Below are 108,946 nucleotides of genomic sequence, written 5' to 3'. Positions count from 1 at the left end.
AGACCTTCCCTGCAGCGCGACTCAGTGCTGCGGCGCGACGGCGTCCCAGGGAAGCGTCAGCTCACCCAGACGCCAGCGCGAGCGCCCGCCGATCACCGGCCACCCCTGCGCGCGCAGCGCCGTCACCGTGGCGAGGAATCGCTGCGTGGCGCCGAACGTGGACAACGCGGCGGAGCGATCCCATTCACGGTCGAGGTCGACGAGCAGTGCGTGAATCCGCTCACCCGGGATGTTGCGATGGATCAAGGCCTTCGGGAGCCGCTCGGCCACGATGCTCGGCTCGTCGAGATCGGCGAGCCGGAGCGAGATCGTGAAGCGCGCGGGGGCGCCGTCGGGGCGCACATCCACCCAGCTCGCCACGCGTCCGATCTCATCGCACGTGCCCTCCACGAGAAGGCCGTCCGGCGCGAGACGGGCGGCGACCGTGCGCCAGGCGCCGGCGACATCGGCCTCGTCGTACTGACGCAGCACGTTCATCGCCCGGATCACCGCCGGTCGGCGAGCATCCGTCAGCGGCACCTCGAAGCCCCCGCGTGCGAAGGAGACGCGCAGGTCGGCGGGGAACGGCGTCCGGCCGGCGCGCACGTCGATGAGCTGTGCGTTCGCGGTGGCCACCCGGGCCGGATCGATCTCGAGGCCGCGCACCTCGGCATCCGGGCGGATGCGCTGCAGCCGGGTCGCGAGTTCGAATGCCGTGACCCCGCTCGCACCGTATCCGAGATCGACGACCAGCGGGTCGGCCGCACGCAGGAAGGCGCGACTCGCGGCGATCCAGCGATCGTTGCGTCGGAGTCGGTTCGTCCCGGTCGTGCCGCGCGTGGGACGGCCCACAGGAGATGACGCCATGCGTCAATCCTCGCAGGAGGCGCGCGAGAGTGAGACCGCCGCGGATAAACTGGCGGCATGACTGCGACGCGCACCCTGATCCTGCTCCGCCACGGCCGGAGCGAGTGGAACGAGCTGAACCTGTTCACCGGTTGGGTGGATGTCCGCCTCAACGAGCAGGGTGAGAAGGAGGCGCGCCGCGGAGGTGAGCTGCTCGCCGAGTCCGGCATCCTGCCCGACGTGCTCCACACGTCGCTGCTGAGCCGTGCGATCCAGACCGCGAACATCGCGCTGGATGCCGCCGACCGACTGTGGATCCCTGTCACGCGCTCCTGGCGGCTCAACGAGCGTCACTACGGTGCGCTCCAGGGCAAGGACAAGGCCCAGACGCTCGAGGAGTTCGGGCCCGAGCAGTTCCAGCTGTGGCGCCGTTCGTTCGACGTGCCGCCGCCCGTGCTCGACGACGACAGCGAGTTCAGCCAGGTCGGAGACCCCCGTTACGTCGGCATCGACGGTGAGGTTCCCCGCACGGAGTCGCTCAAGCTCGTCATCGACCGTCTGCTGCCCTACTGGGAGAGCGCGATCGTCCCCGACCTCGACGCGGGCAAGACGGTACTCGTCACCGCACACGGCAACTCGCTGCGCGGTCTCGTGAAGCACCTCGAGGGCATCAGCGACGACGACATCGCCGAGCTCAACATCCCGACCGGCATCCCGCTGGTGTACGAACTGGACGAGAACAACGTACCCACCGGTCCCGGCCGCTACCTCGATCCTGAAGCTGCTGCCGCCGGCGCTGCTGCGGTCGCCGCCCAGGGGAAGAAGTAAGGGTCCTCGGCGTCCGCCGACACCCCCGTTCATCGCCGAAGCCCCTCCTGATCCACGTGGATCAGGAGGGGCTTCGGCGTGCAGAGGGGGCCTCGGCGTTCTCGGGCCTCGGCGGAGCGGAACGGAGTCAGGCGTGCCCGAGCTCCTGCTGCTCGACGGCGAGGGCGATGTCGGCCTCGTCGACCTGCCAGTCGCCGGTCGCCAGGTACACCATCTTCTTGGCGATGGCCACGGCGTGGTCGGCGAAACGCTCGTGGTAGCGGCTGGCCAGCGTCGCGTCGACTGTCGCCGTCGCCTCGCCCTTCCAGTTGTCGCTGAGCACCTTCTCGAAGACGCTGGCGTGCAGTTCGTCGACGTCGTCGTCCGCGTTGCGGATCTGGTCGGCGAACTTCAGGTCCTGAGTGCGCAGCAGTTCGGACAGCGTGCGCGAGATCTCGACGTCCAGCTCGCCCATCTTCACGAAGGTGCCCTTGAGACCCTTCGGGATGGCGCGCTCGGGGAATCGGAGTCGCGCGAGCTGCGCGATGTGCTCGGACATGTCGCCCATGCGCTCGAGCGATGCGCTGACGCGCAGCGCCGTCACGACGATGCGCAGATCGCGGGCGACCGGCTGCTGGCGGGCGAGGATCTCGATGGCCTGCTCGTCGAGTGTGACGGCGAGCTCGTCGATCTTCGCGTCATCGGCGATGACCTCTTCGGCCAACGCGACGTCGCTCGTGGCGAAGGCGCGGGTGGCCTTGTCGATCGAGACGGTGACGAGATCCGCGATCTCCACGAGGCGGTTCTGCAGATCCTCGAGGGACTGGTGGAAGACTTCGCGCATGTGCGGCGCAACCTTTCATTCGAAATCTCGACGGCGTCTTCCGCGCGAGATGTGGAGGGGCCGCGCTCCCGCGCAGGCCCGAAGCGATTGTGTGCTCCGAAGGTTAACGAACGGTGCCCAGCACGTGAATAGTACTTCTCTCGTTGCCGCTCTGCCCCGGAAACCCGCCGAAGCGCGGGTGAACGCACTCTACGCTGGAGACATGACCCCGACGCAGATCGCGCTGATCTCCCTCGCCGCAGGCGTGTTGATCGGCGTCGGAGTCTCGCTCCTGGTCATGTGGGCGTACCGCGCCAGGGCGAAGGTGGAACTGGAGACCTCGACGGTCGTTCCCGACGGCATGACCTCGGTGCTCGACAGCATGGACGACGCGGCCTGCGTGGTGGATTCATCCGGACTGGTGCTCGCGGGGTCGCAGGCAGCGGCGCGCTTCGGCATCGAGGTCGGAGCGACGCTCGACAACCCAGAACTGCGACAGCTCGTGCGCGACGCCCGGGCAGCGGGTGGCACGAAGACCGAATCGCTGCGCATCACGCGCGGCGGGCTGAGTCTGGACCCCCGTCTGGTGTCGGCCAGGGCGAGTGTGATCGGCGCGCGCCTGGCGCTGGTGATCATCCGCGACGTCACCGAGCAGGAGCGTCTCGATCAGATGCGGCGCGATTTCGTCGCCAACACCAGCCACGAGCTGAAGACGCCGGTGGGTGCGGTGAGTCTGCTCGCCGAGGCCATCGAGTCGGCGGCCGATGATCCTGCCCAGGTGCGCATCTTCGCGTCCCGCATCTCGGCAGAGGCCGGACGTCTCGCCCAGCTCACCGGTCGCATCATGAGCCTCTCTCGTCTGCAGGCCGACGACGGGTTGACCGACGTCGGTCCCGTGTCGATCGACGAGGTGATCGCGTCGTCGATCGAGGCGCACGTGGTGCAGGCCGATTCGGCGGGCGTCGATCTCACGCGCGGCGGAGACCGCGGTGTGTGGGTGCGTGGCGATGCGCAGATCCTCATCGAGGCGGTGGGCAACCTCGTCGCGAACGCGATCCTGTACTCGCCCCGCAGCTCGCGCGTGGGCGTCGGTGTGCGCGCCGACGGGGGAGTCGTCGAGATCGCGGTGTCCGACCAGGGCATCGGGATCGCCGAGGCCGACCGCGAGCGCATCTTCGAGCGGTTCTACCGTGCTGATGAGGCGCGATCCCGGCGAACGGGAGGCACTGGCCTCGGACTGTCGATCGTGAAGCACGCCACCCAGCGCCACGGCGGAGAGGTGCGTCTCTGGTCGCGCCCCGGCCGGGGCTCCACGTTCACGATCCGACTTCCCCGGATCGATGCCCCGCCGACCGACGACCTGGGCAAGAAGAGCAAGAAGAAGAAGAAGCGCGCGCGCAAGGCGGAGAAGTCCGCCGCGCGCCTGCGAAACGGAGAGAGAGCATGACCCGCATCCTTCTCGTCGAAGACGAGCCCGACCTCGCCGATCCGCTGGCCTACCTGCTGCGCCGGGAGGGGTACGAGGTGGAGATCGCCGAGGACGGCCCCGGTGCACTCTCCGCCTACCGCGATCGCGGGGCGGACATCGTGCTGCTCGACCTCATGCTCCCCGGTATGCCGGGCACCGAAGTCTGCCGGCAGATCCGCTCCACCTCGGCCGTGCCGATCATCATGCTGACGGCCAAGGACTCCGAGGTCGACATCGTCGTGGGTCTCGAGCTCGGCGCGGACGATTACATCACCAAGCCGTACTCGTCACGCGAGCTGCTCGCGCGCATGCGCGCGGTCCTGCGGCGCGTCGTGCAGGCCGACAGCGAAATCGACGAGCGCGTGCTCGACGGCGGCCGGGTGTCGCTCGACATCGATCGCCACACGGTCTCGGTGGCCGGATCCCTGATCAACATGCCCCTCAAGGAATTCGAACTCCTCGAGGTGCTGATGCGCAACTCAGGACGCGTTCTGACCCGCGGTCAGTTGATCGATCGCGTGTGGGGGAGCGACTACTTCGGCGACACCAAGACGCTCGACGTGCACATCAAGCGCATCCGCTCCCGCATCGAGGAGAACCCCGGTGAGCCCGTGATGCTCGTCACCGTGCGCGGTCTGGGCTATCGCTTCGAGGGCTGAACGCGGGGACACGACGGCAGAGGCCGGTCACCCCGCGGGGTGACCGGCCTCTGCCGTCGAAGTCTGTGCGGACTCAGTCCTCGCTGGGGACCAGGTCGGCGTAGTACGGCAGCGCTCCGTCGAGTACGGGAACCTGCGTCTTGACGCCCAGGGAATCGCCCGACTGGAAGTGCATCTCGATCGTCGCACCCGGCATCGTGTCGAGACCGACGATGCGCAGCGGGTCGGCGTCGGCGCCGAAACTGATGCGGTCGCCCGCTGGCACCGTGACGGTGAGCGGGTCGATGCCTTCGATGCCGATGGTGAGCGTGGCTCGCTCGTCGGTGGGGTTGACGACGGCGCCGATGAAGTTGCCGACCGAGCCGTCTTCGTTCGCGACGATGAAGGCGTTACGGACGACCAACGGGCCGTCGGCGTCGGAGATGTTGACACCGTCAGAGGCGGAGTATTCGATCTTCGTCGCCTGGGGCGAGATGAACGTGCATCCCGTCGCGCTGAGAAGAACGAGAGCGCTGAGGGCGACAGACGCAACAAGGCGCGATTTCACGGGTCCTCCTGAGGTCCGACGGGGTTTCCGCATCCATTCTACGGGTATGCGCGTGCGTCCCCTGAGACGTCGAGGCGCGAACCTTAGCGCATCCGCCCTGTGGTATCCTTGAGGTTGCCGAAAGGACACGTTTTTATGCTTTTTGAGGTTGGCGAGACAGTCGTCTATCCGCACCATGGCGCCGCGACCATCATCGAGGTCAAGGAACGCATCATCAAGGGTGAGGCGAAGAAGTACCTGAAGCTCAATGTCACCCAGGGTGACCTGATCATCGAGGTACCCGCAGAGAATGTCGACCTGGTCGGCGTCCGCGACGTGATCGGCAAGGAGGGTCTCGACAACGTGTTCGAGGTCCTGCGCGCACCGTTCACCGAGGAGCCCACCAACTGGTCGCGCCGCTACAAGGCGAACCTCGAGAAGCTCGCCTCCGGCGATGTGATCAAGGTCAGCGAGGTCGTCCGCGACCTGTGGCGCCGGGATCAGGACCGTGGACTCTCCGCGGGTGAGAAGCGGATGCTGGCGAAGGCTCGCCAGATCCTCATCTCCGAGCTCGCTCTCGCTGAGAAGACCGACGAGGACAAGGCGGGCGCGCTGCTCGACGAGGTCCTCGCGTCCTGAGGCGTCCCGCGCCTGAGACGTCCTCGAAGGGGCGGATGCTGCGGCATCCGCCCCTTCGTCGTCTCCGCATGTCGCCGCCGGTCACGAGGTAGCGTGAGAGCGTGACCATGCTCCCCGTACCGCACACCGCGATCATCGTCGTCGCCGCAGGCTCAGGCACACGTCTCGACGCCGGAGCGCCCAAGGCGTTCGTCGGGATCGACGCTCACTCGATGCTGCGGCATGCCCTCGACGGGGTCTTCGCCGCAGCACCGGCTCAGGTCGTCATCGTCGCTCCGTCCGGCTACGAAGGTGATGCCGAGACCGAGGCGCGGGAAGCCGCGGGTGATCGGGGCGACCTCGTGCGGGTCGTCACGGGCGGCGCGACTCGGCAGCAGTCCGTGTCGGCAGGACTCGCGGCGCTCTGGGGCGAGGTCACGACGGTGCTCGTGCACGATGCGGCTCGAGCGCTCACGCCATCCGCGCAGATCGACGCGGTGGCGGCCGCGGTGACGGATGCTGTCGGCGTCATACCCGCCCTTCCGGTGGTCGATACGCTCAAGCGGGTCGAGGGCGGAGCAGTGACCGGTGCGGTGGATCGTTCCGAGCTCGCCGCGGCACAGACACCGCAAGGCTTCCCCCGGGCGCTTCTCGAAGCGGCCTATGCCGCCGCGCGGGAATCCGGCATCGAGTACACCGACGATGCCGCACTCTTCGCCGCCGCCGGGCACGCCGTGCGCCACATCGACGGATCCGCCCGGGCGTTCAAGATCACGACCCCTGCCGACCTGGAGCGCGCACGGCACCTGCTCGCCGCATCCGCTCAGGGCGAGGTCGCCCCCACCTCTCGCGCCCGTGCGGATGTGCCGCGGGTCGGCATCGGCACCGACGTTCACGCGTTCGGCGGAGAGGGGCACCTCTGGCTGGCCGGCCTCGAATGGCCGGGGGAGCCGGCGCTGTCCGGTCACTCCGACGGTGACGCCGTGGCCCACGCCATCGTGGATGCCCTGCTCGGAGCCGCGGGCCTCGGCGACATCGGCGAGCACTTCGGCACCGCGCATCCGCAGTACGCGGGCGCGCATGCCGAGGTCTTCCTGGCGCGCACCCGGGAACTGCTCGCCGAGGCCGGCTTCTCGATCGGGAACGTGTCGGCGCAGTTCCAGGGCAATCGCCCGCGGTTCAGCGCGCGCCGTGCCGAGGCGGAGGGAGTGCTGTCGGCCGCACTCGGAGGGGCGCCCGTCGCACTCACGGCCACCACGACCGACGGTCTCGGATTCCCGGGCCGCGGTGAGGGCATCGCGGTCACGGCGATCGCGATGGTCATGCCGGACGATTCACGGAGCAGATGACGGATCGCGGAACTTTTCCCCCGATCCCTCCGCGAAACGTCATACACTCCGCGAATCGTCGCTTGGCGGGTGCTGCTCAGCCGCGCCCCAGTAAGCTTGACCGGTGACACTCCGACTCCACGACACCCGCGCGCAGCGACTGCGCGACTTCGTGCCGCTCGACCCGGGAAACGTCACGATGTATGTCTGTGGTCCGACGGTGCAGTCGGGACCCCACATCGGACACGTCCGCGCGGCGCTCAGCTTCGATCTTCTGCGACGCTGGCTCCAGCACCGGTACGGGCGGGTCACGTTCGTCCGCAACGTGACCGACATCGACGACAAGGTGCTCGCGAACGCCACGGACACAGAGCCGTGGTGGGCGCTCGCGTACCGCATCGAGCAGGAGTTCACGGGTGCCTATGCAGGCGTCGGCATCCTTCCCCCGACGTACGAGCCGCGTGCGACCGCGTCGATCCCGCAGATGCAGGAACTCATCGGCACGCTCATCGAGCGCGGTCATGCGTACCCGGCGCCGGACGGATCCGGGGATGTGTACTTCGACGTGCGCTCCTGGAGCGAGTACGGCGCACTCACACACCAGTCCGTCGACGCCATGGAGGCGGCGGAGGATGCCGATCCCCGCGGCAAGCGGAACCCGCAGGACTTCGCGCTGTGGAAGGGCGCCAAGCCGGATGAGCCCGCCGATGCCACATGGTCGTCGCCCTGGGGCCAGGGTCGCCCGGGGTGGCACATCGAGTGCTCCGCGATGGCGAAGCGCTACCTCGGATCGGCGTTCGACATCCACGGCGGTGGCCTCGATCTGCGCTTCCCTCATCATGAGAACGAGCTCGCGCAGTCGGCCGCCGCGGGTGACGACTTCGCCAATCACTGGGTGCACAACGGTCTGGTGACGGTCGACGGCCAGAAGATGTCGAAGTCGCTGGGCAACTTCACCCTCGCCGCCGATGTGCTCTCCGCGCATGACGCCCTGGTCGTGCGCTACGCCCTGGCGGCGGCGCACTACCGCTCCAGCCTCGATCTCACCGAGTCGTCGTGGGACGAGGCGGGTGCGGCCCTCGGGCGCATCGCCACGTTCGTCGCGCGCGTGCGCCGTTCGCTCCCCGGCGCGCCGGAGGAGAGCCGGGAAGGCGTCGTGCCGGATGCGTTCGCCGATGCGATGGACGACGATCTCGGCGTGCCGCAGGCGCTCGCCGTCGTGCACGAGACGGTGCGGCGCGGCAACTCGGCGATCGACGCCGCCGATCACGACCTCGCGTGGACCGCGTTCACCGAGCTCGACGCGATGCTGCGCGTGCTCGGTTTCGACGAGCTCATGAGCAGCGGCGGAGACCTCGCCGAACACAGGACACTGGACGCTCTCGTCCAGACGATGATCGGCCAGCGTGCGCAGGCGCGCGCCGACAGAGATTGGGCGAGCGCCGATCGGATCCGCGATGCGATCGCGGCCGCAGGCATCGTCCTCGAAGACACCGCAGACGGAACTCATTGGAGTATTGATGGCTAAGCCACAGCGCCCCGGCGCAAGCAACGGCAAGAAGAAGGGCCCCAGCAAGGGCACGGGCGGACTCGGCCGCAAGGCTCTCGAAGGCCGCGGACCCACGCCCAAGGCGGAGGATCGCGCCTGGCACCCCGCCGGCAAGCGCAAGGCCGCGGCCGAGCGCTACGCCGCGTCGGGCGGAAAGGGCCGACCCGGCGGGGGACGCCCGGCATCCGGGAGCAACCCGAACCGCGCGCCCAAGGCCAAGGCGGGGGATGACACCGAGAACGTCACCGGTCGCAACTCGGTGCTCGAGGCGCTGCGTGCGAAGATCCCGGCAACGGCGTTCTACATCGCCCAGCGCGTCGAGATGGACGACCGCGTGAAGGAGATGCTCTCGATCGCCACGAACCGTGGCATCCCGGTGCTCGAGGTCACGCGCCCCGAACTCGACCGCATGGCCGGCTTCGACGGTGTGCACCAGGGCGTCGCGATCAAGGTGCCGCCCTACGAATACGCACACCCGCAGGATCTGCTCGAGAAGGTCATCGGCCGGGGCGATGTGCCGCTGTTCGTCGCGCTCGACGGCATCACCGATCCGCGCAACCTGGGAGCCATCATCCGCTCCACCGCCGCTTTCGGCGGACACGGCATCATCCTGCCGCAGCGTCGCTCGGCCGGTGTGAACTCCGCCGCCTGGAAGACGAGCGCCGGCGCCGTCGCGCGGACCCCCGTCGCGCTGGCGACCAACCTCACCACGCAGCTCAAGGACTTCAAGAAGCAGGGCGTGTTCGTGCTCGGCCTCGACGGCGACGGCGACGTCTCGCTGCCGGCGCTGCAGTTGGCCGACCGCCCCGTGGTGATCGTGGTCGGCTCGGAGGGCAAGGGGCTGTCGCGCCTCGTCGCCGAGACCTGCGATCAGATCGTCTCGATCCCGATCTCCGCGTCCACCGAGTCGCTGAACGCCGGCATCGCGACCTCGGTCGCGCTGTACCAGGTCGCGACCATGCGCGCCGCGAAGTGACGGAACCACTCTGACCGCAGTGAACTGACCGCAGCACCATCGTCCGAACAGGGAGAACCGCATGGCTCGCATCGTCGTCCTCGGAGGGACCGGCTACGCCGGTCGTCACATCGTCTCGGAAGGGGTGAGCCGCGGGCACGCGGTGATCGCCCTCTCCCGTTCGGAACCGAAGGATCCGGTCGCGGGCGCCGCGTACGTGCAGGGCTCCGCGCTCGACATCGACTCCCTGGCTCCGGCGCTCGAAGGGGCGGATGCCGTCGTATCGGCGCTCTCGCCCCGCGGTGACATGGAGAACAGCGTGCTGGACGCTCTTCGTGACCTCGCCGCGCGTCTGACCGGCACGGAGACCCGGCTCGGCGTGATCGGCGGAGCCGGTGGCAGTCTGGTCGCCCCGGGCGGTCCTCGCCTGTTCGACCAGGGGTTCCCCGAGGAGTACAAGCACGAGGCGCAGGTCGGGATCGATTCGCTCGCGCTCCTGGAGGAGTCCGAGGAGTCGCTCGACTGGTTCTTCGTGCACCCGGCCGAGGAGTTCGGCCCGTGGGCGGAAGGCGAGCGCACGGGGCATTACCGCGACGGCGGCGACGTGATCGTGCGCGACGCCGATGGCAAGTCGTTCATCTCCGGCGCCGACCTCGCGGTCGCGGTCGTGGATGAGATCGAGCAGGGCAACCACCACCGCGAGCGCTTCACCGTCGGTTACTGACGCCTCGCTGCTTCGGTCGGTCGACTGTACGGAATCGCGTCGACTGCACGGGATGCTGACGCACGTACGCCGTGCACTCGGCAGCATCCCGTGCACTCGGCGCGCTGCGCCAGGCTGACGGGATCGCGCGGGGTCAGACCAGGTCGCGCCAGTCGACGCCGTCATCGTCGTCGTCGTCCGTGATCATGGTCGCCCCGGTGATGACGGGCAGGCTCATGGTCTCAGTCGGCGGGCCCATGATGGTCGCCTCGTCGCGGCGATGCCGCAGAACCTCGTTGATGTAGCTCGTGAGCACCTCGGCCAGGGGCACGGAGCGTCCGTGCGCCTGGGAGAGGTACCAGCGGTGCTCGAGCACCTGGTGGAAGACCTCGGCCGGCTCGAGCTTGGCGCGCAGCTCGTAGGGAATCGCGCGCACGACGGGTTCGAAGACGCGCGTCAGCCATTCGTGCGCGTACATCTCCTCGTCGGCCCACTGCTTGGTGGAGCGGGCGCGGAACTCGTCGAGGTCGTTGAGCAGACGCCGGGCCTGATTCTCCTCGACATCGAGTCCCGTGAGCCGGATGAGTCGGCGCTGGTGGTGACCGGCGTCGACGACCTTCGGCTGGATCTCCACGACCGTGCCGTCGGAGGTCGTCGACATCGACATCTCGTCGATGTCGAAGCCCAGGGCGTTGAGGCGTTCCACGCGCTCCGTGATGCGCCACGTCTCCGCCGAGGAGAAGGATTCCTGGGCGGTGAGCTCGGCCCACAGCGAGCGGTACGACGACACGATGCCGTCGGCGATCGCGATCGCATCGACACCGTGCTCGAGGCGTCCTCCGGCGGCGAGATCCATGATCTCTCCCGCGATGTTCGTGCGCGCCAGGTCGAGGTCGTACGCACGCTGTCCGTCCGTCAGACCTTCCTCATGGAGTTCCCCGGTCTCGGCATCCACGAGGTACGCGGCGAACGCGCCGGCATCACGTCGGAACAGTGTGTTCGACAGCGAGACGTCACCCCAGTAGAAGCCGACGTTGTGCAGGCGCACGAGCAGGAGCGCGAGAGCATCCACCAGGCGGTTGGCGGTGTCGGGGCGCAGCACACGCGTGAACAACGCGCGGTAGGGCATGGAGAACCGCAGGTGTGAGGTGACGAGGGCGGCGGGGAGGGGTTCCCCCTCGGCGTCCGTCCGTCCGGCGATCACGGCGACCCTGTCGACGCAGGGGACGTCGAGCCGGGCGAGGTTGCCGAGCATGTCGTACTCGCGCTGCGCCATCTCGGCCGTCGTCTCTTTGATCGCGATCACGCGCCCCGACAGGTCGGCGAAGCGGACGAGGTGCCGGGAGAGGCCTTTAGGGAGCGACACGATGTACTCGGACGGCCACTTCGCGAGCGTCGTGGACCAGGGGAGGGACAGCAGCGCAGGGTCGACCTTGCTGGCGGTGATCCGCAGAGAATCCTGCATGGCGCTCCCGATGGCGTTGAGGGGTGAAAAGAGACGCGGCGCGGGTGACCGAAGTCAGCCCGCGCCGCGTCTGTGGATCCGATCAGGCGGAGACGACCGGCTTCTCGTTCAGGCGGTCGCCCGACTCGATGTCGAAGGCGTGCACGTGACCAGCCGTCGCGGCCAGCGTGACCGTCTCGCCGGCGTTCGGGTGGTTGCGACCGTCGACACGCGCGACGAGGTCGGTGCGCTTGCCGTTGATCTCGGTGTGGCCGTAGAGGTAGCCGTCGGCGCCGAGTTCCTCGACGAGGTCGACGACGACCGAGAGACCCTTGCCATCGGCGGGGCCGACGACGATGTCCTCCGGACGCACACCCACGGTGACCTGGCTGCCGTTCGCGCGGCCGACGGTGTCACGGTCGAGCGGCACGACCTCGGTGCCGAAGGTGACTCCACCGTCGGCGAGGTCTGCCGAGAACAGGTTCATGGCAGGCGAGCCGATGAAGCCGGCGACGAACACGTTGTTCGGCTTCTCGTACAGGTCGCGCGGCGAGCCGACCTGCTGGAGCAGGCCGTCCTTGAGCACGGCGATGCGGTCGCCCATGGTCAGAGCCTCGGTCTGGTCGTGCGTGACGTAGACCGTGGTGACGCCCAGGCGACGCTGCAGCGATGCGATCTGCGTACGCGTCTGGACGCGCAGCTTGGCGTCGAGGTTCGACAGCGGCTCGTCCATGAGGAAGACCTGGGGCTGACGCACGATCGCGCGACCCATCGCGACACGCTGACGCTGACCACCGGAGAGGGCCTTCGGCTTGCGGGTCAGGTAGGGCTCGAGGTCGAGGAGCTTCGCAGCCTCGAGAACGCGGCTGGCGCGCTCTTCCTTGCCGACGCCGGCGATCTTGAGCGCGAAGCCCATGTTCTCGGCGACCGTCATGTGCGGGTACAGCGCGTAGTTCTGGAAGACCATCGCGATGTCGCGATCCTTCGGGGGCACGTCGGTGACGTCGCGGTCTCCGATGAGGATGCGGCCGGCGTTGACCTCTTCGAGGCCGGCGAGCATACGCAGCGATGTGGACTTACCGCAACCGGAAGGACCGACGAGGACGAGGAACTCGCCGTCACCGACCTCGAGGTTCAGCTTGTCGACGGCCGGGCGGGTTCCGCCGGGGTACAGACGGGTGGCGTCATCGAAAGTGACAGATGCCATGGTGTTTCTCCTTCACCGGCAGGTACGTGCCGGACGATCCGTTGTGATGGAAGCGTCGGAATGACCCGCCGCCGACCCGACTCTGGGTCGGAATCAGTATGACATGAACAGTGGCACCTGGGTATTTCTCAGCCTCACTGGTTAACATCGAACTCGGCCGTCTTGCTACGGCGATCGTCGCAGAGCGATGATCGGGGCCAACCCGGACCCCCTCAGACTCAAGAGGAACGATGTCGAGCGACGAAACGCCGAACGTCCCCACGCCTCGCAATTCTCGCGAGGCCGTGCGGGAGAAAGCACAGCAGGTGCACGCGCAGCAGTCCCGTGCGCGCATCATGCGACGGATCATCATCGGCGCGATCGCCGTGGTCGCCGTGGGCGCGATCGGCACCGCCGTGACGCTCGCGGTGTCGGCACAGGTCTCCAAGCCGCAGCTGTCGCCCACGGGCATGGAGGGCGACGGCGTGATCGTCACCGACCTCTCCTCGACCGGTGCCACTGATGAGATCCTCGAGACGCCGACCCCCGATCCCACCGAAGCGGGAACGGAAGAGTCGCCCACGCCCGAGCCCACGACCTCGGAGCGCGTCGACATCCACATCTACGTCGACTACCTGTCGCCGGATGCCGGCGAGTTCGAGCGTGCGAACGCCCGGCAGCTCGCGAACTGGATCACCGAGGGCGCTGTCACCGTGAGCTACCACCCGGTCGCGCTGCTCACCGCGAGCTCCAACGGCACGAAGTACTCGCAGCGTGCGGCCGCCGCGGCGGCATGCGTCGCGACCCACTCGCCGGCGCAGTTCTACGCGTTCAACCACGACCTGCTCGACGACCAGCCGAAGGTCGGCACCGATGGCCTCTCGGATGTCGAGCTGGCTGATCTCGCCGGCGCGGTCGGCGTCGACAACTCCAAGGCCGTGCGCTCGTGCATCGAGGATGCGGACTTCGTGACCTGGGCCAAGGAAGCGACGACCCGCGCGCTCGAGGGCCCGCTGGCAGGCTCCGACGACCTGGTGCTCTCCTCGGCTCCGATGATCGTGGCGAACGGCGAGGCCTACGTCGGAGCGCTCGACGATCCGTCCGAATTCTCGCAGTTCGTGCTGACGGTGGCGAGCGACGCGTACTACAAGGAGACGGCGACACCGACTCCGGATCCGACGGCCACGCCGACCGAGACCCCGGCGAAGAAGTAGTCCGGACCACCCCTTCGCCATCGGTAAGCTGGTGGCACCCGCCGACTTGGCGCAATTGGTAGCGCACCGTACTTGTAATACGGGGGTTACGGGTTCGAGTCCCGTAGTCGGCTCGGAAAACGCCTAGTCAGGCCACAAAAAATCGCCCCGGTTCCTTCTTGGAATCGGGGCGATTCGTTGTTTATCCATGGTTTTCAGGTGAACAGCTTCGACAGAACAAGTCCGGCAGCCGGCCCTCGGTGCACCTCATCGGCGTAGTGCTTCAGCGTCGTGCGCTCCGACTCGTGCCCGAGCTGATCCTTCGCCGCCTCGACGCCGAGCTCGTCGCGCAGCACGGTCGCGACGGTCTTGCGGAAGCTCTTGGGCGTCGTGCCCTTCCAGTCGGTCTCGCGCAGCGCGTCGCGCCATGAGGTCCGGTAGTTGTTGGGGTGGCGGAACGTGCCGACGCTCGACGCGAAGACGAACGCTGAGTAGGAGGCGATGCGGCGGCGCAACAGCATGTCAACGACGTGGTCGGGCAGCTCGAGCTCGCGATAGCCGGCGTCCGTCTTCGTGAACTCCTGGACGAAGAACTTGCCGTCTCGGTCCTGCGCGATCGTCCGGCGGATCGTGGCGAGCTTCGCGTCGAGGTCGAGCTGATCCCATTGCAGGGCGAGCAGCTCTCCCGTGCGGACGCCGGTGCCGATGATCATGTCGGTGGTATCTAGCAGCTCGCTCGCGCGCGGGCGGCGACGTCGTCGGTCATCCGCGGTCCTCAACTCGGTGCCGGCATCCCACTCCTCGAAGCGAGTACGGATCGACCGCACGACATCGAGGTTCGGCGCGGCGCGCCTGGTCGCACGCTTCGCCTTCTCTGGTGCGGGGACGTCAGTCATCGGGTTCGGACGCACCGCTCCGTGTCGAGCAGCGAGCGTGAACATGCCGCGCAGCACCACATGCGCGGTCGTCGCCGTGCCCGGCCCGGACGATTTCGTCAGCGCAGTCACGAATCGATCGAGCCGGGGCACGCTGATCTCGCTCAGTCGCACAGCGCCGAGCCCGGTCGTGATGTGCTTCTCGATCGCGTTCTTATAGATTCGGATCGACCCCTCGGCGAGTCGTGCCTTCGAGTCGAGCCACATCGTCGCGAGCTCGCTCACAGTCGAGTCCGGTGCCAGCGCCTCGCTCGCAGGCGCGAGCCGCTTCTTCAGCGCCTTGATTAGCATCCGCTCAGCCTCCGGGCCGGTGCGCCCCTGGCGCTGCATCAACCGAGTGATTCCATCTGAGTCTCGGTAGTAGGCGACTGCGGTCGGCTTGCCCTTCACCGTGGTGCGGCGTACCCGTCCCCACGTCTCAAGCTCAAGCGGCGGCCGGGCCATCATCCGACCTCGACGCGGTGCGCGAACTGCGCGGCGCCCATCCGAGGGCGAACATACGTCGCCTGGTCGGTGCGGAGTAGGGTGCCTCGGTAGATGACGACGAGTTCGTCGGGAACGTTCAGGTCGATCGCCATAGACGTGACGTGTCCGTTCCGGTGTTGCTCGGCTGACGCGTACCCCTCCGGCGTGATGAGTGTGTGCGCCGCCCATACGTTCGCGGCCTGCTCCTGCCGCTTTCGGATGAGTCCGAAGTCGGTCGGGTGATGCCCGAGAACGTGATGCCCGATCTCATGACACATGACCCCGCGGAGAACTCGGCCGCGCATTCCGGGCGTGAGGTCGATGTGGTCGTCGTGGGGTGCGTATCCACTTCGGTGCGTGCCGCGGCGCTCGCGGACTGTCAGGCCGAGATCGTCGGCGAGCTTCCAGACATCCATGCGGAACCCCCTCGGTGGTGCATGTTCAGGCGTGGTCGTAGTCGGCGTCGTTGCCACTGGGGAATTCGTTGATCGAGTCGTTAGCGACCAGGTCGTAATCCTGTCGCGTGCCATCGACATTCGCGGTGCGCGCCGCTGAGGTCTCCTGAATGCGCTCTCTTACGTGGGGCGGAAGGTCGCTAACCGAAACGTCGTGCGGCCGGTCGATGCTGTAATACTTGTCGCCGTCGAGTTCCTCAACGTGGAGGTGGGATGCGATCGGCCGGATGAAGTCCATGCCATCGACCTGCGACGGTGCGACCGCCGGATGAACGTACCTAAGCGCGCCGTGCGCGAGGTGAGCAGGGTGCCCCGTCTCGCGCGTGATGCTCGCTAGCCATCCTGCATAGTCGTTCATGACTTCGAGCCGGTCGCGCAGCTCGTCCACTAGCTGAAGCGTGGAGATCTCGTCGAGGTCGGCAGCGTAGTGCAGGGTGAGGTCTTCCTCGAGGTCTTCCGCGCTCAGGTACTCGGCGGCGACGAGTGCAGCGAGCGGGCTCTTTCCGTACCTGCGAGCAAGCGCCACCACCTGCCTCGGTTTCGGGTCGATCTCACCGCTTCGCCAACGACCGATAGTCGAAGGGCTAACGCCGACTTTGAACGCGATCGTCTTGTCGTTGTCGGGGTGCGTCGTGACTTCTAGATACCGAGTCCATGCGTTCTTGTCCACATCGGGAGCTTAACTGAGATCGTGCACGCGTGCAATGTCTTTGCGAAGCTGATACGCGGAAAATCAGCAGTTCCGCAATCGCATGCATGCAACTCGCTTGCGGGGGCGCTTGCATTGGTCTAGCGTTGCGGCCATGCAAACACGTAGCGAAGCCGCAACTCGCCCGGTGCTGGTGCTCAACCGGCAGAAGCTTGACGAGCTTCGCCGGGCAAGCGGTATTCCGTCTGAGGCGGAGCTTGCTCGACGGCTTAACGTCGATGTTTCGACGTTGTATCGAGTGTCCGCGGGCAAGACCGTGCCGTCGAACGAGTTCATCGCAGGGCTGAAGGTGGCCTTCCCGATGTGCAGCCTCGACGACCTCCTCACCATCGGGCGTGCAGCATGACGTGCGGCAAGACATCGCCCGTGCATTCGGGTGCGCGCCGCGGCCCCGTGCTGACCACGAGAGATGCAGCGAGGTACAGCGGCCTCGCGTATCAAACCTTCCGGAATCTGCTCGCAGCAGGCGAGGGGCCGAAGCGCTTTAAGCAGGGGGCGCTGAACGTCTTCTACCCGGTAGACCTCGACGCCTGGCTCGCAACGCGCGTCACCGATCCCGAGGCGGCTGCATCATGATCTCCCGGTCTGGGGACCGGGTGCCCGCTGGGGTATCGGGCCAGACGGGTCGGGGCACCGTGGGGACGGTTGCCCCGACCGGTCGATTCACCCCGATCGTATGGGGCGCGGTCTCGGGCTACGTCGCAGGGGGGATCGCTCTCATCGTCTTCTCCGCGTTCCTCGCCCCTTGGGGGCTCCTGCTCCTCATCCCTGCCGTGGCGCTGTTCGGCGCCGCCGGTGTGCTGGCGATCCTCGCGGTCGGCATCAACGTCATTGAGGCGGACGAAGCATGAGCCCGCTCGAGGTGTTCCACTACGCCGGCACCGAGGTGCGCACGGTGCTCGTCGACGGTGACCCGTGGTTCGTCCTCGCCGACCTGACCCGTGTGCTCGGTCTCTCGCAGTTCCGCACTGACCGTCTCGACGGTGGGGTGATTCAGAGTCACCCCATCGAGGATCGGTCCGGCCGCTCGCAGCTCACGAACATCGTCAGCGAAGCGGGCATGTACGAAGTCGTGATCCGATCCGACAAGCCCGGCGCCATCGACTTCCGCCGGTGGATCACGTCGGACGTATTGCCGAGCATCCGCCGCACCGGCTCCTACGCCGTGCCCGAGACGCCGGAGCAGCTGATGGCCCGCGCGGTGCTCCAGGCGCAGGAGATTGTCGCACGCCGCGACGAACAGATCGCCGCGCTCACCCCGCGAGCTGAGGCATGGGACGAGATCGCTGACGCGGGCACGGACTACGCCGTGCGCGACGTCGCCCCGATGCTCAACCGTGTCGGGATCGAGATGGGGCCGCAGCGCCTGTTCGAGAAGCTCCACGAGCTCGGCTGGATCTACCGCGGCGAAAAGCGTCGGTGGACGCCATACGCCCGCGCCGTCGACGCCGGTCTTCTCACCGTCCGCGCGATGCCCCCGTACCTGGATCGCGAGACGGACGAGCTCAAGCCCGCAGCTCCGCAGATCCGCATCACCCCGCACGGGGTCGAGAAGCTCCGGATCCGGCTCGGCGCCGGCGTCCTCACGAACTGACCACACACACGAAAGCGGGGCGCCCGTTGCAACCGGACGCCCCACCGAAAACGAAAGGCAATGCAGATGCCTCAGACACAGGATACCGACCCGATCGCGGAAGCGGTGGATGACTTCTTCACCCCGCGCCCCGCGACCACACATCTGAGCGTGACCACGGAAACGACACAGATCATCCCCGCAGCGAGCACCATCTGGCCGCTCGCCCCGTGGCGGTGGGTGCTGATCTTCACCTCGATCGGCATCGCCATCCCGTGCGGCATCGCCGCCGCCGCACCCCCGAGCTTCAACGGCGCCGAGCTCGGGATCCTCATCTGCCTGGTGATCTTCGTAGCCGCGTTCACCCCTGGGAAGGACTGACCATGACTCACTTCATCGCCGCCGTGGCCGTGCCGCCGTCCGTATCGGTCGAGACGTCGACGCGACCTCGCGTCCTTCCGTTCTCCCTCGAGGCCATCATCGAGACCGAGCCGTCGGCTGAGCTCGGTGAGTTCCTGAGCCGGGCGCTCGCACGCTTCGACGAGAACCGTGAGGTCGAGCGGTGGACAGCGAAAGCCGACATCATCGCCGAGGGTCGACGCAGTATCGATTCGTACCGCGATAGCTACTACGACGAGGCGCTCTCTCTTGGCGAGGCCGGATACCGCGCCGCCCGACCCCACGCGCGCGAGGCCCACTTCCAGCACGTGTTCGTCGAGTTCCCGAAGCGCCTCGAGTGGAGCGACGAGGAGGTGTACGCCCACGAGATCGAAGAGTGGGACACCATCCGCGAGGACGGCGCCCGCTTCGATACCGACAACCCGGACGCTCGCTGGGACTGGTGGACGATCGGCGGCCGCTGGGAGGAGAACTTCCGCACCCACCAAGGCGAAACGATCGCCACCGCGTTGACGGCGCTTCGTGCCGCACTCTCGGACATCGAATCAGGCCAGAGTCGCCGCCCCGAACCGGTCGACGGCCGCCCGATCGAAGACCCCGATCGCCGCCTCGAGTGGTGGTTCCCGCGCGGCCTCGTCATCGAGTCCGGAGACACGTTCGAGTGGATCGCGCAGGGATCGGAGGGCTGGTTCGGGATGACCACCGACGACATGACCGAGGCGGACTGGATCCGCGCGCTCATCGCCGCCGCCGAATCGCTCGACGAGAACACCCGTCTCGTCTACATCGACTTCCACATCTAAGGACCAGCCATGACCCCGCAGATCATCGCCGACGCCGTGACCGCCGTGCGCGTCGCGTCGCAGGACAACGAGGTGGAGTGGCTCGACGCCCGCGCCGACGGAGTGACCGCATCGGAGGTGCCGAAGCTCTCGCCGACGACGTGGAGCAGCCTCCTGTCGGAGAAGCTGAACGGCTCGAAGTTCCGCGGCAACGCGCACACCGAGCGCGGCCACGACCGCGAGCCGGAGATCCTGTCCGATCTCGAGTGGGCGACCGAGTCGAAGATCTACCCCAACCGTCACGTCTGGGCTGCCGCCGCGAACCGCCGCCACCTCGCCACCCCCGACGGCTTCCAGATCCTCCCCAATGGGCGCATCCGCGGCGCGGAGGTCAAGAACCACAAGCACGGGTGGAAGCCGCCGAAGCGGGTGATCCCGAGAGATCACTACGACCAGATGCAGTTCGGCATGCACGTCACCGGCCTGGACGAGTGGCTCTACGGCTGGGAGATCATGGGCGCCGACGGCACCGCCCCGACCGCGGATCCGGAGTTCCGGATCGTGAAGCGCAACCAGGCCCGCATCGACGAACTCGTCGCCGCCGCAGACGCGTTCCTCGCATGGATCGACGCCGGCGCACCGGTCGAGGAGATCAGCCCCGAACTCGAAACCGCGAAGACGAAGATGATCGTCGCGAAGCGCGCCGCGATCGCCGCGACAGCAGCAGATGCCAAGGCCCGCGCGGAGTTCGAGAAGCTCCTGGCGGCTGAGTTCCCCGACGCGATGAAGACCGGATGGAAGCACGGCGACGACTCATCCGTGATCCTCGCCCGACCCGCCCGCAAGACCGTCATCGACGAGGCCGCATGGTCGACCGCCGAGCCCGACGGATTCACCGACTACGACACCGCGCGCACCGCGGTGAAGACGACCGAGGAACACGCCGTGAAGCTCTACCCGCAAGTCACCTACTCGAAGCCCGCGCTGCGGGTCGTTCCCCCGAAGGCGGTGTCCGCATGAGCACCGAGGTAACCGAAGAAGCGGTCCAGCAGACCCTGCAGGGCTACCTCACCATCGCGACGAAGACCGGGCAACTGCGCGGCGTGAACGTCGAGTTCACCGCCGACGGCATCACCTGGCACCCGGCGATCTTCAACCTTGCCGACGGCGAGCATCCGCTCGCGGCACGCGCACGCGTCTACCGCGACGGTTGGGTTGAGCCAACCGAACCGATCGAGTTGTGGGACGAGGTTGTGCCCGCCGACGAGGGTTGGCGTGCACTCTGGTTCGCGCGTCCGCACGTCCTGTTCGGCGCGCACGTCCAGCGCTCAGCACTGCGCAAGACGTTCGCCGACATCCTGGGCGACCGCCGCGAACCCGACGATCTCGACGCGCTCCCCGCACCATCCGCGCCTATCGCAGCGCCGGAGCAGACGGCCGCCGTCGACTGGTTTGCTCGCGTCGAGGCAGCGGAGACAATCGCCGATCTGAAAGCCGTGCGCGGCGCAGCCCGCGAAGCGACCTCCGTCACGCTTCCGCTGAAGAAGCGGATCGACGAGCGGCTGATCGAGCTCGGCGGCGACTCCTGGCAGGCACCGGAGCCGACCGCGCCGGCGCGTCGTGAACCGCAGGACTACCGGCCCGCGGAGAACCGCGCCGCACGCCGCAAGTCCGCACGCAAGAAGGGCGGACGCCGATGAACGGTTACGACAACGTCGACGAGCGGTTCCGCGATCAGCGTGATCGTGCTGAGGCGCTGGTGGAGCAGTCCGCCGAAGACCCACTCACGATCGCGCGCGTGCTGCACCACCTATCGATGCTCTCCCGCGAGATGAACAAGACGATCCTCGACCTCAGCGCCAAGGCCACCGACCTCGCCGTCGACTTCGAGTCGCGTCGCGTGAAGATCATCGACGAGCTGCAGGAGAAGGGCTTCGGCCTCTACCGGGCGCGCGACCGTGCGGACTACGAGGTTCGGGAAGATCGCCGCGCCGCCGAACAGGCGAAGAACGTCGTCGACTACGTCAAGCGCACCCAGGCCTCCGTGAACCGCCGCCACTTCGAACTGATGAACGTCGGCAAGCACGTCGACAACGAGACGAGGAACCGATGAGCACCACGATGATCGACGCGGCGGATCTCGCCGTGATCCACGAACTGAAGATGTCCACCGTCGACATGGGCTGGCTCGCGAGGGGTCTTCTCGCGGCGGCCGCGACCAACGAGGTCTACGGGGTGATCTGCCACGCGCACATCGCCGCCGACGGTCTCTCCGCGATCGCCGCTTCCACCGATCGCTACCGCGTACACCAGATGCACCTCGCGTTGCGCGCCCCCGTCGAACCGGTCGACGTCGTCCTCCCGCGTGAAGCACTGGTGTGGGCGTCGAAGAACGTGCGCACCTTCACCCCGAAGAAGGACTCGCTGATCGAACCGATCGCGACGCTCCTCCTCACGGTCGCCGCCGACGGCGACGGGTCTCGCGTCGGGTGGGTGTCGGTCATCTACCGCGAGTGGGACGACGAGACTGCGCCGTCGGCACGGTTCGACGCCCCGCTGATGGCGGACGAGTACCCGCCTGTCGGGCGCATCATCGAAGCCGCCCGCCTCGCTGAGTCGGCCGCACCGTCACCCGTGCAGCTCGACTTCATCGCCGACGCCCGCACCCTGCAGACCGCGCACACCGAGACCCCGACGATCACCTACACGACCGGATCCACCGGACGTCCCGGCCCCGCGATCCTCGACTTCTGGGAAGGCGGGATCCTCCGCGGGACCGCACTCATCCAGCCGAGCCGCACCGAGGACGACGAATGAGCGGCGTGCAGGCGTACCGTCGCCGCGCTGCCGAGACGGAGCGCACGGTCGACGCCGCGGTCGCCGCGGTGAAGGCGGAGCGCGCTGCGGAGTTCGAGCAGTCGAAGCGCGAGCACGCCGAACGGGAGGCCGCTCGCCGCGTCTACACCCGTGAGGACATCGTCGGCGCCGGCTTCGTTCACGACGGCCACTGGTGGCGGAAGGTCGTGCGCGTGAACAAGACGAGCGTCTCCGTCGAGACCGGCCACTCATGGGTCGATCGCATCCCGTTCTCGAAGGTCCACGGGATTCAACAGCCCCTCAAGGGCGCAGCTGAGGAGCAGAAGAAGTGAACGTTGGATACACGCCCCCGGCCGTCGATTGGAACGGCCTCACCGTGACGGATCTGTTCTGCGGTGCCGGCGGTTCATCGTCAGGTCTCCGCGAGGCGGGCTACCGCGTCGTTATCGCGGCGAACCACTGGGCGCTCGCGATCGAGTCTCACCAGATCAACCACCCGGAGACGGATCACTCGCAGGCGGACATCTCGCAGGTGAACCCGGCGTACTTCCCGAAGACGCACGTGCTCTGGGGGTCGCCGGAGTGCACGAATCACTCGATCGCGAAGGGTATCAAGCGGCAGCGCCAGGAGGACCTCGCGCTGTTCGAGCTCGACGGGACCGCGCCGCGGCCGGACGAGGCCGCGAACCGGTCCCGCGCGACGATGTGGGACATCCCACGCTTCGCCGAGCATCACCGTTACCAGGCGATCATCCTTGAGAACGTCGTCGACGCGTACCGGTGGGATCAGTTCGAGGCGTGGCAGCTCGCGATGCGCTCGCTCGACTACCGGATGCAGTTCGTCTGGTTGAACAGCATGCACGCGCAGATCGGCGGGCTCCCGGCTCCGCAGTCCCGCGATCGCATGTACATCGTGATGTGGCGCGAAGACCTCGCGAAGCGGAAGAAGGACGTCACCGGCCCGAACATCGGGAAGTGGACCCGCCCCATGGCGGTCTGCCCCGAGCACGGTGAGGTGCAGGCGGTGCAGGCGTTCAAGAAGGCCGAGCACTGGGGGCGCTACCGCGCACAGTACCTCTACCGGTGCCCGCAGTGCTTCCAGGTCATCGAGCCTGGATGGCTGGCAGCCGAGTCGATCATCGACTGGTCGCTGCCCGCGCTGCGCATCGGCGATCGCGCGAAGCCGCTCGCCGAGAAGACTCGCGAGCGGATCCGCCGCGGCATCGAACGACACTGGGCGCCGATTATCGCGAAGGCCGCGGGTAACACCTACGACGGCGTGACCACCGGGTCGAACTACCTGCGGGTGTCCGGACTCGACGCGCCGATGCCTGCACAGATGGGAACGGCCGAGCACGGCCTCGCGATCCCGCCGCTCGTGATGACGAACAACCACGCGAACCGCGCGCGGCGCGTCAACGAGGAGCTCCCGACCGTGACGACGGCGACGAACCACGCGCTCATCGTGAACCACGTCTCCGGCGCTGATGCGTCCCGGTCGCTTCCCGTCTCCCGCGAGCTTCCATCGATCGTCGCCGGCGGCACGCATGCGTCCCTGCTGATCCCGGTAGAGGGCCGGGAGGGCAAGAGCGCGGCATCCGTCGCCGACCCGATCCGCACACAGTCGACCCGCAACGAGACCGGCTTGCTGGTCCCGCTGCGGAACCACGGCGTCGCGAAGCCCGCGACGCATCCGATCGACACGGTCAGCGCGGAGGGCAACCACCACGCACTCGTCATGCGGAACAACGAGGGCGGAGCGGAGATGTCGACCTCGGTGACCGAGCCGATTCGAGCGCTCACCACGCACGGCCACCAGTCGCTCATTGAGCCGAGCGCGCCGATCAGTCTCGACATCGACGACGCCGGGTTCCGGATGCTCGAACCGCACGAGATCCAGGCGGGGATGGGCTTTGCCCGTGACTACCTGCTCCTCGGCTCGAAGCGCGACAAGGTCAAGCAGGCGGGTAACGCGGTCACGCCGCCTGCTGCGCGCGATCTCGGGCACGCCGTCGCCGAGTTCCTCCTGGCGGTGGCAGCATGAGCGCGCTCAAGTCGCCGGTGCAGTATTTCGGCGCGAAGCAGCAGATCGCGGAGCATCTCGTCGCGCTGATGCCCGAGCACATGGGGTACATCGAGCCGTATGCCGGTTCGCTCTCGGTCTTGCTGGCAAAGCCTGAATCGAAGATCGAGGTCGTCAACGATCTCGACCACCGGCTGATGACGTTCTGGCGGGTGCTTCGCGATCGTCCGGAGGAGCTGCTCCACGTCGCCGAGTTCACCCCTCACTCTCGGGAGGAGCTCGAGAGAGCGGCCGCTCTCGACGGCGATACGGATCTCGAGCTCGCTCGGCAGGTGTGGGTGTTGCTGACGCAGGGGCGAAGCCGGACGATGAAGCGCACCGGGTGGAGGTTCTACGCGGATCCTCAGGGAACCTCGGCGTCTTTCAGCACCTACATGCGCGCCTACCGGAGCCGGCTCCTGCCTGCCGCTGAGCGCGTGCAGAACGTCTCCCTCGAGTGCCGTCCCGCGCTCGAGGTGATCGAAAAGTACGGAGCCCATGCCGGCAACCTGCTCTACGTCGATCCGCCCTATGTGCACTCGACGCGACGTGGTGCCCGGTACACCCATGAGATGACCGAAGCTGACCACCGGGAGATGGCTGCCGCGCTTCGCGAGTGTGCGGCCGTGGTGATGCTATCCGGATACGAGTCGCCCCTTTACGAGGAGTTGTTCGGGGATTGGCACCAGGTCCAGATCAGCGCGCGATCGGACAACGCACTCGATCGCGACGTGATCGAAGTCGTGTGGTCGAACCGTCCGCTCGGTGACTTCCTCTGGCACGGGGACGTGATCGCATGACCAAGCCGACCGAAGAGACCCGCCGTGGCGTCTACGCCCGTGACGGATTCCGCTGCGTGATGTGTGGCGCGCTCGAGCTGACGTTCCAGCACCGCCGCGCGGTGGGCGCCGGCGGCTCGAAGAATATCCCGACGGCTGTCGACGGTCTCACCCTCTGCATGATCTGCAACGCCGCGTGTGAGGCGGAGTTGCAGATGAAGGCGCTCGCGAACGGGTGGAAGGTCCGCCGTTGGGTGTCCTGCCCTGAGCGGGTGCCGGTGTACTTCCCGCACGAGTTCGCCTGGTACCGCCTTGAGGGCACCCGCCGGGTCCGGATCTCCGCCGCTGTCGCGATGGAGATGGGCTGCTCGGTGTACGGCGACGAGTGGATGAAGTGGCGGATCCAGGTAATCGGAGGTGTCGCATGAATGTGAAGCGAGAGATCGACGCGGCGAACCGCCGCATCCAGGAGCAGATTGACGCGTCCACACGGGCAGCGCTGATCCGCATCGGCGTCGATGTCGAGGCGATGGATCGCGAGGAGGCGGAGCAGCGAGTCCGTCGGGCACGTGAGGCCTTCGCGGCCTTCGGCGAAGCGGTGGGCACAGCGATCAACGGGTTCATCGGATTGGCGACCGCGTTCGCCGACGGCGTGCAGCACGCGATGGAGCGGGAGATCGAGGAGTCGAAGCGATGAGCATGCCTGAGTTCGCGATGACGTATGTGGTCTGGCATCCGGAGTCGATGACGTTGAAGATCGGCCGCGCGTGGGCGTGGTCGCGGGTGCAGCGGTGGCTGGATCGCGGTTGGTATCCCATCGTGTGCCAGCGACGCACGGATGCGTCGTGGGAGCGGGAGGCGCTGCGTGTCCTGCGGCGCTGGTTCCCGGCCGCGTTCGAGTCCTGGGCGGATGCCGAGGACGTGCTCGGCCCGGGCGGGAAGGGCTTCACGGAGTGCTTCACCGTCCAGCCGGAGGATCTGAATTTCGCTCTCGACAGGTGCATCGAGGGCTTCGCGAGAGGGAACGATGTCAACCAAGCAACGAATGATCAGCCCCGCCGACCTCGAGACGCTGGCCGGAGTGCCGGACGCCTCGAAGCCATCGGCGATGTGGCTGTGGCTGAACCTCGACCCGCTCGGGCGGGGGCGGTTCGACACACGGGAGATCTCGTCGGCGATGTATCCGACGCTCGACCTGAGTTCGGACGAGGTGTTCGAGCACCTGGTGGTGCTGACGGAGTCGGGGTTCCTGACGACGTTCCTCGCCCCGGATCCGGAGACACGCGAGACCGTGGAGTGGCTGCTGCTTCTGCACCCGCTGAAGGTCGACCTGCGCGGCACGACGATCCGCACCCCCGAGCCTCCCGAGTCCAATCATGGACGCTCCATGGCTATGGGTGGGGGCGGGCGGCCGCGAGCGCGGGGGAGTGCGCGGGAGAGGGCGCGGGACGCGGTGCGGGCAGAGGGCGCCGCACGCAGCGCGGCGTGGGATGCGGTGGAGCGCGATCGCGAGGTCGCGCCGGAACGACCGGAACGCCCCGCGATGCTCGATGCCCCGCCGATGTTCTGCCCGGATCACATGCCACGCGGCGCCGGGAAGCAGAAGTGCGGCCCTTGCCGGGATGCCAGGAACTACCGCGACGAGTGGATGCAACGCCGGGTCTACGAGGACAAGCTCGCGAACTTCTACGAACTCGGCGGCGAGGAGGAGGTGTGGGGTGGTGATCCATTCTGACCCCGATTGGCGGCTCTCTGATGAGTGGTTCGCCGACTTCATAGTGGAGCTCGAAGCGTCGCCGCGGCGTCGCACTCGGGCGAAGCGGGAAGTGATGAAGGCTCTCCCGATCGTTGACGCTCTGGCGGTGGCGTTCGAGGAGAAGACGGAGCAGTTGCGGCGGTATCTCGCCGCTGAGCGCGAGCGGTGGCTCGCAGAGCAGGGGAAGACAGCATGACCGTTCAGACCTACACCGGCACACTCATGATCGTCGAGTGCCCGGGCTGCCACATGGACTTCGGTGTGACACCGCAGTTCGAAGCATCGCGTCGCAATGACCACGCGCTCTTCTACTGCCCTGCGGGCCACTCAATGAGCTTCGGCCAGAAGACCGAGGCCGAGAAGCTCCGCGCTCGTCTTCGCTCGGCCGAGGCGCAGCTGACGCACACGCAGGACCAGCTGCAGGCGACGGAGTATCAGCGCCGCGCGCAGAAGGGCCAGAACACGAAGCTCCGGAACCGCATCGCGGCCGGCGTGTGCCCGTGCTGCAACCGATCATTCCAAGACCTGCGCCGTCATATGGCTGGCCAGCACCCCGATTTCACGATGCACGAGAACTGACATGGGACCGTGGGACATCTTCGCCTGGGTCGGAGCGAGCCTGTCGAAGGGCATGCGTGTCGTCGCGCAGGGTCGGCTCCGCCAGCGCACCTACCAAGACCGTGAGGGGAACCAGCGCACGGCGATTGAGCTCGAGGTGGATGAGATCGGTCCGAGCCTCCGGTATGCGACGGCGCAGGTGACTCGTGCGGCGCGCACCGATGGTCAGGGTGGGTCGTCCGCGCCAGCGGCTCAGACGGAGCAGTGGGCGACGGAGTCGCCGGCAGATGGGGGATGGTCGGATGTCGACAGCACCCCGTTCTGAGCCCCGCCCGGATTGCGAGCATTGCAAGGGCACCGGTGGGATCCGCGTGTCGAAGGATCCCGACGAGGTCGCTGACTGCGTGTGCACCGATCCTCCTGAGCCGACGGCAGCCGAGCGTGCGGACGAGTTCGCGAAGAGTCTTGGTATCGAGTTGATGCCGTGGCAGCTCGACATCGCGTCACGGATGCTCGCCGGGGAGCGCTTCGTTCTCGTCGGCGGGCGACGTGGCGGCATGGGCACCGTGGAACGCGTCGTCGAGGGGGTGCGTCGTGTCTGATCGTGTCTGCATCCGGGGGTGTCTCCGTCGGGGCGTGCACTACGCGGCGTGCCCTCTGAGCGATGAGAACTATGCCGGCCCGGTGGTCTGCTGGGGGTGCGCGCCGAGGGAGTGCCGTGATGGGTCGCTGATCTGCGACAAGTGCTTCGGTCGGATGCGTGCGCTGCTCGCCGACGGCCCGGATCTCGTCGGGCGGATTCGTTCGCTCGCTGATCCGATGAAGGCGACACCGACGGACAAGGAGCCGGGCGGGGGGAGTGGTTCGGCGGAGGCGCCGGCGCCGGTGGCGGCGGACTACATCGACGCGTTGCAGATGCTGGATCAGATGTGGCGTTGGTGGCATGTGGATATCGCCGACTATTCGAACGATCTCGACACGATCACGTGGCTGTCAGGCATGGTGCTCGATCACTTCCCGGAGGTCGAGGGTGTGCGTGAGGCATGGTCGGTGGCGGATGCGATGGCGAAGTGGGGGCCGGAGCGGCGGACGAGGAACGAGCCCAGCTGGTTCGACCCGGATGCCCTGTTCGATCCGAAGCATGACGCCCCGAGGGATGTCCCGGAGTGGGATGACCCGATTGTCGGGTGGGCGGATGCTGCGAAACTCGCGGGCAGCGACTCGACGTTGCGTCGGTGGATCAAGAAGGGCGAGATCCAGGTTGCGGGAGTGTTCGTGATCGCTGGTGTGCAGGTGCGTCAGTTCCGGGCGAAGGATCTGATCGCGACGCGCGAACGTCTGGCAGAGAAGCGCAACGCGGTGCTGGTGCAGAATGCGCCCGCACAGGACGAAGGGGAGAGGTCATGACCGACAACGAGAAGCTGATCGAGGAAGCACGTTCATACCCCCCTGTCGCTCAGTGGGATGAACAGGGGGAAGCCGATGCGCTCATCCGTCGCCTGGCCGATGCCCTCGAAGCCACCGATGGAGAGTTCTCTGCATTCCAGCAGATCGCCGGAGTCATCTACCGAGATAAGGCGGCCGAGAAGGCTCTCACCCCTACCGACGACGAGCGGGAATTGCTCGACACCGCCAACACGTTCCGAGAGCAAATCGAGTCTGATCCCACGCCAGGAAGCCTGCTCGGCTTGTGGCTCCGAACCGCGACAGCACTCGATGCCCGCGTATCGCGTTCCGCAGTACCTGAGCCGAGCGCTGACGATGGACTCGCTGAGGAGATGCGGTGCCAGGGGTGCGGTGCTCGCAACCCGGTCTGGTGGGCAGCTAACGGCGCGTGGAACATCGCGGTCGGTGGGGATGCCTCTCGGGAGGCTGGCGGAATGCTCTGCCCGACGTGCTTCCACCGTCTCTGGTTGGCCGCTACGGGCGCGGAGCCACAGGGCGAACCGTACATCCCCGAGCCGATGATCCGCGCCGCTCTGCGTGCTGCATCCTCCGTCACCGGGCAGCGGATCGGGTGCAACCTCTGCGGTGAAGCACTGCCAGATGGTGAGCCCCATCTGTGTATATCCGTCACCGAGCAGGGAGAGAACCGATGAGCATGACACACACGAAGACCGCTGAGACAACGTTCGACATCGACTGCCTCGAAGGGATCTGTTCCCACGAGGGGAAGTGCCCGAGTCTCATGCTCGACATCTGCAAGGAGTGCTCTGACCGGAACTGGGATGAGCACGAGGGTGGCGTCGTCCTCTGGGTCGGACATCTCACTGATGGGGAAGACGCCTGCCTCGATGAGTTTGACCAGCCCGCCACCCCACCCGAGAACCGAGAGGAACAGAACCGCCATGAGTGAGCTTCGAATCATCCGGGACGAGTCACCGGCGCTTTCGGACGACGAACTGCACGCGCGCGGCAACGAGCTCGTCACCGAGGCTCGCACCGCCGCTATCGATGCTGTCCGGCAGTCGATGATCTCCGAGTTCCTCGCGCGCGGCCTCAGCTTACAGAAGAGCGATCTCCGCCGATGGCGGGAACGCGCGAAGACAGCGCGCGAGGCGTGGGCGAAGGTCGAAGCGCTGACTGACGAGCTGATTCGCGAGATCGAGAAGAACCAGGACGCGGCCCTCGTCGGCAAGCGGATGACCGTCGTACCGGACGGATCAGGCCGCCCCGGGCACTACATGACCGCGTGGGTCGATGACCCCGATCAGGAAGGGCAGGTAGATCGATGAGCGAGTACACACCGTCCACCGGAGAGGTTCGAAGGCGATACGCGTACGCGCGGTCGGCGGGCCACAAGAACCAGAGCGCGGTGGCCGAGTTCGACCGCTGGCTAGCTGCTCATGATGCCGAGGTGCTCCGGGAGGCGGCGACCGAAATGGACGCGACCACCGGGAGCTTCAACCCGGCGAACCCGAACGAACTGGCGTACATCAACTGCACTCGGATCGACGCGCAGGAGCTGCGGCATCGCGCGGACCGCATCGAGAGGAACGCGCAGTCACGGGTACCGGTGAAGCAGGAGAGGACGGAGCGGTGACCGATCAGATCTCGCGGGACTCGATCTCCACGATCCGCCGCTCCAGGTTCTCCACTGTGCCTGCGATCAAGCCGATCATGCCGAGGACATCAGTTCCACCGTTGGCGATCGCAGCTTTCATCCCTTCGAGCAGCGCGGCCGTCTGCACGAGTCCCTCAACCTTGAGGTTCCCGATCTGCCGGTCGAGGCCGGCCATGACTGTTTCGTACGCGTCCATGGTTCGCATGCTAGCCAATGGCTGGCGATGTCGGGAGAGAACTCGGCGAACGACTCGAGCACCAGCAGATGGTGATCCCTGGAGCAGAGTGACGACGGGTGTGAGCGTTTCGCTACCGTGTGACGACGGATAGGTGTTAAGCTGTGCTTGCACTTGAACTGTCCCCGAAGCCCTGCCGATCTGGCGGGGCTTTCGTGGTTCTTGGGCATCCGGCGTCCCCAACGTCGGGCTCTCGCCCCGCCACCACACGCTCACATCCCTCTGCAGAGCGACCGCCGCCGCCATGACCTCGCGCAGCCCGCATGAAGCCGGGAGCGCAGAGCGAGCCGCATAAGGGCTGGCCGCATGATGCGCACCTCGAGCGGTGATGGGCGGCGGGGCGCAGTCTTCCGGCATGCCTTCGCCGTGGCGCACATACCCCGCGCACGGGCTGAGCACGCCGGTCATCGTGACGATCGGAGGTCTGGCCGTGAGCACAGCAGCCAGGAAGGCACGTAAGCGTGCCGGCGTCCGTGTCGTGAAGCCCCGCAAGCAGCCGACTCGCCCTCATGGTGTCTCGAAGGGATTCGGGCTCGTGTCACGCCAGGAGCTGCACGCGGCCCTCGTCATTCGCGGTCTGCTGTGAGTAGCAAGAGCATACGTGACGGGAAGGGTCATCGCGCCTACCGTCGCCAGCAGGCCGCCTTGAAGCGCCGCACACGCGCGCATAACCTCCCCTGCGGTCACGGTTCCCCTTCGGGGTGGGGCTGTGGGGAGAGCATCGACACGACGTTGCCGGACACGCACCGCATGTCGTTCACCGCTGACCACGACGACGCGCTCGACAACGGCGGCGCCCTGGTCGGCCAGGTCCTGGTCCCGATGCACCGCTCGTGCAACAGCCGCAAGTCGAACCACGCAGCGACCGAGATATGGTCCGCGTCCTGACCAGAGGAGACACCATGGCCCGCGAGGTAGGCACGAGCACCACGACGACCGTCCGCCTCCTCGTGGCTGTCGGCTATTCGATGAAGCCGGTCGAGCTGGCGACTGTCGAGATCCCCCTCGTCGCGGTGGGCGACGGTCGGCTGCCCGATGGCTCGGCTGGTGTGCTCATCCGCATGGGTAAGCGGGGTCTTCGCCGGGAGCTGAGGCGCGCGCTCCGCAAGGCCGCACGCGCGCTCTGATCATCATGCAGGACATCGAACGTCATCCGCACACGTAGAGGCCCGCACAGGCAAGCCTCGCGCCATTCACCCCACGCCGGGTCGACTCATGGATCGTCAAAAAATCCCGAGTCGGCCCGGGGCTGCCAGCCTCCCGCGCGGTCTTGGCGGCTCTCTCCGCAGGTAAAAACGGCGCATGGGGGAATTCGGAGGAGGGGGAGTGCGATGGGACGCCCCAAAGCCCCCTGCGGCAGCGATGCAGCCTACCGACGACACCTCCGCGAGGGCGTCGAGGTCGACGAGGCGTGCCGCCGCGCTCACACCGAGGCCGGGCGGAAGTCGTCAGCTCGCACGAAGCCGCGCGCAGCCGCGCAGCCCGCGTTCACGCCGACTCCCGAAGCTCCGCAGGGTGACGATGCCGAGCACCCGGACGACATGAAGCTGATCGTCGACACGCTCCGCACCGTGTTCAAGACCGTCGCTGAGAAGGATCCGACCCGCATCGCTCCCATCGCTCGCGTCTTCCAGACCGCCGTCGAAGCGACTCGCGGCCCGGTGGAAGCGCCGAAGGAGCCGACTCTTGCCGACCAACTCGCTCAAGCCCGCGCAGCTAGGGCTGCAAGAGCCGCGAGTAAGAGCGCTCCCGCTCAGCCGGACTGACACGCTCGTCGACGATGTCCTCGACATCTGCGACCTCGCCTCGATCGAGTGTGACCCGTGGCAGGAGGGTGCGCTCGAAGCGATCGCCTCCGTCGACGACGACGGCCAGTGGGCGGCGACCGAGTTCGGGATCCTCGTCTCACGCCAGCAGGGCAAGGGAAACATCCTCCTCCCGTACGAGCTGGCTCACCTGTACCTGTGGCCCCGGGAGGATGGCGCGCCGAAGCTCATCGGCCACACCGCGCACGAGGGGCCGACCGCCCGCGAGGCGTTCCGCCGCGCACGCCGCATCATCCTCGCCTCCCCGACGCTCCGTGCCGAGCTTGTCGGCGGCGGCAAGCAGACTGCGCAGGGCATCACCGGAATCTCCACCGGCAACGGCAACATGGCGATCGAGCTGAAGAACGGCAACCGCCTCGTGTTCTTTACCCGCACCGGTGCCGCCGGTGTCGGCGTCTCTTTCGACGTGCTCATCATCGACGAGGCGCAGCACTCGCCCCTGACCATCCTCGAGGCGCTGCTGCCCGCCTCGGATGCGAGCCCGAACTTGCAGGTGCTGTTCACCGGCACCGTGCCGAAAGAGGATCAGGACGGCGAGTACTTCGAAGGCCTCCGCGATCGCGGACGCTCGGGCGGCATGGATCGCACCGGGTGGATCGAACACACCCCGGTCGGGTCCGATGATCCGGACACCGCGGCGCTGATCGATCTCGGCGACCCGCAGGTGTGGCGCGAGGGTAACCCTGGCCTCGGCATCCGGCTCGCGTGGAAGACCGTCGAGGACGCCTGGGATCGCATGGGGCAGACGAACCCGGATGCGTTCGCTCGTCAACGTCTCTCGATCTGGCCGGCACGCAAGGTGGCGGCTGCGACGAAGCTCTCCGAACTCGACCTCGAGGTGTGGAACCGCCACGCCGACGAAGGGGCCGCGGTCGTTGGCGATGGTGTCGTGCTCACGCTCGCGCTCGGCCGTGGCGGCGGCTACGGCACCATCGGCGCCGCGGTGCGCGTCGACTCCGAATCGATCGCGGTCGAGCACCTCCACACCGAAGGTGGCACTCGCTGGATCGCGCCGATGCTCAAAGAGCTGAAGGCGAAGCACGGCAACGCGCTGGTCGTTCTCGATGCGAAGAACGCGGCCGCCGTGCTCTCGTCTCTGGACCGCGCCGGGGTGAAGTACCTCGCGATGAACCTCGACGAGCTCGCCGCCGCTCACACGCTGTTCATCGAACACGTGAACGCAGGGCTCGTCCCACACCGTCCGCAGGACGAGGTGACGAAGTCGCTGCAGTTCGCGACGACGCGCAACATCGGCCGTGCCGGGGTCACCTGGGAACAGTCCGATCCGACGAAACCCGTATCGATGGTGCAGGCCATCACGTGGGCGCTGTGGGGTGTCCTCAAATCTGAGGCCTCGCCGAAGAAACGCACACCGCCGCCCCCGAAGGCCGCGGTGCTCACCCGCGACGCCGTCGCCGGGAACGACTTGGATCTCGCCACGGCGCGGTTCTGATGGAGGAGGTCCACATTGGCTGAGACCGGATACCAGGTGGAGTCGACTCTTCCGGGTTGGATGAACTGGGTCGCGGAGACGAACGAAGAGAACCCTGACCTGCAGTGGCCGAAATCGATCAACGTGTTCGACCGGATGCGTCGGGAAGATCCGCAGGTCAAGTCGGTGCTCCGCGCTGTCACTCTGCCGATCATGCGCACCGAGTGGGCGCTCGATGGCACCGGATGCCGCCCCGAGGTCGTCGCTCACATTGCTGCGGATCTCGGCCTGCCGATCAAGGGCCAGCCGCCCACGGCGCCGCTGCGCACGAAGGGCCGGTTCTCGTTCAAGGAGTTCCTCCGCCTCGCGCTGCTTTCGCTGGTCTACGGGCACTCGTACTTCGAGCAGGTCTATGACCAGTCCACCGGTGCCACGCACCTCGCGAAGCTCGCCTGGCGTCCGCCGCGCACAATCACGAACATCGAAGTCGCCCGCGACGGCGGCCTCGTCGCGATCGAGCAGGGCGGGCTCATGGGGAGCGGCAAAGTCCGCATCGAGGTCGACGATCTCGTCGCGTTCGTTCACGAGCGCGAGGGTGCGAACTGGCTCGGCGAGTCACTCCTCCGTTCGGCGTACAAGATGTGGATCCTCAAGGACCGCGTCCTCCGCATCCAGGCGCTGACCGCCGAGCGCAACGGACTCGGCATGCCGGTCTTCACCGTCGGTGAGCCCCCCGAGGGCGAGTTCGACGAGATGGTGGAATGGCTGGACGCGGAGATCAAGCGTGGCCTCGAGATCGTGAAACAGGCACGCGCCGGAGAAGCCGCCGGCGTCTCGCTCTCCAAGGGGTCCACCTTCCAGTTTGTCGGCGTCAGCGGCAAGCTGCCGGATACCGACAAGCCGATCCGGTACTACGACGAGCAGATCGCTCGCGCCGTCCTCGCCCACTTCCTGAACCTCGGAACCGAGACCGGCTCTTGGGCGCTCGGGTCGACGTTCGCGAACTTCTTCACCGACTCGCTCAACGCCGTCGCGCAGAACATGGCAGACGTCATCCAGCAGCACGTCATCGAAGACCTCGTCGACCTCAACTGGGGAACCGATGAGCCCGCTCCGCGTCTCGTGCCAGCGGCGATCGGTGAGCAGCAGCAGATCACCGCGGAGGCCATCAAGGTCCTCATCGAGAGCGGCGCGGTCACCGTCGACGACGGACTGCGCGCGTACGTGCGCGACAAGTTCGGACTCCCCGTCGAGGATCTGCTCCCCGCCATCGAGGACGACGAGGCATCCCGCGAACTGGCCCGATTCGTCGCAGAGGTCGTGCAGAAGATCTATCTCGGCACCGACAAACCCGTGCTGCGGCAGGACGAAGCACGCGACATCATCCGGCGCGCTGGCGCCGACATCACCGGCGACGGACCCGACGTGAGTCGGATGCCGTCGACACCAGCCGAGGAGGCAGCATGACCGAGCAGCGCACCGGCCGAAACCGGTACTGGGGCAAGCTCACCCCACCGAAGTCGAAGGCTGAGTTCTTCGACGCGATCACGGTGCCGGCGCCGTCTGGCGAAGGCAACGTCGCGACGATCCGCTTGTATGGTCCGATCGACAGCTACGGCGGATGGTGGGGCATCAGCGCGAGCGACGTCAGCGACGTACTCGACTCGCTCCCCGACTCAGTCACGCAGATCATCCTCCGCATCAACTCACCCGGTGGCGAGGTGTTCGAGGCGATGTCGATCCTGAACATGCTCCGCGCGCACAAGGCCTCGGTGCTCGGAGTCGTCGACGGTCTCGCCGCATCCGCCGGATCCGTCATCGCTGTCGGATGCGATGAGACGGTCATGTCGCCCGGGACGACGATGATGATCCACTCGCCATCGTCGATCGCGTGGGGCAACGCCGCCGAGATGCGGAAGACGGCCGAGATCCTCGACGGCATCGAAGAGTCGATCATCTCGATCTACCGCGATAAGGCCGGCGAGTCCGCATGGGGTGAGCTCCTCTCCGCTGAGACCTGGTACACCGCGCAGCAGGCGGTCGAGACCGGCCTCGCAGATCGTGTCGGCGTCGTGAAGGACGCCGGTGAAACGTCCACGGCGGGAGCCGAAGAGGAAGACCCCCTGATCGTCGTCGTGCCGCTCGACGGCGACGACGTCGAGGACATGTACCAGGCAGCTCGAGCACATCTCGGTCTGCGCCCGATCGGCGCTTCGGCGCCCCCAAGACTCCCGGTCTCAACCGAGCCGGGTGCCACGAATGAGAAGGAGGCGCTCACGATGAGCGACACCATCAAGGCTGGCCTTCGCGAGCGGCTCGGTATCACCGACGCCGAACTCTCCGACGAGCAGTATCTCGCTGCGGTCGACGAGGCGCTCACGGAGCAGGCCAACACCACGGCGGCACCCGCTGCCACCATCCCCGCCGGAACGCAGCTCGTCGAGAACAACGTGCTCTCGCAGATGCAGGCCGATGCTGCCGCAGGCCGTGAGGCCCGCGATCAGCAGATCAGCGATCGCCGCGACGGAATCATCGCGAACGCGATGAAGACCGGTCGCATCAGCTCGGCGTCCGCGCCGGACTTCCGAACGATGCTCGACGTCGACGAGACGGCCGCCGCCAAGGTGATCGGCTCGCTCGCACCGAACGCCATCCACGTCGAGGAGGTCGGCCACTCCGACACCCTCACCAGCGCTGACGACTCGCTTTACGGGTCGATCTTCCCGACCGCGAAGGAGGCCTGAGATGGCCGTCAAGAGCTACCTGCCCCTGTTCCGTCCCGGTGACACGGTCACCTTCGGCGTCACGACCGCGGTCACCGCAGGTCAGGCCGTCGAGGTCAGCGCCACCGCCGACATGTCGGTCGCCCCCGCGGCCGCCGCGTCCGCAAAGTACGTCGGCGTCGCCGGCCACGACGCGGCCGTCGGCGACAAGCTGACCGTCGAGGTCGGCAAGCCCATTCACGAGCTGAAGGCCGTCGGTGCGATCACCCGCGGCCAGAAGCTCGAGGCAGCCGCAGCAGGAGGCGTGCGCACGCTCGCCTCCGGTGCAGCGATCTTCCTCGCCCTCTCGTCCGCCGTCGATGGTGCGCTCGTGCGCGCCGTCCAGCTCTAAGAAAGGAGAGCACGATGCAGACCTATCCGCTCACCCCGAGCCAGCTCGCCAACGTCTCGGCTGCCGACCTCGTCGCGTTCCTCAAGAACCCGACGCTTGTCGCCCGTCGCTTCGCGGAGATTCTGCAGGCACAGCAGTTCCTTGGACTGTTCCTGCTGCAGAAGCGCTTCACCATCACGGGCGGCGCCATCGGCGTCCCCATCAACGAGGTCATCCGCGCGGTGCGTGGTGCCGAGATCATCGCGCCGGGTAGTGAGTACAAGCTCACGCCGATGTCGGCCGAGGAGTACGAGTTCTACTCCACGATGAAGGAGGGCCTCGCAACTGAGGTCACCGACGAGCAGGTCGGTCGCCTCCTGCGTTCGCCGATCGACGACGCGTTCACTTTCCTGCAGACCGAGCTCGTGTTCTCGGCGAACGATGCCGCCCTCGGCGCCATCGCCTCGTCGGTCACGAACACGGTCGCTGCTGGTGCCACGTGGACCACGGCCAAGCAGGTCTACAAGGACGCGCTCCGTGTGAAGGCTCTCGTCCGCAAGCAGAAGCTCGGGTACGCGATCGACACGGTCGTGCTCCCCGGCGAGCTGTATGCCGAGGTGATTCCCGAACTGCTCGACATCCTGCCCAAGGACAGCGGGCAGGCGCTGACGGACGAGTTCCCGACGATCGCCGGACTCACCTGGCTGCCGGACGACGGAGACGACATCCCGGACCCGCTGTTCCTGGACCGCCGCCGCCTGGGCGGCATCGCTCGCGAGCAGATCCCGACGCCCGAGATGGTCCACATCGGTGGCGACACCGGCGTGGAGATCGCCGCGATCCGCGAGCCCATGGCGGAGAAGACCCGCCTGCAGGCCCGCAACGTGCACGTGCCGATCGTGACCGACCCGCTGGCCGCGTACTACGTGACCGGAACGGAGGCGTGAGATGAGCACCCAGCACATCGCAACCGCCGGCTTCGTGAAGGTTTCCATCGGTTCGCCGTCCGGAAACCGCGTCGCCCAGCTGATCCAGCGGGGCGGCGTCATTCCCGGCGGCGTCGACGAGGAGCAGCTCGATCGCCTCGTCGGTCGTGGCCTCGTCGAGGCCATCGACGTCGAAGAGGTCGAGGAGGAAGAGGAACTCGACGAGGGCGTCTACAAGGGCGTCAGCGTGAAGGACCTCAAGGCGGATCTTGCGGGACGCAACGAAGGCCGCGAGGGTGACGCCGTCATCACACCGGTCGAGCCGGGCCACCGCCCGCAGATCATCGCCGCACTCCTCGCGGACGACAGCAAGTAAGAGACAGGGGGCGATGATCATGACGATCACACACGATGAGATCGGTACTGACGAGGACCTCGCACGCGAGGTGCTCGTCATCGCTCGCGACATCGCCCCCTGCATCTTCGCCTTCGCGGCGGAGAGCGATGACCGAGAGAACGCGCTCGCGATCCTTCGCCGCGTCTACAAGCACATCTTTGGACGCGGCGAAACGTACGTGAAGTCGCAACGTGTCGGGTCGGCCGGCGTTGACTATCGCGACATCGCGTCAGCATTCGACGGGCAACCGAGACGCGCACTCCGCGCCTTGTGCGCGGGTCCGCAGACATCCGGGCACTCCGCCGGTAGCTTCCCCGCCGAGCGGCCGATCGCGCGGCTGTGGCCTGAGAGGTACTGATGCAGTACCTCGACTCATTCACTCGTCAGCGCGCCGAGCGCATCGTTGACCCGTACAATCCGGACGCCGAAGTCGACGACTGGAACGATCCCGACGAGGAACCGCTCGAGGGGTACTTCGAGCTGCAGTCCTCGACCGAGCAAGTCGACGCTGGCCGCGAGCAAGCGATCACGACCCGAACGTTGGTGCTCGCCGACCCGGATGCCGACGTGCGCCGCGGCGACCGCATCAAGCAGGGCGAGAAGGTCTGGACAGTGCAGGGCTTCCCGGACGCGCCACGAAACCCCTTCACCAACTGGCGGCCTGGGCTGTGGGTGCGTCTCATCGAGGGAGTGGGCTGATGGCGAAGAACACCCGCTTCGAGGAGAACCCCCGGTTCTTCGAGACGGTGCTGCGCAAGCCGGGTGTCGAGCGCCTCGTAGACGACATCGGTGACGCCACGCTCACGAACGCGCAGGCCGCCGCGCCCGTCGACACGCAGGCCTACCGCAATGGTCTGCACGTCGAGCACCACGAAAGCCGCTTCCGTCGCACGACCCGCGTGGTCGGGTCCGACGAGAAGACGATGCTGGTCGAGTCCCGGACAGGCAACCTCGCCCGCGCCTTGAAGGGTGCGAAGCGATGAGGGTGCGGCCGCCGAACTACGTCGCCTGGCTGATCGACTACGTCCGCACCGAAGTGCGCGCGGAGTACACCGACGCCGAGGTCGGCAACAAGGAACCGGACGATCTCACGATCCACCGGAAGACCCCGCTGATCATCATCCGCGACGACCCAGGTAGCCGCCGCGACTGGACGACATTCGACCGGTCGGTGGGCGTCACCGTCCTGTGGGGGTCGAAGCAGAACGACAAGCCCGCGATGGATCTCGCGCTGTTCGTCGCCTCGATCGTCTTCGACACGGATCTGCCGCTCGTCGAGGGCTCGCCGATCGCGTCCGTCGAGATGGGCGGATGCAACGGCCCCTACGCCGTGGCTGACCGGCTCGACGTGGCCCGCATGTACCTGACCGCGCAATACGTGGTCGCCGGCTCTTTCTGAGCCACCTGATCCACCAACCGCTTCCGGCACCAGTCGGGGGCTCTCTCACGAACAAGGAGAAGCAGATGACTGCTGATGAGCAGGGAAATGACCTCGGAGCGGTCGGTGTACCGATCACGGGGATGGCTGCGTTCGCGCAGCTGGACGCAGAGAACGTTCTGACGAAGACCGAGCTGTGCGCGAAGCCGCTCGTGCTTCCGCCGGCGTACCGCAAGCTCGGCCTGTACAAGGTCGACGGCGGTCCGGCACCCGGGCGTGAGACCGAGGATCCGATCCTGTTCTTCCAGGTCGGGTACTCGCTCGCTGGCGACGGCACTCGCAGCGTGGTGATCACGCTTGCCGAGCAGAACGCCAACGTGCAGCACCTCATCGAGGGTGCCGAGCCGGACGAGAACGGTGTCATCGAGGTGTCGGCCTCGCTGCCCGACAACCGCTTCATCCTGGTCGTGGTCACGAAGTACCGCGGCGGACTGGAGAAGCGGCAGATCGGCGTGGCGTCCGTCACCGCCGTGGAGCTCGACCAGCAGGAGCGCGGCTCCGTCGAGGGCGCAGCGGTCACGTTCACGTGGGCCGAGCACGACCTGTTCAACGGTGCCCCGTTCTGGCAGTACGGTCCCGCGGTACCCGGCACGCCGCCGGCACCGACCGGTGCCACCGCGGGCACGCCTGGCGCGTTCACGCCTTCCGGCGCGACGGTCCCGGCGAACATCACCGCGCTGCGCGCGCTCGGCGACCTCGGTCAGACGACCGCGTGGACGACCGGGCAGTACATCGTGATCGGCACCGGCCAGGTCTCCTGGGACGGCACCGACTGGAAGACCGGCGCGGCCGCCTGAGCCACGCCCTGAACGACTGGCCGGGGTGCTATCGGGTCATCCCGGCCAGTCCACCACCCGAACCCGACAACCCCGAGAAATGGAGCCATCATGGCCGCCCGCACTACCACCAAGACCGCACCCGAGCCGGTGCCCGAGTATGACTTCGACTCGTGGAACGACGACGCCGAGGCGAAGGCGATCGAATCGCTCAAGCCCGACGTGCGTTACATCATCGTCGAGAAGCGATTCATCGGCCGGTTCGTCGACGGCACGATCGTCGAGATCCCGCTGAGCCTGTCGGTAGATGACATCGACGAACTCGAGGCCGTGTCCGGCAACCCCATCGACCAGCTGAAGCACCTGCTGACGAAGCTCGGCGGCGAGAAGGTCGCCAAGGACTTCACGAGCCACGACCTCGCCGAGACGATGTTCCTCGCGACGAAGTACTTCACCATCCTCCAGCGCATCGCCGGAGCGTCCATCCCGGAATGATCGCCGTCGCCCAGATCATCCGGGACAACCGCCGCGTCATCGCCCGCACACTGCGGGAGGAGGCCGGTGTTGGCCTATCAGATCTGGGCGACGGCTTGTCATGGGGTGAGGCGAAGATCCTCATCGAGGAGTACGCCTCCGACCCCGCAACGCATTACGGGGCCGAGCTCGCCGGGTGGTCATACCCGGCATCCACTCGTGAGCTGATCACTCTCGTCGCCACCATCCGGGACGAGAAGGCCGTGAAGAAGCTCATGCCGTGGGCTCTGCAGACGAAGACCGGCCCGAAGGCCACGCCCGACGAGGTCGCGACGGCTGAAGCTGAGCTGGAAGCGGACATCGTCTTCTCCAGCTGATGAGGGGGTGCGCAGATGTCCGATGAGGTCGGCTCCGGTCACGTATCGATCTTCCCGGTGATGACCGGCTTCAAGGGCAAGGTTGCGCGCGAGACCGAGCAGGCTGGCGCGGCCGGTGCGAAGACCTTCAACAAGGGCTTCAAGGGTGCAGGTAGCCTCACCGGTCGCTCCCTCGGACGTGAGATGCAGCAGTCGCTGAACTCGTCGACCGCCGGTCTCGGCGCCGATGCGATGAGGTCCCTGAACCGTGAGGTCGCGTCCGCGTCCGCTGTGCTCTCCCGTGCCCGTCTGAAGCAGCAGGACGAGGCGGGCAAGGTTCGCGTCGCCGAGTCGAAGCTGCAGGAGGCGATCGCCAAGTCGGGCGCGGAGTCCTCCCAGGCGGTGGCGGCTGAGGAGCGTCTCGCCGCCGCTCGTCGTCGCAGCGCGGCGGCTTCCGCGTCGGTAACGGCTGCATCTGCACGTCTGACCGCCGCGCAGACCGCAGTCGTCACGGCGACGGCCTCGCTCGCTGCCGCGTCTGCTCGCGCCCACACCGGTTTGCGTGGCGTGGCCGGTGCGCTCCGAGATGGCTGGACGAACGCCGCCGCGGCCCGGTCTGCCTTCACGGGCGTGATCGGGTCGCTCGCGGGGATCGTGCGTGCCGCGTCGGATATCACCGGTGTCACGCGCATCGCGCGGCTGATGGCCTCGCAGGTGTCGCGTGCGTTCACGTCGATGGCGACGATGGTCGGTGGCGGCCTTGCGAAGGCGTGGGCTGCGTCGAAGTCGTGGCTCGGGTCGGTCGGAAAGACCGTGCGTGGTGCGTTCGCGCCGTTCACCCAGTACGCGGCCGCGCTGGGGGCGCGCCTTGCGTCTCCGTTCGTGCGGCTCGGTTCGAAGGTCTCATCGTGGATGAGTCCTGTCACCTCGCAGGTCGGTGCGCTGTTCGCCAAGCTCGGTGCTGCCGCTGGCCCCGCCGCGTCCCGGCTGGTGTCTTCCTTCGGGCGCGGTGTCTCTTCCATCGGGGGAGTGGCGCAGCGTGCCCTGTCCTCGGTCGTCTCGGCCGCAAGCAACGCCGGAGCCGCCGCAGGGCGTGCGCTCGGCGCGGGGATCCAGAACGCTGCGACCGGTGCCGTCGGCATCGCTGCAGCGGGAATCGGTATCGCCCTTGGGAAGGGCTTCGGTCGTCTGACCGCGATCGACACCGCGCAGGCGAAGCTTCGCGGTTTCGGCAAGGACGCCGGCGAGATCAAGGCGATCATGGCCGACGCGTCCGCGTCGGTCAAGGGAACAGCCTTCGGTCTCGGTGAAGCGGCGACCGTCGCTGGTGCGGCCGTCGCTGCGGGCATCAAGCCGGGCGAGCAGCTGCAGAGCCACCTCAAGAGCATCGCGAACAACGCCTCCGCGGCGGGGCTCACGATGCAGGAGATGGGCTCCATCTTCAACAAGGCGGCGACCCAGGCCAACGGCGTCCAGAACGACGTCATCGGTCAGCTCGCCGACAAGGGCATCCCGATCTATCAGGAGCTCGGCAAGCAGCTCGGCGTCACTGCCGGCGACGTCTTCGACATGGCGTCGAAGGGCAAGATCGACTTCGCGACGTTCTCGAAGGCCGCGACCGCGGCCGCAGGCACTGTCGCGGACGAGATGGGGAAGACCGTCCCCGGGGCGACGAAGAACTTCTTCGCCGCCATGGGGCGCATCGGCGCGAACGCGCTCGGTGGGCTCGAAGAGGGATCGTTCTACTCCAAGCTCGGGCCGCTGATCAACTCCGTGTCGAAGGCTCTGGGCCCGCTCGAGGAGCGGGCGAAGGGCGTCGGCGCGGCGTGGAACTCCTGGGTCGGTCCGATCATGGACCGCCTCACCGGGTTCTTCACCTCTGTGGGTGACGGCAGTAGCGACCTCATCGGCAAGCTCAAGGAGTTCGCGCCGATCCTTGCCCCGCTCGCGGGCGCGTTCGCGGCTCTCGGTGCGGGTGGACTCGGCGGGCTACTCGCTCGCCTCGGTCCGCTCGCGTCGCTGCTGCCCGGTCTGAGCGGCGCGCTCGGTCTCCTTGGTGGTCCGCTCGGTATCGCTGCGGCCGCGTTCGGGGCGTTCGCGCTGTCGGGCGGGGACGTCAGCGGTCTCGTCTCCGGCATCACAGGCATCATCGATCAAGTTGTGGCCGCGCTCCCGCAGCTTGTCGACGCTGTCGTCGGTGCTATCCCGGGCATCGTTGACGGGTTGCTCGGCGCGATCCCGCAGCTACTCGAAGCTGCGACCAGTATCGTCTTCGCTTTGGTACGGGGCATCGTAACCGCGATCCCCGTGCTCGTCGAGGGTGCTCTCGCGCTCGTCGACGGGCTCGTCAGCGCTCTGATCACGAACCTGCCCGCGATCATTGACGGGGCGATCCAGCTGGTGACCGCTCTCGTTGAGGGTTTGATCACCGCGCTGCCGCTGCTCGTCGACGGTGCTTTGCAACTGGTGTCGGGTCTGCTTGAGGCGATCGTTGCGGCACTGCCGACGATCATCCATGGTGGCGTGCAGTTGCTCATGTCCCTCGTGGACGGGCTGATCCAGGCACTGCCTCAGCTGCTTACCGCAGCACTCGAACTCGTGATGGGCTTGCTCACCGCGATCCTCGAGAACCTGCCGATGATCATTGACGCGGGCATTCAACTGCTCCTGTCGCTGGTCACCGGGCTGATCGACGCGCTCCCGCAACTCGTCGAGGCCGCGATCACTCTCGTGCTTCAACTCGTCACCGGGCTGCTGGACGCGCTGCCGCAGCTGATCGAGGCGGGCATTCAGCTCGTCGTCGCTCTGATCACGGGGCTGATCGAGGCGATCCCGCAGATCATCGACATGCTCCCACAGATCATCTCGGCAATCTGGGATGGGCTCGTGGCGGTCGACTGGCTCGACCTCGGGGCACAGATCATCAAGGGCATCATCGACGGCCTGTTCAGCATGGTCGGCTCTCTCGGCGACGCGGTCGGCGACATCGTCGGCACGATCACCGATTTCTTCCCTCACTCGCCGGCGAAGCGCGGTCCCCTTTCGGGTGCCGGGTGGAAGCGGTTGAAGGACTCCGGTAAGGCCACGTTGGAGCAGTTCAACGCGGGTGCGAAGTCGGAGTCGGGGGAGTTCGGAGCATCACTCGTCGACATGGCGAAGGACGCGTCCGTGCGGGCACAGGCGGCGATGCAGAGTGCGTCGATGACGATCTCTGCTTCGGCCGGCCAGAGCACTGGCACGGGTGGAGATGCGGCTCCCGCTGAGATCCCGCGTTCGGTGTCGCAGGTGAATCACTTCGACAAGACGGATCCGCGCGAAGGCGCGGAGCTCGCGAGTCAGCAGCTCACTGCGATGTTGAGGGGGGCGTGATGCTTCGAATCCATGTCGACGGCGTCAAGATTCTCGGGCATCCCGAGGAGAACGAGCGTCGCCCTCAGGGGCTGTTCGTGGCGCGGGACGGCTTCGAGGGGTGGGATGACGGGACGGACGCGCGTCGCGAGTCGATCGCGCGTCCGTCCGATCATGGCGATTTCGATCTGCCGGTGTATCAGTCGGCGCGGGTGTTCTCGATCGATGGACATGCTCTCGCACGCTCGGAGACTGACCTTGCCCAGCTGCGTAGCCAGGTGACGGGCGTCGGCGCTGCAGGCGGGCGTTTCCGGGTGAGCGTCGATCATCAAGGCGAGACGTTGTGGGCGTGGGCGCGGCGAGGGGGGAAGCCGACGTTTCGCGATGCTGGCGTCCGGTCAGGTCTCCTGCGCGCACGGTTCCTGATGCAGTTCGTGTCGGCCGATCCACGCAAGTACGGAGACGTGACCGACTTCCCTGCAGGACAGGCAGCTGTCCACCGGGGCAACTTCCCGGCCACACCGCGCCTGATGATCGGCGCCGGCACCGGCGCATACACGGTCACGGGACCGGGCGGTCGAACGATCGTGGTCGCGACGGCACCCGCCGCGGCGCACTACATCGACTTCGTGGCCGGGGGACTGTTCACCGCAGCCGGCGTGCGACAGGTCGGCGCGATCACAACGTACCGACCCTGGGGCATACCTGCAGGGCTGCCGGGCGTCGCAGCGACGATCAACGGAGCACGAACCCTCAGCCAACGAGTGACCGACACCTACATCTAGGAGGTTCGCGTGGCGAAGCTCCAGGCGTATGTCTGCAACGCTCTGACCGGGCAGCGTCTCGACACCATTCCGATGTCGGAATACACGTATGAGCGGCTGCTCTCGGCCGGTGATGCTGGATCCTCGATCACGATTCCGCTCGACAGTTCCTTCGGCCCCGCGGCATTGCGCAGCCTGATCGAACCATGGGCGCGAATGATCGCCGTCGAACGCGACGAGGTGCTCGAGTACATGGGGTACTCGATGGGCCACTCGAAGTATCAGCGGGGGCAGTCCAAGCTCCCGCTGAAGCTCGTCGATCTCTGGTCTCTTCTGGGGCGGCGCGGCGGGTGGAACCATGACGCCCCGAATCTGGAGAAATGGAAGGTCACGTACAACGCGACGATCCCGGCATTGGCAGAGTCGGTGCTGCGGCGAGGGCGCACTGGCCCTGCGTTGCCTTCGATGGCGTTCCCGTTGACGCTCCCCGGCGGGTACAGCGGTCCCGTCGTGACCCGCACCTACTACGGGTATCACCAGGAGATGGTGGGCGACGTTCTGAACGACCTCCTCGCTGAGGGTCTCGACATCTACTTCCGACCCCGATGGGCTGGCAACGGTGACGCCGACTGGCTGTTTGAGTCGGACGTGGACTGGTCGACCGGAGTGACGCGCGAGTTCGATGTCACCGCCCCTCTCTCGCCGATCACGGGGTTCACCGAGCAGGTCGATCCCACTCGCGTCACGAACAACGCACGGTACACCGGTGAGGGTTCCGAAGTGGACATGCTGGTGCGTTCCGAGAGGAACACGACATCCCCATACCCACTTCTCGACCGTACGACGAACGTGAAGCAGGTCGACCGGGTCGCGCAGTTGTCCGCGATGGCCGCACAGGATCTGGTCACGTTCGGCACCCCGACCGTGCAGTGGGAGTTCCAGGTCACCGCTGACACACCGATCGATATCGGTGACATGGCCCGGCTGCACTTCGACGGTGATCCGCTCATCCCCGACGGGTGGTATCGCCGCCGCGTCGTGAAGGTGTCCGGCGACCAATCCGAGGTGAAGACGATCAGCGTTCAGCCAACCGGGGGTGAGTGATGGGCGTCAACCACCTGGGAGATGCGGGGCTAAAGCAGGAGATTCAGCGGCTGTGGACTGAAGTCCACCGTGTCGGCAGGGCTACGCTGCAGCACGGCTCCATCGGCAACGCCGGCATCCGCTTCTACGACGCGGGCTCGGCAACTTTCGAGGGCGGCGGCGGCGTCTTCATCCTCGACGGCGGCAGCCTGACGGGAGCCGGGGGCGGCGTCCTCGATTGGACGGGCACCGTGTATCTGCGCGGCCCGACCGGCGTTCAGGGCAATTTCTCTACCTCCGGGTCCACCCGCCTCGCCGGCCCTGTGACCCTGGACAACAACCTCACACTGGGCACCGGGCGCATCGTCGTCGGGCCGCTGCTGATCGACAAGAATGGCAGCTACGGCGGTCGCGTCGTTTCCACGAGTACTCTGCTTCTCGACGCGTCGTCGGCGGTCATCCTTGGGGCTCCCGCGACTGTGCAGGGCGGTCTCACAGCGGTCGGCCTCATCACCGGAACCGCGTTGCAGTCCTTGAGCAATATCACTGCGCTGGGCAACATCACTGCTGTCGGCGACATCGGCGGCGGATCGAAGTCGTTCTGGATCGATCACCCCACCAAGCCGGGGAAGCAGCTGCGCCACGGATCCCTGGAGGGGCCGGAGCACGGCGTCTTCTACCGCGGTGTCGTCGAGTTTGACGCGGATGGTGAGGCCGTGTTTGACCTTCCCGAGTACTTCACCGCTCTCGTGCTCGTTGACGACGAGCCGACGGTCCAGGTGACCCCGATCGGGCGGCCGTTCATGGTCGGCGCTGAACGCGTCGCCGGAGGTGCTGTCACGGTCTACGGGGCCGCAGGGCGAGAAGCACACATCACGGTGACCGCCGCACGCGAGCACTTCGACGTAGAGCCCGACAAGACCGAACTCGAACCGATCGCGTCCGACTGGACTCCGCCGGTCGAAGACGATGACGAGGAGGAGTGATGGGTGGCACTGCAGGCGTGATCGTCAACCTTGGTGGTGGGCGGGGGCTTCTCCGTGAGGCGCCGGCGAAGTCTCTGGCGCGCATCGACCGAGCCCTGGGGCATCGGATGCAGATCACGGAGGCGCTCCGTTCGTGGTCTCAGCAGAACGAGCATTACCAGACGTTCCTGAGGTACGGGAGACCGATCGCCAAGTCTCCGGACGGGCCGCCGAAAGGTGACGGCCCGAGCATCCATCAGCTCGGGTACGCGATCGACTCCGATGAGGCGCAGGAGCATCAAGCACTCATGGAAGACCACGGGTGGCGGCGCACCGTCTACCGGTGGGTGGACGGCGTCTGGACCCTCATCGAAGGCTGGCACTTCGAGTACGACGAAGCGCGCGACAACCACCGCCACGAGGTCGTCACGCTCGTGCAGACCGCATCGGGTGCATGGCACTTGCCGAACCCGAACCCGCCGGCACTACCTGAACCTGAGATCGGAGATATCGAAATGCGCATGATCTGGAACGGGGATGACCCGAATGAGGAGACGAAGCGCGCACTGGTGGGAGAACTCACCTTCCAGCGCCTCTCGCCCCGTGCATCGACGCGTGAGCGGAAGCTGTTCGGGAAGCCGGTCGACGTGAACAACGCCGAGTACGACGGGTTCCTCGGGACCGTGAACGCCCGCCGCGCGAGCGCAGGGTTGAAGCCCCTCCCGAACCCGCGCACGAGCTGATGATCGCCTTCCTGAAAGTCTGGCGCGGCGTCGCGGAGCCGAAGGTCGTCACGTTGATCTCCTTCTTCGTGTACGTCGGCGCCGCGGCCGGATCGATATGGACGTTCACCGAACCGTCGCTGACGCTCCTCGGCGAGCTCGGCCCGATCATCACCCGCGTCCTCGCGGTGCTGATCTTCCTCGGCGCGCTCATGGCCTCGGCCGCGGCGCTCCCGGGGTACTGGGCGCTCGAGCGGGTTGGCGTCGCGTTCATGATCCTCGGCCTCGCCGGCTACTTCGGCGTCGTCATCTACATGCACGCCACCTCCGAGGGCTCGCGCGCGCAGCAGCTCACCGGCCTGTTCGTCGGTATCGGTCTGCTCGCCGCGCAACTCGCACGCATCTGGAGCAAGGACTGGGCACCGAGTAAGGCACGCATCACATGAACCCCGCCGAGTGGGGAACCCCCGCAACTGTCATCGCTGTCCTCACTCTCCTCGGCCTCGGAAACCTCGCCCCGAAAGCAGCCGGACTCATCTGGCGCGGCATCACCGGAGGCGCGAAGCGCGCCCGAGACGAGAACGACCGCCTCCGCGTGGAGAACGACATCGAGTCCACGCATCGCCGCCTGCTCCAGGAGGCGCTCTCCGCGACCCGCATCGTCGCACTCAACCACGGCGTCCGCGTCGAAGACCTTCCCGAAGTTCCCGGGCGCCCCGCCCGGCCCCACCGTTAGGACACCGCACATGAACATCGAACTCCCAGCAGTCCCCGCAGGCATCGTCGTCCTGCTCGGATTCTTCGCCCCGTACGCGATCGCTGCACTAAACGGGGCGCTGGCATTCGTGAAGAAGACGTGGCAGAAGAAGGCGGTGACCGTGATCGTCGCCGTGCTGCTCGCCGTGATCGTGATCGTGTTCTACCAGAACATCACCGGCGAACCTGTCGGCAACCTGTGGGTGTTCGCGTTGCTCTCTCTCGGCATCGTGAGCCTCTCCTACGCGCTCGTGACCAAGCAGACGGCAGCGGCGGTCGAACGCAACATTGAGGCGGGCGTCACGCTGCGTCGCGACCTCAAGGGCGACTGATGGTCACGTACGCGTACACCGGCAAGCTCTCCGACATCGGGCTCGGGAACCTCGGCGGCTGGCTGCCCGAGATGACTGTCCGACCGAAGGTCTCAGCATTCGGACCGGACGGTTTGATCTCCGATGTGCGCGTGCCGGTGACGCTGACGGCAGGCGCCTTCTCAATGAACCTCGTCCCCTCCGGCGAGCTCACCCCGGCCACGGGCGGATCGCCTGGCATCGACTACGTGATCGAGGTCGGGCGCTTCGAGTTGGCCGACGATCTCACGAAGATCTGGCACGGCACCGAAGCATGGGAGTTCACGGCCGTCGTCGGCGGCGGCAACATCGGCGAGATGAATGGTGGATCCCTGCTCGCCGTCTGGATCGGCCCGCCGTGGCCTGCGGACACACCCGCAGGTCTCTATATCGACATGACGCCCCCGAACGCGTGGGGAGTGAGGAGCTAGACCATGGCGCTTCCATCGGGAGTACCGCAGCTCGGTTCATTCAAGGGTGCGAAGGGTGACAAGGGTCTCACCGGGACGTTGGCGTTCGTCACCGCTGAGACCATCCCCGCCGATCAGCCAGCAGAAGCACAGATGATCGGAACGGAATCGAACCGCGGTGTACACCTGAAGGTGTCCCGGGGGCTCCCTGGTCTGAATGCCGTGCCGACAGACGACGCGATCGCCACCTACATCCCGGCGAGCGACACCGCTACGGGCCGTGCTGTGCGCGACGCGACCGGTGTGCTGTCGGCCGCACCATACATCGTCGGCGACGGCATCGCAGACGACTCCGATGGGCTGATCGCTGCCGCTAGCGCGGCGAACGCAGCGGGCCTCCCTCTCTACATCCCGCCGGTCGACGTGCGAATCACGAAGACAGTCACGCTCTACGGCTCCGTGCGCTCCGAGGCGCGTTTCCTCGCTGCCGGAACCTCGAACGCTCGCATCGTGCTCGGGCGCGACGGGAGCCCGACCGCGATCACCCCGTCCGCAGTCACCGGGCTGACGAAGGGGTCGACGCAGACGACCGGTATCGGCGGATCTGGGACGCTCATCATCGTTTCCTCCGAGGAACTGATCGGCCGCTACATGTCCGGACCCGCTGCCGCGTACACGAAGCAAGAGGCGGTGCGCGTGGGCGTCGACGGTAGCGCATTCCCGCCGATCGACAACACCTACGACCTCACGAAGGTCACGACCCTCGACCTCCACGCCCCCGAAACACCGACACAGGTGACCGGTATCGAAGTCATCGTAGACGGAGCCGCCGCCGGCGCGAACGACAACTTCGTCACGATCGCCCGCTCGAACGTCGAGGTGCGAGGGCTCCGAGTCATCAATACGACCGGGCAAGCGCTGACCAGTGCGGTGCGTATCCAGGATGCCGTGAGCGTCGCGCTCATCGCGCCGAAAATTCACGGCTTCGACCTGAACGGGGCCGGATACGGCATCGCCAAGTACCGGTCGTCTGATATCCGCATCGAGGATGCAGAAATCACTCAGTGCCGCCATGCGGTGACAGGACGATACGAGAACAGGGTTCGCCTTGTCCGCGGCTTCTATGGCGGCGGCGTGGACACGCACTGGGGCACGGGGCTGGTCGCCGAAGCGATCACGTCGATCGTTCCCGGCAGCGGCACACATTTCGCTGTCGCTGGCGGTTCCGTCGCTGTGATCGGTGGCGACTTCTTCGGAGGACGCAACCTCGTCGGCATCCGTGCGGACACTCCTGAGCTCGCCGGCATCATCGAAGTCCGAGGCGCGAAGTGGACGTGCGATGCGTCGACCGGAACCGCGCCGACGCCATGGGTTGTGGGGTACTCAACCATCAACGACGGTGGGCACGGGTACGACTTCGGTCATATCCTCGCAGCCCCGTCCGTGCTCATCCACGACGTCGTGCTCACGCTCCCCACACCACGGGTTGCGTCGGCCGTCACCATTGGTGCGCAGTCGTTCCAGCGGAACCATCTTCCCGCGGTGGAGATTGACAACTTCCAGGTTGTGAACCCGGGAGCACGGGTGGTCGCTGCGGCACTCGTCAAGTCCGCGACGACTCTGCCCGACACGGGAAGTGCGACCGCAGTCACCGTGCGACGGATGACGTTCCCGGCCGCGAACGACGCCGGGATCTCCATAACCAACGAGGGTGACACCCCGGGTGGAGCGATGTTCAAGGTGTTGGTCGAAGACTCCATGAACGTTGCCATCAAGGTTCCCGAGCCATCGACATCGAACCTGGTGATCCGTCGCTCGCGTGTGATCCAGTTGATGCGTGTCGCGGCCTCCGCCCAGACCTTTGTCGGTGACTGGTCGATCGAGGACTGCGACCTCGCCGCCCCGGCACTCAGCGGATACTGGCTTGCGGATTTCCTCCGATGCCGATGGAGTGGGGCCGTGACAAACACGCAGGCGCCGGTCAACAGCCGATGCAAGTCCTACATCACCAACAGGGCGGTCATCGGCGCGACCGGCGTACCCACCGTGGCGGACCCCTACCGGAACCCCGCTTATTACGCCTGACGGCAGAGGAGAGAGTATGCCAGAGGAACGATATATTTCAGAGGATGCGCCGATCAGTGCCGCACTCACCATGAAGCTCCAGCAGCTGTACGCCGAGATGGCGGAGGCTCCTATCGAGCAATGGCAAGACGTGAAGGACCGAGTTATCTGGAGCTTCTTCCAAGAAGTCATCGTGGCGGTGCATCAGCTTGAGACGGGCGAGCCGCCGCGCTACGACTCGGAGATTGACAAGAACGACATTCGCATCCGCTGACTCGCGTGAATGCCCCCTCATCCCTCAGGATGAGGGGGCATTTCGCGTTTCCCGCCAACGATGAAGATCCCACGCTGCACGGGGGCGCTAGTACCTTCGCGCACGGCCTACCGACGGAGCCGCCCTGGTAAGTGTGCAATACTGCACGGGTGGGGGCTACCGACTGGCGTCAGTACGTTGACGAAGACACGCTCCCCGACGGCATGGCGGAATTCTTCGACGAGCTTCACAGTTCGGGTTGGTATGTCCGCTCCCGTTGGGGAGACGCATCGGTGCGCATTTGGCCCGACGACGGTCGGCGTTATCAGGTGACCATCGATCTCCGTCACCCCATCAATGAGCCCCGTCGCGAGGTTATCCTTGCGCGGATTGAAGAACACCAGCAAGCGGTCGAAGCAAGAGGAGGAAGATGATGATCAACGGCATTCACATCACGGCAACGTTCAACGAGCCCAAGCCATTCACCGACGAATGGCTCGAAGCCGTCTACACCTCCGTGCAGAACAACATGGCTGTCGTCAGTGCAGACATGCTCGTGAACGAGGACGAGTCCTCGGTCGCGTTCCACCTGGGTATCGACTGCACGCTCGCGTCGTCCGACACATTCGTCGAGGACGTCGCGGAAGATGCGCTGAAGAAGGCCTTTGACGACGCAGATAACGGGCGCGTGCCGCTCACTGTCGTGTCGGGTCCAGTCGAGGTCTTTGCTTAGTCCGCGACGGACGCACAAAAAGCCCCCACTCTCCTTCGGGAGGGTGGGGGCCTTTTGCAAGGTTCGTCGGCATGGCCATCGAGAGGATAGTGCGAGTCAGTGACAACGAGAGAGGAATGCCTGATCGAACTTGCTGACTACCTCCTAGAGGTGATGGGGGACCACTCCGAATCAGCGGAGACCCGGGTGGTTGGCCAGCGAACAGAGCCCTCAGATGTTGCATGGCGCAGGTCGGGTGATGTCGCAGCGCGCATCCTTGAGAACCTTGCCTATCGAGATGCTCTGCCAAAGGGTGGAGATTCGTCGGATCGATAGCGCATGTGGCGGGGGATAGGAGTGAACGGCTCGCGGGGTCCCTCGAACGAATTCGAGATCGGATCGGAGTAGTCCGACACGCCATTGGCCCAGTCCGCCACGTCCTCGGCAATGTAGACCACGGTCTGCGGGGTCGGCTTCAAGAACCTAGGCCCGCGACCCTTGAACCGAAGGTCCTGGACTCGCCATCGCGGGAGATCGGGCACCAAGCCGACAAGATCACCCTCTGTGATGTAGGTTCTCTGCCGCAGGATGGTCAGATTGGCATCCTGATAGCAGTAGGTGCGCGTTGCGCTCGGAGGTGTACGCAGGTGTCCTCCAGGCCCGCTTGTCCACTCCCACCACACAGTGCTTTCAAGCCAGCGCCGGAAGCTGAGCTCGTCGTAGATCACCTCGCCATCGCTTAGCCTCCGGATTGGCGGGACGTTCAGAGACGGATGGAACCTCGACTCTCGACGTAAGCGGTTGAGGCGAGAGGCGGTCAGGCCTGGAGCGATTGAAGCGGCCTCCGGCAGACCGATCCATTCAGTGGTCATGACAACACATCCTGGCATCTGATCCATGGTTTAGTCGTGGTTTTGAATGCGTACATAGATGTACTTGGATGCACTGATCCCGCGAGATGATGGGGACGGTGCAAGGAAGTACGTCTATGAACATCGCATACTTCAAACGGGGGTTACGGGTTCGAGTCCCGTAGTCGGCTCTGTGATCCCTCGACCCGCGAGAGCCTTTCGGGGTCGGTCACCCTCCTGAGGGGTTCTCCAGCGGCTTTCCGTCGTCGTCGGTCGTCTCCGCGTCGAGGATCTCATCGGTATCGGGGTGAGTATCCTCCGGGGCCCCTCCGGATGCGGTGTCCGCTTCTTCATCGGCCCCGGGGGTGCCCTGGGTGTTCTTCGGATCGCTCATCGTGTCTCCTCTGTCTTCGCGGTTCATCGGTTCCGAGCACCCTACGCGCGCCCCCGACGCGATCGAGAGGGGGTTGACGGCGTCGGGTTCCGCGCGACGGCTAAGCTCGGCGACATGCGCCTGTGGAACCGATTCACGTTCTGGACGTACGTCGCGTTCGGGTCGTTGGCGGCGTTCGCGGCGCTCGGCGGCGTCGGGATGCTGTTCTTCGCACCTGGCACGGGCGTCGTGCTGCTCGTGGTCTCGGCTGTACTCGGGATGCTCTCGCTCTCGGTCAAGCGCAGCTACGACGCCGTCACTCGTCCCGAGGACTGAACGCCGTCGACATACGCCGTCACAGGGGAATGCGAGGGTCTTCTCGCCCGTTGTCACGATCATGACTCGTATCGGAACCAGTGATCTTGACGTCTTCCCGCTCGCTCTCGGCGGCAACGTGTTCGGCTGGACCGCCGACCGCGACGCTTCGTTCGCGGTGCTCGACGCCTTCGTGGCAGGCGGGGGCGATTTCATCGACACCGCCGATTCGTACAGCGCCTGGGTGCCGGGCAACGAGGGCGGCGAGAGCGAGACGATCGTCGGTCAGTGGCTCGCGTCGCGCAATCCGCAGGACGTCGTCGTCGCGACCAAGGTGAGTCAGCACCCGGAGTTCCGCGGGCTGTCTGCCGAGAACGTGCGCCGGGCCGCAGAGGCGTCGCTCGCCCGTCTCGGTGTCGACACGATCGACCTCTACTACGCGCACTTCGACGACGAGACGGTTCCCCTCGAAGACACCGTCGGCGCGTTCGGACAGCTCGTCACCGACGGTCTCGTGCGCAACATCGCGGTGTCGAACTACTCCGCCGAGCGCATCCGCGAATGGATCGCGATCTCCGACCGCCTCGGCGTCTCGCGCCCGGTCGCCGTGCAGCCGCATTACAACCTCGTCCACCGCAACGACGTCGAGGAGACGATCGTCCCTGTGGCTCATGAGTTCGAGCTCGGCCTGGTGCCGTACTACTCCCTGGCGAGCGGATTCCTGACCGGCAAGTACCGGTCGACGGACGTGGCTGGACAGTCCTCGCCGCGCGCCCAGGGCGCCGCCAAGTACGCCACGGATGCGGGGCTCCGCATCATCGATGCCCTGGAGGAGATCGGTGAGGCGTACGGTGCGTCGATCGCCGCGACGTCGCTGGCGTGGCTCCGCGCCCAGCCGGCCGTCGTCGCGCCGATCGCGAGTGCCCGCACGGTGGGACAGGTCCCCGACCTGCTCGCCGGTGCGCGCCTGGAGCTCACCGCCGACGAGGTCCGGTTGCTCAACCGCGTTTCGGAGTGGACTCCGGCGCGCTCCTGACCCTGACGACGAGCCCCGCACCCGGTCGACGCGTCCCTGACCGGCGCTAGGACTCCGTGGGAAGGGGTGTGTCGTCGACCAGGCCGAGCCGGTGGGCCAGGATCACGGCGTGGATGCGGTCGCGGGCTCCCAGCTTCGACAGCACTCGGCCGACGTGGGTCTTCACGGTCGATTCGCTGACGAAGAGGGTGCTCGCGATCTCGGCGTTCGTGAGTCCGCGACCGATCGCGAGGAACACGTCGCGCTCGCGGTCGGTCAGCTCGTCGGCGACGTTCGTCTCGGAGGGGGTGCTCGTGCCCGCGCTCGGCAGCACGGGCGTGACGTGCTCGAGCAGCATGCGGGTGACACGAGGCGACAGGGCGGCGTCGCCACGATGCACCGAGCGCAGCGCCGCCAGCATCTCGTGACGCTGCACATCCTTCAGGAGGAAGCCGCTGGCGCCAGCGCGGATCGCTCCGAACGCGTATTCGTCGAGATCGAACGTCGTGAGCACGAGCACGCGGGTCTGCGGGTGCGAGCGCACGATCGACTCCGTCGCGGCGATGCCGTCGAGGCCCGGCATCCGGATGTCCATCAGCACGAGATCCGGATGCAGCGCCGCGGCCTGCACGATCGCCTCCCGTCCGTCGCCGGCTTCACCCACGACCTCGATGTCGTCCTCGGCTTCCAGGACCATCCGGAACCCCAGACGGATGAGCTGCTGGTCGTCGACCAGGAGCACCCGGATCCGTTCCGTCATGAGTTCTTCTCCCTCTCGTCGTTGTCGGTGGGAAGTTCGGCGCGCAGCATCCATCGTCCGCCACCCCGCGGGCCGTACTCGATCGTGCCTCGCACATGTGCGATGCGCTCCGACAACCCGCGCAGTCCGAACCCGGGGCTGTCGGACGCCTGCGCGGCACCGTCGTTGACGATGTCGACGACGACCGCTGCTGCCCGGTGCTCGATGCGCACACCGATGGCGTTCGCCGTGGGGGAGTGGCGCATCGCGTTCGTCACCCCTTCCTGCACGATCCGCGACACGGCGTGCGAGAGCGCGGGCGAGAGGTCGGAGGCCCCGCTGACCGCGAGCGACACGGGGAAGCCCGCGCGCTGCGCCGTCGTGACGGTATCGTGCGGCGTCGGCGCGGCGATCGGGGCGAGTGGCAGCGTCGCGTCATCGGCGCGCAGCACCCCGAGCATCGACCGCATCTCGGTGAGCGCGGTGCGGGCGGTCTCGGCCGATGCGGCCGCGGCGGTGCGGGCCTGATCCCGGTCGGGCGTGGCCGCTGCGCCCTCGGACAGCGCGACGATCACGGTGAGGGAGTGCGAGACGATGTCGTGCATCTCGCGAGCGATACGTGCACGTTCGGCGGCCGCGGCGAGCTGCGCCTGCTGATCACGCTCGACCAGAAGCTGTCGTGAGCGGTCGATGACGGCCGCCAGGTACCTCTTGCGGCCGCCGACGTTGACGCCGATCAGCGTGCCGATGAGGCCCAGCACGAGCGAGCTGACGACGGAGTTGGCCGCGATCTGCAGGCTGATGACGTCGGTGAGGGTGAGGATTCCCGCGAAGGCGGTCAGAGCGGCCAGAGCGATGGCGAAGCATTTCCACGCGAGGGCGGTGGAACGGTACACCGCGAGGGCGTAGCAGGTGGCGAGGACGAGTGGGGTTCCGACCGGCATGTCGATCAGGAGGAACGAGGCCTCGACCGTGAACGCCGCCACGAAGGGGACGAACGGGACGCGGCGGCGCCAGAACAGCGTCACGCACGCGCCGACGACGGCGATGGGCAGCAGCACGGCCATGGTCACCGTGATCGGAGTGGGGAGATCGGGGTTGATCCGCATCGCGGGAGTGAGCGACAGGAGCAGGCACACCAGCGCGATCAGAACGTCTGCGACGCGCGGATGCCGTGCCCAGAATCGACGGAAGACCCCGGGGGGACGCGGAAGCCGCAGCTCCTCGTCCTCGCGGATCGAGATGCTGCGGCTTCGCGTTCTGCTCACCCGGCTGACTTTACGCGTCGCGCGTGCGCAGCACGGCCCACGCGGCGAGCAGGGCGCCCAGCGCCCAGCATCCGAGCGTGAGGTAGCCGGTGGGTCCGTCGATGATCGCACCGTCGCTGGGCAGGATGATGCTCTGCGCGGCGGAGGCCGGCAGGTAGGCGGCCGCGTCGGTGACCCATTTCCAGCTCTCGCCCGCGAAGGAGAAGAAGTTGGTCATGATGGGCAGCACGAAGAGCAGGCCGACGGTCGCGGCGATCGCACCAGCGCCCGAGCGCAGGATGAAACCGAAGGCGACGCCGATGATGGCGAAGACGGCCATCGTGAACGACGCCACGATGATCGGCAGGAACGAGGCTGAGGCATCCGACCAGTCGATGCTCTGATCGCGCGCGGCGACCACCAGCGACACCGCGAATGCGGCACCGAAGAAGATCACGAGCGACGACACGAACATGAACACGGCGAGCACGAGGGCCTTGGCCGCGAGCACCGAGCCGCGAACCGGGTCGGCTGCGAGCGTCGAACGGATCATGCCGGTCGAGTACTCGCCGGTGACGGCGATCGCGCCGAGGATGCCCGCAAGAAGCATCGTGAACTGGATCGGGGAGACGACGGCCTGGATCGGCTCGAAGCCGGGCATGTCGACGGCCTGAGCGATCAGCACAGCGATGCCGACCGTGAGAAGGGCGGTGATACCGATCGACCACCAGGTGGAACGAACGGTGGCGAGCTTGATCCACTCGCTGCGCACGGCACGGAAGAACGTGAGGCGCTGGGCGGAGTCGACGCGGGCGCGCGTGACGGGCGGAGCCTGGGTGGTCATGAGATCTCCTTGGTGCGGTACTCGACCGAATCGCCCGTGAGAGCGAGATACGCGTCTTCGAGCGACCCCGTGGTCGGGGTGAGTTCATGCAGCGGGATGCCGCGGTCGGCGGCGAGATCGCCGATGCGTGCGGCGGGGAGACCCACGATGTCGAGCAGATCGGGGGCGGTGCTCACGATCTCGACCTCGGGACCGCCGACGGCCGCCGCGAGATCAGCCGCGCGGGGAGTGCGCACGCGCACCGTGTTGCGGGTCCATGCACGCACGAGCTCGTCGAGCGGAGCATCCGCCAGCACCTGGCCGCGACCCATCACGATCACGTGGTCGGCGGTCTGCGCCATCTCGCTCATCAGGTGGCTGGAGAGCAGCACGGTACGGCCCTCCGATGCGGCGTGGCGCACGAACTGGCGTACCCAGCGCACGCCCTCGGGGTCGAGGCCGTTGACCGGCTCGTCGAGGATCAGCGTGTGCGGATCGCCGAGCAGCGCCGACGCGATGCCGAGTCGCTGGCCCATGCCGAGCGAGAACTTGCCCGCGCGCTTGCGGGCGACCGAGGTGATGCCGGCGAGTTCGATGACCTCGTCGACGCGCGACGCGGGGATGCCGTGGGTCGCCGCCATGGCGCGCAGATGATTGCGGGCGGTGCGACCGGTATGCACGGCCTTGGCGTCGAGCAGCACGCCGACCTCGCTGAGCGGAGCGCGCAGCTTGCGGTACTCCTTGCCGGCGATGGTGGCGAGGCCCGATGTCGGCCGGTCGAGGCCGACGATCATGCGCATCGTGGTGGACTTCCCGGCGCCGTTCGGCCCGAGGAATCCGGTGACGGTTCCCGGCTGGATCGTGAACGACACGTCCTGGACGGCTGTCTTGTCTCCGAACCTCTTCGTGAGGCCCTCTGCTGTGATCATGGGAACCACGCTACGGACGGCGAAGCTGTCTCCGCGTCCTCCCCAGGTACCGTTCTGGCGCCGGAGGCATCATCCCGGCGACGGATCCCCGCCGGAGTGTCAGGCCGTCGGGGCGGCGGCATCCGTTGCCGGACCGCGACCGAAGAGGTCGGGGTCGACGGGCCGCTGAGCACGGGGGAGCTTCTCCACCACGAGCAGGTACGACTCGGTCACGAGCTCGGTCACCAGGCCCTCTTCGAGGGAGTCGCCCGGGAGCAGGGTGATCCAGTGCTTCTTGTTCATGTGATAGCCGGGGACGATGTCGGCGAACGTCTCGCGCAGGGCGACCGCATCGTCGGGGTGCGATTTGAGGGTGATGCGCCCGGTGCCGTCGAGAGGGACCAGCAGGAACACGCGACCGCGCACCTTGTACACATCCCACTCCGGCCCGAACGGGTTCTCCCGCTCTGCCCCGGGCAGCTCCTCGGCGCGCGACGTGGCCGCCGTGTTCAGTGCTCTCGCATCCATGATCAGAACAGCCGATCCGCGCCCTTGTCGTCGGCGCGCGGCGTCGTCGCCACCCGGCCGTCGAGACCGGCCGCCGCCAGCAGGGCCTCGTCGATCACGTCGCGTCCGCTCTCGGCGGTCAGCCACTCCTGGGCGAACGCGGTCGGGATGAGCACCGGCATGCGGTCGTGAACCTCGGCGAGATGCGCGGGCGCGGGGCGCATCACGATCGAATAGCACGTGAACCAGGTGCCGTCGGTCGTCCGGCCGCGCTGCGTCACCGCGGCCATGCCGAACAGCGCGCCCTCGTCGAGACGGAACTCCTGCCACACTCGCTGCGGCTTCTGCATCTCGTACCAGCTCGTCGCCGGAACGATCGCGCGGGACTTCAGACCGCCCGGCCGCTCCTGCAGCCGCTCCGAGCGCGTGTTGATCGAGGGGAACTTCGCCGGCTCCCCGCCGACGAGGAATCCCCACCACGCCGGCTCGAGCGAGGGCCCCGTCTCTGTCGACACGATCAGCGGGTTGAGGTTGCGGAGGTTCCTGCCGGTGGGGCGCACCGTCTCTCCCGCATTGTCCTGCGCCCACGTTCGAAGGCCCTCGAGCACGGCCTCGTCGGCCGCGGCGAGGAGCTCCGCATCGGTGAACCGGGGATCGAGACCGTAGCTCGCGCACATGCCGTCAGCGTAGCCCTCGGCACCGACATTCCCGGCGGCGCAGGAGGGCGCGCACGCTCGGGTAGGGTCGACGGGTGACCGAGACCCGCGCGCTCCCCGCCCCGGTCGCACTCGGGGGAGCGGTCGCGATCGGCGTGATGACGGCGATCCAGGCGCGCGTCAACGGAGTCCTCGGAGTGCGGCTCGACGACGGCATCGTCGCGGGACTCGTCTCGTTCAGTGTGGGTCTGCTCGCGCTCGTGATCGTGATCAGTGCCCTGCCGTCCGGCCGGCGCGGAGTCGGCAGGCTGTGGCGCGGGGTGCGCGGCAGGACGATCCCTGTCTGGATGCTGCTCGGCGGTGCGTGCGGAGCGCTGACCGTGTCGACCCAGGGACTGACTGCCGGGGTGCTCGGAGTCTCACTGTTCACGGTCGGCGTGGTCGCGGGCCAGACCCTGCACGGCCTCGTGCTCGACCGGATCGGCTTCGGCCCGGCCGGAGTGGTCGCCGTCACCCCCGGGCGGGTGCTGGGCGGGCTGCTCGCGCTCGCCGCGGTCGGCATCTCGCTCAGCGGCGACGTGCTCGCCACGGCTCCGCTGTGGATGCTGGCGCTCCCGTTCCTGGCGGGCGTGGGCATCGCGTGGCAGGCGGCCACCAACGGACGCCTCGCGCAACGCGTGGGCTCGCCGATCATCGCCACGTTCATGAGCTTCATCGCCGGCACCGTCGTGCTGCTGTTCGCAGCGGGGATCAGCATCGCGTTGCGCGGTGCCCCCGAGGCGCTCCCGGCCGAGCCGTGGCTCTACCTGGGCGGTTTCCTGGGGTTCGCGTACATCCTGCTGGGCGCGTTCATCGTGTCCCAGACCGGGGTGCTGCTGATGGGGCTCGGATCCGTGCTCGGGCAGCTCGCGACCTCGGTGCTCATCGATCTCATCTGGCCGGCGGCAGCGGGGCCGGCCACGTGGCAGATCGTCGGGATGGTCGTCGTCGCCGTGGCATCCGTCTCGGTCGCCCTGCCGCGACGTCGCCGCAGGGCGTGACCGCTACTTCTTCTTCTTCGCCCGCGGCATCCGGCTGACGAGCTTGCGCGCATCGACCGCCTTGCGTCGTCCTGCTCGCTTGCCGGCAGGCTTGCCGCCGACGTAGAGCCAGCCGAGCAGTTCCTCGTCCTTGCCCAGCCCGTGCGCCTTCGCCACGGCCTTCGCCCGCGTGTAGCTCCCCGTGCGCCAGAACACTCCCCAGCCTGCCTCGTCCAGAAGCAGGCTGATGGTGTGCGCGACGCCGGAAGCGACGGCCTCCTGCTCCCAGCGCGGCACCTTGCTCTTGCGGAAGCTTGCCACCACGGCGATGAGCAGCGGTGCGCGCAACGGCTTGGTCGAGGGGGACTTGTCGCCCTCGGCCTTCGCGATCGCCGCGCCGAGCACCTCGCGATCGGCCCCGCGCAGCTCGATCAGACGCCACGGGCGCAGGGACGAATGATCGGCGACCCTCCCGGCGGCGGCCACGAACGTGAGCAGCTCTTCGTGGGTGGGCGCGGTGTCGTCGACCTTCGACCACGACTGGCGGGCACGGACGGCGTCGAGCGCGCTCACGAGGCTTCGGGGGTGAAGTTCAGAGCGATCGAGTTCATGCAGTACCGGTCGCCGGTGGGCGTGCCGAAGCCGTCGGGGAAGACATGGCCGAGGTGCGAGCCGCAGTTCGAGCAGCGCACCTCCGTGCGCACCATGCCCAGGGTCGTGTCCTCGATGAGCTGCACGGCTTCGGGGCGGATCGACTCGTAGAAGCTCGGCCATCCGCATCCGGAGTCGAACTTGGTGCCGCTCTGGAAGAGTTCGGCACCGCACGCGCCGCACGTGTAGAGGCCGGCGCGGCCCTCGTCGAGCAGCTCGCCCGTCCAGGCGCGCTCGGTGGCGGCCTGACGCAGCACCGCGTACTGCTCATCGCCGAGCTCGTCGCGCCATTCTTCTTCGGTCTTGTCCACGCTGTAGGCCATGCGTCCTCCTGGGTCTCCTCCATTCTCCCTCCTCCGGCGAGACGCGGGTGCCTCGCGCGAGAATGGAGCCATGACCGATGCCGTGCAGCAGCGATACGCCCGCTTCGCCGCCGAGGAGGCGCCGGGGCGCAGCACGGTGTACGAGGAGTGGGCGCAGGGCGTCGCGGATGACGCGGACATGCAGGCGCTCCTCGCCCGCATCCCCGAGAATCGGCGGCAACCGCCGCTCGTCTTCGCGGTCACCCGGCTGCTGGGGGCGATGCCGGGCGATTTCGCCGGCTGGCGGGACTTCGTCCGATCGCATGCCGACGAGGTGGTCGCCGAGTGCACCGCCCGCTCGCTGCAGACCAACGAACCTCTCCGTCTCGCCGCTCTTCTTCCCGTGCTGTCGGAGATCGACGGGCCGATCGCTCTGCTCGAGCTCGGCGCCTCCGCCGGTCTGTGCCTGTATCCCGACCACTACTCGTACCGTTTCGTCGACGCGGACGGCGCGGTTCGTCTCGCCCTCGATCCGTCTGAGGGCACGTCGAGCGTCGTCCTGACGAGCACGGTCACGGGGGAGCTCCCTCCGCTGCGGATGCCGCACGTCGTCTGGCGCGCCGGGATCGACCTCGCGCCGCTCGACGTCGCCGACGCGTGGGATCGGCGCTGGCTGCGCGGCCTCGTCTGGCCGGGGGAGAGCGGCCGTGCCGAACGGATCGACGCCGCCGCGGACATCGCCGCCGCCGAGCCGCCGCACCTCGTCGCCGGTGACGCGCTGGAGAAGCTCGAGGCGCTCGCCGATGCGGCGCCGACGGACGCGACCCTGGTGATCACGACGCCCGGAGTGCTCGTGCACATCCCGAGGGCGTCGCGCACCGCGCTGGTCGACCGGATCGCACAGCTGCCGGCGCGGTGGATCACGATCGATCCGCCAGCGTTGCTCGATGTCTGGCGGCCCCCGATCGATGCGTCGACGTGGACCGGGTTCGTCGTCGCTCTCGATGGACGGGTGCGGGCAGCGGCCGACCCCCTCGGCAGCTGGTGGGAGTGGCGCGCCGATTCACAGCGCGATGAGTCCTAACCTGGAGCCATGTTGGGAGACCTCACGGAGCGCGATCGCGCGGTCCTCGCGATCGAAGCCGCCTGGCCGCGCCACGGCAGTGCGAAGGAAGAGGTCATCCGCGCTCAGCTGGGGATGAGCGCCGCCCGCTACTACCAGGTGCTGGGACGACTCCTGGAGTCCGACGCCGCGCTCGAATACGACCCCATGCTCGTGCGCCGGCTGCGTCGACTGCGCGATGTCCGCGCCGCGCGCCGCAGCGGTCGGATGCCGGGCTTCGTCGGCTGAGCGACGGCGAGTGCGCGGCCGTTCGCGGCGTCGATGCGGATTGACAGGTGCGTGCCGCTAGCATCGAGGGGTGTCAAAGCCCTCCCGCGATCGTTTCGATGACGTCCCCCGTGCCACCGGACGAGTCGGAGCGCACCGCGCCGAAGCCCCCGGAATGAACGGGTGGGTCGTGCTGCTGTGGTCGTTCGTGGCGGCACTCGTGCTCATCATCGCGGGCATCTTCGGATCGCTCGTGTTCATGGGACGCATCGAACTGTTCCCCGAGGCCGCGCCCTCGGCGGTTCCGACCCCGGAGGACACCGGCGTCGTCGACACCGCGTTCTCGGTGATGATCCTCAACGCGACCGGCGAGGACGGGCTCGAGCAGCAGATGCGCGACCTCCTGATCAACAAGGGCTGGGATGCGGGAACGGTCTACGCCAGCGGCAGCGACAGCGTGGACTTCAAGACCACCACGGTCTACTACGTCCAGGACGACGACGAACCGGCGGCGATCGGGCTCGCGAACCTGCTCGGCGGTGCAGCCGTGCAGCAGAGCGACACCTATGCGGCGCTGAACGAGACCGATCGCGAGCAGCTCACCGTCGTGATCGGCCTCGACCGATCCGCAGCCGCGACAGAGACACCTGCGGGCACACCCGCCCCCTGACGTTCGCCCTCAGCGCGCTCCCGGCGGCTTGCACTCGGAGGGGTCGAGTGCCAGAATGGCGTTAGCACTCTCAGACTCTGAGTGCTAAACCACACGTCTACGTCCAGGAGGGACGACAAAGCTCATGGCAAAGATCATCGCTTTCGATGAGGAGGCCCGTCGCGGCCTCGAGCGCGGCCTCAACATCCTCGCCGACGCCGTCAAGGTGACCCTCGGCCCGCGTGGCCGCAACGTCGTGCTCGAGAAGAAGTGGGGCGCCCCCACGATCACGAACGACGGCGTGTCCATCGCCAAGGAGATCGAGCTCGACGACCCGTACGAGAAGATCGGCGCGGAGCTCGTCAAGGAGGTCGCCAAGAAGACCGACGATGTCGCCGGTGACGGTACCACCACCGCGACCGTCCTCGCTCAGGCACTGGTCCGCGAAGGCCTGCGCAACGTCGCAGCCGGCGCCGACCCGATCTCGCTCAAGCGCGGAATCGAGAAGGCCGTGGCCGCGATCACCGAGGAGCTGCTCGCCAGCGCCAAGGAGATCGAGTCCAAGGAGCAGATCGCCGCAACGGCATCCATCTCCGCCGCTGACCCGGCGATCGGCGAGCTCATCGCCGAGGCGATCGACAAGGTCGGCAAGGAAGGCGTCGTCACCGTCGAGGAGTCGCAGACGTTCGGCACCGAGCTCGAGCTCACCGAGGGTATGCGCTTCGACAAGGGCTACCTGAACCCGTACTTCGTCACGGACCCCGACCGCCAGGAAGCGGTGTTCGAGGACCCGTACATCCTCATCGCGAACCAGAAGGTCTCCAACATCAAGGACCTCCTGCCCATCGTCGACAAGGTGATCCAGGATGGCAAGGAACTCGTCATCATCGCCGAGGACGTCGAGGGCGAGGCTCTCGCGACGCTCGTGCTGAACAAGCTCAAGGGCATCTTCAAGTCGGTCGCCGTCAAGGCTCCCGGCTTCGGCGACCGTCGCAAGGCGCAGCTGCAGGACATCGCGATCCTCACCGGTGGTCAGGTCATCACCGAAGAGGTCGGCCTGAAGCTCGAGAACGCCACGCTCGACCTGCTGGGTCGTGCACGCAAGGTCATCGTCACCAAGGACGAGACCACGATCATCGAGGGCGCCGGCGAGGCCGACCAGATCGAGGGTCGCGTCACGCAGATCCGTCGCGAGATCGAGAACACCGACAGCGACTACGACCGCGAGAAGCTCCAGGAGCGTCTTGCCAAGCTCGCCGGTGGCGTCGCCGTCATCAAGGCGGGTGCAGCGACCGAGGTCGAGCTCAAGGAGCGCAAGCACCGCATCGAAGACGCCGTTCGCAACGCGAAGGCGGCCGTCGAGGAGGGCATCGTCCCCGGTGGTGGCGTCGCGCTGATCCAGGCCGGCACCAAGGCTCTCGCCACGCTCGAGCTCAAGGGCGACGAGCAGACCGGTGTCAACATCGTGCGCGTCGCGATCGAGGCTCCGCTCAAGCAGATCGCGCTGAACGCCGGTCTGGAGCCGGGTGTCGTCGCGAACACGGTCGCCGGTCTCCCGACCGGACACGGCCTCAACGCCGCGACCGGCGAGTACGGTGACCTGTTCGCACAGGGCATCATCGACCCGGCCAAGGTGACGCGTTCGGCGCTGCAGAACGCCGCATCGATCGCTGCGCTGTTCCTCACCACCGAGGTCGTCGTGGCAGACAAGCCCGAGAAGGCTGCTGCTCCCATGGGTGACCCGTCGGGTGGCATGGACTTCTGAGTCCCGCTTCACGCAGACAGAAACGCCCCGGCTCTCCAGCCGGGGCGTTTCTGCATTCCGCGTCGCAGGTTCGGCGGGTGCCGTGTTCAGCGGAACAGGCTGGCCGAGTACTGGTCGGCGTCGGCGTACTGGGTCGCGGCGGAGCCGAGCGCGGTACCGATCGAGTCGAGCACCTGCTCGACGTGCAGCTGTGCGCCGCGCCACTGCTCGGCGCACCCCTGGAACGCGCTGGATGCGCCTCCGACCCACGACGACTGCAGCTGCGTGAGCTGCGCCATGAGCGAGGCGGATTCGGCCTGAAGTCGCTCCATGGTGGCGCGGGTCGCGCCGTGGGCGGCATGGACTGCTTCGGTGTCGACGGTGAAAACGGTCATGGGACTCCTTCTGTGAATGGAGTTCCGAGGCTAGGCGTGACGTCTCATCCGCCGCGGCGCTGAGAGCCCGACCCGCCGGGGAGTGTGCACAACTCGCGATCGCGTCGCGGCGTGCAGGATGACGCTCAGCTCAGCTCAGCTCAGAGGTCCAGCGGCTCGAGTGGCTGCGTGTCTTCGAGCAGGTGGGCGGGTGTGGCCTGCGAGGGGGCCAGCGGGAGTGTCACCGTGAAGGTCGCCCCGCCGCCCGGGGTCTCCGAGACGGCGACCGAGCCGTGCAGAGCCTTCATGATCGAGGCGACGATCGCCAGTCCGAGTCCCGATCCTCCGGTCTCCCGCGCGCGTGACGTGTCGGCACGCCAGAACCGTTCGAAGATCTGCTCGCGGATCTGCGGGGGGATTCCCTCACCGTGGTCCACGACGGAGATGCTGCCGGTGCCGCGCACACGATCCGAATCCACGACGATCTCGATCGGGCCGTCCTCCGGTGAGAACCGCCGTGCGTTCCCCAGCAGGTTCGTCACCACCTGACGCACCTTGTTCTCCTCGCCCAGGACGATCGGCGGAGTGCGGACGGGGATGTCGGCGGCCTCGGAGAAATCGATCGCCGGTGCGGGCTGGTCGGCGCCGGGACGCGGGCGGCGACGCAGCCGTGAGAGGGGAGTGCGTGCCAGACCGCGCGCGGCCGGCTGCTCGGGTTGCGGCTTCGGGATGCTGCGCGTTGGGGCCGTGACGCTCTCGGTCGTCAGATCGATCATCGTCACCGTGCGCCCGGGCGCGGCAGCCCGCACGTCGAGGGCGGCGTCGCGCGCGATCGGTCGGAGATCGAGGGCCACGATCTCGGGCTCGCGTTCCTCGTCCAAGCGCGCGAGGGCCAGCAGGTCCTCGACGAGCACGCCCATGCGGATGGCTTCCTTCTCGATGCGTTCCATGGCGCGGGCGGTGTCCTCCTCGCCCTTGATCGCGCCCATCCGGTAGAGCTCCGCATAGCCGCGCACACTCACCAGCGGCGTGCGCAGCTCGTGGCTGGCATCACCGATGAAGCGGCGCATGTGCTGCACCGTGCGGTCGCGTTGTGCGAGGGAGCCGTCGACGCGATCGAGCATCGTGTTGATCGCGTAGTTGAGCCGGCCCACCTCGGTCGTCGGCTCGAGGTCCGTGAGGCGTTGGCTGAAGTCCCCTGCCGCGATCGACATCGCCGTCGACTCGACCTGGCCGAGCCGGCGGAAGGTCAGCGTCACGAGGAATCGGGTCAGCAGCGCCGCGATGAAGATCGTGATGAACGCGATCGTGATGTAGATGCTGAAGTACTGGCTGATGATCCGGTCAGCACTGGCAAGCGGCAGAGCGACGACCTGCACCCTCAGTGCGCCGCCGTCGGAGGGGAGCAGCGCCGCCGAGGCGCGGAAGACCTTGCCCTGTTCGCTCGTGAGGTCGAAGACGGTGTCCTCGTTCGCCTGCGCCTTCTGCGGCGAAAACGTCTCGGCGAACTGGGGTGCTCCGGCGGCCGAGCCGCCCGCCGTGGCCTTGAGCGCGCCGTCCGCGTCGTAGATCGCGAAGTAGAAGTCCCTGGGCTGCTCGTCCTTGCGCGTGTACACGGTCTCGCCGTCCACATCCGTGGCGTCGAGGTAGCGGCTCACCAGGTCGCTCGAGACGAGCGCGGGGAGCTGCTGATCGATGTTCGCGATCAGCGCCGTCCGCAGGATCGGCACCGTGCCGAGTCCGGCGATGAGCAGCCCCAACGCGAGCACGCCGACGGTCACCCCGGTGACCTTCGCGCGAAGGCTGATGCGCCGCCACCAGGTGGTGACCGCGTCCGGCTGATGAGCCATCGGGTCCTCCCGGGTCGACGTCAGGCCATGCGGGCGGCGGTCAGACCGACTTGCCGACCTTCAGCATGTAGCCGAATCCACGCTTGGTCTGGATCAGCGAGTCCTCGGTGTGCGGATCGATCTTGCGGCGCAGGTACGAGATGTAGCTCTCCACGATGCCGGCATCCCCGTTGAAGTCGTACTCCCAGACGTGATCGAGGATCTGCGCCTTCGACAGCACCCGGTTCGGGTTGAGCATGAGGTAGCGCAGCAGCTTGAACTCGGTCGGGCTCAGCTCGATCGGCTCCTTGCCGACGTGCACGTCGTGCGTGTCCTGATCCATCGACAGCTCACCCGCACGGATGATCGACTCCTCGTCGGCCTGCATCGTGCGGCGCAGGATCGCCTGCGCACGTGCGACGATCTCGTCGAGGCTGAAGGGCTTGGTGACGTAATCGTCGCCCCCGGCGTTGAGGCCCTCGATCTTGTCGTCCGTGCCGTCCTTCGCCGTCAGGAAGAGGATCGGAGCGGTGAAGCCCGCCCCTCGGAGGCGCTTGGTGACGCTGAACCCGTTCATGTCGGGGAGCATCACGTCGAGGATGATGAGGTCGGGCTCCTCCTCCAGAACCGCGGAGATGGTGGCGGCGCCGTTGGCCACCGTCTTCACCTGGAACCCGGCGAAGCTGAGTCCTGTGGAGAGCAGGTCACGGATGTTCGGCTCGTCGTCGACGACCAGGATGCGCGCAGCAGTCATGACCCCATTATGGTGACTTCCTCGATGAGGATGCTGATCATCCTTCGGAACGGCGTGGTGTCGGCATGCCGCGGCGCGCCGATCCGTGCGGAGAGGATGCACAGGAGACTCCGCCAGGATCGAGGGATGAGCGCCTCCGAGGACGACACCGCCGCCCCCGTTTCCTCCCTCTCCCGCGACGCGGAGCACGCCGCCGGCGAGTACGCCTTCCACCGGCTTGCGCGGTTGCGTCCGCGATACCGCTGGTGGCGCATGCTGCTGACCGGACTGCTCGGCGTCGCGTTCTACACGGTGATCCTGTTGGCACTGATCCTGCCTCTCGGGATCGCCTCCGTGCTCATCCCGGAGTGGGGAGCGGAGATGCAGGTGCTCCTCACCACCACGCAGTACTTCGACCTCGACCGCCCCTGGCTCCTCGTGGCGTTGGTGCTCCCGCTCATCCTGATGATCCCCGCGCTGTTCGCCGCCTCGCGCATCGTCGAAGGGCGCGGCGTGGGCCTGCTGTCGTCGGTCGCGGGGCGGCTCCGGTTCGGCTGGCTCGGCAAGAGTCTGCTGCTCGCGCTGGCCGTCTTCGTGGTGTATTTCGCGGTGCTGCTGGGATGGTCCGCGGTCGCGGGCGAGCCCGTGGTGGCCGACTTCAGCTCTCCCGGTCTATGGGTGATGGTGGCTCTCGTGCTCCTGCTGGTGCCGTTCCAGGCGGCTGCGGAGGAGTACGTGTTCCGTGGCTATCTGATGCAGCTGGTGGGCGGCTGGCTGCGGCATCCGGCGTTCGCGATCCTGCTGCCGGTTCCGCTCTTCGTGCTCGGGCACGGCTACGACGTCTGGGGCGCGGCGAGTGTCGGTGTCTTCGCCATCGTCGCGGCCTGGCTGTCGTGGCGTACCGGTGGGTTGGAGGCGGCGATCTCGCTGCACATCGTGAACAACGTGCTGATCTTCCTGCTGGGGTCGGTCTCGGTCCTCGACGCGAACGCGACGTCGGGCACGCCGATCGATCTCGTGGCCTCTGCAGCCGCGATGGTCGTCTACGCGTTGCTCGCCGACCGCTGGGCTCGCAGGCTGGGCATCGCGCGCACGAGAACCGCCCCGCGTCCGGCGGCACCGGCAGCTGCTCTGGGCACCGGGGCCGGCACACATCTCCTGCCGGTGCTGCTGAGAGGCTGACCCCTCCGCTCGCTGTCCGCCGGAGCGGCTCAGGCGGCGAGGGCGTCGGCGTCGAGGATCGTGTAGCTGTAGCCCTGCTCGGCGAGGAATCGCTGGCGGTTCTGGGCGTAGTCCTGATCGATCGTGTCGCGGGCGATCAGCGTGTAGAAGCTCGCCGTGTGACCGGACTCCTTCGGGCGCAGGAGGCGGCCGAGGCGCTGCGCCTCCTCCTGGCGCGATCCGAACGAGCCGGACACCTGGATCGCCACCGATGCCTCGGGCAGGTCGATCGAGAAGTTCGCGACCTTCGACACGACCAACAGCGAGATCTCGCCCACACGGAACTGACGGTAGAGCTCCTCCCGCTCGTCGACCGGCGTGGCGCCGGTGATCTGCGGCGCGTTCAGCGCCTGCGAGAGGGAGTCGAGCTGGTCGAGGTACTGGCCGATCACGAGGATCCGCTCGCCCTGATGCTTCGCGATGAGCTCGCGCACGGTGTCGATCTTCGCCGGCGCCGAGGCGGCGATGCGGTAGCGCTCGTCGTCCGTCGCCGCTGCATACTCCAGGCGGTCGCTGGGCGGAAGGTCGATGCGCACTTCGTAGCAGGCGGCGGGGGAGATGAACCCCTGGGCCTCGATCTGCTTCCACGGCGCATCGAACCGCTTCGGACCGATCAGGCTGAACACGTCGCCCTCGCGGCCGTCCTCGCGCACGAGTGTCGCGGTGAGGCCGATGCGGCGCCTGGCCTGGAGGTCGGCGGTGAGCTTGAACACCGGAGCCGGTAGCAGATGCACCTCGTCGTACACGATCAGGCCCCAGTCCAACGCGTCCAGGAGTGCGAGATGCGCGTACTCGCCCTTCCTCTTGGCCGTGAGGATCTGATACGTCGCGATCGTGACCGGCTTGACCTCTTTCGCCTGACCCGAGTACTCGCCGATCTCCTCAGCCGTCAGGCTCGTGCGCCGGAGCAGCTCGTCGCGCCACTGCCGCGCCGAGACGGTGTTGGTCACGAGGATCAGCGTGGTGGTCTTCGTCGCCGCCATGGCGCCGGCGCCCACGATCGTCTTACCCGCTCCGCAGGGGAGCACCACGACGCCTGAGCCGTCCTTCGAGAAGGCGTCCACGGCATCCTGCTGATAGGGACGGATGTGCCACCCGTCCTCTTCCGACAGGGTGATCTCGTGCGGAGTGCCGGGGGTGTATCCGGCGAGGTCCTCGGCAGGCCAGCCGATCTTGAGCAACTCCTGCTTGATCTGCCCCCGGGCCCAGGCATCGACCACGTAGGTCGTGGGGGTGGGGTGACCGATCAGCAGCGGTTGGATGCGCTTGTTCGACGCGACCTGTGTGAGGACGGCCGGGTCGGACGACCGCAGAATGAGCGTTCCTTCGTCGTCGCGCTCGATCACCAGGCGTCCGTAGCGGTTCACCGTCTCGCGCAGATCCACGGAGACCGACGGGGGTACGGGGAACCGGGACCACCGGTCCAGCGTCTCGAGCATGTCGTCGGCGGTGTGACCTGCCGCGCGGGCGTTCCACAGACCGAGGCGGGTGATCCGGTAGGTGTGGATGTGCTCGGGGGCACGCTCGAGTTCGGCGAAGATCGCCAACTCGTGACGAGCGCTCTCGGCGTCGGCGTGGGCGACTTCGAGCAGCACGGTGCGATCGCTCTGGACGATCAGGGGTCCATCAGACATAGCTGACCAGTTTACCGGCCGGAGAGGTGGCCGGGGTTACGACGCGACGATCGATGCGGCGCGGATGCTCGACACCGGAAGCGTGCGCTCGACATCGGCGGCGCGATCCCGCCCGCGCAACCGTCCGCCGCCGATGCCCGTGGCTTCGAGCAGCAGTTCGCGGGTCGATCCGTCGGGCATCCCCACCGTCACGCGCAGGACGGCGCGGGCGCGCACGGCGGCTTCGAGTTCGCGGTCGAGCCACGCCGCATCCGCGTCAGGGCCCTGCTGGGCTCGCAGGCGGCTGATCAAGGGCACCAGATCGGTCTGCCCCGTGGGGGCGGTCGGATCGACCACCGGTGCCGGGTGGCGTGCGCTCACGAGCGCTGTGCCGTCACCGCCGACGAGGGTGGCGGGGTAGCGGGCGTCCGTGAGCGCCCAATACACGGTGTCGCGACCGACGCGGGTGGTGAGCGAATCGATGTGCCGCGTGAGCGCGAGGGGGCGCAGCGTCTGATCGACCCCCATCGCCTCGATCAGATGCGGATCCGTGCTCTCGATCCGGGTCCGGCCCGTCTCGTCGTCGGTCGACACGCGCACGAGGCCATGGCGTGCGGCGGTCTGGGTCACCAGGTAGCCCAGCGGCTGCGGGATGCCGGTGAGGGAGATCTCGCCCAGGAAGTCGAGGATCGACGGTGCGCTCTCCCCGGCGACGAAGGCACGGGCGATCGAATCGGCCGTGAACCGATACGAGGAGGCCTGGGCGGTGGACTCGCGTGCGGCCATCGTGCGCAGTCGCACATCGAGGGCAGGGGCGAGTGGCCCTGGGGCGATCGCCGTGAGGTCGTTCTGGAGGAAGATGCGATCGACTTCGGCGGGGAGGAGCCCGGCGAGGTCCGAGGGGTCGGCGGGCAGGCCGCGGCGCAGAGGAACCGACCAGGAGGGTTCGGTGCCGTCTTCCGCGATGATGCCGAGCAGCAGGGCGGCGTCGCGCAACAGGGCGCTGCGCTCGGGCCAGGAAGGATCCCACGGATGCGCGTGGGGCCAGTCGGTGACAGGGATCCAGCCGCCGTCCGGGGAACGCACGCCGCGGGGGAGGGAGGTCCGGAAGGCATTCACCAGCACGCTCCAGCGCTCTGCCACCGACGAGCGCAACCACTCCTCGGCCGCGGCAGTCGTGCGCAGCCGACGTTCGTCGACGATCGCCAGACCGGCATCCACCGCGACGCCGAGCACGGGATCGACGATCTCGATCGGCACTCCCGTCTCGGCGAGCTGACGCTTCTCTCCCGCACTGACGGTGCCGCCGGCGAGCAGGGCGAATGGGGTGTCGCGCGCGATCAGCAGCAGATCCGCGAGGATCGCGACGGTCGTGAAGGCGCGCTCGGCCGCATGCGCCTCGGACTCGGACGGGGAGGGCGACACCGCCACCGACACCCGGTCGGAGGGGGCATCGCGCCCGGCCAGCGCCGCGACGACGGGCGGATGTGGCGTGCCGTCGGGGCGGAGCAGAGCGAGAGCGATGAGGGACTCCCGTTCCGCGCCGGCGTCGTGCCCCTCAGTGGCGTGCAGGAGCGCGGCTGCTTCGGCGCGGGTGAGCGACGGCAGTACCTTGGCGAGCGATGCCGCATCGAGCAGGGCCTCCGCGGCGTCGAAGAAATCGTGCCAACCCACATCGCTGCGCACGCGGCGTCGGGTCAGCAGGAGGATCAGATCCTCGTCGCTCGCCGCGGCCAGCCAATCGGCCAGCGGGCGTGCGTGCGTGGTCATGCTGAGGGCCTCAGGACCGCGAACCCGCGCGCCCTTTTCGGATGAAGCTCATGATCAGCAGCGTGATGATCATGAGGAATGCGACCGGGAGTCCCCAGTAGAGGATGAAGGAGACGAGGGGCCAGGCTCCCTCGGCGAACGACTCCTTCGTCATGCCGACCGCGGTGCCGATGATGATCACGAAGAAGGAGATCACGGCGGCGGCTGCGATTCCGAGCGCGGCGAATGCCAGGAATCGATCCAGGCGCCGGATGGGAATCTCCGGTTGGGAATTCTGCGTGCTCATCTCTCTCACCCTACTCTCACCGCGACCTTCGAGTTCGCCTGACCCCGACCGGTAAGCTGGACGAGGACGTGCGTGAGCGCGCCTTCTTTTCCCCACCGACTCAGCGAGGTTCTCCCATGCCCACCGGCAAGGTCAGGTTCTACGACGAAGACAAGGGCTTCGGCTTCATCGCCAGCGACGACGGCCAGGATGTCTTCCTGCATGCGTCCGCCATGCCCGCAGGCACAGCCATGAAGGCCGGTGCCCGCGTCGAGTTCGGCGTGGCCGACGGCAAACGCGGCCTCCAGGCCCTGTCGGTGCGCGTTCTGGAGGCACCGCCGAGCCTCGCCAAGGCGAAGCGGAAGTCCGCGGACGACATGGCGATCATCGTCGAAGACCTCGTGAAGCTCCTCGACGGGATCGGCGGCGACCTGCGTCGCGGTCGCTACCCCTCGTCCAGCCACGGTCGCAAGATCGCCGCCGTCCTGCGTAAGGTCGCTGATGACCTCGAAGCCTGACGCCGACGCGCGTCTCATCGATGCGCATGATCTCGCGCTGGCGGCGCTGCGCGAGATCACTCCGGCAGCGACCATCGGACCGGCCGCCGGGTACCTCCCCGAGGATGACGGATCGGTGTCGTTGCGCTTCCAGAACCGCCTGCCGGGCTACCCCGGGTGGTACTGGACGGTCACCGTCGCCCGTGTGGACGATGAGGAGCCGACCGTGCTCGAGGTCGAGCTGCTGCCCGGCGACGGTGCGCTGCTGGCGCCCGAGTGGGTGCCGTGGGTCGAGCGCCTCGCGGAGTACCGTTCGCACCAGGCTGAACTGGCCGAGCAGGCCGCGGCTGCGGCCGGAGTGGACGTCGTCGCGGAGGATGGCGCAGACGACGATCTCGACGACGATGACGATGCCGACGAGGACGACCTCGATGAGGACGACGATCTCGACGACGACGATCACGAGACCGACATCCTGCACGCCGGCGATCTTGACGGAGTCGACATCGACGAGCTCGACGTCGCGTCCGAGGACGACGACCTGGACGCCGACGCCGACGCCGACGCCGACGAGGTCGACGAGGAGGAGTGACCCCCGGCGCTCAGGCGCCGAGGTTCTCCAACACGTAGTCGAGTGAGCGCGTGAGCTGGCGCACGTCGTCCGGCTCGATCGAGACGAACGTGGCGACGCGCAGCTGGTTGCGCCCGAGCTTGCGGTAGGGCTCGGTGTCGACGATCGCCGTTGGCGCGCAGCGTCTTGGCGATCGCGGCGGCGTCGATCGGTCGTCGAAGTCGATCGTGACGACCACGGGGGAGCGGTGCGCGGCGTCCGTGACGAACGGGCGTCGCGACGGCGAGGCCTCGGCCCAGTCGTAGAGCACCGACGAGGACTCGCGCGGTGCGGGCATCGCGCCCAGCGAGACCGCCGTTGTCGAGGATCCAGCGCAGCTGCTGTCGAGCAGGTGCAGCGTCGTCAGCGCGGGGGTGTTCAGCGTCTGGTTGAGCGCGAGTTGTCGACCGCGTTCTTCAGGCTCAGGAACTCGGGGATGTACCGCTCGGATGCGGCGATGCGCTCGATGCGCTCGATCGCCGCGGGCGAGACGGCGGCGAACCACAGGCCGCCGTCGGAGCCGAGGTTCTTCTGCGGGCGAAGTAGTAGACGTCCGCCTCGGCTCGCGTCGAAGTCGATCCCGCCGGCCGCGCTGGTCGCGTCGATCACGGTGAGGGCGCCCGTCAGCCGACGACGCGCTCGATCGGCGCCGAGACACCGGTGGAGGTCTCGTTGTGCGGCCAGGCGTAGACGTCGACGCCCTCGACGAGCTCGGCCGGTCGAGCGCGAACCGGCTCGGCCTTGCGCACATCGGGTGCCTCCAGCCACGGGGCGGCAGCGGCGGCGGCGAACTTGCCGCCGAACTCGCCGAACACGAGGTTCTGGCTGCGCTGCTCGATGAGGCCGAAGGCCGCGGCATCCCAGAACGCGGTCGAGCCGCCGTTGCCGAGCAGGATCTCGTAGCCCTCGGGGAGGCGGAACAGCGTCGCGAGACCGGTCGCGCACGCTGCCGACGAGGTTCTTCACCGGCGCCTGCCGGTGGGAGGTGCCCAGGATCGCGGCGCCGGAGGCGAGAGCGCATCGAGCTGCGCGGGGCGGACCTTCGACGGGCCGCAGCCGAAGCGGCCGTCGACGGGCAGGAGGTCACGGGGAATCTCGATCGGCCATGCGCGATTCTAGAGGCGCGGACGCATGTCCGATCACGCCGCGGAAGGGCCGATGTCCGCGGGAATGTAGGCTTGCCTAAGAACCTCGGAGGGCCTGACATGACCGATCTGATCGACACCACGGAGATGTATCTGCGCACCATCCTCGAACTCGAGGAGGAGAACATCGTGCCGCTGCGCGCGCGCATCTCGGAGCGCCTCGGGCACTCCGGCCCGACGGTGTCGCAGACGGTGGGCGCATGGAGCGCGACGGCCTGGTCGTCGTCTCGGAGCGACCGCACGCTCGAGCTGACGGATGCCGGTCGCCGCAAGGCGGTCGACGTCATGCGCAAGCACCGCCTCGCCGAGCGCCTGCTCTCCGATGTCATCGGACTCGACTGGGCGTTCGTGCACGAAGAGGCCTGCCGCTGGGAGCACGTGATGAGCGAGCAGGTGGAGCGACGCCTCGTCGAGCTGCTCGGACACCCGACCGAGTCGCCGTACGGCAACCCGATCCCGGGACTCGACCAGCTCGGCGATCTGCCCGCGCGCACCTTCGACGAAGGCGTCATCGGCCTGGTGCAGAAGCTGAATCTGGCCGGAGAGCCGATCGACGGCACCGTGCGTCGCCTCGCCGAGCCGGCGCAGGTCGACCCCGAGTTGCTCGAGCAGCTCCGCGACGCCGGCGTGATGCCGGGCGCGCACGGCGACTTCCGCTTCAACGAGGGCTACGTGCTGATCCAGATGGACGGCAAGGACGACGGACTGGAGCTTCCGGTGGAGCTCGCGTCGCACATCTTCCTCGTCGGCGACCCGGCCTGAGCACAGGGGGGATCGTCGCCCGTTGTGAGGATTGCCAGGTTCCCGGGGTGACATGATCGTTATCTTCCGGTAACCTCGGTCAGGTCGTCAGCGAAGAAGCCCGCTGGCGGCAGACCGCGAAGATCGCCTTTCTGGCTCGTCGTCTTCACGGTATGAACGCACAACGTACCCGAGCTACATTCGTGCCACGAGAAACAGAGTGCCGACGAGTCAGCGCTACCCGAAGCGCGCAGGCGCAGGAGGACAATCGTTTTGGTCGCAGACATCGAACCGCCCGCGAAGAAATCTGAAGATCGAGTACCCGCACGCCGCACCGGCGCTGCAGGGAGCTCTCGAAAGACCCTGAAGCCGTTGCGTTCGATCGCGATCTTCGGTGCTGTCGGCGCGTTGGTCGCCGGTATCGCCCTCCCCGCCTACGCCGCCAACAAGCCCGCCGAGGCCGCGACCGCGACGGTCCAGCAGCTCGCCGCGGTCGATGCGCAGTCTCTCGTCGTCGCCTCGCAGGCGACCGCGGCACCGCTCGCGCGCGGAACCTTCTCGGCGACGACGCCGGAGGAGATCGCGAAGAAGAAGGCTGAAGCAGCCGCGGCTGCTCGTGCGGCGGCAGCAGCGAAGTCCTCTGCCGCGTCCATGAACTTCAACACCGCGGGCTACGCGCTCGTCTCGCCCGGTTCGGGCGAGGTGCGCTACCCGCTCCCCGGCGGCTCGTACACGCAGGGTCGCACGATCGGCGGCGGCCACAACGGCGCCGACATGCTCGCGCCGCAGGGCACCCCGATCTATGCGGCGGCGGCCGGCGTCGTCCGTGCATCTGCCGAGAGCATCGGCGGCTATGGCGTGTGCGTCATGATCGACAGCGTCGTGGGCGGCCAGCGCGTGCAGACCACTTACGGCCACATGACCTACGGCTCGCGCCAGGTGCAGGCCGGTCAGACGGTGGCTGCAGGACAGCTCATCGGCTACGTCGGCAGCACGGGCCGCTCCACCGCGAACCACCTCCACTTCGAGGTCTGGATCAACAGCGGTCTCGTCGAGCCGTACTCGTGGCTCGCCGCCAACGCCGGCTGATCCGAACCAGGACACGCCCCGAGCGTTCACCCGGCGTTTCGCCTCCTCTCAGGCGGATGGGTTAGCCTGATCCCGTTGTCGCACAGACGGGAGAGGCTGATGACGCGAATACCGAGCATCCGAACCATGGATGGACTCGGTCGTCACGTCCTTCTGCATCGCCCGCAGGGACTGCACGGTACTGCCGTGTGCGAAAGGCGCTGTCTCTAGACGGCGCCTTTTCTGGTCTCTGCGAACGCTCTGCCATCTGCGCGACCTCGTGATTCGAGAGTGCCGGGAAGCCGTCCCGGCGGATCGAGAGGATGCCGAATGCGCACACTAGTCCTGAACGCCGGATACGAGCCGCTCGCGATCGTGTCTTTCAAGAGAGCCATCGTTCTCGTGATGAACGACAAGGCGACGGTGATCGAGCGCGTCGAAGACGACCCGGTCTGGGGCAGTCATGGCGTGTACGACAGACCCGCGGTCATCGTGCTCTCCCGCTACGTGCGCGTGCCGAATGCCCGCCGCATCCCGGTGACGCGTCGTGGGGTGCTGCGCCGCGACAACCACCGGTGCGGATACTGCGGCAAGGCGGCATCCACGATCGATCACATCCTTCCCCGCTCCCGAGGTGGGGCCGATTCGTGGGAGAACCTGGTCGCCTGCTGCCTGCGGTGCAACAACGTCAAGAGCGACCGGACGCCTCAGGAGATGCGGTGGGAGTTGCGGTTCACGCCGCGTCCGCCGCACGGCACGGCGTGGACGGTGCGGGGCACCGAGCGCAGCGATCCGCGCTGGGAACCCTACCTGGAACTGGCCGCGTAGCCGCGACCGGGGACGACGAAGGGGCCACCTCACGGTGGCCCCTTCGTCGATCGTGCCCGCGACAGGATTCGAACCTGCGACCTGCCCTTTAGGAGAGGGCTGCTCTATCCCCTGAGCTACGAGGGCCTGCCGCTCCAGTCTAAATGACGGCGTGGCTCGCAGCGGAGTCCTCGGCGGCTAGAGCGTAGCCGAGCTCCCTGGCTGAGGCTCAGTCCTGCCCGCGCCGCCAGAGCTTCGACGGCCACCAGATCGCTTTGCCGATGTCGTAGGTGAGGGCGGGCACCAGAAGCGACCGCACGATGAACGTGTCGAGCAGCACGCCGAACGCCACGATGAACGCCAGCTGCACGAGGAACAGGATCGGGATCACCGACAGCGCCGCGAAGGTCGCCGCGAGCACGAGCCCGGCCGAGGTGATCACGCCGCCCGTGATCGACAGCCCGCGCAGCACGCCCTCGCGGTGCCGTGCTGCGATCGACTCCTCGCGCACCCGCGTCATCAGGAAGATGTTGTAGTCGATCCCGAGCGCCACGAGGAACACGAACCCGTAGAGCGGGACGGCCGGGTCGGCGCCGGGGAAGTCGAAGATGCCGTTGAAGACCAGCGCCGAGACGCCCAGCGCCGTGCCGAACGACAGCACCGTGGTGAGGATCAGCAGCACCGGAGCCAGGATCGAACGCAGCAGCAGCATCAGGATGAACATGATCACCACGAGGATCACCGGGATGATGAGGTTCCGGTCGTGGATCGATGCATCGTTCGTGTCGATGGCCGTCGCGGTGACACCCCCGACGAGCGCGTCCACTCCGTCGAGCTCGGTGCGCAGGTCACGCACGGTGGATGCCGCGGCGTTCGAGTCGGCGGCGTCGGTGAGAGTGCCCTGCAGGAGCACGTCGCCGTCGACGACCGTGGGGGCGGGAGCGGGTGTGCCGGGTGCGCCGACGGCGGAGATGCCGTCGGCGGTGACCGGGGCACTGCCACTGGGGGAGTCGGCAGCGGTCACCGATACTCCGTCGACTCCGTCGTTCGCGAGCAGCACGTCGGCGGCGTCCTGGAGAGACCCTTCCTGTCACGACCACGTACACGGGGCTTCCGGAACCGCCGGGGAAGTGCTCGCCGAGTGCGACCTGCCCGTCACGGGCTTCGGACGCGCCGAGGACGAGATCGGACTGGGGCACGCCCGTCGCGTCGAGCTGTGTGAGCCCCGCGGCACCGACCAGCAGCACGAGTGTGGTGACGACCCAGATCACGCGCGGGCGGCGCTTGATGAGGCCGGCCAGCCGCGCCCACAGGCCTGTGGTGCGCATACCGTGCTCTTCCGCGACGACCTCGGGCTCGAAGCGCGGGCGCCGCGGCCAGAACACGGCACGGCCGAAGAGCAGCAGCAGGGCGGGAAGCAGGGTGAGCGCGGCCAGCATCGCGAAGACGATGCCGATCGCGGCAACCGGACCGAGCGTGCTGTTCGACTTGAGGTCGCTGAGCAGCAGGCACAGGAGTCCCGCGATCACGGTGCCACCGGACGCGACGATCGGCTCGAACGAGCCCTTCCACGCGGCGAGCACGGCGGTGCCCTTGTCGTGGGCCACACGGAGCTCCTCGCGGAAGCGGGCGACGAACAGCAGTGCGTAGTCGGTCGCGGCACCGATCACGAGGATGAACAGGATGCCCTGGGTCTGACCGCTCAGCAGCAGCACCTCGAACTTCGCAAGCCACCACACCACGAGCAGGGCGACGCACAGCGCGAAAAGGCTGGTCGAGAGCACGACGAGCGGCAGCAGGAACGACCGATAGACGAGGACGAGGATCACGAGCACGGCCAGGAGCGCGACGCCGAGGAGGAGCCCGTCGATACCGGAGAAGCCGGCCACGAGATCGGCGCTGAAGCCCGCCGGTCCCGTGATGTAGACCGAGACGTTGTCGGGTACCGCTGCCCGCAACTCCTCGCCCAGCGCTGTGGTGGCATCGGCGAGTTCCGCGTCGCTCTGGATCGGGATGAACGCCTGCACCGCTTTGCCGTCATCGGAGGGGAGCGCCGGAGAGACGTCGTCGCTCACTCCTTCAACGGACGGCGCATCAGCCACGGCATCCGAGATCGCGTCGAACTCAGCGTCGGTCAGCTTCTCGTCAGAGGTGAAGAGGGCGATGGCGGGGATGGATTCGCTGTCGTTGAACTCGCCGAGCAGCTTCTGCACCTGCGTCGCGTCGGCCGACTCCGGCAGGTAGCTCGTCTGATCGTTGGAGGAGACCTCGTCGACCTTGCCGAACAGCGGGCCGCCGAGGGACGCGCCCACCAGCCACACCAGGATCAGCGCGACGGGGATGAGCACCCGCACCCAGGAGTGGCGGCGCGAGCGTTCTCGCGTCGTCGGAGTGGGCGCGTCTGTGGGGCGGGACATCGGGGGTTCCTTCCGGAAGGGGTGCGCGGGGGTCAGGAGACCCAGGCGAGGATGAGGATCATGGTCGCGAGGAAGCCCGCGATGTAGTTGAGGGCGATGAAGCGTCGCCAGGAGCGATTGGTCGCAGCCGACCCCTCGTCGGTGACGTTCCACCAGGGGAGCGCGTTGATCAGGTAGGGAAGGGCCAGCACGGCGGCGAGGGGGCCGGGCCAGGGTGTCAGCAGCATCCCGGCGCCCGCGATGAACCACAGGGCCACCGACAGGCGCACCGTGGCCCTGGCTCCGATCACGGTGGCGACCGAGGAGATGCCGCCCTCCCGGTCGGGGCCGATGTCCTGCACGGCTCCGAAGGCATGGGCGGCCGTGCCCCACAGGAAGAACGCCACGAAGACGATCACGCCGCCGATCGTGAGGTCGGCGCCGGCGAGAGCGAGACCGACGATGGCGGGGCTGACGAAGTGCGTGCTCGAGGTGATCGAGTCGAGGAACGGACGCTCCTTGAAGCGGAGCCCGGGAGCGGAGTACGCGATCACGGCGAACACGCTCACCGCGAGCCAGATCCACGACGCGGGGTTGCCGACCACCACGAGATAGATCAGGAACGGGATGTTCGTGACCGCTGCGGCCCACAGCGTCGGGCGGTGCATGCGCGGAGCCAGGAGCGCGCCTTCGATCCCGCCCTTGCGTGGGTTCGCCAGATCGGAGGCGTAGTCGAACACGTCGTTGATGCCGTACATCGCCAGGTTGTACGGCACCAGGAAGTACAGGGTGCCGATGATGAGCGTCGCATCGACCTCGCGCGCGCTCAGCAGGTAGGCGGCGGCGAAGGGGAAGGCGGTGTTGATCCAGCTGATCGGACGGGAGGAGAGCAGGATCTGCGCGAGATCGCGAAGGATCGACGGTGTCGCTGCGGGCGCGCTCATTCGTCCTCCCGGTGGGGGAGAAGCTGCACCGCGGCGCCGCGCCGCGTGCGCAGCAGCGCCCACAGGCTCGGAAGCAGCACGGCGCCGGCGAGCGGGTAGGCGAAGTCCTCGATCGGAGCGAGGCCGATGTGGACGTCGAGCAGGTGCCGGCCGGAGTAGTGGAAGAGGCCGCTCGCGATCATGATCGTGTCGAACGTCGCCGTGAGCAGGAACAGCACCAGCACCGTGAGCGCGATCGCCGTCGGACGGGGACCGCGGGGGTGAGCGAGCAGGATCAGCACGATGCTCACGAGGGCCGCGGCGCCGAGGAACCACGCGGCGAGCTGCAGGTAGGTCATCGCCGTGCCTCCTCCACCGCTGCGGCGTGGGAGCGCTGGCGGAGCGACCGGAGGATCTTCGCCGCACCCGTGTAGACGACCATGGTGCACACGACCAGGAAGAGCAGGAAGACAGGTTCCTCCAGTGGCAGCTCCGGCGCCAGGAGGATGCCGGTCGCGATCGTCGCGTCACCCCGGAAGAAGATGCCGGCGGCGATCCCCGCGACATCCCACACGAGGAAGAAGGCGAGACCCACCGCCGTGACGATGACGGCGGCGAGCGGATCGCGCCAGAAGAACAGACGGAACCGCCAGTCCAGCAGGAGCATGCACCCGAGGGCCAGCATCAGGGCGGCCAGATACAGCACGCCCATCAGTCGGACTCCCGCTGCGCGGCTTTCGAGACGGCCGCGGGTTCGGGAAGCGGCCCGCCCGTCTCGTCGCCACGGATGCGCTTGAGCACGATCTCCGCACTGATGAGGCACATCGGCACACCGACGCCCGGTGCGGTGGTACCGCCGGCGTAGAACAGGCCACCGACCTGGCGCGACGCGTTCTGTGCGCGGAACAACGCGCTCTGCGAGAGGATGTGCGCGGGTCCGAGCATCCCGCCGCGCCAGGAGTGGTAGTCGTCGCGGAAGTCGGCGGGACCCGTCGTGTCGCGGACCACGATGCGGTCGCGGAGGTCGGGGATGTCGGCCCACCGCGCGACGAGGTCGATCGCGGCGTCCGCCGCGCGCTCCACGGCGGGGGAGCCTGTGCCGTCCGCGCCGCCGTGGCCGAGCGCGACGTCGGCCGGCACGGGGACCAGGATGAAGAGGTTCTCATGCCCTGCCGGGGCCACCGTCGGATCGGTGGCGCTCGGGCGGCAGACGTACGTCGATGCGGGGGAGGGGATCGCGGGATCGTCGCCGAAGATGGCGTCGAAGTTCGCATCCCAGTCATCCGCGAAGAACAGCGAATGGTGCGGCAGCTGGGAGAGTGCCCCGCGCACCCCCAGCATGACGAGGATGCCCCCGGGGCCGCTCGTGCGTCGCTTCCACCACGACTCCGGGTAGGTCTGCAGCGACGGCGGAAGCAGCACGGTCTCCGTGTGGTGCAGGTCGGCAGCGGACACGACGATGTCGGCGTGCTCGAGGCGCGAGGTGCCATCGGCGTCACGCCATCCGACGCCGGTCACGTGCGTGCCGCCCTCGGCATCCTCCGTGCGGATGCCGGTGACCTCGGCGCCGGTGACGATAACGGCGCCGGCCTCGGACGCGAGGTGCTCGATCCGCTCGACGACTCGCCAGAATCCACCTTGCGGGTAGCTGACGCCCTGGTCCAGATCCAGCGCGCTCATGAGGTGGTACATGGCCGGCGCGCGGCGCGGATCGGTGCCCAGGAACACAGCGGGGTAGCCGAGGATCTGCCGGATCACCGGATTCCGGAACCGTCGCGCCGCGAACGCCTGCAGTCGGGTGCCGAGCAGGGAGAACAGACGGGGAAGTGCGCGCAGCACCTCGGGCGCGAGCAGTGAGCGGATGCGAGTGAACGGGTTGTAGAGGAAGTACCGCTCTGCCATCGCGCTCGCATCGCGCGCCGAGTCGAGATACGCGGCGAGGGCGGGAGCCGATCCCTGTTCGAGCTCCTCGAACAGCTCGGCGACGCGCTCCCGTCCGGCGGGCACGGTGACGGGAGGGACGAGGCCGCCCGACGCCTGCGGCTCGCGGAAGATCCGATAGGCGGGGTCGAGGCGCGTCAGATCCAGCTGCTCGTCGACCGTGGTGCCCATCATCGTGAAGAAGTGCTCGAAGACCTCGGGCATCAGGTACCACGACGGGCCGGAGTCGAAACGGAAGCCGTCACGCTCGACCGTTCCGGCGCGTCCGCCGACGCGATCGTTCTTCTCCAGGACGGTCACCTCGTGCCCGTCGCGTGCGAGGAGGCCGGCGACGGCCAGGCCGGCCACGCCCGCCCCGATCACCACGACGCGGCTCATCGGTCGCGCTCCACCGCTGTCACGAGGACCGCCCGGGCCGCGAGCAGCGCTTTCACGGGATCGGCGACACGCACGCGCCGGCGATAGAGCACGTCGACGGGGGTCTTCGCCACCCGTTGCGTCAGCGCGGCGAACAGGGCGAGAGCGCTGCGGACCGCGGCCCGGGAATCCTTCGGCAGGAGCGGGATCGCGCGGCGGGCGTCGTCGAGCTGCTCGCGCACCGTCGAGACCCAGGCGTCGCGGTCGGCCGTGGTGAGGCGCTCCGCCCCGCCCAGGTACCCGCGATGCAGTCGATCGGTGTCGTCTGCGAGGTCGCGCAGGAAATTGACGTTCTGGAAGGCGGCGCCGAGCTGCCTGGCTCCCCGGTCAATGATCGCCTCTTCCTCGGCCGACCGTTCGGCACCGCGGAGGAAGACCCGGGTGCACATCAGACCGACGACCTCGGCAGAGCCGTACACATAGCGCGCATGGGCGTCCGCGTCATAGGCGGTGAAGGCCGTGGCACTCGGGATGTCGGCGCGCATCGAGTCGAAGAACGGTCCGGTCAGATCTTCGCCGATGCCGCATTCCCGGGCCGTGCGGGCGAAGGCGTGCAGGATCAGGTCGCTGCTGTACCCGGAGCGCATCGAGCGATGCGTCTCGGCGACATACGACGCCAGCGCATCGCTCTGCCCGGCGGAATCCAGTCCTGCCTCCGCAGCCACGCCGTCGACGATCTCGTCGGCGATGCGCACCATCGCGTAGATGTTGCGCACGTGCTGGCGATGGCGGCGTCCCAGCAGTCGTGTCGCGATGCCGAAGGAGGTCGAGTAGGTGCGGATGACATCGGTTGTCGCGATCTCGGCGGTGCGGGTGAAACGGTCGAGTGCACCGCCGTCGTGCGGACTCGCGGGAATCCCGGTCATGCGCGCCGGCTCTCGATGCGCGAGGCCAGTTCGAGGATGGTCCGGCCGGCAGCGGGGGAGATCGTGCCGGCCGCCTCCGCCTCCCCGAGCACGGTCGAGACCGCTCCGAGTTGCTCCTCGACCAGGCTGCGGGCGAACTGCTCGGCGCCGCTCTCGCTCAGGCGGTCGCGGATGTCGGCGCACTGCTGCACGCTCAGTTCGGCCGACCCGAAGTGCAGCTCGATGCTGGGCCAGTGCCCGGTCATGCGGGCGTACGCGATGATCGCCGTCTCCTTGCCCTCACGCAGATCGGAGTAGGCATCCTTCCCATGCTCCTGTGCGTCGCCGAACACCGAGAGCAGGTCATCCTGCAACTGGTAGGCGAGTCCGAGGTGCCGGCCGATCGCCGCCAGCTGCTCTTCGGCCTGCGTGGGGGCGCCGGCGAGCACGGCCGCCGCGCGCAGGGGGAGGACGAAGGAGTAGGTCGCCGTCTTGTAGGCGCTCATCGACAGGATGGTCCGCAGGTCGGGCGGGATGATGCCGTCGCTCAGACCGACGTCGGTGTGCTCGCCGGCGACGGTCTCGAGGATCGTCTGCTCCATCATCGCCAGGAGGCGCTCCCTGGTCTCGGGTGCGACATCGGCACGGGCGAAACCGAGCACGGCGGCAGCGAGCAGCAGGTCGCCCATCAGGATCGCACTGGAGCGGGCCCAGTGCAGTTCCGCATCATCCGGCAGACCCGGGCGACGGTCGGCGAGATCGCCGATGAGGTTCGGTCGACGTCGTCGGATCAGATCGCCGTCGATCACGTCGTCATGAAGGAGGAACGCGTAGTGGAGCAGCTCCACATGCGCCGCCACGTCGACCGCGCGCTCCGCCTCCGACGCCGTGAGACCCGCAGGGGCGAGGGCGAGTCGGAAGTCGAGCAGAAGACGGGGACGGATCAGCTTTCCGCCCAGCGCATGGTCTGCTGCCGTGTGCCACAACGAGGTGAACTCGGGCCCGTACGCCTCTGCAGCCGCACCCCGTTCCGCGAACCGCTGGCGGAGTGCTTCCTCGATGCGCGTGCCGAGATCTTCCTCGGTCGCCATGGCAGCCATCGTCAGACCTCACCGAGCTCGCGCAGCTGCGGCAACTGTTCGCGGATCCACGGGCTGAACGCGAACGGAGCCGCGCGGGCCGCCGTGAAGAGGTCGTCAGGATCGACCCAGGCCCACTCTGCGACCTCGTCCGGATTCACGTCGAGATCGCCATCGATCTCGGCGACGTGCACGGGGCAGATCTCGTTCTCGACGATGCCGCTCGCATCGATCGCCCGGTAGCGGAAGTCGGGCAGCACGAGACGGATTCCCACGAGTGCGGCGCCGAGTTCCTCTTCTGCTCGGCGCGCGACGGCAGCGAGCATGTCCTCTCCCGGGCGCGGGTGGCCGCAGAAGCTGTTCGTCCATACCCCCGGCCAGGTCTGCTTGCTCAACGCCCGCCGGGTAACCAAGAGGCGGCCGTGGCGATCACGGATGTGGCACGAGAAGGCCAGATGCAGAGGGGTCTCGCGGGTGTGCACCTCGTGCTTCGGCAGCACGCCGACCGCGGTCCCGTCCTCCGCGAGGAGGGTCACATCGTCCATGGCGTCCTCTCCTCCATTTGCCTAACTAAGTAAGTAATCAACTTAGCATGAAGCCTTAGATGTGTAACATGATCGCATGGAGATCCAGTCCCGCACCACCCCGGCACCGGGTGCGACGGGAGAGCCGATGACGAGCACCAGCGAGCCCGGCCCGGACGGACTGAGTCATTCCGCGATCTACGACGTCGATGCCAGCGATCCCCGCAGCACCTTGATCGATCGCGCGGGCGTACCTCCCGAGGATCTCCGACAGATCGCCGTGCTCATGGGCGCGATCGGTGACCTGCGCGACGCGGAGCAGAGGCTCTCGCTGGCCTCTCGTCGATACATGCAGCTCAACGACACCGATATGCGTGCGCTGCACTATCTGATCGTGTGCGCGAATCGCGATGCGATCGCGACCCCCGGAGGGATCGCGCAGCACCTGGGAATCTCGACGGCGGCGACGACCAAACTCCTCGACCGTCTCGAGAAGAGTGCGCATATCCATCGCGCTCCGCACCCGAGTGATCGGCGTGCTCTTGCGATCACCATTTCCGCGGAGACACGGCACGCGGCGATGGAGACGGTGGGGCGGCAGCAGGCGAAGAGATTCTATGCGGCCGCGCGTCTATCGAGGGAAGAACGTGAGGTCGTGATCCGATTCCTCACCGATATGACGAGTGAGATCACTCTGCGGGATGAGCCCTGGGCCAAAATAATCGAGGAATAGGCGCTCCGGTCGGACGCGCCTATTCCCCGTGATTCGTCAGTTCGATTGTCAGTGGGCCGCGTTGTACGCGTCCACGACCTGAGCCGGAATGCGACCGCGCTCTGAGAGCTTGTGACCATTCTCGTTCGCCCATGCGCGGATCGCCGCGACCTCGGGGTTGCGTCCCGGACGCTTCCGAGAGGGCGTGGAGCGCGAGGCTCCGGAGGAGCCGGCCCTGCGGCCGGCGGAGATGTACGGCTCGAAAGCCTCACGCAGTTCCGCCGCGTGAGCACTGTTCAGGTCGATCTCGTAGGAAGCCCCGTTCAACGAGAAATGAACCGTCTCGCCTTCACCGACTTCCAGGACACTGCCGTCGATATCGTCGACCAGCTGATGCACAATTCGTCTCGCCATGGAATTCACCCTACTCGGGTGTGGGAAATGCGACAAGCGGCGGAATGCGCGGGTGTTGCCTATTCGTGTCCGGGGTCGATCAGTTTCAGACCGACAATGCAGCCGACGAGCCCCAGAAGGAGGAGAATGCGCAGCCAGGAGATCTCTGTGTCTCCGGTGATCATCGCCCACGCCACGGTCAGCGAGGCGCCGATACCGACCCACACCGCATAGGCGGTTCCGGTGGCGATCTCGCGCATCGCGAAAGCCAGCCCGAACATCGATATCGCCAACCCGACGAAGAAGATCACGCTCGGCCAGAGCTTTGTGAGTCCCTCGGATTTGCCGAGAGCGGTCGCCCATACGGCCTCGAGGATTCCGGATGCGATCAAGATGATCCACGACATGACGGTCCTTTCGGACCAGTCTTTTCGCTCACCGGGTACTGGTCTGCCTCGTCCGGAGCCGGTGTTCACCGGCTGGCTCCACACTAGCGAACAGCGCTGGGCAGGCGCTGTGCACGGTGCTCAGGGGATCCGGTGGAGGTGGGGTTCCGGGAGTCGGCGTTCAGGGGAGGAGGCCGGCGCGACGGGCGCGGACCACGGCCGCGTGACGCGTCGAGGCATCCAGCTTCGACATCGCCGTGCCGATATAGGCCTTCACGGTGCTCTCACGCAGACCGAGGCGTCGCGCGATCTCCGCGTTCGTGGCGCCGAGCGCGGCGCAGGCGAGCACATCGGTCTCGCGTGGCGACAGACGCACGGTCGGGATGGGGCCGGTGGTGGCGGGTAGTGCATCTCCGGCCAGCACCGCCAGCCGCCGCTCGACCTGGGCGATCCGGCCCCGCAGCACGTCATCGTCGACACTGGCGGCGATGCTGCGCAGTTCTGCGAAGCTCTCGCGCAACTGCTCGCGCTGCGGGACGGCGACGGCGTCTTCTCCGGACGCCGCGCGCAGGCGCCGCTCGACCTCGTCCCGGATCCGTAGTTCGTCGGCGACCGACTGCGCCACCTGCATGGCCGGTGCCGTCGTGATGCCGCCGACAGGCTCCTCGTCCCACGCGCCGGCGTACAGCACGCCGCGGGAGCGTCCGCTCACGACGATCGGAAGTGCGAGCAGCGTGCGCAGGCCTTCGCCGAGCACGAACACGTCGTAGTCGTGGGTGATCTGGCGCGACGATCCGTAATCGCTCGTCATGCGCGGACGGAGCTCCATCATCGCCCGTCCGCCGAGTCCGCGTTCCGGGCGCACTTTCAACCCGTCCAGGCTGTGCGTGCGGTTGCCGACGATGCTCGTCACGTTCACGACGCCCTCGTCGATGAGACCGCCGAACGCGACGGGGAACCGGGTGCGTCGGGCAAGCTCGCGCACCGCGTTGGCGACGAGCTCCGTCTCGGACTCCTCGGCCGCGGTTGAGCTCATGACTTCCTACCCTCGGGAGACAGCGTCGTGCCCCTTTTCGTAGCGTCGACACTACCACCGGGGGTGCGGGGATCCCGGCGGCCTACTCGCCGGGATCCCCGTCGTCCTGCGGAACAGCGCGGTGTCAGCGCGTCTCGAGATCCAGCAGGAACCGTTTGCGCTCGGGGTATGCGCCGTACTGACCGGGGGAGCCGTCCGCGCGTACGACGCGATGCACGGGCACGATGATCGAGAAGGGGGTCAGTCGACAGGCCCGGCCCACGGCCCGCGCGGCACCGGGACGCCCGGCGACCACCGCGACCTCGCCGTAGCTCATCGTCTCGCCCCACTCGATCTCACAGATCGCCCGGAGGGCCTCCAGCGAGAACCCGCTCGCCAATCGCCAGTCCAACCTCAGATGGTCGTGGAAGCGCACGGGCTCACCGTCGAAGTACTCCGCGAGGAGTGGCGTCAACTCCGAGGCGGCGCCGGGATCGGGATCGGGAATGCCGCCGAGATCGCGGGCGGCGGCTTCGAGAAGCCACGGGACGGAGGGATCCTCGGATTCGGAGAGGTCGAAGCGGACGATTCCCTCATCGGAGAACACCGCGAGCGCGTCGCCGAACGGCGTCGGAGCGAAGTCGTATCGGAACGTCATGTGACCATAGTGACCGGTGCGGGCGGGACCGGACGCCGGGTCTGCCGATTCCTGGGGAGAATCGAGACGACACATCGGCCGTGCAGGGGGAGTGCTCAGCCCGTTCGAGGGCAGTAATACGGTGAAACCCGCCCGAGATACCTGGCATCCCGGCTTCACGCGCCTAGGGTGTCACTGTGTGGCGACGTGATGAGAAGTCTGCGGATGACGCAGTGGCGGATGCCGCAGTGACTCTCGGCGAGCTGCACGAGTCGACCACAGGGGTCGATGTCGCCCACGCCGCCGAGTCGGAGCGCACGCGATTGCGCGCGGAGGCCGCCGATCTGGGCGGCGCGTCCCCGCTGGTCAGCTTCCGCGACGGGCCCGAGTCCGGGATCGACATCTCCAAGGCGCACCCCGGCAGCCTGCCCCAGTTCATCACCGGCAAATCCACGCTGTTGTCGAACCTGTTCCGCGACGAGGTGGGGCTGCGCACCGCCAGGCTCGCTGCAGAGCGCATCACGTCGAAGAACACCGAGCTGCGCACGGTGCGCGGCATCGAGGCCGTCCACCTCACGGTCGGCGTCGCTCGCTGGCGCATCGGCGGCGCGGCGTTCGCGGCCCCCGTGCTGCTGCGACCGCTGGCCATCCGGCGCCATCATTCGGACTTCGAGCTGAAGCTGCAGGGCGTCTTCGACGTGAACCCGGAGCTCGTGCGCATCGCGCGCGAGCACTTCGGCATCTCGATCGACGCCGCGGCGCTCGCCGCGTTGGCCTATGACGGCGGCATCTTCAAGCCGCAGCCCGTGATCGACAGCCTGCGCACGACGGCACGGTCGATCGACACGTTCTCGGTCGAGCCCCGGTTGGTCGTGTCGACGTTCGCCGACGTGGGCGGCGCGATGGTGCGCGACAGCGGCAGCCTCGACCACGTCGTGCTCAACGCGCTCGCCGGCCACGTGGGCGACCGCGAACAGGTCGCCGCGCCGCGGGCGACCCCGCACCACACCGGCCCGGACGATCGCGCTCCGGCATCCGACAATCTGCTGCTGGATGCCGATGCGGAGCAGGAGGCCGTGCTCGCACGGATCGCGGCCGGTCATTCGCTGACCGTGGCGACGCTGCCCGGCACCGGGGGAACCCAGACGGTCATCAACGCGCTCGGCGAACTCGTCCGCGCGGGTAAGCGCGTGCTGGTCGTGTCGGCGCGACGCTCCACCCTCGACGGCGTGCGGCATCGTCTCGCGGGCATCGGGCTCGACAGCCTGGCGATCTCTCCGGCGAGCGTCCGCCGCGACCTGGTGCGTGCGATCGGGCGGAACGAGAAGGCCGTATCGCCGAAGGTCAGCGACGTCGACGACGCGCTGGTTCGACTGCGCACGGTGCTCCGCGACTACCGTCAGGCACTGACCACGCCGGTCGCCGGCACGAGCGCCTCGGTGCTCGACGCCACGCGGCATCTGACCAGACTCGCGTCGCTCCCCGTGCCACCGTCGACGACGGCTCGTCTCGGAACGGATGCGCTCCGCCGCCTGGCAGAGGACCGCAGCGGGGCGGCATCCGCTCTCGCTCAGGCCGCCCGACTGGGCGAATTCCGCTTCGGGCCCGACGACTCCCCCTGGTACGGCGTCACGTTCTCGAGCACGGAGGCCGCGCGGGCGGCGCACGAGCTCGCGGCACGTCTGCACGGGAGCAGCATCCCCGCCCTACTCGAACGCGGCTACGAACTGATCGCGCAGACGCGGATGCGTCCATTCGCGACGATCGACGAGCTCGGCGAGTACCTCCACCTGCTGCAGGGCATGCGGGACTCGCTCGACCGCTTCAGCCCCACCGTCTTCGAACGCCCGCTGGGCGAACTGATCCAGGCGCACGGATCTCGCCGCGACGCCCCCGGGCTCTCGGGCACCAACCGGCGTCGGCTCCGCCGGCTCGCCAAGGAGTATGTGCGCCCCGGCGTGCACGTGACCGAGATGCACGAGGCTCTCCTGCGCATCCAGGCGCAGCGCACGCAGTGGCAACGGTTCGTCGAGGCCGGCGTCGCACCTGAGGTGCCGCTCGGCCTCGCCGACGTCTCGGCGGCGTGGCAGCGGGCAGAGGCGGAGCTCGCCGAGCTCGATGCCGCCCTCGGTCGTCGCGAGCCGATGGCCGCCCTGCCCGTGGCACGTCTCGTGCGCACCTTGGCCGGTCTCGCTGCCAAGTCGGATGTCTTCGACAACCTCGTCGAGAGGGCGCAGCTGCGCGAGCGACTGGCGCTGCTGGGCTTGGAGCCTCTGCTCGCCGAGCTCTCCGTGCGCCACGTCTCGGAGGGGCAGGTCGGTGAGGAGCTCGAGTTCGCGTGGTGGCAGTCGCTGCTCGAACGTGCTCTCCAGGACAACCGGGCGCTGCTCGGCGCGAACACCGCGGTGGTCGATCGACTCGAGCGCGACTTCCGTCTGGTCGACGAGGCCCACGCCGCGATGGCCGGTCCTCTGCTGGCGTGGCAGCTCGCCAATCAGTGGAAGATCGCGATCGTCGACGAGCCGCAGCAGTCGCAGCACCTGCGCCGGGCGCTCACCCAGCCGAACTCCACCACCGCCGAGATCGTGAGTTCGGCATCCACCCTTGTCGGGGTGCTCGCCCCCGTGTGGATCTCGTCGCCGTACCGGGTGCCCGAGATCCCCGACTCGGTCGAGTTCGACACCGTGCTGCTGGTCGATGCCGCCGCGATCAACCTGGCGGAAGCCGCACCGGCGATCCGCCGAGCGCGTCAGATCGTCGCATTCGGCGATCCCGTCACCCAGCGCCCGACGCCCTTCCACATCGCCGTCGATCCCGGAGACTCCTGGGAGCCCGAGGTTCCGTTCGACGATGTGTCGGTCTTCGAGCGCCTGTCGGAGTTGCTCCCCGTCATGACCCTCACCCGCAGCTACCGTGCGGGTGGCGAAGATCTGGCCGAGCTCATCAACGACGCCTTCTACGGCGGAGAGATCGTCTCGTTGCCGTGGGCGGGCTCCTACCTCGGGCGCGGCAGCCTCACTGTCGACTACGTCGAGGGAGGCACGGGAACGCCCGATCCGATCTCCGGAGCGGTCGAGAGCCCCGACGCCGAGGTGGCCCGCGTGGTCACCCTCGTGGTCGAGCACGCGGTGCACCGGCCCACGGAATCGCTCATGGTGGTCACCGCCAGCACCCGCCACGCCGAGAGGGTGCGCGCCGCCGTCACGTCGGCGTTCGCCGGTCGTTCGGATGTGGCGGACTTCGTCGGCCGCGACACCGCCGAGCCGTTCGCCGTGCTCACCCTCGAGGAATCGGTGGCGGAGAGCCGGGATCGCGTCATCTTCTCGCTGGGCTTCGGACTCACCAAGCACGGACGGGTCCTCAGCGACTTCGGCGACCTCTCGACGCCCGACGGCGAACGCCTGCTGACGGTGGGCATGACCCGTGCCCGCCGCTCGATGGTGATCGTGTCGTCGATTCGTCCCTCGGCCTTCGATGACGGCCGCCTCGAACACGGCGCGGCCACTCTCATGTCGATCCTCGGTGGACTCGCCGCGCGCGCACGCGATGCACGGCTGGAAGACCTCGCCGATCCGCTGACCCTGGCACTCGCGCGGGAGTTGCGCCGACTCGGTGCCTCGGTCGACGTCGACTATCGCGGGCTCCTTCCCCTGGTCGCCCAGCACAAGGGCAAGGCCGTGGTGATCGAGTCCGATCCCGAGTCCCGAGGGGAGTCGCTGCGCGAGACGCTGCGGCTGCGTCCGCACGTGCTGCGGCGTCTGGGCTGGCACTACGTGCGGGTGCACGCGTTCGATCTGTACAGCGACCCGGTCACCGCTGCCACGCGGATCGCCGCCGTGCTCGGCATCTCGGACTCCGCGCCGCGAGCCGACAACGACACGCAGCCGATCGACATCGTCGACACGGGAAATGGCTGACGACACCGGGGCGGATGCACCGGGGCAGCGCGTCGTCCGTGTGGCCGGATCCCGCCGCGCACGACTCACCCCGGTTCCGGGGACGGACCCGGAACCCGAGTCGGGCCCCGAGCCCGTGGCCGACCCGCCGGGGGCGAAGATCCGTGGCCCGAAGGGGCCCAACGACGACCGGATGATCCAGGACGTCCCGCCGCACTACTGAGCTGTGGCTACCGCACCGCTGTCAGACGAGAGAAGCGCACGGCCCCTTCCGGGTTCCGTGCGCTTCTCCTGTCAGAACGACTGTGGCGTCAGCTGCGCTGGTTCCGTGCGAGCAGATCGCGGATCTCGATGAGCAGCTCGGTCTCGGTCGCGGCGGCCGGCTCCTCCTGGGGCTCTTCTGCCGGAGTTCCCTTGCGGGCCTCGACGTGGGCTTTGAAGGTGTTCATCGGCAGGACGAACACGAAGTAGACGACGACGGCGACGGCGAGGAAGCTGATGATCGCCGAGATCAGATCGCCGATCGGGAAGGTGACCTTGTTGCCGTAGATGTTCGTGATCTGCGGTCCGAACTGGCCGGTCGCGCCCTCCTCGAAGAAGAGCGAGATCAGCGGGGTGATGATGCTCGCCACGACCGCGTTCACGATCGCGGTGAAGGCGGCGCCGATGACGACGGCGACCGCCAGATCGATCACGTTGCCGCGGAGGATGAAGTCCTTGAATCCGTTGAGCATGGGTGCCTCCGTTGGGGGATGGAACCTCAGGACGAGGTGGAACTCGACGCAGCCGCCGGCTTGGCGCTCGTCGTCGATCCCGACTTCGATGATGCCGAAGCATCCTTCGAACCACCAGATTTGGCGCGCGAGTCGGTGCGATAGAAGCCCGATCCGTTGAAGGTCACCCCGATCGATCCGTACTGCTTGCGCAGGGTTCCTCCGCACTCGGGGCAGACCGAGAGGGCGTCGTCGGAGAAGCTCTGCACGGCATCGAAGGTGTGGCCGCACGACGTGCAGGCATAGGCATAGGTGGGCATGGTGTCCTCGGGGTCAGCGCCGCGATGGCGACAGGATCAGGGTCTGCGACGGGGTCACGACGCCGTTGACGGGCTGGTCGTGCACCTCCCGGGGCAGGGAGTCGAGTATCTCGGAATCATAGATGACGGCGTAGACAGGAGGGCACTTCTCCATAGAACCGATCGTCTTGTCGAAGTAGCCGCGACCCCAGCCCATCCGCATGCCGGTGCGATCCACGGCAGCGGCGGGGACGATCATGAGGTCGACGTCGTTGACGGCGATCGGCCCCAGCACCTCGCCGGTGGGCTCGGGCAGACCGTGCAGTCCCTCGGTCGTCTCGTCACCGTCTTCGGCGACCGCCCAGTCGAGCAGCCCGTCGGGGCGCGTGACCGGAAGCAGCACCCGGATGCCGCGGCGAACCGCTCGCGTCACGAAGTCGCGGGTACCCGGTTCGGTGAGAGTGGAGAGGAAGCACGAGATCGACCGTGCATCGAGTTCGTCGACCAGTGCGTCGAGTCGTTCGCCGATCGCGGATGCCGCGGCGTCGCGCTGGGCGTCGGAGAGCAGTCCGCGTCTTTCGCGCAGCTCGGCGCGCAGCGCACGTTTGGCATGCTCGGCCTCGTTCGACATGCCTCCGAGTCTACGGTGGTGGCCACCACTAGGCTGAGGGGATGGGTAACCAGAAGATCAAGGCCGTCATTCCTGCCGCAGGTCTGGGGACACGATTCCTGCCGGCGACCAAGGCGATGCCGAAGGAGATGCTCCCCGTCGTCGACAAGCCGGCGATCCAATACGTCGTCGAAGAGGCCGCGGATGCCGGCATCGAAGACATCCTCGTCATCATCGGGCGCAACAAGAACGCCATCTCCAACCACTTCGACTCCGTGCCGGAACTCGAGGTGAAGCTCATGGAGAAGGGCGACACCGGGCGCCTGGAGCGCGTGATGAAGTCGAGCGATCTCGCCGACATCCACTTCGTCCGTCAGGGAGAGCCCAAGGGGCTCGGCCACGCCGTGCTGCGTGCGCGGACGCACGTGGGTGACAGCTCCTTCGCGGTGCTGCTGGGCGACGACCTGATCGATGAGCGCGACCCGCTCTTGACCCACATGATCGCCGAGCACGAGCGCAGCGGCGCCGCGGTGATCGCGCTCATGGAGGTCGACCCCGCGAACATCCACATGTACGGAGCGGCCGCGGTCGAGCCGATCGACGGTTCGGACTCGGTGCGCGTCACCGGTCTCGTCGAGAAGCCGGCTCAGGAGGACGCACCGTCCAACCTCGCCGTGATCGGCCGCTACGTGTTGCCGGCATCCGTCTTCGAGATCCTCGAGCGCACGGAACCGGGCAAGGGTGGAGAGATCCAGCTCACCGATGCTCTGCAGGAACTCGCGGCAGACCCCGAGGGGCCCGGCGTGGTCGGTGTGATCTTCCGCGGTCGCCGGTACGACACGGGTGACCGCGTGGACTACATCAAGGCGATCGTGCAGCTCGCCTCCGATCGCGACGACCTCGGTCCCGAGCTCCGGCCGTGGCTGAAGGAGTTCGCGGAACGCCTCTAGGCGACGCGGCGGACGTCGGGGCACGGGATGGATCTGGCGGCGGGGATCAGGCACGAGGCGATCGAACTGCGTCTCGTGCGCATGAAGGACGCCCGTCCTCTGCAGCAGGAACTGCTGACCAACCGGTCGTGGTTGCAGCCGTGGGAGGCGACGGTGCCGTACGGCAGTGTGTCGTTCGACATGCGGCTGAGCATCCGCCGGCTGTTGCAGCAGTACAAGGACGGCGCCGGGTATCCCTTCGTGATGGAATACGAGGGCGAGGTCGCCGGGCAGCTCAACGTCTGGGGGATCGCGCGCGGATCGCTGTGCTCGGCGACGATCGGCTACTGGGTGAGCGAGCGCTTCGCCGGCAAGGGCATCACCCCGACCGCGGTCGCGATGGCGACGGATGCCTGCTTCACCGAGTACGGCCTGCACCGGATGGAGATCTGCATCCGACCCGAGAACGCCGCGAGTCTGCGCGTCGTGCAGAAGCTCGGATTCCGGTACGAGGGGCTGCGCCGCCGCTACATCCACATCGACGGGGACTGGCGCGATCACTATGCATTCGCCCTCACCCGGGAGGACGTTCCGCAAGGAGTTCTCGCGCGATGGTTGAACGGCCAGGTGCCCCCGGATGCCGCCACCGTGCCCCCCGCGGACCGTCTGACGCTCTGACGGAGATCGGACTCGCCGCGACACGCGCCCGCTGCGCGTTCGGAGGGCTCCCGTACCCGTACCTTTATCGATATGGACGGGCCGGTGCTGAGTGGGGGAGTGATCGTGCTCGTCGCTGTGCTCCTCTGGATGCTGTACCTGCTGCCCTCGTGGCGCGGGCGCTTCCAGTACAACGCCGCCGAGCGCAATGCCGTCCGACTCAATCAGGCGCTGCGTGTGCTGGCGGAAACGAGCGAGACCCCGGATGAGGTGCGCTTCGAATTGAACGCGCGCACCGCGCTGGCGCAGCAGAAGCTCGCCAAGCGCGTGCAGTCCGAACGTGAAGCCGTCGAACTGGAATCGCTGCGCAACGAGCTGGCCGCGACGCGGGCCGATCCCATCGTGCGACAGGCGCGAGCCCGTCGCCGTGTGCGCGCCGTCGCGACGACGAGCCTGGTGCTCGGTGTCGTGCTCGCCGGATTCGGCGTCTGGCAGCTCGTGGCCACCGGCGCCCAGGTTCTCGTCTGGGCCGGTGGCGCGGTGGTTCTTCTCGCGGCGATCACGCTGCAGCGCATGGCGTCGGTCGCCTCGCGCACCGCTCGTCGCGCTGTTCGCGCGGCCGAGCCGGTGGTCGAGCGCATCGCGCCGGAGATCCACGACCAGGGGCGTGCGACGTGGACGCCGCGTCCGCTGCCCGAGCCGCTCGTCTCGGTGGCGGGCTCCCGCGCCCAGACCGCCCAGGCGGAGATCGACGCGCAGCAGGAGCGCCGCAAGGCCGCCCGACTCGCTGCGCTGCGTGAGCGCGCAGAGCAGATGGCTCCGACGGCGCCCGTCGCGATCCCCGCAGCCTCGTCGCCGTACGCCCGCATGGGATTCGTCGACGATGCCGAGATCGAAGCCCACGTGAGGGAGATGCTCTCGCGCCGAGCGGCAGGGTGATCGCTGTCGGCACGAAGCCCCCGATCGTCGTGATAGCGTAGAGACGTTCACGGGCCTATGGCGCAGTTGGTAGCGCGCCTCGTTCGCATCGAGGAGGTCAGGGGTTCGAATCCCCTTAGGTCCACAGAACAGACGGCCGATCAGGCATGAGAGATCATGACTGGTCGGCCGTTTCTTTGTGTCCGCAGACTCTCTACCCCGGCCCCGCGGAGTAGCCTCGGAGGGTGATCGAAGACATCAAGAAGCGCGCTCTGCACCGCACCAGCATCCTCGAGGGTCAGATGCGCGGCGTCGCGCGGATGATCGAGAACGAGGAGTACTGCATGGACATCATCACGCAGTCCCGGGCCATCCAGCGTTCGCTGGAATCGCTGAACCGTCTGCTGCTCGAGAATCACCTGCGCACGCACGTCACGCACATGTTCGAAGAGGGCGGCGAGGAGCGCGACAAGGCCGTGGGCGAGCTGCTCAAGGCCTTCGACTTCGACTCCAAGTAGATTCCGCGTCGCTCAGTGGTCTGAATCGCCATTCGCAACGGAAATCGTTGTGATCAGAGCATCCGACTTCTGTTTTCGCTATACCTGAGCCTCTTCCTGTGTCAGACTCGCCGCAAGCGATTCTCAATGGGGAGGTTCCATGCCCGGCACGATGCCTGCGTCGACGGCGACACTCGACACGCCCACAGCCACCGGCTCCGTCCAGATCGACGGGGTCACCAAGCGCTACGGCACAGCCGTCGCCGTCGATGCCCTGACGCTCGACGTGCACGCGGGGGAGTTCCTCTCCCTTCTCGGCCCGTCCGGGTGCGGCAAGACGACGACCCTGCGCATGATCGCGGGGTTCGAGTATCCGGATGCCGGTGACATCCGCATCTCCGGGCGCAGTGTGCTGAACCTGCCGCCGTATCGGCGCGAGGTGAACACGGTCTTCCAGGCGTATGCGCTGTTCCCGCACCTCACGGTCGCCGAGAACGTCGCATACGGCCTGCAGCAGCGCCGGGTGCCGAAGGCGGAGCAGCGCGAGCGGGTGAGCGAGGCGCTCGACATGGTGCAGCTGCGCTCCTTCGCCGACCGCAAGCCCACCCAGCTGTCGGGCGGTCAGCAGCAGCGCATCGCCCTGTCGCGCGCGCTCATCAACCGACCGAGCGTGCTGCTGCTCGACGAGCCCCTCGCGGCCCTCGACCGCCAGCTGCGCGAAGAGATGCAGCTCGAGCTCAAACTGCTGCAGGCGCGCCTGGGCACCACGTTCGTGTTCGTCACGCACGACCAGGCCGAAGCGCTGTCGATGAGCGACCGCATCGCCGTGATGCGCGCCGGGCGGATCGAGCAGCTCGCGGCCCCTGCGGAGATCTACGCCGAACCGGCATCCGCATACGTGGCCTCGTTCATCGGCCAACAGAACTTCGTGCACGGCACCGTCCGCGCCGAGGGCGACGCGGTCGACACGGCGATCGGCGCGATCTCGGGTCGCTGGGGCGGTGAGCCGGTCGGAGTCGGCCAGCCCGCCGTCGCCGCGATCCGCCCCGAGTACGTGCGACTGGAACAGGGCCCGGGTGCCGGTGTACCCGGCCGCGTGCTCGGCGTCTCGCACCTGGGTGAGACCCTGCAGGTCGCCGTGCGGGTGGGCGGTGACGCCACGTTCCTCTCGCGGATGCCGGCACCGACCGCGCCCAACGTGGGAGTCGACGACGAGGTGCGTTGCGTCTGGGATGCCGCCGACGCCCGCCTCTTCGCCGCCGACGGCATCCCGACCACCGCGACCCACGTGATCGCGCTGCCGAAGGAGGGCGGGCGGTGACGGCCACGCCTCCCGTGCGGGTGCTCGCGCACCGGAGTGCAGCGCGGGTCATCCGCACCGAACTGACCAGACGCGGTTTCCTCGCCACGGCGCTCGTCGCCGGCGGCGCGGTGCTGCTCAGCGCATGCTCACCGGGGCAGAATGCCGCCGCCGTGCACGCGAAAGGCGGGCCGCTCGAAGACAAGCTCTCGATCTACAGCTGGGGAGATTATGACGCCCCCGAGGTGCTCGAACAGTTCACGGCCGAGAACGGTCCGCGCATCGTGCTCGACGCGTTCAACTCGAACGAGGAGCTGATCGCCAAGCTGGTCGCCGCGCGCGGAACCTCCGGCTACGACATCGTGGTGCCGACCGGCGTGTTCGTCGGGCCGATGGCCGAGAACGGACTGCTGCAGAAGTTCAACCTCGACCTGCTGCCGAACATGTCGAACGTGGCGCCCGAGTTCCGTGGGCGCTCCTGGGATCCGGGCAACGAGTACTCGGTGTGCAAGGCCTGGGGCACCACCGGGTTCGTGTACGACAAGCGGGTGATCTCGCGTGAGCTCACCACGTGGAAGGACTTCATCGACGCGGCGCAGAACGAGGCGTCCGGCTCGACCTCGGTGCTCGACGACCCGGCGCCGCTGCTGGGCATCTACTTCTGGGCCAACGGCATCGACTGGACGACGACCGACCCCGACGAGCTCGACGCGGTCGAGAAGTTCCTGGTGAAGGATCTCGCCCCGCACGTCTCGGCATTCGACTCGTACCCCGGCGGCTCCTCCATCCCGCAGGGCTCGCACGCGCTGCTGCAGTCGTACAACGGCGATGCCCGGCTGGGGATCTTCGAGTCCGGAGATCCGGACCGCTGGCAGTGGGTGCTCGGGAGCCCGGCGACGGAGCTGTGGATGGACAACTGGGCGATCGCCGCCGGGGCCCCGCATCCCGAGGCGGCGCACGCGTTCATCAACTTCGTGCTGCAGCCCGACATCCAACTCGCCCAGGTCGACTACATCGGCTACGACACCGGTATCAGCGGCATCCGCGAGCAGGCGGAGGCGGAAGGGCTCGAGCGACTCGACATGGTGTTCTTCGACGATCAGCAGGTGGAGACCATGCACGAGGGCAAGCTCACCGATGCGCAGGACCGCGTCGTCTCGATCTGGAACTCGATGAAGGCGGCCGCCGGTGCGTAAGCTCAAGTTCGGTCTCGCCATCCCCGCCTGGGTCTGGCTGCTCATCTTCTTCGTGGCGCCGATCGGCATGGTCGTCGTGTTCAGCTTCGGCTACAAGCCCAGCATCTTCGCCACGCATGCCCTCGACCACCTGTCGTTTGACCGCTACGTCGAGGCGATGTCGCCGACGTTCTTCAGCACGTTCCTGAACACGTTGTGGATCGGCATCCTCGGCACCTTCCTGTGTCTGCTGATCGGCGCTCCCGTCGCCTACTGGATCGCCGTCAAGGCCGCCCCGTCGAAGCGGGGGCTGCTGCTGGCGCTCGTGATGGTGCCGTTCTGGACGAACTTCCTGGTGCGCACGATCGGATGGCAGGTGATCCTCGCACCCGAGGGCTGGTTGTCGCAGCTGCTGCAGGGGATCGGCGTGATCCCGGGGCCACTCGATCTGCTGTACTCACGCGGAGCGGTGCTGCTGGGTGTCGTCTACAACTATCTGCCTCTGATGATCCTGCCGCTGTTCGTCGCCTTCGACCGGGTGTCCGGACCCTTGCGGGAGGCCAGCAAGGATCTGGGCGCGGGAAGCATCACCACGTTCCTGCGCATCACGGTGCCGCTGGCGCGCCCGGGCATCATCGCCGGCGTGTTGCTGGTGTACATCCCGCTCATGGGCGACTACATCACCGCGACCGTGCTGGGAGGGGCGAAGGGCAACATGATCGGGCAGGTCGTGGCCAGCCAGTTCCAGACGGCGCAGAACTGGGCGCTGGGTTCGGCGATGGCCGTGCTGCTCATCCTCGTGATCATGCTCTCGATCGCCGCGGCGGCCGTGCTGCTGTGGCTCGCGACGCTGCCCGTCCGACAACGCAACCGTCTCGTTCTGGGGGAGGGATCATGACCATGAACACGCGCCCGCGTCGCGGCTTCGCCCGGTTCCTGCTGCCGATCTGGGCGGGAGCGGTGTTCCTGTTCCTGTTCCTGCCGATCCTCGTGATCATCGCGTATTCGTTCAACGTGGGGCGCCTGCTCGTGTCGTGGGATCACTTCGGCTTCGAGTCCTTCCTCGCGATCGTGAACAAGCCGGCGATCCGCGATGCCGTGCTGGTGTCGGTGCGCACCGGTCTGCTCGCAGCTCTCCTCGCCACGGCCCTGGGCACGCTCGCGGGCATCGCGATGGCCCGCAACCCTGGCAAGTGGGTGTGGTGGTTCCTCGGGCTCCTGCTGCTGGTGTCGGTCACGCCCGAGATCGTGGATGCCGTGGCACTACTGCCGTGGCTGGTGTTCCTCGGGCAGGACGTCGGTATCGGCATCTTCAACGACGGCACCATGAGGCTCGTGGTGGGCCAGTCACTCTTCTCGGTCGCGATCGTGTCGTACATCGTGCGTGCGCGCCTCGTCGGACTGGACTCCCGGTTGGAGGAGGCCTCGGCCGACCTCTACGCCCCGCCCGTGCGGACGTTCCTCAAGGTGACGCTGCCGCTCGCGATGCCGGCCGTGCTCGCCGGGTTCCTGCTGTCGTTCACGCTGAGCCTCGACAACACTGTCGTCTCGGCGTTCGTACAGGTCTCGGGCACCACACCGTGGCCGGTGTACGTGTTGAGCGCGCTGCGCAGCGGACTGCGGCCGGAGATCGCGGCGGTGTCGACGATCATGCTGGTGCTCACGTTGTTGGCGCTGGCTCTCGTGGCCGTGGTTCTGAAGAGAGCGGGGGACTCGGCGACCGAGATCGCCCGCACGATGGCAGGAGGATGACGATGGTCTTCGCTGATCTGGTGTTCACGGGCGGCGCGCAGGGCGGTCGGGTGTTCCTGGCGGACGGCGCGCGCACCACGGCGCGGGCGGTCGCCGTGACCGACGGGGTCATCACGGCGGTCGGTCATGATGTCTCGGCGCTGATCGGCCCCGACACTGAGGTCGTCGACCTCGCGGGTGGGCTGCTGGTGCCGGGGTTCCAGGATGCTCACGTGCATCCGGTGTGGGGCGGGCTCGACATGCTGCGCTGTGACCTCTCGGCGCTGTCGACTCGGGATGAGTACCTGGCGCGGATCGCGGAGTACGCCGCCGAGCATCCGGACGATGAGTGGATCCTCGGTGGTGGCTGGCAGATGTCGGCGTTCCCCGGCGGCACGCCCAGCGCGGCCGACCTCGACACCGTGCTGCCCGATCGTCCGGCGTTCCTGCCCAACCGCGACGGGCACGGCGCGTGGGTGAACTCGCGGGCGCTGGAGCTCGCCGGGATCACGAGCGACACCGCGGATCCGGAGGACGGGCGCATCGAGCGGGATGCCACCGGAGCCCCGAGCGGCACGCTGCACGAGGGGGCGATGGGGCTGGTCAATCGGTTACTGCCGATCGAAGCGCCGGAGCGGATGGTCGAGGCGCTGCTGCAGGGGCAGCGGTATCTGCACTCGTTCGGAGTGACGGCCTGGCAGGATGCGATCGTCGGCACCGAGTACGGGGATGCGGGCGATCCGCTTCCGGCGTACCTCTCGGCCGCGGCATCCGGTCAGTTGACCGGCAGAGTCGTCGGCTCGCTGTGGTGGGAACGCTCGAAGGGGCTGGAGCAGATCGACGACATCGTCGCGCGCCGTGACGCGAGCACGGCAGGGCGCTTCCGGGCGCGCAGCGTGAAGATCATGCAGGACGGCGTCGCCGAGAACTTCACCGCCGCGATGCTCGAGCCGTACTGCGACGGCCACGGGCATCCGCGGGAGGACTCCGGTATCTCGTTCGTCGAACCCGAGCTGCTGAAGGAGGCCGCCATCCGGCTCGATGCCCTCGACTTCACGCTGCACTTCCACGCGATCGGCGATCGGGCGGTGCGTGAGTGCCTGGATGCGGTCGAGGCCGCACTGATCGCCAACGGCCCCCGGGGCAACCGGCACCACATCTCGCACATCCAGGTCGTGCACCCCGACGACATCCCGCGGTTCCGCGCGCTCGACGTCACCGCGAACATGCAGATGCTGTGGGCGACGCTGGAGCCGCAGATGGTCGATCTGACCCTCCCGTACCTGGGGGAGCAGCGCAGCGGATGGCAGTATCCGTTCGGAGACCTGCTGCGCTCGGGCGCCGCGCTCGCCGCAGGCAGCGACTGGTCGGTGAGCACGCCGAACCCGATGGCCGCGATCCATGTGGCGGTCAACCGGCAGTCCGCGCCGACCGAGTGGGAGGGGGACTATCCGGCTTTCCTCCCCGAGCAGTCGATCGATCTCGCGACCGCGCTCGCCGCATACACGGCAGGCTCCGCGCGCGTGAACCACCTCGATGACACCGGCACCATCGCGGTGGGGATGCGGGCAGACTTCGCCCTGCTCGATCGGGATCCGTTCGAGCATCCCGCCCGGGAGATAGGCCTCACCGAGGTCGTCGGGACCTGGGTCGAGGGTGTGCGGGTGTACGAGCGGGCCGACGAATCACGGAGGTCGTGACGATTCGCCGAGCTTTCGGCGCAATAGGTCGGCGAATCGTCACAGACTCGGCGAATCGTCGGGCACGGGCCGTCGTCTCAGCCGGCGGTGGCCTCGTCAGCCACGGCCAGCGCGTCGTCGAGCACGGCGAGCCCGCGCACCAGGTCGTCTTCGCTGATGATCAGCGGGGGAGCGACGTGCATGCGGTTGAAGTGCGTGAACGGCCAGACGCCGCCCTTTTTCGCCGCCGCCGCGAACGCGGCCATGGGGGCGGCATCCGCTCCGGAGGCGTTGAACGGCACGAGCGGCTCGCGGGTCTCCTTGTCGCGCACGAGCTCGACGGCCCAGAACAACCCGAGGCCTCGCACCTCGCCCACGCTCGGGTGCGTCTCGGCCCACCCGCGCAGCGTCGGCTCGACGATGCGCTCGCCCAGGTCGCGCACGCGCTCCAGGATGCCGTCACGGCGGAACACCTCGAACGTCGCCACACCGGCAGCGCAGGCGAGCGGGTGGCCCGAATAGGTCAGCCCGCCGGCGAACGGCACGGTGTCGAACGCGGCGGCGATCCGCTCCGAGATCACGACGCCGCCGAGCGGCACGTAGCCGGAATTGACGCCCTTCGCGAAGGTGATCAGGTCGGGCTGGCCGTCGAACGCGTCGACGCCGAACCATTCGCCCAGCCGGCCGAAGCCGACCATGACCTCATCCGCGATGTACACGATGCCGAAGCGGTCGCACAGCTCGCGCACACCCTGCAGGTACCCGGGCGGTGGCACGAGCACGCCGTTGGTGCCGACGACCGTCTCGATGATGATCGCGGCGATGGTGTGCGGGCCCTCGAGCTGGATGGTCTGCTCGAGGTGCGCGAGCGCCCGCTCGGACTCCTGCTCCGGGGTCTCGGCGTGGAAAGGCGAGCGGTACAGGTAGGGCCCGAAGAAGCGCACGGTGCCGTTGTCGACCCCGTCGTTCGCCCAGCGGCGCGGGTCGCCGGTGAGCGAGATCGCGGTCGAGGTGGAGCCGTGGTAGCTGCGGTACATCGACAGCACCTTGCGGCGGCCGGTGAACTGACGGGCCATGCGCACTGCATATTCGTTCGCCTCTGCGCCGCCGTTGGTGAAGAAGACCTTCTCGAGTCCCTCCGGTGCGACCTCGGCGATCAGGCGCGCGAGCTCGCCGCGCACGTCATTCGCGATCGACGGCTGGATCGTGGCGAGACGCCCGGCCTGCTGCTGGATCGCCGCGACCAGGTCGGGATGCTGGTGGCCGAGGTTCAGGTTCACCAGCTGGCTGGAGAAGTCCAGGTACGCGTTGCCGGCGTAGTCCCAGAAGGTGGAACCCTCGCCCGCGGCGACGGGCAGCGGGTCGATCAGGGCCTGCGCGCTCCAGGAGTGGAACACGTGGCCGCGGTCGTCGGCTCGCACCTGCGCCTCCGCCTCGGGGGCGGGGAGCGGGTGGGAGTTGCCGTGGCGGTCGGTGTAGTTCGTCATGCGCGTTCCCTGTCTCTGTCGTCGCCGGATCAGTGGTTGCTCGGGAAGCCGAGGTCGATCTGCGAGGGGGTGTGGTCGGGCCAGCGGGTCGTGACGACCTTCGACCGCGTGTAGAAGTGCACCGACTCGGGGCCGTAGATGTGGGAGTCGCCGAACAGCGAGTCCTTCCAGCCGCCGAACGAGTAGGCGCCGATCGGCACGGGGATCGGCACGTTCACGCCGACCATGCCGACCTCGATGTCGAACTCGTACTGCCGGGCGGTGCCGCCGTCGCGGGTGAAGATCGCGGTGCCGTTGCCGTAGGCGTTGCCGTTGACGAGCTCGACCGCCTCGGCGTAGGTCTCGACGCGCACGACCGTGAGCACCGGGCCGAAGATCTCGTCGTCGTACACCTTCATGCCCGGGGCGACCTGGTCGATCAGGCTGACACCCAGGAAGAAACCGTCGGAGTCGAACTGCTTCTGCGTGCCGTCGACCACGACCTTCGCACCCTCGGCCGCGGCGCCCGTGACGTAGGAGGCGACCTTGTCGCGGTGCTCGCGCGTGATGAGCGGACCCATCTCGCTGGCGGCATCCGTGCCGGGCCCGATCTTCAGTCCGTCGATGCGGGAGGCGATCGCCGAGACCAGGTCGTCGGCGATGTCGCCCACGGCCACCAGCACCGAGACGGCCATACAGCGCTCTCCGGCCGAGCCGTAGGCGGCGGAGACCGCAGCATCCGCGGCGCCGTCGATGTCGGCATCCGGCATCACGACCATGTGGTTCTTGGCGCCGCCGAGGGCCTGCACGCGCTTGCCGGCGGCCGAGGCGCGCTGGTAGATCGAGCGGGCGATCGGCGTGGAGCCGACGAAGCTGACAGCCGAGACCTTCGACGAGTCGAGGAGCGCATCGACGGCCTCTTTGTCTCCGTGCACGACGTTCAGCACGCCGTCGGGCAGGCCCGCCTCGGAGAAGAGCTTCGCGATCCAGACCGCGGCGGACGGGTCCTTCTCGCTGGGCTTGAGCACGACCGTGTTGCCGCAGGCGATCGCGGATGCCACCATCCACAGCGGCACCATCACCGGGAAGTTGAACGGGGTGATCGCGGCGACCACGCCGACCGGCTGCTTGACCGAGTGCACGTCGACGCCGCGAGAGACCTGCTCGCTGCGCTCTCCCTTGAGCAGATGCACGAGTCCGGCGGCGAACTCCACGTTCTCAATACCGCGCGACACCTCGCCGGCGGCATCCGAGAGCACCTTGCCGTGCTCCGACGTGACGATGGCGGCGAGCTCGGGGGTGCGCTCCTTGAGCAGCTGGCGCAGGCGGAAGAAGACGTCGGCGCGCTTGATCAGGCTCGTCTCGCGCCAGGCGGGAGCCGCAGCTGCGGCGGCGGCGATCGCGGCGTCGACCTCGGCGGTCGAAGCGAAGGCGACCTGCTTCGACACCTCTCCGGTGGCGGGATCGAAGACCTGGCCGGTGCGGGCCGCCTCGGCGACCTCCGTGCCGTTGATGACGTGACGGACGATGTCCACGATGTTCCTCCGACTGCTGAAGATGGATTCTCGAACACTCTGACCGGGGTTCGATACGCTGATACTCCTCAATGATCACAGAGGCAGACAGGGGAGAGGGATGTCAGATCGTCAGAACTTGGCACTCGATCGGACAGATCGTCCGGCTCGGCACTCCGATGCTCTCCTCACGGTCGCCGATGTGCTCGCAGAGCCGGTGCTGCAGGCGGGTTCACCCGAGGTCATCGTCGGTGGCGCCGCGCTCGATGCCGACGTGCGCTGGGCTCACGCGTCCGACAGTGCGGGCGTCGCGCGGTTGCTCGACGGTGGCGAGCTGCTGCTGACCACGGGCGCCGGCTGGTCGACGGACGCTGCGGCGTTGACGGAGTTCGCGCTCGCCCTGCATCGCGCGGGTGTCGCAGGCATCGTCGTCGAGCTGGGGGCGGAGCACCCGCGCATCCCCGAGCCGGTGGTCGAGGTGTGCAGGGCGCGGGGGATGGCTCTGATCGCCCTGCACGCGGAGACGAAGTTCGTCGCGGTCACCGAGGCGGTGCACCGCGCGCTGATCGCCGCGCAGACCGACGCCCTGCACGAGCGCCAGCGTCTGCACGACCTCTTCACCGGGCTGAGCCTGCAGGGAGCGCCCGCCGATGTCGTCGTGGCCGAGACGGCGAAGGCGCTGGGGGCGCCGGTCGTGCTGGAGAACCTCGCGCGCGAGGTGATCGCTGTGGAGCCGCTGAGGGTGCCTGTCGCTGAGGCGTTGGCGCAGCGGGGCGCTGCCGAGCGCACCCCCGTGCAGGCGCGCGGGGTGAGGTGGGGGACGCTGCTGGCGCTGCCGGGGCCTTCGCATCCGGCCGGACGCCTCACGGTGTTGGAGCAGGGGGCCACGGCGCTCGCCTTCGGCTGCCTCGCCGATGGCGGGGATGCCGAGTGGTCGATCCTCGCGCAGAGCGGGATCATCGAGGACCTGCTCGGCGCCCGCTTCGCGAGTCCGGACGATATCGCAGCGCGTCTGGCGGCCGGGGGATTCGACCTGACCGGACGCTCGTGTCATGGCATCGTGGCAAGGGGCGCCGTGTCGGCGAGCGAACTCGCGTACCGGGCGCGCCAAGAGGGGTGCGCGGTGGTCGCGGCGCGAATCGGCGACGACGATGTGGCGCTCCTCCTGCTTCCCGCATCCGTTCTGCTGACCGACGCGCTGGCGGCACGGATCGCCGGTCCTGATCGGACGATCTTCGTCGGTTCGTCGGCCGGTGACGTGCTCGAACTGCTCGCGTCGCTGAGCGCGGCGCGAGACCTCGCGGCGAGCGATCGATCGGACTCCGGTCCTCGGGTGCGGCGAGTCGACGCCCGCCCGCTCGAGCGCCTGGTCGCCTCGCTGCGCGACGACCACCGACTGCATGCGCACAGTGAACGGATGCTGGCACCCCTGGTCGCCTATGACCGTGAACGCCGGGGAGACCTGCTCGACGTGCTGCGCGCCCTGGTGACGCATCCGGGCAACCGCTCCGCGGCGGCATCCGCCAGCCACCTCTCCCGCTCGGTGTTCTACCAGCGCCTCACGCTGATCGGTGATCTCCTCGACGTCGATCTCGACGACGGGGAGACGCTCGCAGCGCTCCACCTCGCGCTCCTGGCCCACCGCGGCACGACGGCCCACCGCAGCACGACGGC

The 108,946-nt window shown here is 67.7% G+C and carries 127 protein-coding genes, 3 tRNA genes, 4 pseudogenes and 1 riboswitch (1 of these 135 running past the window's edge); of the genes and pseudogenes, 91 read left to right on the top strand and 43 right to left on the bottom strand.

What is annotated here, in order from left to right; translation table 11 throughout:
* Positions 1-21 precede the first annotated feature (21 nt).
* Complete coding sequence (locus tag P0Y60_14760) at positions 22-846, bottom strand: class I SAM-dependent methyltransferase (protein WEK60557.1); 825 nt, start codon at positions 844-846, stop codon at positions 22-24.
* Positions 847-903: 57 nt separating this feature from the next.
* Here P0Y60_14760 and P0Y60_14755 point away from each other — a divergent pair, with 57 nt between their 5' ends.
* Positions 904-1,653, top strand: a complete 750-nt coding sequence (locus P0Y60_14755) for a phosphoglyceromutase (GenBank protein ID WEK60556.1) — start codon at positions 904-906, stop codon at positions 1,651-1,653.
* A 127-nt stretch (positions 1,654-1,780) separates the two neighbouring features.
* Here P0Y60_14755 and phoU read toward each other — a convergent pair whose 3' ends face one another.
* Complete coding sequence (gene phoU, locus P0Y60_14750; GenBank protein ID WEK60555.1) at positions 1,781-2,476, bottom strand: phosphate signaling complex protein PhoU; 696 nt, start codon at positions 2,474-2,476, stop codon at positions 1,781-1,783.
* 202 nt (positions 2,477-2,678) lie between these two features.
* On the opposite strand from phoU, the gene P0Y60_14745 reads away from it, so the two are divergent.
* Together P0Y60_14745 and P0Y60_14740 are read left to right on the top strand one after the other, a co-directional pair.
* Positions 2,679-3,902, top strand: a complete 1,224-nt coding sequence (locus tag P0Y60_14745; protein WEK60554.1) for an ATP-binding protein — start codon at positions 2,679-2,681, stop codon at positions 3,900-3,902.
* Positions 3,899-4,582 (top strand): response regulator transcription factor, encoded by a 684-nt coding sequence (locus P0Y60_14740; protein WEK60553.1) that lies wholly within the window; start codon positions 3,899-3,901, stop codon positions 4,580-4,582. The genes P0Y60_14745 and P0Y60_14740 overlap by 4 nt, the downstream gene beginning before the upstream one ends.
* Positions 4,583-4,655: 73 nt before the next feature.
* Here the strand turns inward: P0Y60_14740 and P0Y60_14735 are convergent, their stop codons facing one another.
* Positions 4,656-5,129: a DNA modification methylase gene (locus P0Y60_14735; protein ID WEK60552.1), complete on the bottom strand. Its 474-nt coding sequence runs from the start codon at positions 5,127-5,129 to the stop codon at positions 4,656-4,658.
* Between the two features lie 135 nt (positions 5,130-5,264).
* Between P0Y60_14735 and P0Y60_14730 the strand changes: the two genes are divergently transcribed.
* The 5 genes from P0Y60_14730 (at position 5,265) to P0Y60_14710 (ending at position 10,282) form a co-directional block, all read left to right on the top strand.
* Positions 5,265-5,747 (top strand): CarD family transcriptional regulator, encoded by a 483-nt coding sequence (locus tag P0Y60_14730; protein WEK60551.1) that lies wholly within the window; start codon positions 5,265-5,267, stop codon positions 5,745-5,747.
* A 101-nt stretch (positions 5,748-5,848) separates the two neighbouring features.
* On the top strand, positions 5,849-7,075 hold the full coding sequence (gene ispD, locus P0Y60_14725; protein ID WEK60550.1) for a 2-C-methyl-D-erythritol 4-phosphate cytidylyltransferase: 1,227 nt from the start codon (positions 5,849-5,851) through the stop codon (positions 7,073-7,075).
* A gap of 103 nt (positions 7,076-7,178) precedes the next feature.
* Positions 7,179-8,582: a cysteine--tRNA ligase gene (cysS, locus tag P0Y60_14720; protein WEK60549.1), complete on the top strand. Its 1,404-nt coding sequence runs from the start codon at positions 7,179-7,181 to the stop codon at positions 8,580-8,582.
* Entirely contained in the window at positions 8,575-9,579 is a 1,005-nt protein-coding gene (gene rlmB / locus P0Y60_14715; GenBank protein ID WEK60548.1) for a 23S rRNA (guanosine(2251)-2'-O)-methyltransferase RlmB, read from the top strand. Before cysS ends, rlmB begins: the two co-directional genes overlap by 8 nt.
* Positions 9,580-9,640: 61 nt before the next feature.
* Complete coding sequence (locus tag P0Y60_14710; GenBank protein ID WEK60547.1) at positions 9,641-10,282, top strand: NAD(P)H-binding protein; 642 nt, start codon at positions 9,641-9,643, stop codon at positions 10,280-10,282.
* 133 nt (positions 10,283-10,415) lie between these two features.
* Here the strand turns inward: P0Y60_14710 and P0Y60_14705 are convergent, their stop codons facing one another.
* Together P0Y60_14705 and ugpC are read right to left on the bottom strand one after the other, a co-directional pair.
* Positions 10,416-11,726 (bottom strand): DUF4032 domain-containing protein, encoded by a 1,311-nt coding sequence (locus P0Y60_14705; GenBank protein ID WEK60546.1) that lies wholly within the window; start codon positions 11,724-11,726, stop codon positions 10,416-10,418.
* A gap of 82 nt (positions 11,727-11,808) precedes the next feature.
* A complete protein-coding gene (gene ugpC, locus P0Y60_14700) occupies positions 11,809-12,912 on the bottom strand; it encodes a sn-glycerol-3-phosphate ABC transporter ATP-binding protein UgpC (GenBank protein WEK60545.1) in 1,104 nt (367 codons plus the stop codon).
* Between the two features lie 230 nt (positions 12,913-13,142).
* Between ugpC and P0Y60_14695 the strand changes: the two genes are divergently transcribed.
* A complete protein-coding gene (locus P0Y60_14695; protein WEK60544.1) occupies positions 13,143-14,105 on the top strand; it encodes a thioredoxin domain-containing protein in 963 nt (320 codons plus the stop codon).
* Positions 14,106-14,145: 40 nt separating this feature from the next.
* Positions 14,146-14,218 (top strand) — tRNA-Thr (locus tag P0Y60_14690).
* Between the two features lie 81 nt (positions 14,219-14,299).
* On the opposite strand, the gene P0Y60_14685 is transcribed toward P0Y60_14690, so the two are convergent.
* From P0Y60_14685 to P0Y60_14675, 3 genes are all read right to left on the bottom strand, one after another.
* On the bottom strand, positions 14,300-15,349 hold the full coding sequence (locus tag P0Y60_14685) for a site-specific integrase (GenBank protein WEK62930.1): 1,050 nt from the start codon (positions 15,347-15,349) through the stop codon (positions 14,300-14,302).
* Between the two features lie 113 nt (positions 15,350-15,462).
* Entirely contained in the window at positions 15,463-15,900 is a 438-nt protein-coding gene (locus P0Y60_14680) for an ImmA/IrrE family metallo-endopeptidase (protein WEK60543.1), read from the bottom strand.
* A 25-nt stretch (positions 15,901-15,925) separates the two neighbouring features.
* Positions 15,926-16,609 carry a helix-turn-helix transcriptional regulator gene (locus P0Y60_14675; GenBank protein WEK60542.1) on the bottom strand — a complete coding sequence of 228 codons (684 nt, stop codon included), beginning with the start codon at positions 16,607-16,609 and terminating at the stop codon, positions 15,926-15,928.
* 133 nt (positions 16,610-16,742) lie between these two features.
* Between P0Y60_14675 and P0Y60_14670 the strand changes: the two genes are divergently transcribed.
* From P0Y60_14670 to P0Y60_14555, 24 genes and pseudogenes are all read left to right on the top strand, one after another.
* Positions 16,743-16,994, top strand: a complete 252-nt coding sequence (locus P0Y60_14670; GenBank protein ID WEK60541.1) for a helix-turn-helix transcriptional regulator — start codon at positions 16,743-16,745, stop codon at positions 16,992-16,994.
* A 289-nt stretch (positions 16,995-17,283) separates the two neighbouring features.
* Positions 17,284-17,499 (top strand): hypothetical protein, encoded by a 216-nt coding sequence (locus P0Y60_14665; GenBank protein ID WEK60540.1) that lies wholly within the window; start codon positions 17,284-17,286, stop codon positions 17,497-17,499.
* The gene (locus tag P0Y60_14660) at positions 17,496-18,242 is read left to right on the top strand and encodes a phage antirepressor KilAC domain-containing protein (GenBank protein WEK60539.1); all 747 of its coding nucleotides are present in this window, start codon (positions 17,496-17,498) and stop codon (positions 18,240-18,242) included. The genes P0Y60_14665 and P0Y60_14660 overlap by 4 nt, the downstream gene beginning before the upstream one ends.
* A gap of 66 nt (positions 18,243-18,308) precedes the next feature.
* Positions 18,309-18,602, top strand: coding sequence for a hypothetical protein (locus P0Y60_14655; GenBank protein ID WEK60538.1), 294 nt, complete (start codon positions 18,309-18,311; stop codon positions 18,600-18,602).
* Between the two features lie 2 nt (positions 18,603-18,604).
* Positions 18,605-19,423 carry a hypothetical protein gene (locus P0Y60_14650; protein ID WEK60537.1) on the top strand — a complete coding sequence of 273 codons (819 nt, stop codon included), beginning with the start codon at positions 18,605-18,607 and terminating at the stop codon, positions 19,421-19,423.
* Positions 19,424-19,432: 9 nt separating this feature from the next.
* Complete coding sequence (locus P0Y60_14645) at positions 19,433-20,422, top strand: YqaJ viral recombinase family protein (protein WEK60536.1); 990 nt, start codon at positions 19,433-19,435, stop codon at positions 20,420-20,422.
* On the top strand, positions 20,419-21,102 hold the full coding sequence (locus tag P0Y60_14640) for a hypothetical protein (GenBank protein ID WEK60535.1): 684 nt from the start codon (positions 20,419-20,421) through the stop codon (positions 21,100-21,102). Before P0Y60_14645 ends, P0Y60_14640 begins: the two co-directional genes overlap by 4 nt.
* Positions 21,099-21,515 (top strand): hypothetical protein, encoded by a 417-nt coding sequence (locus tag P0Y60_14635; protein WEK60534.1) that lies wholly within the window; start codon positions 21,099-21,101, stop codon positions 21,513-21,515. The genes P0Y60_14640 and P0Y60_14635 overlap by 4 nt, the downstream gene beginning before the upstream one ends.
* Positions 21,512-22,219, top strand: coding sequence for a hypothetical protein (locus tag P0Y60_14630; protein ID WEK60533.1), 708 nt, complete (start codon positions 21,512-21,514; stop codon positions 22,217-22,219). Before P0Y60_14635 ends, P0Y60_14630 begins: the two co-directional genes overlap by 4 nt.
* Complete coding sequence (locus P0Y60_14625) at positions 22,216-22,551, top strand: hypothetical protein (protein ID WEK60532.1); 336 nt, start codon at positions 22,216-22,218, stop codon at positions 22,549-22,551. Before P0Y60_14630 ends, P0Y60_14625 begins: the two co-directional genes overlap by 4 nt.
* Complete coding sequence (locus P0Y60_14620; protein ID WEK60531.1) at positions 22,548-24,263, top strand: DNA cytosine methyltransferase; 1,716 nt, start codon at positions 22,548-22,550, stop codon at positions 24,261-24,263. The genes P0Y60_14625 and P0Y60_14620 overlap by 4 nt, the downstream gene beginning before the upstream one ends.
* Complete coding sequence (locus tag P0Y60_14615; protein ID WEK60530.1) at positions 24,260-25,081, top strand: DNA adenine methylase; 822 nt, start codon at positions 24,260-24,262, stop codon at positions 25,079-25,081. The genes P0Y60_14620 and P0Y60_14615 overlap by 4 nt, the downstream gene beginning before the upstream one ends.
* Positions 25,078-25,488: a hypothetical protein gene (locus P0Y60_14610; protein WEK60529.1), complete on the top strand. Its 411-nt coding sequence runs from the start codon at positions 25,078-25,080 to the stop codon at positions 25,486-25,488. Before P0Y60_14615 ends, P0Y60_14610 begins: the two co-directional genes overlap by 4 nt.
* A complete protein-coding gene (locus tag P0Y60_14605) occupies positions 25,485-25,757 on the top strand; it encodes a hypothetical protein (protein WEK60528.1) in 273 nt (90 codons plus the stop codon). Before P0Y60_14610 ends, P0Y60_14605 begins: the two co-directional genes overlap by 4 nt.
* Before the next feature lie 330 nt (positions 25,758-26,087).
* A complete protein-coding gene (locus P0Y60_14600) occupies positions 26,088-26,795 on the top strand; it encodes a hypothetical protein (protein WEK60527.1) in 708 nt (235 codons plus the stop codon).
* Positions 26,796-26,889: 94 nt separating this feature from the next.
* On the top strand, positions 26,890-27,012 hold the full coding sequence (locus P0Y60_14595) for a hypothetical protein (protein WEK60526.1): 123 nt from the start codon (positions 26,890-26,892) through the stop codon (positions 27,010-27,012).
* Complete coding sequence (locus P0Y60_14590) at positions 27,009-27,395, top strand: hypothetical protein (GenBank protein ID WEK60525.1); 387 nt, start codon at positions 27,009-27,011, stop codon at positions 27,393-27,395. The genes P0Y60_14595 and P0Y60_14590 overlap by 4 nt, the downstream gene beginning before the upstream one ends.
* Before the next feature lie 37 nt (positions 27,396-27,432).
* Positions 27,433-27,699, top strand: a pseudogene (locus P0Y60_14585) (single-stranded DNA-binding protein).
* Positions 27,700-27,745: 46 nt separating this feature from the next.
* Positions 27,746-27,976 carry a hypothetical protein gene (locus tag P0Y60_14580; GenBank protein ID WEK60524.1) on the top strand — a complete coding sequence of 77 codons (231 nt, stop codon included), beginning with the start codon at positions 27,746-27,748 and terminating at the stop codon, positions 27,974-27,976.
* 154 nt (positions 27,977-28,130) lie between these two features.
* Positions 28,131-28,781, top strand: coding sequence for a hypothetical protein (locus tag P0Y60_14575; protein WEK60523.1), 651 nt, complete (start codon positions 28,131-28,133; stop codon positions 28,779-28,781).
* Positions 28,778-29,473, top strand: a complete 696-nt coding sequence (locus P0Y60_14570) for a hypothetical protein (GenBank protein ID WEK60522.1) — start codon at positions 28,778-28,780, stop codon at positions 29,471-29,473. Before P0Y60_14575 ends, P0Y60_14570 begins: the two co-directional genes overlap by 4 nt.
* Positions 29,474-29,475: 2 nt before the next feature.
* Positions 29,476-29,730 (top strand): hypothetical protein, encoded by a 255-nt coding sequence (locus P0Y60_14565; GenBank protein WEK60521.1) that lies wholly within the window; start codon positions 29,476-29,478, stop codon positions 29,728-29,730.
* Positions 29,723-30,109 (top strand): hypothetical protein, encoded by a 387-nt coding sequence (locus P0Y60_14560; GenBank protein WEK60520.1) that lies wholly within the window; start codon positions 29,723-29,725, stop codon positions 30,107-30,109. The genes P0Y60_14565 and P0Y60_14560 overlap by 8 nt, the downstream gene beginning before the upstream one ends.
* Positions 30,106-30,417 (top strand): hypothetical protein, encoded by a 312-nt coding sequence (locus P0Y60_14555; protein WEK60519.1) that lies wholly within the window; start codon positions 30,106-30,108, stop codon positions 30,415-30,417. The genes P0Y60_14560 and P0Y60_14555 overlap by 4 nt, the downstream gene beginning before the upstream one ends.
* 4 nt (positions 30,418-30,421) lie before the next feature.
* Here the strand turns inward: P0Y60_14555 and P0Y60_14550 are convergent, their stop codons facing one another.
* Positions 30,422-30,634: a hypothetical protein gene (locus P0Y60_14550; protein ID WEK60518.1), complete on the bottom strand. Its 213-nt coding sequence runs from the start codon at positions 30,632-30,634 to the stop codon at positions 30,422-30,424.
* A 394-nt stretch (positions 30,635-31,028) separates the two neighbouring features.
* On the opposite strand from P0Y60_14550, the gene P0Y60_14545 reads away from it, so the two are divergent.
* From P0Y60_14545 to P0Y60_14400, 30 genes are all read left to right on the top strand, one after another.
* Entirely contained in the window at positions 31,029-31,259 is a 231-nt protein-coding gene (locus P0Y60_14545) for a hypothetical protein (GenBank protein WEK60517.1), read from the top strand.
* Between the two features lie 164 nt (positions 31,260-31,423).
* Positions 31,424-31,561, top strand: coding sequence for a hypothetical protein (locus P0Y60_14540; protein WEK60516.1), 138 nt, complete (start codon positions 31,424-31,426; stop codon positions 31,559-31,561).
* A gap of 14 nt (positions 31,562-31,575) precedes the next feature.
* The gene (locus P0Y60_14535) at positions 31,576-31,800 is read left to right on the top strand and encodes a hypothetical protein (GenBank protein ID WEK60515.1); all 225 of its coding nucleotides are present in this window, start codon (positions 31,576-31,578) and stop codon (positions 31,798-31,800) included.
* Between the two features lie 204 nt (positions 31,801-32,004).
* Positions 32,005-32,439 (top strand): hypothetical protein, encoded by a 435-nt coding sequence (locus P0Y60_14530; protein ID WEK60514.1) that lies wholly within the window; start codon positions 32,005-32,007, stop codon positions 32,437-32,439.
* Positions 32,360-33,952, top strand: coding sequence for a hypothetical protein (locus tag P0Y60_14525; GenBank protein WEK60513.1), 1,593 nt, complete (start codon positions 32,360-32,362; stop codon positions 33,950-33,952). Before P0Y60_14530 ends, P0Y60_14525 begins: the two co-directional genes overlap by 80 nt.
* A 15-nt stretch (positions 33,953-33,967) precedes the next feature.
* A complete protein-coding gene (locus tag P0Y60_14520; GenBank protein WEK60512.1) occupies positions 33,968-35,398 on the top strand; it encodes a hypothetical protein in 1,431 nt (476 codons plus the stop codon).
* Positions 35,395-36,675 carry a Clp protease ClpP gene (locus P0Y60_14515; GenBank protein ID WEK60511.1) on the top strand — a complete coding sequence of 427 codons (1,281 nt, stop codon included), beginning with the start codon at positions 35,395-35,397 and terminating at the stop codon, positions 36,673-36,675. The genes P0Y60_14520 and P0Y60_14515 overlap by 4 nt, the downstream gene beginning before the upstream one ends.
* A gap of 1 nt (position 36,676) precedes the next feature.
* Positions 36,677-37,045, top strand: a complete 369-nt coding sequence (locus P0Y60_14510; GenBank protein WEK60510.1) for a DUF2190 family protein — start codon at positions 36,677-36,679, stop codon at positions 37,043-37,045.
* A 14-nt stretch (positions 37,046-37,059) separates the two neighbouring features.
* Positions 37,060-37,971: a hypothetical protein gene (locus P0Y60_14505; protein ID WEK60509.1), complete on the top strand. Its 912-nt coding sequence runs from the start codon at positions 37,060-37,062 to the stop codon at positions 37,969-37,971.
* A gap of 1 nt (position 37,972) precedes the next feature.
* On the top strand, positions 37,973-38,326 hold the full coding sequence (locus tag P0Y60_14500; protein ID WEK60508.1) for a hypothetical protein: 354 nt from the start codon (positions 37,973-37,975) through the stop codon (positions 38,324-38,326).
* Positions 38,327-38,345: 19 nt separating this feature from the next.
* The gene (locus P0Y60_14495; GenBank protein ID WEK60507.1) at positions 38,346-38,705 is read left to right on the top strand and encodes a hypothetical protein; all 360 of its coding nucleotides are present in this window, start codon (positions 38,346-38,348) and stop codon (positions 38,703-38,705) included.
* On the top strand, positions 38,705-39,046 hold the full coding sequence (locus P0Y60_14490; protein WEK60506.1) for a hypothetical protein: 342 nt from the start codon (positions 38,705-38,707) through the stop codon (positions 39,044-39,046). Before P0Y60_14495 ends, P0Y60_14490 begins: the two co-directional genes overlap by 1 nt.
* Positions 39,046-39,330 carry an HK97 gp10 family phage protein gene (locus P0Y60_14485; GenBank protein WEK60505.1) on the top strand — a complete coding sequence of 95 codons (285 nt, stop codon included), beginning with the start codon at positions 39,046-39,048 and terminating at the stop codon, positions 39,328-39,330. The genes P0Y60_14490 and P0Y60_14485 overlap by 1 nt, the downstream gene beginning before the upstream one ends.
* Entirely contained in the window at positions 39,327-39,746 is a 420-nt protein-coding gene (locus tag P0Y60_14480) for a hypothetical protein (protein WEK60504.1), read from the top strand. The genes P0Y60_14485 and P0Y60_14480 overlap by 4 nt, the downstream gene beginning before the upstream one ends.
* A 65-nt stretch (positions 39,747-39,811) precedes the next feature.
* A complete protein-coding gene (locus tag P0Y60_14475; protein WEK60503.1) occupies positions 39,812-40,582 on the top strand; it encodes a hypothetical protein in 771 nt (256 codons plus the stop codon).
* A 90-nt stretch (positions 40,583-40,672) separates the two neighbouring features.
* On the top strand, positions 40,673-41,056 hold the full coding sequence (locus P0Y60_14470) for a hypothetical protein (GenBank protein WEK60502.1): 384 nt from the start codon (positions 40,673-40,675) through the stop codon (positions 41,054-41,056).
* The gene (locus P0Y60_14465) at positions 41,053-41,412 is read left to right on the top strand and encodes a hypothetical protein (protein ID WEK60501.1); all 360 of its coding nucleotides are present in this window, start codon (positions 41,053-41,055) and stop codon (positions 41,410-41,412) included. Before P0Y60_14470 ends, P0Y60_14465 begins: the two co-directional genes overlap by 4 nt.
* Before the next feature lie 15 nt (positions 41,413-41,427).
* Positions 41,428-44,760 (top strand): tape measure protein, encoded by a 3,333-nt coding sequence (locus tag P0Y60_14460; protein ID WEK60500.1) that lies wholly within the window; start codon positions 41,428-41,430, stop codon positions 44,758-44,760.
* The gene (locus tag P0Y60_14455; protein WEK60499.1) at positions 44,760-45,524 is read left to right on the top strand and encodes a hypothetical protein; all 765 of its coding nucleotides are present in this window, start codon (positions 44,760-44,762) and stop codon (positions 45,522-45,524) included. The genes P0Y60_14460 and P0Y60_14455 overlap by 1 nt, the downstream gene beginning before the upstream one ends.
* A gap of 9 nt (positions 45,525-45,533) precedes the next feature.
* Positions 45,534-46,607 (top strand): hypothetical protein, encoded by a 1,074-nt coding sequence (locus P0Y60_14450; protein ID WEK60498.1) that lies wholly within the window; start codon positions 45,534-45,536, stop codon positions 46,605-46,607.
* Positions 46,607-47,572: a hypothetical protein gene (locus P0Y60_14445; GenBank protein WEK60497.1), complete on the top strand. Its 966-nt coding sequence runs from the start codon at positions 46,607-46,609 to the stop codon at positions 47,570-47,572. Before P0Y60_14450 ends, P0Y60_14445 begins: the two co-directional genes overlap by 1 nt.
* Positions 47,572-48,294, top strand: coding sequence for a D-alanyl-D-alanine carboxypeptidase family protein (locus P0Y60_14440; protein ID WEK60496.1), 723 nt, complete (start codon positions 47,572-47,574; stop codon positions 48,292-48,294). The genes P0Y60_14445 and P0Y60_14440 overlap by 1 nt, the downstream gene beginning before the upstream one ends.
* The gene (locus tag P0Y60_14435; GenBank protein ID WEK60495.1) at positions 48,294-48,719 is read left to right on the top strand and encodes a hypothetical protein; all 426 of its coding nucleotides are present in this window, start codon (positions 48,294-48,296) and stop codon (positions 48,717-48,719) included. Before P0Y60_14440 ends, P0Y60_14435 begins: the two co-directional genes overlap by 1 nt.
* Positions 48,716-49,009 (top strand): hypothetical protein, encoded by a 294-nt coding sequence (locus P0Y60_14430; GenBank protein WEK60494.1) that lies wholly within the window; start codon positions 48,716-48,718, stop codon positions 49,007-49,009. Before P0Y60_14435 ends, P0Y60_14430 begins: the two co-directional genes overlap by 4 nt.
* A gap of 10 nt (positions 49,010-49,019) precedes the next feature.
* Entirely contained in the window at positions 49,020-49,361 is a 342-nt protein-coding gene (locus tag P0Y60_14425; protein ID WEK60493.1) for a hypothetical protein, read from the top strand.
* The gene (locus P0Y60_14420; GenBank protein ID WEK60492.1) at positions 49,361-49,810 is read left to right on the top strand and encodes a hypothetical protein; all 450 of its coding nucleotides are present in this window, start codon (positions 49,361-49,363) and stop codon (positions 49,808-49,810) included. Before P0Y60_14425 ends, P0Y60_14420 begins: the two co-directional genes overlap by 1 nt.
* A gap of 3 nt (positions 49,811-49,813) precedes the next feature.
* Positions 49,814-51,874 carry a hypothetical protein gene (locus tag P0Y60_14415; GenBank protein WEK60491.1) on the top strand — a complete coding sequence of 687 codons (2,061 nt, stop codon included), beginning with the start codon at positions 49,814-49,816 and terminating at the stop codon, positions 51,872-51,874.
* 16 nt (positions 51,875-51,890) lie between these two features.
* Positions 51,891-52,127, top strand: coding sequence for a hypothetical protein (locus P0Y60_14410; protein ID WEK60490.1), 237 nt, complete (start codon positions 51,891-51,893; stop codon positions 52,125-52,127).
* Positions 52,128-52,276: 149 nt separating this feature from the next.
* On the top strand, positions 52,277-52,540 hold the full coding sequence (locus tag P0Y60_14405) for a hypothetical protein (protein ID WEK60489.1): 264 nt from the start codon (positions 52,277-52,279) through the stop codon (positions 52,538-52,540).
* The gene (locus P0Y60_14400) at positions 52,537-52,839 is read left to right on the top strand and encodes a hypothetical protein (protein ID WEK60488.1); all 303 of its coding nucleotides are present in this window, start codon (positions 52,537-52,539) and stop codon (positions 52,837-52,839) included. Before P0Y60_14405 ends, P0Y60_14400 begins: the two co-directional genes overlap by 4 nt.
* A gap of 1,059 nt (positions 52,840-53,898) precedes the next feature.
* Here P0Y60_14400 and P0Y60_14395 read toward each other — a convergent pair.
* Positions 53,899-54,063 (bottom strand): hypothetical protein, encoded by a 165-nt coding sequence (locus P0Y60_14395; protein WEK60487.1) that lies wholly within the window; start codon positions 54,061-54,063, stop codon positions 53,899-53,901.
* 114 nt (positions 54,064-54,177) lie between these two features.
* Between P0Y60_14395 and P0Y60_14390 the strand changes: the two genes are divergently transcribed.
* The gene (locus tag P0Y60_14390) at positions 54,178-54,378 is read left to right on the top strand and encodes a hypothetical protein (GenBank protein ID WEK60486.1); all 201 of its coding nucleotides are present in this window, start codon (positions 54,178-54,180) and stop codon (positions 54,376-54,378) included.
* A 61-nt stretch (positions 54,379-54,439) separates the two neighbouring features.
* On the top strand, positions 54,440-55,393 hold the full coding sequence (locus P0Y60_14385; protein ID WEK60485.1) for an aldo/keto reductase: 954 nt from the start codon (positions 54,440-54,442) through the stop codon (positions 55,391-55,393).
* A gap of 46 nt (positions 55,394-55,439) precedes the next feature.
* Here P0Y60_14385 and P0Y60_14380 read toward each other — a convergent pair whose 3' ends face one another.
* The 6 genes from P0Y60_14380 to P0Y60_14355 form a co-directional block, all read right to left on the bottom strand.
* Positions 55,440-56,132 (bottom strand): response regulator transcription factor, encoded by a 693-nt coding sequence (locus P0Y60_14380; protein WEK60484.1) that lies wholly within the window; start codon positions 56,130-56,132, stop codon positions 55,440-55,442.
* Positions 56,129-57,379, bottom strand: a complete 1,251-nt coding sequence (locus P0Y60_14375) for a histidine kinase (protein WEK60483.1) — start codon at positions 57,377-57,379, stop codon at positions 56,129-56,131. The genes P0Y60_14380 and P0Y60_14375 overlap by 4 nt, the downstream gene beginning before the upstream one ends.
* Before the next feature lie 10 nt (positions 57,380-57,389).
* Complete coding sequence (locus P0Y60_14370; GenBank protein ID WEK60482.1) at positions 57,390-58,202, bottom strand: ABC transporter permease; 813 nt, start codon at positions 58,200-58,202, stop codon at positions 57,390-57,392.
* Positions 58,199-59,110: an ATP-binding cassette domain-containing protein gene (locus tag P0Y60_14365; GenBank protein ID WEK60481.1), complete on the bottom strand. Its 912-nt coding sequence runs from the start codon at positions 59,108-59,110 to the stop codon at positions 58,199-58,201. The genes P0Y60_14370 and P0Y60_14365 overlap by 4 nt, the downstream gene beginning before the upstream one ends.
* A 99-nt stretch (positions 59,111-59,209) precedes the next feature.
* On the bottom strand, positions 59,210-59,617 hold the full coding sequence (locus P0Y60_14360; protein WEK60480.1) for an MmcQ/YjbR family DNA-binding protein: 408 nt from the start codon (positions 59,615-59,617) through the stop codon (positions 59,210-59,212).
* 2 nt (positions 59,618-59,619) lie between these two features.
* On the bottom strand, positions 59,620-60,273 hold the full coding sequence (locus tag P0Y60_14355) for an SOS response-associated peptidase family protein (protein WEK60479.1): 654 nt from the start codon (positions 60,271-60,273) through the stop codon (positions 59,620-59,622).
* 74 nt (positions 60,274-60,347) lie between these two features.
* Between P0Y60_14355 and P0Y60_14350 the strand changes: the two genes are divergently transcribed.
* Complete coding sequence (locus P0Y60_14350; GenBank protein WEK60478.1) at positions 60,348-61,292, top strand: DMT family transporter; 945 nt, start codon at positions 60,348-60,350, stop codon at positions 61,290-61,292.
* A 3-nt stretch (positions 61,293-61,295) separates the two neighbouring features.
* On the opposite strand, the gene P0Y60_14345 is transcribed toward P0Y60_14350, so the two are convergent.
* Both P0Y60_14345 and msrB read right to left on the bottom strand, forming a co-directional pair.
* Positions 61,296-61,844 carry a nitroreductase family protein gene (locus P0Y60_14345; GenBank protein WEK60477.1) on the bottom strand — a complete coding sequence of 183 codons (549 nt, stop codon included), beginning with the start codon at positions 61,842-61,844 and terminating at the stop codon, positions 61,296-61,298.
* Positions 61,841-62,245: a peptide-methionine (R)-S-oxide reductase MsrB gene (gene msrB / locus P0Y60_14340; GenBank protein ID WEK60476.1), complete on the bottom strand. Its 405-nt coding sequence runs from the start codon at positions 62,243-62,245 to the stop codon at positions 61,841-61,843. Before msrB ends, P0Y60_14345 begins: the two co-directional genes overlap by 4 nt.
* A 70-nt stretch (positions 62,246-62,315) precedes the next feature.
* On the opposite strand from msrB, the gene P0Y60_14335 reads away from it, so the two are divergent.
* The 4 genes from P0Y60_14335 (at position 62,316) to groL (ending at position 65,968) form a co-directional block, all read left to right on the top strand.
* Positions 62,316-63,308 (top strand): DUF2332 domain-containing protein, encoded by a 993-nt coding sequence (locus tag P0Y60_14335; GenBank protein ID WEK60475.1) that lies wholly within the window; start codon positions 62,316-62,318, stop codon positions 63,306-63,308.
* A gap of 9 nt (positions 63,309-63,317) precedes the next feature.
* Positions 63,318-63,575 carry a DUF3263 domain-containing protein gene (locus P0Y60_14330; GenBank protein WEK60474.1) on the top strand — a complete coding sequence of 86 codons (258 nt, stop codon included), beginning with the start codon at positions 63,318-63,320 and terminating at the stop codon, positions 63,573-63,575.
* Between the two features lie 70 nt (positions 63,576-63,645).
* Positions 63,646-64,224 carry a LytR C-terminal domain-containing protein gene (locus P0Y60_14325; GenBank protein WEK60473.1) on the top strand — a complete coding sequence of 193 codons (579 nt, stop codon included), beginning with the start codon at positions 63,646-63,648 and terminating at the stop codon, positions 64,222-64,224.
* Between the two features lie 124 nt (positions 64,225-64,348).
* Positions 64,349-65,968 (top strand): chaperonin GroEL, encoded by a 1,620-nt coding sequence (groL, locus tag P0Y60_14320; protein ID WEK60472.1) that lies wholly within the window; start codon positions 64,349-64,351, stop codon positions 65,966-65,968.
* A gap of 86 nt (positions 65,969-66,054) precedes the next feature.
* On the opposite strand, the gene P0Y60_14315 is transcribed toward groL, so the two are convergent.
* The 3 genes from P0Y60_14315 to P0Y60_14305 form a co-directional block, all read right to left on the bottom strand.
* Positions 66,055-66,342, bottom strand: coding sequence for a WXG100 family type VII secretion target (locus P0Y60_14315; protein ID WEK60471.1), 288 nt, complete (start codon positions 66,340-66,342; stop codon positions 66,055-66,057).
* A gap of 140 nt (positions 66,343-66,482) precedes the next feature.
* Positions 66,483-68,171 carry a HAMP domain-containing sensor histidine kinase gene (locus P0Y60_14310; protein WEK60470.1) on the bottom strand — a complete coding sequence of 563 codons (1,689 nt, stop codon included), beginning with the start codon at positions 68,169-68,171 and terminating at the stop codon, positions 66,483-66,485.
* A 40-nt stretch (positions 68,172-68,211) separates the two neighbouring features.
* The gene (locus P0Y60_14305; GenBank protein WEK60469.1) at positions 68,212-68,904 is read right to left on the bottom strand and encodes a response regulator transcription factor; all 693 of its coding nucleotides are present in this window, start codon (positions 68,902-68,904) and stop codon (positions 68,212-68,214) included.
* A 126-nt stretch (positions 68,905-69,030) separates the two neighbouring features.
* On the opposite strand from P0Y60_14305, the gene P0Y60_14300 reads away from it, so the two are divergent.
* Positions 69,031-70,065 (top strand): type II CAAX endopeptidase family protein, encoded by a 1,035-nt coding sequence (locus tag P0Y60_14300; protein ID WEK60468.1) that lies wholly within the window; start codon positions 69,031-69,033, stop codon positions 70,063-70,065.
* Between the two features lie 29 nt (positions 70,066-70,094).
* Here the strand turns inward: P0Y60_14300 and P0Y60_14295 are convergent, their stop codons facing one another.
* From P0Y60_14295 to P0Y60_14285, 3 genes are read right to left on the bottom strand one after another with little or no spacing between them, the layout of a single operon-like run.
* Positions 70,095-71,738: a DEAD/DEAH box helicase gene (locus tag P0Y60_14295; GenBank protein WEK60467.1), complete on the bottom strand. Its 1,644-nt coding sequence runs from the start codon at positions 71,736-71,738 to the stop codon at positions 70,095-70,097.
* A 36-nt stretch (positions 71,739-71,774) separates the two neighbouring features.
* Complete coding sequence (locus P0Y60_14290) at positions 71,775-73,487, bottom strand: helicase-associated domain-containing protein (protein WEK60466.1); 1,713 nt, start codon at positions 73,485-73,487, stop codon at positions 71,775-71,777.
* 10 nt (positions 73,488-73,497) lie between these two features.
* On the bottom strand, positions 73,498-73,773 hold the full coding sequence (locus P0Y60_14285) for a multidrug ABC transporter ATPase (protein ID WEK60465.1): 276 nt from the start codon (positions 73,771-73,773) through the stop codon (positions 73,498-73,500).
* A gap of 116 nt (positions 73,774-73,889) precedes the next feature.
* Between P0Y60_14285 and P0Y60_14280 the strand changes: the two genes are divergently transcribed.
* Together P0Y60_14280 and P0Y60_14275 are read left to right on the top strand one after the other, a co-directional pair.
* On the top strand, positions 73,890-74,270 hold the full coding sequence (locus tag P0Y60_14280; GenBank protein WEK60464.1) for a cold shock domain-containing protein: 381 nt from the start codon (positions 73,890-73,892) through the stop codon (positions 74,268-74,270).
* The gene (locus tag P0Y60_14275; protein ID WEK60463.1) at positions 74,254-74,841 is read left to right on the top strand and encodes a DUF3027 domain-containing protein; all 588 of its coding nucleotides are present in this window, start codon (positions 74,254-74,256) and stop codon (positions 74,839-74,841) included. Before P0Y60_14280 ends, P0Y60_14275 begins: the two co-directional genes overlap by 17 nt.
* A gap of 10 nt (positions 74,842-74,851) precedes the next feature.
* On the opposite strand, the pseudogene serC reads toward P0Y60_14275, so the two are convergent.
* A pseudogene (gene serC, locus P0Y60_14270) lies at positions 74,852-75,959 on the bottom strand (phosphoserine transaminase).
* Positions 75,960-76,064: 105 nt separating this feature from the next.
* Here serC and P0Y60_14265 point away from each other — a divergent pair.
* The 3 genes and pseudogenes from P0Y60_14265 to P0Y60_14255 all read left to right on the top strand — a co-directional run bounded on the left by P0Y60_14265 (position 76,065) and on the right by P0Y60_14255 (position 78,641).
* A pseudogene (locus tag P0Y60_14265) lies at positions 76,065-76,766 on the top strand (iron dependent repressor, metal binding and dimerization domain protein).
* Between the two features lie 351 nt (positions 76,767-77,117).
* Positions 77,118-77,834 (top strand): M23 family metallopeptidase, encoded by a 717-nt coding sequence (locus P0Y60_14260; GenBank protein ID WEK60462.1) that lies wholly within the window; start codon positions 77,118-77,120, stop codon positions 77,832-77,834.
* A 309-nt stretch (positions 77,835-78,143) separates the two neighbouring features.
* The gene (locus P0Y60_14255) at positions 78,144-78,641 is read left to right on the top strand and encodes an HNH endonuclease (protein ID WEK60461.1); all 498 of its coding nucleotides are present in this window, start codon (positions 78,144-78,146) and stop codon (positions 78,639-78,641) included.
* A gap of 53 nt (positions 78,642-78,694) precedes the next feature.
* Here the strand turns inward: P0Y60_14255 and P0Y60_14250 are convergent.
* The 9 genes and pseudogenes from P0Y60_14250 to idi form a co-directional block, all read right to left on the bottom strand.
* Positions 78,695-78,767 (bottom strand) — tRNA-Arg (locus P0Y60_14250).
* An 82-nt stretch (positions 78,768-78,849) separates the two neighbouring features.
* A pseudogene (locus P0Y60_14245) lies at positions 78,850-81,037 on the bottom strand (MMPL family transporter).
* Positions 81,038-81,069: 32 nt separating this feature from the next.
* Positions 81,070-81,960 carry a prenyltransferase gene (locus P0Y60_14240; GenBank protein WEK60460.1) on the bottom strand — a complete coding sequence of 297 codons (891 nt, stop codon included), beginning with the start codon at positions 81,958-81,960 and terminating at the stop codon, positions 81,070-81,072.
* A complete protein-coding gene (locus P0Y60_14235; GenBank protein ID WEK60459.1) occupies positions 81,957-82,298 on the bottom strand; it encodes a lycopene cyclase domain-containing protein in 342 nt (113 codons plus the stop codon). The genes P0Y60_14240 and P0Y60_14235 overlap by 4 nt, the downstream gene beginning before the upstream one ends.
* Positions 82,295-82,651 carry a lycopene cyclase domain-containing protein gene (locus P0Y60_14230; protein ID WEK60458.1) on the bottom strand — a complete coding sequence of 119 codons (357 nt, stop codon included), beginning with the start codon at positions 82,649-82,651 and terminating at the stop codon, positions 82,295-82,297. Before P0Y60_14230 ends, P0Y60_14235 begins: the two co-directional genes overlap by 4 nt.
* Positions 82,651-84,258: a phytoene desaturase family protein gene (crtI, locus tag P0Y60_14225; protein ID WEK60457.1), complete on the bottom strand. Its 1,608-nt coding sequence runs from the start codon at positions 84,256-84,258 to the stop codon at positions 82,651-82,653. The genes P0Y60_14230 and crtI overlap by 1 nt, the downstream gene beginning before the upstream one ends.
* A complete protein-coding gene (locus P0Y60_14220; GenBank protein WEK60456.1) occupies positions 84,255-85,163 on the bottom strand; it encodes a squalene/phytoene synthase family protein in 909 nt (302 codons plus the stop codon). The genes crtI and P0Y60_14220 overlap by 4 nt, the downstream gene beginning before the upstream one ends.
* On the bottom strand, positions 85,160-86,233 hold the full coding sequence (locus tag P0Y60_14215; protein ID WEK60455.1) for a polyprenyl synthetase family protein: 1,074 nt from the start codon (positions 86,231-86,233) through the stop codon (positions 85,160-85,162). Before P0Y60_14215 ends, P0Y60_14220 begins: the two co-directional genes overlap by 4 nt.
* Positions 86,234-86,244: 11 nt before the next feature.
* Positions 86,245-86,766: an isopentenyl-diphosphate Delta-isomerase gene (gene idi, locus P0Y60_14210; protein ID WEK60454.1), complete on the bottom strand. Its 522-nt coding sequence runs from the start codon at positions 86,764-86,766 to the stop codon at positions 86,245-86,247.
* A gap of 76 nt (positions 86,767-86,842) precedes the next feature.
* On the opposite strand from idi, the gene P0Y60_14205 reads away from it, so the two are divergent.
* The gene (locus P0Y60_14205) at positions 86,843-87,478 is read left to right on the top strand and encodes a MarR family transcriptional regulator (protein ID WEK60453.1); all 636 of its coding nucleotides are present in this window, start codon (positions 86,843-86,845) and stop codon (positions 87,476-87,478) included.
* Positions 87,479-87,526: 48 nt separating this feature from the next.
* On the opposite strand, the gene P0Y60_14200 is transcribed toward P0Y60_14205, so the two are convergent.
* The 4 genes from P0Y60_14200 to P0Y60_14185 all read right to left on the bottom strand — a co-directional run bounded on the left by P0Y60_14200 (position 87,527) and on the right by P0Y60_14185 (position 89,909).
* The gene (locus P0Y60_14200; protein WEK60452.1) at positions 87,527-87,871 is read right to left on the bottom strand and encodes an Lsr2 family protein; all 345 of its coding nucleotides are present in this window, start codon (positions 87,869-87,871) and stop codon (positions 87,527-87,529) included.
* Positions 87,872-87,930: 59 nt separating this feature from the next.
* A complete protein-coding gene (locus tag P0Y60_14195; GenBank protein ID WEK60451.1) occupies positions 87,931-88,257 on the bottom strand; it encodes a multidrug efflux SMR transporter in 327 nt (108 codons plus the stop codon).
* Between the two features lie 10 nt (positions 88,258-88,267).
* Positions 88,268-88,334, bottom strand: a riboswitch (guanidine-III (ykkC-III) riboswitch).
* Positions 88,335-88,417: 83 nt separating this feature from the next.
* Positions 88,418-89,272, bottom strand: a complete 855-nt coding sequence (locus P0Y60_14190) for a LuxR C-terminal-related transcriptional regulator (protein ID WEK60450.1) — start codon at positions 89,270-89,272, stop codon at positions 88,418-88,420.
* Between the two features lie 124 nt (positions 89,273-89,396).
* On the bottom strand, positions 89,397-89,909 hold the full coding sequence (locus tag P0Y60_14185) for a methylated-DNA--[protein]-cysteine S-methyltransferase (protein WEK60449.1): 513 nt from the start codon (positions 89,907-89,909) through the stop codon (positions 89,397-89,399).
* Between the two features lie 227 nt (positions 89,910-90,136).
* Here P0Y60_14185 and P0Y60_14180 point away from each other — a divergent pair, with 227 nt between their 5' ends.
* On the top strand, positions 90,137-93,805 hold the full coding sequence (locus tag P0Y60_14180) for an AAA family ATPase (GenBank protein WEK62929.1): 3,669 nt from the start codon (positions 90,137-90,139) through the stop codon (positions 93,803-93,805).
* Entirely contained in the window at positions 93,798-94,007 is a 210-nt protein-coding gene (locus P0Y60_14175; protein ID WEK60448.1) for a hypothetical protein, read from the top strand. The genes P0Y60_14180 and P0Y60_14175 overlap by 8 nt, the downstream gene beginning before the upstream one ends.
* Before the next feature lie 88 nt (positions 94,008-94,095).
* Here P0Y60_14175 and mscL read toward each other — a convergent pair whose 3' ends face one another.
* The 3 genes from mscL to P0Y60_14160 are packed head-to-tail and all read right to left on the bottom strand — an operon-like array spanning position 94,096 to position 95,427.
* Positions 94,096-94,518: a large conductance mechanosensitive channel protein MscL gene (gene mscL / locus P0Y60_14170; GenBank protein ID WEK60447.1), complete on the bottom strand. Its 423-nt coding sequence runs from the start codon at positions 94,516-94,518 to the stop codon at positions 94,096-94,098.
* Between the two features lie 26 nt (positions 94,519-94,544).
* Entirely contained in the window at positions 94,545-94,817 is a 273-nt protein-coding gene (locus tag P0Y60_14165; GenBank protein WEK60446.1) for a zinc ribbon domain-containing protein, read from the bottom strand.
* Positions 94,818-94,830: 13 nt separating this feature from the next.
* Positions 94,831-95,427, bottom strand: coding sequence for a 5-formyltetrahydrofolate cyclo-ligase (locus tag P0Y60_14160; GenBank protein ID WEK60445.1), 597 nt, complete (start codon positions 95,425-95,427; stop codon positions 94,831-94,833).
* A 41-nt stretch (positions 95,428-95,468) separates the two neighbouring features.
* Here P0Y60_14160 and galU point away from each other — a divergent pair, with 41 nt between their 5' ends.
* From galU to P0Y60_14110, 10 genes are all read left to right on the top strand, one after another.
* Positions 95,469-96,356, top strand: a complete 888-nt coding sequence (gene galU / locus P0Y60_14155) for a UTP--glucose-1-phosphate uridylyltransferase GalU (GenBank protein WEK60444.1) — start codon at positions 95,469-95,471, stop codon at positions 96,354-96,356.
* A gap of 27 nt (positions 96,357-96,383) precedes the next feature.
* The gene (locus tag P0Y60_14150; protein WEK60443.1) at positions 96,384-97,013 is read left to right on the top strand and encodes a GNAT family protein; all 630 of its coding nucleotides are present in this window, start codon (positions 96,384-96,386) and stop codon (positions 97,011-97,013) included.
* A gap of 72 nt (positions 97,014-97,085) precedes the next feature.
* Positions 97,086-97,931 carry a hypothetical protein gene (locus P0Y60_14145; GenBank protein WEK60442.1) on the top strand — a complete coding sequence of 282 codons (846 nt, stop codon included), beginning with the start codon at positions 97,086-97,088 and terminating at the stop codon, positions 97,929-97,931.
* A gap of 51 nt (positions 97,932-97,982) precedes the next feature.
* Positions 97,983-98,055, top strand: a tRNA-Ala gene (locus tag P0Y60_14140).
* Between the two features lie 100 nt (positions 98,056-98,155).
* Entirely contained in the window at positions 98,156-98,428 is a 273-nt protein-coding gene (locus P0Y60_14135; protein WEK60441.1) for a metal-sensitive transcriptional regulator, read from the top strand.
* Between the two features lie 139 nt (positions 98,429-98,567).
* Positions 98,568-99,728, top strand: a complete 1,161-nt coding sequence (locus P0Y60_14130) for an ABC transporter ATP-binding protein (GenBank protein ID WEK60440.1) — start codon at positions 98,568-98,570, stop codon at positions 99,726-99,728.
* A complete protein-coding gene (locus tag P0Y60_14125) occupies positions 99,725-100,903 on the top strand; it encodes a spermidine/putrescine ABC transporter substrate-binding protein (GenBank protein WEK60439.1) in 1,179 nt (392 codons plus the stop codon). The genes P0Y60_14130 and P0Y60_14125 overlap by 4 nt, the downstream gene beginning before the upstream one ends.
* Entirely contained in the window at positions 100,896-101,780 is an 885-nt protein-coding gene (locus P0Y60_14120; GenBank protein ID WEK60438.1) for an ABC transporter permease, read from the top strand. Before P0Y60_14125 ends, P0Y60_14120 begins: the two co-directional genes overlap by 8 nt.
* Entirely contained in the window at positions 101,777-102,634 is an 858-nt protein-coding gene (locus tag P0Y60_14115; protein WEK60437.1) for an ABC transporter permease, read from the top strand. Before P0Y60_14120 ends, P0Y60_14115 begins: the two co-directional genes overlap by 4 nt.
* 2 nt (positions 102,635-102,636) lie before the next feature.
* Positions 102,637-104,313, top strand: coding sequence for an amidohydrolase (locus P0Y60_14110; protein WEK60436.1), 1,677 nt, complete (start codon positions 102,637-102,639; stop codon positions 104,311-104,313).
* 77 nt (positions 104,314-104,390) lie between these two features.
* Here the strand turns inward: P0Y60_14110 and P0Y60_14105 are convergent, their stop codons facing one another.
* A complete protein-coding gene (locus P0Y60_14105) occupies positions 104,391-105,779 on the bottom strand; it encodes an aspartate aminotransferase family protein (GenBank protein ID WEK60435.1) in 1,389 nt (462 codons plus the stop codon).
* A 29-nt stretch (positions 105,780-105,808) separates the two neighbouring features.
* A complete protein-coding gene (locus tag P0Y60_14100; protein ID WEK60434.1) occupies positions 105,809-107,293 on the bottom strand; it encodes a CoA-acylating methylmalonate-semialdehyde dehydrogenase in 1,485 nt (494 codons plus the stop codon).
* A gap of 118 nt (positions 107,294-107,411) precedes the next feature.
* Between P0Y60_14100 and P0Y60_14095 the strand changes: the two genes are divergently transcribed.
* Positions 107,412-108,946 carry the 5' portion of a PucR family transcriptional regulator ligand-binding domain-containing protein gene (locus tag P0Y60_14095; protein ID WEK60433.1) on the top strand. The gene runs 10 nt beyond the window's last position, so the window shows 1,535 of its 1,545 coding nt (coding positions 1-1,535); it begins with the start codon at positions 107,412-107,414; the stop codon falls past the right edge of the window.

The organism is Candidatus Microbacterium colombiense, from assembly GCA_029203165.1.
In the GTDB taxonomy this organism is placed as follows: Bacteria; Actinomycetota; Actinomycetes; order Actinomycetales; family Microbacteriaceae; genus Microbacterium; species Microbacterium colombiense.
Note: the sequence above shows the minus strand (reverse complement) of the source record. Positions and strands in the feature narration are given on the sequence as shown.

Bases quoted from the DNA above. Each gene is read 5' to 3' on its own strand.
- P0Y60_14220 (WEK60456.1), bottom strand. From the start codon at position 85,163: ATGACCGGGATTCCCGCGAGTCCGCACGACGGCGGTGCACTCGACCGT.
- P0Y60_14395 (WEK60487.1), bottom strand. From the start codon at position 54,063: ATGAGCGATCCGAAGAACACCCAGGGCACCCCCGGGGCCGATGAAGAA.
- P0Y60_14455 (WEK60499.1), top strand. From the start codon at position 44,760: ATGCTTCGAATCCATGTCGACGGCGTCAAGATTCTCGGGCATCCCGAG.
- P0Y60_14505 (WEK60509.1), top strand. From the start codon at position 37,060: ATGCAGACCTATCCGCTCACCCCGAGCCAGCTCGCCAACGTCTCGGCT.
- P0Y60_14280 (WEK60464.1), top strand. From the start codon at position 73,890: ATGCCCACCGGCAAGGTCAGGTTCTACGACGAAGACAAGGGCTTCGGC.
- P0Y60_14315 (WEK60471.1), bottom strand. From the start codon at position 66,342: ATGACCGTTTTCACCGTCGACACCGAAGCAGTCCATGCCGCCCACGGC.
- P0Y60_14310 (WEK60470.1), bottom strand. From the start codon at position 68,171: ATGGCTCATCAGCCGGACGCGGTCACCACCTGGTGGCGGCGCATCAGC.
- P0Y60_14755 (WEK60556.1), top strand. From the start codon at position 904: ATGACTGCGACGCGCACCCTGATCCTGCTCCGCCACGGCCGGAGCGAG.
- P0Y60_14150 (WEK60443.1), top strand. From the start codon at position 96,384: ATGGATCTGGCGGCGGGGATCAGGCACGAGGCGATCGAACTGCGTCTC.
- P0Y60_14215 (WEK60455.1), bottom strand. From the start codon at position 86,233: ATGGCGACCGAGGAAGATCTCGGCACGCGCATCGAGGAAGCACTCCGC.
- P0Y60_14160 (WEK60445.1), bottom strand. From the start codon at position 95,427: ATGTCGAACGAGGCCGAGCATGCCAAACGTGCGCTGCGCGCCGAGCTG.
- P0Y60_14705 (WEK60546.1), bottom strand. From the start codon at position 11,726: ATGCAGGATTCTCTGCGGATCACCGCCAGCAAGGTCGACCCTGCGCTG.
- P0Y60_14760 (WEK60557.1), bottom strand. From the start codon at position 846: ATGGCGTCATCTCCTGTGGGCCGTCCCACGCGCGGCACGACCGGGACG.
- P0Y60_14355 (WEK60479.1), bottom strand. From the start codon at position 60,273: ATGTGCGCGAGCTACGGTCTCGATCCCCGGTTCACCGATGCGGAGCTC.
- P0Y60_14540 (WEK60516.1), top strand. From the start codon at position 31,424: ATGTCGTTCACCGCTGACCACGACGACGCGCTCGACAACGGCGGCGCC.
- P0Y60_14710 (WEK60547.1), top strand. From the start codon at position 9,641: ATGGCTCGCATCGTCGTCCTCGGAGGGACCGGCTACGCCGGTCGTCAC.
- P0Y60_14670 (WEK60541.1), top strand. From the start codon at position 16,743: ATGCAAACACGTAGCGAAGCCGCAACTCGCCCGGTGCTGGTGCTCAAC.
- P0Y60_14745 (WEK60554.1), top strand. From the start codon at position 2,679: ATGACCCCGACGCAGATCGCGCTGATCTCCCTCGCCGCAGGCGTGTTG.
- P0Y60_14330 (WEK60474.1), top strand. From the start codon at position 63,318: ATGTTGGGAGACCTCACGGAGCGCGATCGCGCGGTCCTCGCGATCGAA.
- P0Y60_14255 (WEK60461.1), top strand. From the start codon at position 78,144: ATGCGCACACTAGTCCTGAACGCCGGATACGAGCCGCTCGCGATCGTG.
- P0Y60_14510 (WEK60510.1), top strand. From the start codon at position 36,677: ATGGCCGTCAAGAGCTACCTGCCCCTGTTCCGTCCCGGTGACACGGTC.
- P0Y60_14105 (WEK60435.1), bottom strand. From the start codon at position 105,779: ATGACGAACTACACCGACCGCCACGGCAACTCCCACCCGCTCCCCGCC.
- P0Y60_14390 (WEK60486.1), top strand. From the start codon at position 54,178: ATGCGCCTGTGGAACCGATTCACGTTCTGGACGTACGTCGCGTTCGGG.
- P0Y60_14195 (WEK60451.1), bottom strand. From the start codon at position 88,257: ATGTCGTGGATCATCTTGATCGCATCCGGAATCCTCGAGGCCGTATGG.
- galU (WEK60444.1), top strand. From the start codon at position 95,469: ATGGGTAACCAGAAGATCAAGGCCGTCATTCCTGCCGCAGGTCTGGGG.
- P0Y60_14615 (WEK60530.1), top strand. From the start codon at position 24,260: ATGAGCGCGCTCAAGTCGCCGGTGCAGTATTTCGGCGCGAAGCAGCAG.
- P0Y60_14190 (WEK60450.1), bottom strand. From the start codon at position 89,272: ATGAGCTCAACCGCGGCCGAGGAGTCCGAGACGGAGCTCGTCGCCAAC.
- P0Y60_14570 (WEK60522.1), top strand. From the start codon at position 28,778: ATGACCGACAACGAGAAGCTGATCGAGGAAGCACGTTCATACCCCCCT.
- crtI (WEK60457.1), bottom strand. From the start codon at position 84,258: ATGAGCCGCGTCGTGGTGATCGGGGCGGGCGTGGCCGGCCTGGCCGTC.
- P0Y60_14530 (WEK60514.1), top strand. From the start codon at position 32,005: ATGGGACGCCCCAAAGCCCCCTGCGGCAGCGATGCAGCCTACCGACGA.
- P0Y60_14560 (WEK60520.1), top strand. From the start codon at position 29,723: ATGAGTGAGCTTCGAATCATCCGGGACGAGTCACCGGCGCTTTCGGAC.
- P0Y60_14435 (WEK60495.1), top strand. From the start codon at position 48,294: ATGATCGCCTTCCTGAAAGTCTGGCGCGGCGTCGCGGAGCCGAAGGTC.
- idi (WEK60454.1), bottom strand. From the start codon at position 86,766: ATGGACGATGTGACCCTCCTCGCGGAGGACGGGACCGCGGTCGGCGTG.
- P0Y60_14645 (WEK60536.1), top strand. From the start codon at position 19,433: ATGACCCCGCAGATCATCGCCGACGCCGTGACCGCCGTGCGCGTCGCG.
- P0Y60_14235 (WEK60459.1), bottom strand. From the start codon at position 82,298: ATGACCTACCTGCAGCTCGCCGCGTGGTTCCTCGGCGCCGCGGCCCTC.
- P0Y60_14565 (WEK60521.1), top strand. From the start codon at position 29,476: ATGACACACACGAAGACCGCTGAGACAACGTTCGACATCGACTGCCTC.
- P0Y60_14485 (WEK60505.1), top strand. From the start codon at position 39,046: ATGGCGAAGAACACCCGCTTCGAGGAGAACCCCCGGTTCTTCGAGACG.
- P0Y60_14360 (WEK60480.1), bottom strand. From the start codon at position 59,617: ATGGATGCGAGAGCACTGAACACGGCGGCCACGTCGCGCGCCGAGGAG.
- P0Y60_14550 (WEK60518.1), bottom strand. From the start codon at position 30,634: ATGGACGCGTACGAAACAGTCATGGCCGGCCTCGACCGGCAGATCGGG.
- P0Y60_14410 (WEK60490.1), top strand. From the start codon at position 51,891: ATGCCAGAGGAACGATATATTTCAGAGGATGCGCCGATCAGTGCCGCA.
- P0Y60_14440 (WEK60496.1), top strand. From the start codon at position 47,572: ATGGGTGGCACTGCAGGCGTGATCGTCAACCTTGGTGGTGGGCGGGGG.
- P0Y60_14110 (WEK60436.1), top strand. From the start codon at position 102,637: ATGGTCTTCGCTGATCTGGTGTTCACGGGCGGCGCGCAGGGCGGTCGG.
- P0Y60_14290 (WEK60466.1), bottom strand. From the start codon at position 73,487: ATGACCACGCACGCACGCCCGCTGGCCGATTGGCTGGCCGCGGCGAGC.
- P0Y60_14660 (WEK60539.1), top strand. From the start codon at position 17,496: ATGAGCCCGCTCGAGGTGTTCCACTACGCCGGCACCGAGGTGCGCACG.
- P0Y60_14555 (WEK60519.1), top strand. From the start codon at position 30,106: ATGAGCGAGTACACACCGTCCACCGGAGAGGTTCGAAGGCGATACGCG.
- P0Y60_14680 (WEK60543.1), bottom strand. From the start codon at position 15,900: ATGGATGTCTGGAAGCTCGCCGACGATCTCGGCCTGACAGTCCGCGAG.
- P0Y60_14420 (WEK60492.1), top strand. From the start codon at position 49,361: ATGGTCACGTACGCGTACACCGGCAAGCTCTCCGACATCGGGCTCGGG.
- P0Y60_14130 (WEK60440.1), top strand. From the start codon at position 98,568: ATGCCCGGCACGATGCCTGCGTCGACGGCGACACTCGACACGCCCACA.
- P0Y60_14370 (WEK60482.1), bottom strand. From the start codon at position 58,202: ATGACCACCCAGGCTCCGCCCGTCACGCGCGCCCGCGTCGACTCCGCC.
- P0Y60_14625 (WEK60532.1), top strand. From the start codon at position 22,216: ATGAGCGGCGTGCAGGCGTACCGTCGCCGCGCTGCCGAGACGGAGCGC.
- P0Y60_14600 (WEK60527.1), top strand. From the start codon at position 26,088: ATGTCAACCAAGCAACGAATGATCAGCCCCGCCGACCTCGAGACGCTG.
- P0Y60_14115 (WEK60437.1), top strand. From the start codon at position 101,777: ATGACCATGAACACGCGCCCGCGTCGCGGCTTCGCCCGGTTCCTGCTG.
- P0Y60_14590 (WEK60525.1), top strand. From the start codon at position 27,009: ATGACCGTTCAGACCTACACCGGCACACTCATGATCGTCGAGTGCCCG.
- P0Y60_14185 (WEK60449.1), bottom strand. From the start codon at position 89,909: ATGACGTTCCGATACGACTTCGCTCCGACGCCGTTCGGCGACGCGCTC.
- P0Y60_14610 (WEK60529.1), top strand. From the start codon at position 25,078: ATGACCAAGCCGACCGAAGAGACCCGCCGTGGCGTCTACGCCCGTGAC.
- P0Y60_14365 (WEK60481.1), bottom strand. From the start codon at position 59,110: ATGATCACAGCAGAGGGCCTCACGAAGAGGTTCGGAGACAAGACAGCC.
- P0Y60_14695 (WEK60544.1), top strand. From the start codon at position 13,143: ATGTCGAGCGACGAAACGCCGAACGTCCCCACGCCTCGCAATTCTCGC.
- P0Y60_14415 (WEK60491.1), top strand. From the start codon at position 49,814: ATGGCGCTTCCATCGGGAGTACCGCAGCTCGGTTCATTCAAGGGTGCG.
- P0Y60_14465 (WEK60501.1), top strand. From the start codon at position 41,053: ATGATCGCCGTCGCCCAGATCATCCGGGACAACCGCCGCGTCATCGCC.
- P0Y60_14640 (WEK60535.1), top strand. From the start codon at position 20,419: ATGAGCACCGAGGTAACCGAAGAAGCGGTCCAGCAGACCCTGCAGGGC.
- P0Y60_14605 (WEK60528.1), top strand. From the start codon at position 25,485: ATGAATGTGAAGCGAGAGATCGACGCGGCGAACCGCCGCATCCAGGAG.
- P0Y60_14445 (WEK60497.1), top strand. From the start codon at position 46,607: ATGGGCGTCAACCACCTGGGAGATGCGGGGCTAAAGCAGGAGATTCAG.
- P0Y60_14425 (WEK60493.1), top strand. From the start codon at position 49,020: ATGAACATCGAACTCCCAGCAGTCCCCGCAGGCATCGTCGTCCTGCTC.
- P0Y60_14380 (WEK60484.1), bottom strand. From the start codon at position 56,132: ATGACGGAACGGATCCGGGTGCTCCTGGTCGACGACCAGCAGCTCATC.
- P0Y60_14230 (WEK60458.1), bottom strand. From the start codon at position 82,651: ATGGGCGTGCTGTATCTGGCCGCCCTGATGCTGGCCCTCGGGTGCATG.
- P0Y60_14480 (WEK60504.1), top strand. From the start codon at position 39,327: ATGAGGGTGCGGCCGCCGAACTACGTCGCCTGGCTGATCGACTACGTC.
- P0Y60_14500 (WEK60508.1), top strand. From the start codon at position 37,973: ATGAGCACCCAGCACATCGCAACCGCCGGCTTCGTGAAGGTTTCCATC.
- P0Y60_14740 (WEK60553.1), top strand. From the start codon at position 3,899: ATGACCCGCATCCTTCTCGTCGAAGACGAGCCCGACCTCGCCGATCCG.
- P0Y60_14495 (WEK60507.1), top strand. From the start codon at position 38,346: ATGACGATCACACACGATGAGATCGGTACTGACGAGGACCTCGCACGC.
- P0Y60_14430 (WEK60494.1), top strand. From the start codon at position 48,716: ATGAACCCCGCCGAGTGGGGAACCCCCGCAACTGTCATCGCTGTCCTC.
- P0Y60_14295 (WEK60467.1), bottom strand. From the start codon at position 71,738: ATGTCTGATGGACCCCTGATCGTCCAGAGCGATCGCACCGTGCTGCTC.
- P0Y60_14335 (WEK60475.1), top strand. From the start codon at position 62,316: ATGACCGATGCCGTGCAGCAGCGATACGCCCGCTTCGCCGCCGAGGAG.
- msrB (WEK60476.1), bottom strand. From the start codon at position 62,245: ATGGCCTACAGCGTGGACAAGACCGAAGAAGAATGGCGCGACGAGCTC.
- P0Y60_14475 (WEK60503.1), top strand. From the start codon at position 39,812: ATGACTGCTGATGAGCAGGGAAATGACCTCGGAGCGGTCGGTGTACCG.
- P0Y60_14730 (WEK60551.1), top strand. From the start codon at position 5,265: ATGCTTTTTGAGGTTGGCGAGACAGTCGTCTATCCGCACCATGGCGCC.
- P0Y60_14545 (WEK60517.1), top strand. From the start codon at position 31,029: ATGCCTTCGCCGTGGCGCACATACCCCGCGCACGGGCTGAGCACGCCG.
- P0Y60_14145 (WEK60442.1), top strand. From the start codon at position 97,086: ATGGACGGGCCGGTGCTGAGTGGGGGAGTGATCGTGCTCGTCGCTGTG.
- P0Y60_14460 (WEK60500.1), top strand. From the start codon at position 41,428: ATGTCCGATGAGGTCGGCTCCGGTCACGTATCGATCTTCCCGGTGATG.
- mscL (WEK60447.1), bottom strand. From the start codon at position 94,518: ATGCTCAACGGATTCAAGGACTTCATCCTCCGCGGCAACGTGATCGAT.
- P0Y60_14515 (WEK60511.1), top strand. From the start codon at position 35,395: ATGACCGAGCAGCGCACCGGCCGAAACCGGTACTGGGGCAAGCTCACC.
- P0Y60_14165 (WEK60446.1), bottom strand. From the start codon at position 94,817: ATGCCCACCTATGCCTATGCCTGCACGTCGTGCGGCCACACCTTCGAT.
- P0Y60_14385 (WEK60485.1), top strand. From the start codon at position 54,440: ATGACTCGTATCGGAACCAGTGATCTTGACGTCTTCCCGCTCGCTCTC.
- P0Y60_14175 (WEK60448.1), top strand. From the start codon at position 93,798: ATGGCTGACGACACCGGGGCGGATGCACCGGGGCAGCGCGTCGTCCGT.
- P0Y60_14650 (WEK60537.1), top strand. From the start codon at position 18,605: ATGACTCACTTCATCGCCGCCGTGGCCGTGCCGCCGTCCGTATCGGTC.
- phoU (WEK60555.1), bottom strand. From the start codon at position 2,476: ATGCGCGAAGTCTTCCACCAGTCCCTCGAGGATCTGCAGAACCGCCTC.
- P0Y60_14275 (WEK60463.1), top strand. From the start codon at position 74,254: ATGACCTCGAAGCCTGACGCCGACGCGCGTCTCATCGATGCGCATGAT.
- P0Y60_14205 (WEK60453.1), top strand. From the start codon at position 86,843: ATGGAGATCCAGTCCCGCACCACCCCGGCACCGGGTGCGACGGGAGAG.
- P0Y60_14575 (WEK60523.1), top strand. From the start codon at position 28,131: ATGCGTGCGCTGCTCGCCGACGGCCCGGATCTCGTCGGGCGGATTCGT.
- P0Y60_14200 (WEK60452.1), bottom strand. From the start codon at position 87,871: ATGGCGAGACGAATTGTGCATCAGCTGGTCGACGATATCGACGGCAGT.
- P0Y60_14300 (WEK60468.1), top strand. From the start codon at position 69,031: ATGAGCGCCTCCGAGGACGACACCGCCGCCCCCGTTTCCTCCCTCTCC.
- P0Y60_14685 (WEK62930.1), bottom strand. From the start codon at position 15,349: ATGCAGCGCCAGGGGCGCACCGGCCCGGAGGCTGAGCGGATGCTAATC.
- P0Y60_14595 (WEK60526.1), top strand. From the start codon at position 26,890: ATGAAGGCTCTCCCGATCGTTGACGCTCTGGCGGTGGCGTTCGAGGAG.
- P0Y60_14305 (WEK60469.1), bottom strand. From the start codon at position 68,904: ATGACTGCTGCGCGCATCCTGGTCGTCGACGACGAGCCGAACATCCGT.
- P0Y60_14630 (WEK60533.1), top strand. From the start codon at position 21,512: ATGAGCACCACGATGATCGACGCGGCGGATCTCGCCGTGATCCACGAA.
- P0Y60_14400 (WEK60488.1), top strand. From the start codon at position 52,537: ATGATGATCAACGGCATTCACATCACGGCAACGTTCAACGAGCCCAAG.
- P0Y60_14285 (WEK60465.1), bottom strand. From the start codon at position 73,773: ATGAGCACGCAGAATTCCCAACCGGAGATTCCCATCCGGCGCCTGGAT.
- P0Y60_14535 (WEK60515.1), top strand. From the start codon at position 31,576: ATGGCCCGCGAGGTAGGCACGAGCACCACGACGACCGTCCGCCTCCTC.
- P0Y60_14635 (WEK60534.1), top strand. From the start codon at position 21,099: ATGAACGGTTACGACAACGTCGACGAGCGGTTCCGCGATCAGCGTGAT.
- rlmB (WEK60548.1), top strand. From the start codon at position 8,575: ATGGCTAAGCCACAGCGCCCCGGCGCAAGCAACGGCAAGAAGAAGGGC.
- P0Y60_14470 (WEK60502.1), top strand. From the start codon at position 40,673: ATGGCCGCCCGCACTACCACCAAGACCGCACCCGAGCCGGTGCCCGAG.
- P0Y60_14490 (WEK60506.1), top strand. From the start codon at position 38,705: ATGCAGTACCTCGACTCATTCACTCGTCAGCGCGCCGAGCGCATCGTT.
- groL (WEK60472.1), top strand. From the start codon at position 64,349: ATGGCAAAGATCATCGCTTTCGATGAGGAGGCCCGTCGCGGCCTCGAG.
- ugpC (WEK60545.1), bottom strand. From the start codon at position 12,912: ATGGCATCTGTCACTTTCGATGACGCCACCCGTCTGTACCCCGGCGGA.
- P0Y60_14655 (WEK60538.1), top strand. From the start codon at position 18,309: ATGCCTCAGACACAGGATACCGACCCGATCGCGGAAGCGGTGGATGAC.
- P0Y60_14240 (WEK60460.1), bottom strand. From the start codon at position 81,960: ATGAGCGCGCCCGCAGCGACACCGTCGATCCTTCGCGATCTCGCGCAG.